This is a genomic window from Propionicimonas paludicola, from assembly GCF_002563675.1.
In the GTDB taxonomy this organism is placed as follows: domain Bacteria; phylum Actinomycetota; class Actinomycetes; order Propionibacteriales; family Propionibacteriaceae; genus Propionicimonas; species Propionicimonas paludicola.
This window is the reverse complement of sequence record NZ_PDJC01000001.1, coordinates 688,400-803,742: the sequence shown is the minus strand read 5'-3', so window position 1 is coordinate 803,742 and position 115,343 is coordinate 688,400. Positions and strand designations below refer to the sequence as shown.

The following is a 115,343-nucleotide window of genomic DNA, read 5'->3' as shown; positions in this document are numbered from 1 at the left end:
GCGCGTTGTCGAGCGTGCTGAACGCCAGCGATCAGTCGCGGATCGGGAACCGGCAAGGGGCCTTCCTCAAGGTGATGGCCTGGTTCATGGGCTTCTTCGCGCTGATCGGCATCGGTGGCACCATCTGGTGGCTGTTGTCGTTGCGGCTGCCCGCCGAACTCACCGGCTTGGTGGTTCTCGCCCTGACCGCTGCGCTCAGCGCCCGGTTGATCCGGGCGGCCGGACGACGCCTGAACGCCGACCCCGAGAAGCTGCTGGCCAAGCTGGCGCCGGTCTACTGAGCGGCTCAGCCGGCCAACACCTCCAGACTGAACCCATGGACGAGCAGGCGCTGGCGGAGCAGTTCCAATGCCTGCAGCTCGCGTCGGCGGGCCGTGCTCAGGCTGACCTCGAGCTGCTCGGCGATCTCCCCCAGCTCCATCGGCTCAGGGCAGCCGATCCCGAACCGCAGCCGGATCACCAGAGCCAGTTCCGGTCCGAGCCGACTCACCTCCCGGCGCAGTTGCTCGTCCAGGATGCGTCGATCGGGGTCGGCCCCGTCCGCTGCGATTGCCGGATGTGCATCGGGGCTGACCAGCTCCAGAGGTGACCGATGTCGCAGGAGCCGCTCCGCCTGCAGGAGGTCGCAGCCGATCAGTTCGGCCACGTCGGCCGCCCGAACCGTCCCGGCGCGCTCCTGGGCACGCTGAGCGAGCAGGCCTCTGAGCTTGCGCAGCGCCAGCGCCTCCGAGACCGGGAGTCCGAGCGCACCCAACCGGGCGGCGGCCAGCGCAGACAGATGCCGCCCGATCCGTCCGGCCGCATAGCTGGTGAACCGGCCGCGGTCGGGATCGAATCGCTGCAAGGCTCCGGCCAGGGCCAGGCAGCCCTCCTGGAACAGATCATCCAGCGGCAGGCCGGAGCGGCGCGCCTCCTGCCCGGCCAGCTTCTGCACCAGCCGCAGGTTCGACAGCAGCAAGTGGTCTCCGGCCGCCCGTCCGGCCCGGACCAACTCGGCCAGTTCCGCCTCGGTGGCCGGCATCGGCCGCTCCCCCGACTCCAGCAGATGGCCGGCCAGGACCCCGGCTTCGACGTGTCGGGCCAGTCGTCGCTCTTCGCTCTCGGTGAGGGGTGGCAGTGCCTGATCTCGTCGCATGCGGCACACTCTGGCCACCCGCGACCAGCAGCGAAACAGCCGCGGTCCGGGTCGGTGCAGCAACAATCGGACAACACCGACTTGTGTGGACAAGCCGCGAAGCGTCGGTCAGGTCGCGGTGGCCTCGGCGAGCAGGTCCCTGCGCTGGCTCTCCATGCCGACCAGGGTGGCGAACATCTTGTTGTAGGCGACCTGGTCGTCCAGCGGGTTGGTGCGCTGCAGCCGTGACTTCAGCTCGGCGATCCGGGCCGACAGCAGCTGCAGCCGCAGCCGGGCGGCGTACTCGCGCGCATAGGCCTCGGTCGGTTCCCGCAACACTGGCTCGACAGCCAGGGTCACGATCAGCTGCTCGAGGACCGGGTCGGGCCGAGCCGCCACGATCCGCGCCGTCCACTGCTCGGGGCCGTCGGCCGCCGCCAGCACCGCTTCGAACAGCGCCCGGTAGGTCGGGTGGCTGAAGTCGTCGGCGACCAAGCCGTTCCAATCGGCAGGGAAGACTTCGGGGGCACGAACGATCAGGCGCAAGGTGCCCCGCTCCGCTTCCAGCCGCCGATCTCGGGGGTCGGGCACCGGCAGGCCCGGTGCCGGCTCGGGGATCAGCGCCTCCTCCTGCTCCGGACGCACAGCCGCCGGGCGTGGACGACGCGAGACAGTCAACTTCACCTCACGACGAACCTCATCGGGATCCATGCCGAGCCATTTGGATAGCTCTCGGACGTAGCCGAGCACCAGGCTCTCGTCCCGGACACTGCTGACCAGCGGCGCCGCCGCCCGCAGCGCACCCAGCCGGCCGTCCACCCGCTCCAGGTCGTAGCCCTCGAGGATGTTGCGCATCACGAACTGGTACAGCGGCACCCGGCGGCCGACCAGCTCCCGGAGCGCAGCATCGCCCTGCTGCATCCGCAGATCGCACGGGTCGAGCCCGGAAGGCTCGACTGCCACATAGGTCTGCGCCAGGAAGTTCTGGTCACCCTTGAACACCTTCAGCGCCGCAGCCTGACCGGCCGCGTCGCCGTCGAAGGTGAAGACAACTTCGCCGCCGGAGACGTCCCCGGTCCCGAGCAGCCGTTGCAGGAGCTTGGCGTGATCGTCGCCGAAGGCCGTGCCACAGGACGCGACCGCGGTGTCCACCCCTGACAGGTGACATGCCATCACATCGGTGTAGCCCTCGACGATCACTGCCTGGCGCTTCTTGGCGATGTTCACCCGGGCCAGATCCAGCCCGTAGAGCACGTTGGACTTCTTGTAGACGATGGTCTCGGGGGTATTCAGATACTTGGCCGGCATCCGGTCGTCATCGAAGATCTTGCGGGCACCGAAGCCCAGCACCGAACCACCGGCATCACGGATCGGCCACAGCACGCGGCCTTGGAAGAAATCCCAGCCGGCCTCGCGGATCAGGCCCGCCTTGACCAGTTCGGCCTCGGTGAAGCCGCGTCCCTTCAGATGGGCGTTCAGGTCGCGTCCACCGAGGGGGGCATAGCCGATCCCGAACTGCTCGGCGGCGGCCTTGTCGAAGCCGCGACCGTCCAGGAAGCGGCGCCCCGGGAGGCCGTCGGCCGCGCTCAGCTGCTCGACGAAGTACTCAGCCGCAGCCCGGTTCGCTTCCAGGACCCGCAGCCGTAGCCCCGGCTCTGGCCGGTTGCCGCCGCCGTCGGCGTAGCGCAGCTGGACGCCGACCCGGTCGGCCAAGAACTCCACGGCCTCGGTGAAGCCGACGTTGTTGATCTTCTGGACGAAGGCGATCACGTCGCCGCCCTCACCGCAGCCGAAGCAGTGGTAGAAGCCCCGAGCCGGGTTCACGTGAAAGGAGGGGGTCTTCTCCTCGTGGAACGGACACAGCCCGGTCAGCGATCCGGCTCCGGCCCGACGCAGCGTGACGTAGCTGGACACGACGTCCTCGATCCGGGAACGCTCGCGAACTGTCGCGAGGTCTTCCTCGTTGATCAGGCCGGCCACGGGCGAAGTCTAGGCCGAAGCACGGACGGATGGGTCGAGGCCGGGCAGCTCATGCGCCGCGCCCGATCCCGCGGGGCAGCCGCTCGGAGGCCCAGCCGAGCCGCTCGGCGGCCATGCTGAAGGCGAACCGATCGGTCATTCCTGCCACATAGCTGACCGCCGCTCGGACCACGGTCTCGGGTTGCCGGTCGGCCGGGGCGAAGTCAGCCGGCAGCTGCGCGGGCTGTTCGGCGAAATACTCCACCAGCGAGTGCAGCACATCGATCACCGCTCGGGCCTGGGCGACCGAGTCGGGGCGGGTGTAGATCTGCTGGTAGTTGAATGCGCGCAGCGCGGCCAGCGCGTCGGCCTGCGCGGCCCGCATGCCGACCTCACCGGTCTCGGCGATGGTCGAGATCACCGCCCGGACGAAGGTGCCGAGCTGCTCGCGACGGGTCCGGCCACAGACCGCACTGATCTGCTCGGGCAGATCGGCCAGGTCGACGATGCCGGCCGAGGCGGCGTCCTCGAGATCGTGGGCACAGTAGGCGATCCGGTCGGCCCAGCTGACGATCTCGCCCTCCACGGACAGCGGAGTGGGCCGCGACCAGGAGTGATTCCGGATTCCGTCCAGGGTCTGGCTGCACAGGTTCAGGCCGGTCAGCACCACATCCGCGCCCCAGGGGCCATGGTCGTAACCCTCGGGCAGGAAGGCGTCGAAGGCCTCTTCAGAAGCATGTCCGCCAGGTCCGTGCCCACAGTCATGGCCCAATGCGATGGCCTCGGTCAGCGCCACGTTCACGCCGACCCCGCGGGCGATCGAGGCAGCCACCTGGGCGACCTCGAGGGCGTGGGTGAGCCGGGTCCGCTGATGGTCGGTCGGGAAGACCACGACCTGGGTCTTGCCGGCCAGCCGGCGGAAGGCGGTCGAGTGGACGATCCGGTCCCGGTCCCGCTCGAAGCAGGTGCGCTCCTGGTCGGGTTCCTCCGGGTCGGCGCGATCGCCGGCGCCGAGGGCGAGGGTGGCTCCGGGCCGCAGGTGCTCGGCCTCCCACGCCTCTCGCTGTTCACGCCAGACCGGCGGACGTTCCGGCAACCGTGCCCCAGGATCGGCATGCGCCCTCACCAGGCCTTCGCCCGGATGTCCGGCCATGGTCTGGGCCCAGGCCACGGTGCGGGCTTGCAGCTCAGGAGAGGCCATGCGTCCATCTTGGCATCCGCCGCCCAACCACCGCATCGCAGCCACATTACCGATTGCTCTGCGCAGCACGGCGACTCCGTTAGGCTCTGTACATGGCACCTGATCAGCCGTCCGACGCGCCCGACCAGCCGAGTTCCGGCACACCGGCACCGCAGGGCGAGTACCCCAGCGCACCGCCGTCCACTCCCGCGCCGAGCAGCCCGGCGCCCACCTCGCAGCCGTCCTGGGGACAGGCCGCCTATGGCCAGCCGGGCGCCTATCCGCAAGCGAACCCCTACCCGGCGCAGACGCCGTACCCACAGCCGGGCCAGTACGTGCCGCCAGCCGGTTACGGGCAGGCGAATGGCTATGGCCAGCCCGCCGCCTACGGTCAACCCAACCCGTACGGCCAGCAGAACCCCTACGGTCAGCCCAACCCGTACGGCCAGCAGAACCGCTACGGTCAGCCCAACCCCTACGGCCAGCCCGCCTACCCAGCGACCTACCCGGCAACGCCGCAGCCGAAGAGCCCGATGCTCGGCATGATCGCCTTCGCGCTGCCAGTGATCGCGATCGTTGTCTCGTTCATTGCGATGCTGCCGCTGCTACCGATCATGCAGGACCTCTTCGTGCAGGCTGCTCGCACCGGCATCAAGCCTGACCAGAACGCCATCACCCAGGCCATCCTCGATCGGAGCCCGATGGTGGGGGTCTGGACCAACCTGGCCTCACTGATCGGCATCGGCGGTCTGGTCACCGGGATCGTCGCCGTGGTCAAGAAGGCCGGACGTGGCTGGGGAATCGCTGCCATCATCCTGGCGGTCCTCGGCCCGGTCATTTTGGGGATCGCCCTCGCCGTGATGCTGGGCAGCTCGCTCGGCTGAGCCGACCGAAGGTGACGTTTGGATAACGGCAGGGAGAAGACTCTTGCTGCATGTTCGTTAGTAAGCTTTACTAACCAACATGCAGCAACCGAGCCGACGCAGCCTTCGCCCTGAGGACACCCGCCGGAGCAACCTGGCACTCGTTCTTCAGGACATCTACGACGGCCCTGCACTCTCCCGCGCCGACCTGGCTCGCAGCACCGGGCTGACCAAGGTCACCGTCTCCGATCTCGTCGCTGAGCTGATGGCCAGCGGGCTCGTCCACGAGGTCGGCACCAGTGCCGACGCCCGTCCGGGCAAGCCGAGCACACTGCTCACTTTCGATCCGGGTTCCCGCGACATCCTGGCCATCGACCTGTCGGCCAAGGACCAACTCCGGGGTGCGATCTTCACCCTCGGCGGCACGCTGGTGTCCCGGATCGATCGGCGCCTCGATGGCGCCGTTGGTGCCGAGGCCCTCGCCGCGGCCCGCGGCCTGGCCAAGGATCTGCTGTCGGCCGCCACCCGCCCGGTGCTCGGGCTGGGCGTGGGCACCCCCGGCACCGTCGACTCCGAGGGACGAGTACTGCGTGCTCCGAACCTGCGCTGGCGCGACCTTGGCCTGCAGGATCTTCTCGCCGCCGAACTGGGCATCCCGGTGCGGGTCCAGAACGATGCCAACGTGGCCGTCCTGGCCGAACGCCGTTTCGCCGGCGGGGCCGACGACCTGATCCGGGTTCACCTGTCTCGCGGCGTCGGCGCCGGCGTCCTGGTCGGCGGCCAACTGGTCAGCGGCGCGGCCAGCGATGCCGGTGAGATCGGCCACGTGGTGATCGACGAGGACGGTGCCGATTGCCCCTGTGGCAAGGTCGGATGCCTGGAGACCTGGATCTCGGTGCCCGCCTTGACCGCCCGCGTCGAGGCCGAACCGGAACGCCGCGATCATGTGCTGGCCGAAGCCGGAACCCGGCTGGGTGCCGCGCTCGCCCCGGTGGTGGGAATGCTCGGTCTGGCGCATGTGGTCGTCGGTGGGCCGTCCGCCCTGATCGACGGCCCGCTGGTGGCCGCCACCCGCGAGACCGTCGCTCACCGCACCCAATCCGACTTCCGTCCCGACCTTGATCTGAAGGTCAGTTCGTTGGGCTCCGACGCCGTGTTGATGGGCGCCGTGGCTTTGGTCCTTTTGTCCGAACTCGGGGTGGCCTGATCCTCCTCGAGCAGTACGTCCGTCTCCGCAGAAACCCGAAAGGAATACCGATGAAGAAGTTGTTCACTGCGATCGCAGCGGCTACCGCCGCCACGGTCGCGCTGACCGGCTGCGCTAGTGGCGGCGCTGCCACCAGCCCGGCCAGCAGCCCGGCGGCACCGGCCAGCTCGGCAGCGAGCCAGAACATCACCTTGTGGCTCGCCGGCGGGGATACTCCCGACGCCCTGCGTACCTACCTCAAGGACACCTACAAGGCAAAGACCGGCGGCACCTTGACCATCGAGGAGCAGTCGTGGGGTGACTTGGTCACCAAGCTCACTGCAGCCCTGCCGGATGCCAACAACACCCCGGACGTGGTCGAGGTCGGGAACACTCAGTCGCCGACCTTCACCAACGTGGGCGCGTTCTCCGATGTCTCCGACCTGTACTCCGAACTCGGCGGTGACAAGCTGCTGCAGTCCTTCGTCGAGGTCGGCAAGGTGGACGGCAAGAACTACACGCTGCCCTACTACTTCGGCTCCCGCTACATGTTCTACCGCAAGGACATCTACAAGGCGGCCGGCGTCGAGGTGCCCAAGACCCTCGACGAGTTCAACGCAGCGGTGAAGACCATCGCCGCCAAGAACCCGAAGAACATCAAGGACTTCTCCGGCTTCTTCATCGGCGGCCAGGACTGGCGCAACGGCATCTCGTGGATCTTCGCCAATGGCGGCGATCTGGCCAAGTTCGAGAACGGTTCGTGGATGTCCACGCTGTCCGACCCGAACTCGATCAAGGGCTTGACCCAGCTTCAGGAGATCCAGAAGGACGCCTCCCGCGCCCCGAAGACCGCCAAGGATCAGTCTCCGTGGCTGTACATCAACGATTCCGACGTGGTCAAGGACGACGCCAAGGACCCGAACAAGGTGACCGCCAAGACCAGCCTGGCCGCAGCCACCATCATGGCGCCGGGTTGGGCGCACTGGTCGATCGGCGACCTGGCCAAGAAGGACGGCAAGGAAGTGCGCAACTGGAACCCCGACAAGTTCGGCGTCTTCGCCCTGCCGGGCAACGACGGCAAGCCGGCTCCGGTGTTCGCCGGCGGCTCCAACATCGGTATCTCGGCCGCGTCGAAGAATCAGGAAGGCTCCCGTGAGCTGCTGAAGATCATCTTCTCCCCCGAATACCAGCAGATGCTGGGCAAGAACGGCCTGGGTCCGGCCAACTCCGACTACACCTCCAGCCTGGGCGACGACGAGTTCGCCAAGGCGCTGATCGAGTCGGCGTCCAACTCCAAGCTGACCCCGGCCGCTCCGGGCTGGGCCGGCGTGGAGGCCTCGGGCAAGCTCGAGGAGTTCTTCGCCAAGATCGCCGACGGTGGCGACGTGGCAGCGCTCGCGGCCGAGTACGACGCGATCCTGACCCCGATGCTGAACCAGAAGTAATCAGCCGACCGTCACACTGAAGACGTCCCTGGGCGGCAAGACCGTCCGCCCAGGGACGTCCCCCCGCCAGGACGTTCCACTCGAAGCCAGAAAGATCCGGCGATGTCAGCAACCAGCTCTGCAACCGCGGCCAACCGGGCCACCGCCCGTCCGCGACGGTTCAGGCCGGCCCCGTATCTGCTCCTGATTCCCAGCGTGGCCGTGCTGCTGTTCGCGCTCGGCTACCCCTTGTACTGGCAGGTCCTTACCTCACTGCAGAAGTTCGGGCTCGCACAGCAGTTCGGCAAGCCGCCCGCCTTCGTCGGGCTGGAGAACTACCGCCAGCTGTTCAGCGATCCGCAGACCTGGGCCGTGGTCGGCCGCTCGATCGCGTTCTGCCTGACCAACGCGATCATCACGGTAGTCCTCGGAGTGCTGATCGCCCTGCTGATGAACGCCGTGGGCAAGGTGGCCCGGCTCATCCTCCAGATCTCCATGCTGCTGGCCTGGGCGATGCCGGTGATCGCGGTGATGACCGTGTGGATCTGGGTCTTCGACTGGCGGCGCGGCCTGGTCAACTGGCTGCTCACCAACCTCGGACTCGACTTCACCAACCACAACTGGCTCGAACAGCCGCTCAGCTTCTACTTCGTGGCCACCGTGATCGTGGTGTGGATGTCGGTCCCCTTCGTGGCGTTCTCGATCTATGCCGGGCTGACCCAGATCTCCGAGGAGATCATGGAGGCGGCCGCGCTGGACGGGGCGGGCAGCGTCAAGCGCTTCTTCGCCATCATCGTGCCGATGATCCGGCCGGTGCTGATGATCGTCGGCCTGCTCCAGGTGATCTGGGACCTGCGAGTCTTCGCCCAGATCCGGATGTTGCAGGACGCCGGCGCACCCACCTCGTCCACCGACCTGCTGGGCACCTACATCTATCGTCTCGGCGTCGGCTCATCGGACTTTGCGATGGCGTCGGCCTTGTCGATCTTCGTCCTGCTGCTGACCCTGGCGCTCAGCGCCTTCTACGTCGTCCACCTGATGAAGGAGGACTCCTGATGAGTCACCCAACGATCCGGCGGCGGTTCCGTCCGGGCCGGGCAGTGCTCAGCGCAGTGGCCATCCTGGTCGCCATGGGCTGGGCCTTCCCGGTGTACTGGATGCTCAACTCCGCCCTGCTGCCCAACTCCGTGCTCACCTCGACCACGCCGCGGTTCTGGCCGTCGGGGGGTTCGCTGGACAACTTCGCGGCCGTGCTCAGCCAGGGCAGCTTCCTGCCGGCGCTGGGGATGAGCGCGGCCATCACGCTGACCACCGTCGCGGTCTGTCTGCTGTTCGCCTTCCTGGCCGCCCTGGCCATCAGCCGGTTCAAGTTCCGCGGACGGACCTCGTTCGTGCTGGCCGTGCTGTTCATCCAGATGCTGCCCGCCGAGGGCCTGTTCATCGCCCAGTACAAGATGATGAGCACCCTCAACCTGCTCAACTCGGTGATCGGCGTCTCGATCATCTACATCGCCGCCGTGGTGCCCTTCACGATCTGGATGCTGCGCGGCTTCGTCGCCGGGGTGCCGGCCGAACTCGAAGAGGCCGCCATGGTCGACGGCTGCAGCCGCACCCAGGCGTTCTTCCGGATCACCTTCCCGCTGCTGGCTCCCGGGCTGGTCGCCTCCGGGGTGTACGCCTTCCTGCAGGCATGGAACGAGTTCACCGTTGCTTTGGTGATCCTGCAGAAGGACGAGTACCGCACGCTACCGCTGTGGCTGCGCGGCTTCGTCCAGGCCAGTGCGACCAGAGAGACGGACTGGGGACAGGTGATGGCGGCGTCCACCCTGGTAGCCGTGCCGGTGATCATCTTCTTCCTGATCGTCCAGGGACGGCTGACCTCGGGTCTGGTCGCCGGGGCAGTGAAGGGCTGAGCAATGACTGACGAGTTGGACCGGGCGATCGCCCGGGTGCTGATGCCTGGCTTCGACGGGCCGCAGCTACCTGCTTGGCTGGAGGCCGAGTTGCGTGGCGGACTCGGGTCGGTGTGCCTGTTCGCCAGCAACGTCGAGAGCACCCAGCAGCTACGGGCCCTGACTGCCTCGATTCACCGAGCCAACCCGTCCGCGCTGGTTGCGATCGACGAAGAGGGCGGGGACGTCACCCGGCTGCACCACGCGGACGGATCGCCGTACGCCGGAGCGGCCTTGCTCGGTCGCCGAGACGACCTCGAGCTGACCAGAATGACCGCCGCAGCCATCGGCACCGAACTGGCAGCTGTCGAGGTCGACCTGAACCTGGCTCCGGTTGCCGATGTGAACTCCAACCCGCTGAACCCGGTGATCGGTGTGCGCAGCTTCGGTGCCGACACCGCACAGGTGTCCGCGCACGTTGCCGCCTACACCAGCGGCCTGCAGAGCAGCGGGGTCGCAGCCTGCGCCAAGCACTTCCCCGGCCACGGAGACACCGCCGCAGACTCTCACAAGGATCTCCCGGTGCTCGACATCACGCTCGACCAACTGCATGAACGGGAGTTGCCACCATTCCGGGCTGCTGTCGCGGCCGGAGTGGCCGCCGTGATGACCTCGCACATCGTCGTCCCTGTGCTGGACCCCGATCGGCCGGCCACCTTGTCGGCACCGATCCTCGGCCTGCTTCGCGATGAGCTCGGCTTCACCGGAGTGATCGTCACCGACGCGCTCGACATGGCCGGGGCCAGTGCCGGACGTGGAATCGCCGAAGCCGCGATCAGCGCCCTGAGCGCGGGTGCGGATCTGCTGTGCATCGGCTCGGGCAACACCGGCGATCAGATCGCCGGGATCCGGGCCGAGCTGCGTGCCGCCGTGGACGCCGGACGCCTGGACCCGGCCCGGCTACTCGACGCCGCTGCACGAACCCAAGCGCTCGGCGAGCGGTGCCGCACAGCGCGCCAGTCCGCCCGGCCCGAGGTTGTCGATCCCCCTCGCCTGGACAGCCGCGGCTTCGCCGTGCGGGGGCCGATCCCGGCCCAGCACGCTCCCCTGCTGCTGCAGCTCCACTCCGCACCGAACATCGCCGCCGGCGAGACGCCGTGGGGCCTGGCCGAGCACCTGGGGTCCATCGATGAGGTGCTGCCCGGCGCGACCTGCGCCAGCGCGTCCGATCTGGACGAGTTGGCTGCGGTTCTCGCCCAATACCCGCGCTCGGAGATCATCGCCCAAGGGCGCGATCTCAACCGGATACCATTCCTGCGCGAGGCGGTCCTGCACCTGCGCCGAACTGGTCGGCCAGTGCTCGTGGTCGAAGAGGGGTGGCCCTCTCCGGGAGCCATCGAGGCTGACGTGGCAACCTTCGGCGCGGGCAGGGCGACGATGCTCGCATTGCTGCACCTCCTGGCGAAGGGAAGCCGATGAGCGGACTGCTGGTAGGCCTGGACATCGGTGGGACGAAGACCCACGCCATCGTTCTCGACCCTGCCGGCCGCCTCGTGTCCGAAGTACGCCGGCCCAGCCGTCCGGGTGCGGACGGCGTGATGGCCACTGCGCGGGAAGCGGTCGCCGCGGTCACCGCATCGGCCGGCTGCTCGCTCGCCGAGGTCGCAGCCGTCGGAGTCGGCATTCCCGGACGCGTGGACCCAGCCACCGGCGTCGTCCACACCGCCGTGAACCTGCACGTGGACGAGCTCCCACTGGGTGCTCTGCTCATGGAACACCTGGGCCTCCCGGTCGCGGTCGAGAACGACGTGAAGGCTGCTGCGTTCGGTGTGGTGAGCCAGCTTCCGGACGCCGCCGGCAACCTGCTCTACCTGAACTTCGGGACCGGTGTCGCCGCCGCCGCGATCCGCGAGGGACGACTGATCCGCGGCCTGGACAATGTGGCCGGCGAGATCGGCCACCTGAGTGTCGACCCACACGGTCAGCAATGCCTGTGCGGGCAGCGCGGCTGCCTGGAGCTGACGGCCGGCGGCGGCCCGCTCAGCCTGCGGCTCGCCGCGCACGGCCTGGAGCTGCCGAGCCTGCTCGAGGTGGCAGCCGACGGCGATCCCCACGCCGGGATCGAGGCGGACCGGCTGCTGACCAGCATGACCACCGCCATCCTGGTGATGGCCCTGGCCCACGGCTCCAGCGTGATCGCACTCAATGGCGGAGTGATCCACAACTGCCGAGGCCTCCTGGAGAGCCTTCGAGCCGAGTTGGCCGGCAGAGCTCGATCATCGGCCTTTCTGGCCTCACTGGAGCTCGGCCCCCGGCTCCACCAGGTCCCTGCCGACAGTCCGGTCGCTGCCGTTGGGGCGGCCCTGATCGGCCAGGAACAGACCCAGGCTCGGCTGCTCGGCGAGTCGCTGTAGCCTCAGCCGCCGGACGCGTCCGACTCGGCCGCGCTGAGGTCGGCGTCACCCAACACCTGGGAGTCCAGCCAGCCGTAGGGCAGGACCACGTGCTCCCTCGGGGTTCCTTGGCGCCCACGGGGGGCGCCCAGATCGACGGCCGGGAATGGCTGATCGGCCTCCAACTGGGCCAGCAGAGCGTCCAGTTCGGCGAAGGAGGACACCATGGCCAGCCCGCGGCGCAGCTCGCCGCCGACTCCGAAGCCCTTGAAGTACCAGGCCATGTGCTTGCGCAGGTCGGTCAGCCCGTGCTTCTCGCCGTACAGTCCGGCCAGCAGTTCGGCGTGGCGACGGACCATGGCGGCCACCTCGCCGAGGGTCGGCAGGGTGCGCTGGTCGGAGCCGGTGAAGGCGTCGGCCAGGTCCCGGAACAGCCAGGGACGGCCCAGGCAGCCGCGACCGACCACCACTCCTGCACAGCCGGTCTGTTCGACCATGGCCAGCGCATCACTGGCCTCCCAGATGTCGCCGTTGCCGAGCACCGGAATGCGGACCGCCTCGACCAGGGCCGTGATGGCGTCCCAGTCGGCATGGCCGGAGTAGGCCTGCTGGACGGTGCGCCCGTGCAAGGCAATGGCCGCACAGCCCGCGTCCTCGGCGATCTTGCCGGCGTCCAGGTAGGTCAGATGATCGGCGTCGATCCCCATCCGGGTCTTCATGGTGACCGGGACGCCGTAGCGATCGGCGGCGGCCACCGTGGCCTTCAGGATGGCGGCCAGCCGGTCCCGCTTCCAGGGCAGCACGCCTCCCCCACCACGCCGGGTCACCTTGGGGACCGGGCAGCCGAAGTTCAAATCGACGTGGTTGACCCCGAACTCCGCGCACAGAATCTCGGTGGCACCGGCGATCACCTTCGGCTCGACGCCATACAGCTGCACCGAGCGGACAGTCTCGTCCGCCCCGAACCGGAGCATGTCGAAGGTCTTGGGGATCCGCTCCACCACGCCCCGCGAGGTGATCATCTCGGCCACATAGAGGCCGGCGCCCTGCTCGCGGCACAGCTGCCGATAGGCCGCATTGGTGATCCCGGCCATGGGAGCGAGCACCACCGGCAGCGGCACCTCCAGAGTGCCGCCCGAGGGCGCGCGCAGAACCAGCGGCTCGGTCATTCCACCTCCCAGCTGAACCCGGTCAGCCTACCTGCGGGCGTCCAGGCGCCCCGCGGCCGCGATTCAGCAGCCCGGCAGCCGAGCGGCCAGGTAGCCACGCAGCTGATCCAGCGCCACCCGCTCCTGGCTCATCGTGTCGCGCTCGCGGACGGTGACTGCCTGATCCTCAAGAGTGTCGAAGTCGATGGTCACGCAGTACGGGGTACCAATCTCGTCCTGGCGGCGGTAACGGCGACCGATCGCCTGGGCATCGTCGAACTCGATGTTCCAGTACTTGCGCAGCTCCGCGGACAGGTCGCGGGCCTTCGGCGAGAGATCGGCGTTACGGGACAGCGGCAGCACGGCCACCTTCACCGGGGACAGCCGCGGATCCAGCTTCAGCACCGTCCGGACGTCCACGCCGCCCTTGGTGTTGGGAGCCTCGTCCTCGGTGTAGGACTCGACCAGGAAGGCCATCAGCGACCGGGTCAGGCCGGCGGCCGGCTCGATCACATAGGGCAGGTAGCGCTCGCCGCTGGCCTGCTCGAAGTAGGTCAGGTCCACCCCGGAGTGCTTGGAGTGGGTGCCCAGGTCGAAGTCGGTGCGGTTGGCGATGCCCTCCAGCTCGCCCCAGCCGTCACCACCGGTGAAGCCGAAGTTGTACTCGATGTCGACGGTCCGCTTGGAGTAGTGGGACAGCTTCTCCTTGGGGTGCTCATAGAGCCGCAGGTTGTCCCGGCTGAGCCCCAGATCGGTGTACCAATCGGTGCGCGCGTCGATCCAGTGCTGGTGCCACTCCTCGTCGGTGCCGGGCTTGACGAAGAACTCCATCTCCATCTGCTCGAACTCGCGGGTCCGGAAGATGAAGTTGCCGGGGGTGATCTCGTTGCGGAAGCTCTTGCCGACCTGGCCGATGCCGAACGGGATCTTCTGCCGGGAGGTGTTCTCGACGTTCTTGTAGTTCACGAAGATGCCCTGGGCGGTCTCCGGACGCAGGTAGTGCAGCCCGGACTCGTCCTCGATCACGCCGAGGTAGGTCTTCAGCATCATGTTGAAGTCGCGGGGCTCGGTGAACTGGCCCAGGTTGCCGCATTCGGGGCAGTTGATCTCGGCCAGGCTCTCGGGCTTGCGGCCCTTCTTGAACTCGAAGGCCTCTTCCAGCTGGTCGGAGCGGAACCGCTTGTGGCAGGACAGGCACTCGGTCAGCGGGTCGGAGAAGACGCCGACGTGGCCGGAGGCAACCCAGACCTGCTTGGGCAAGATGATGGACGAGTCGAGGCCGACCACGTCGTCACGGCCCTGGACGACCGCGCGCCACCACTGGCGCTTGATGTTCTCCTTGAGCTCGACGCCGTAGGGACCGTAGTCCCAGGCCGCCCGGGTTCCGCCGTAGATCTCACCGCAGGGGTAAACAAAGCCCCTGCGCTTGGTCAGGCTGATCACATTCTCCAAGCGGCTGGCCACTGGGCACTCCTCGTCGTCGCGACATGCTGCCCGGCTGGCAGCCGGTCTAGCCTAGCGTCCCACGCGGGCGGTTCAGGCCGACCTGATTGGGCTCGTCGTAGGCGCTGGGCTCGTCGATGGCCAACGAGAGCAGCGGAATCAGCACCAGCTTCGCCTCGGTGCCGTTGAATGCCCTGCGGTAGGAGCCGACATCGGCCCAGCTGCTGACCAGCGCCCACAGCTCGGGCTCGTCCAGGTTCTGCACCACCTCGGCCGACTGGCAGCCCGCCGACGAGCGGAACCTCTCGGCCGCAGCCGTCGCTGCATCCACGAAGCCGCCGACCTCGCTCGGCACCCGGAATCTGCTCACCACCAGCACGGGTCGAGCCTAGCTTGCGGGCCCGGTTTGACCCGAGCCCGCACGATAACTGATAATCATTTTCATGAAGATCACTCAGGGTGCCCGGATCGCCGGGCTGGCCAGCGCCGTGGTTCTCCTCGCCGGGTGCACCACCGGCGCACCGGCCGCCACCACGTCCGCCGCTTCCTCGGGCAGCGCGGCTGCCCCCACCACCACCACGCTGAAGCTCACCGTTGCCGCCTACCCGCTGGAGTTCCTGGCGCAGCGGATCGCTGGCGACTCCGCCACCGTGACCAACCTGACCGCACCGGGCGCCGAGCCGCACGATCTCGAACTCACCGCCAAGCAGATGGCCGACCTGGGTTCCTCCGATGCGCTGATCTACATCGCCGGCTTCCAGGCAGCCGTGGACGACGCCCTCAAGGCCTCCCCGCCGAAGCTGGCCATCGACGCCTCCACCGGCCTGGCGCTGCTTGACCCGGCCGCCGCTGAAGAGGGCGAGGCTCCTAAGCCCGGCGCCCATGACCCGCACATCTGGCTGTCTCCGGCCAACATGATCACGATGGCCAAGACCGTCGACACCGCACTCAGCCAGGCCCATCCCGAACTGGCGACAACCCTGAACGCCAACACCGACAAGCTGGTCGCCGACCTGAAGAACCTCAGTGAGGCCTACACCAGCGGCCTGGCCACCTGCCAGCGCAAGGACTTCGTCACCAGCCACGCAGCCTTCGCCTACCTGGCCCGCGACTACGGCCTGACCCAGATCCCGATCGCCGGTATCGACGCCACCGAGGAGCCCACGGCGGCCCGGATCGCCGAGGTACAGAAGCTGGCCAAGCAGTCCGGGGTGACTACGATCTTCTTCGAGACCCTTGTCTCGCCCGCGGTCGCCAAGTCGATCGCCGGGGACCTGGGGCTGAAGTCGGCGGTACTGGATCCGATCGAGGGCATCACCGCCAACTCGGCCGGCACTAACTACCTTGAAGTGATGCAGTCCAACCTGAAGGCGCTACAGGAGGCGAACGGATGCAGCTAGACCAGCCGGGCTCGGTGATCAGCACCGAGTCACTGCTGGTCGAGTTGGGTGGCTTGCCCATCCTGCGCGAGGTATCAGTGGCGGTCGGCTCGGGAGAGCTGACCGCCCTGATGGGCGGTAACGGCTCGGGCAAGACCACCCTGGTCCGAGCCCTGCTCGGGCTGATTCCCCATCAGCGCGGCACCATCACTCTGTTCGGAACCCCGCTGGAGAGCTTCCGCGATTGGCACCGGGTCGGCTACGTCCCTCAGCGCGGCGCAGTGGTGATCAAGCAGGCCACCGTGCGCGAGGTGGTCTCCTCGGGGCGGCTTGCCCACCGGCGCGCGTTCCGTCCGCTCAGTCCGCGCGATCACGCGCAGATCGAGGCTGCACTCACCGAGGTCGGCCTGCTGGAGCGGGCCAACACACCATTCATCGAGCTCTCCGGCGGCCAGCAGCAGCGGGTTCTGATCGCTCGCGCGCTGGCCACCGAGGCGGAGCTGCTGGTGATGGACGAGCCGTTCGCCGGCGTCGATCTGCGGGTGCAGGACGAACTGGCCGAACTGATCGGACGACTCAACGCCGCCGGCACCACCGTCTTGGTGGTCCTCCACGAGACCGGCGCCCTGGCTCCCCTGCTGACCAACTCGATCGTGCTGCGCGAGGGACGAGTCATCCACACCGGCGCTCCGCCCGAACACCCCGCCCCCCACCACGATTCGCCCGGCCTCACCCGTCCGCGGCTGATGACCGGCATCGGCGAGGGAGTCGCCTGATGGACATCCTGAGCCTCGTCTTCATCCAGCGGGCCCTGATCGCCGCCGTCCTGGCCGGCATCACCTCGCCGGCCATCGGCAGCTACATCGTGCAACGACGGCTGAGCCTCCTCGGCGACGGCCTGGGCCACGTTGCCATCGCCGGGGTCGGCCTGGCCCTGGCCACCGGGACGGCGCCGCTACCGATGGCGGTGATCGTGGCCATCCTCGGCGCGGTCGTGATCGAGTTGCTGCGTGAGTCCGGCAAGGCCAGCGCCGACGTGGCCATGGCCATCCTGTTCTACGGCGGCCTGGCCACCGGCGTCCTGCTGGCCGGGCTGGTCGGCCAGGGCACCGGAAACCTCGGCAACTACCTGTTCGGATCACTGCTCACCGTCAGCCCGGGCGACCTGTGGCTGATCCTCGGCCTGGCCATCCTGGTCCTGGCGGCCGCGATCGGGCTGATGCCGCAACTGTTCGCGGTCTGCACCGATGAGGCCTTCGCCAAGGTGCTGGGACTGCGGGTGCGGGCGTACAACCTGCTGATCGTGATCCTGGCCGCCATCACCGTGACAGTCTCGATGCGCACCGTGGGGCTGTTGATGGTGTCGGCGCTGATGGTGGTTCCGGTCGCCACCGCCAACAACTTGCTGGTCGGCTTCCGACGATCGTTCGCGCTGGCTCTCGGCCTGGGGGTGGTCGCGGCGGTCGGCGGAGTGATCGGGTCCTACTACCTGAACGCAGCCCCCGGCTCGCTGATCGTCGTTCTCACGATCATCGGCTTCATCATCAGCGTCCCGTTGGGCAACTGGCTGCGGTCGCGCCGGGCGGCACCGGTGATCGAGACCGTCGATCCCGAGCCACTGCCTCACGAGGCCACCCAGCCGCACCAGAGCCATGAGCACGGGCCGGGCTGTGGACACCTGGCGCTGACCCATGGCGATCACACCGACTATGTCCACGACGGCCACCGGCACGCCCCCCATGGAGACCACTATGACGAGCACTAACACCCCGCCCCGGCGGACCCGTCAACGAGCCGCCGTCGGCACCATCATGGCCACCCTGGACGAGTTCCGTACCGCCCAGGAAGTCCACGCCATGCTCCGCGAGCGCGACCAGGCGGTCGGGTTGGCCACCGTCTACCGCACCTTGCAGCAGATGGCCGAGTCCGGCCAGGTGGACTGCATCCGGACCCACGACGGCCAGTCGGCCTATCGCGCCTGCTCCACCGGCCATCACCACCACCTGACCTGCCGCTACTGCGGCAAGACCGTCGAGATCACGCCGCCGGACTTCGAAGAGTGGACCCGCCAGGTAGCCCGCGTCCATCAGTTCACCGAGATTCAGCACGAGCTGGAGCTCTTCGGCCGCTGCGCGGCCTGCGCCATCCTCGCCGACTGAGCAGCCGCCCGGGCCGCAGACGCCGGACCGACGAGCCCAGCCTCGGCCGCGTCCGAGCACCCCGGACGCCGCCCCGTAGCCCATCATCGCGGTGGCCTTTCTATCACCGCACCTCGGAATGCAGAATACCCATTTCGCTTACCCAGTTTTCCATTGTGGTGAGCCGCTGCGCGAATGCCGGACTGCATTTTTCCAACGGCGCCGTCTTGGTTCATTCATTGACACTTCTGCGACAACTCTTTCCGGAATGGGCGCGCGACTCCCATGACACCCCCAGGAGCGACGCCGAAACTCGCCGCTGCCAGAATCTCGAACCGTCCCCCTGGCAGCAGTCGCCCCCACCCCCGCGTTGACGGCGGAGAACGGGGCCACCCGGCCCGCCGAGCCGGCACCCGCCGAAGCGGATCCAGATTCCGCGCGCCGATCCGCCGACTCCCGACATTTCTCGTGGATGCGCCTTGAGAACCGCATTCCGGGCCGATGAGGATCGCGCCCAGCCAGCGCTCACAGCATCGAATGCCGTCGGGTGGGGGCTGAATCGACGCAGTGCCGGTCTTCGTACCGCACAAGCGATTAGCTGCGGGCGACGCAGCGGCTATGCGGGCGAGCGGCTTCGCACAATCCAATGCCCCAGCCAAGGCCGGTATCGGCCGCACCTGCCACCGACGAACCGGTTCGACCCTCCGAGTCTGTTGCGACGGCCACCACCAGCTTGGCTGTTAGCACTAACACCGCTGCCAGTGTTTGCGGTCACATCGTTGCAACTCTGTGACCTTCTTGGGCTCTCCATCGCGTTGACGGTCGCGCCGGACGGGTGCAAGCATTGCCGTGTGCAAGCCTCCCGGCAAAGGTTGCCGGGCCGGCCTATTACTAGGTCGTGACTCAAGGATGAGAAGGAGCGCATCTCGAAATGCGACGCTTTGGACTAGCGATCATCAGCATCGTTACCGCACTTACCCTGGCCGCCTGTGGCGGCACCGGTGCCGGCGGCGGGGCAACCCCTGCCGGTAGTGCACCCGCCTCTTCTGCAGCCGCACCCGCTGGGGACACCCTGGTGGGCGTGGCCATGCCGACTCAGACTTCCGAGCGCTGGATCGCTGACGGCAAGGCCGTCAAGGAAGGCCTCGAGAAGGCCGGCTACAAGGTCGACCTGCAGTACGCCAACGACGACATCCCAACTCAGACCCAGCAGATCGACGCCATGATCACCGGTGGCGCCAAGCTGCTGATCATTGCCGCGATCGACGGCACCGCCCTGACCTCGCAGCTGGAGACCGCTGCTTCCAAGGGCATCAAGGTCATCTCCTATGACCGCCTGATCCGCGACAGCCAGAACGTCGACTTCTACGTCAGCTTCGACAACTACAAGGTTGGCGTGGCACAGGCGAACGCTCTGCTGTTCGGCCTCGGCGTGACCGACAAGGACGGCAAGGCCACCGGCAAGGCCGCCAAGGGCCAGGACATCGAGATGTTCGCCGGCTCGCTGGACGACAACAACGCGCACTTCTTCTGGAATGGCGCACAGGACACCCTGAAGCCCTTCATCGCTGACGGCACCCTGGTTGTGAAGTCCAAGCAGACCACCATCGAGCAGGCCGCAACCCTGCGGTGGCTGCAGGAGACCGCTCAGAAGCGCATGGAAGACCTGCTCACCTCCACCTACGGTGGCAAGGGCACTGGCCTGAAGGGCGTTCTGTCGCCGTACGACGGCATCTCCCGCGGCATCATCACCGCTCTCCAGGGTGTTGGCATGGGCCCGTCGATCAAGGATGGCCTGCCGGTTGTTACCGGCCAGGACGCCGAGATCGCGTCGGTCAAGCTGATTGCCGATGGCGTTCAGCAGTCCACCATCTTCAAGGACACCCGCAAGCTCGCGGCCGAGGCCGTCAAGGCTTCGCAGGACTTCCTGAGTGGCAAGACTCCTGAGGCCAACAACACCAAGGATTACAACAACGGCAAGAAGGTCGTCCCGTCCTTCCTGCTCGAGGTCGACACCGTGTACGCCGACAACATTCAGTCCCTGCTGGTCGATTCCGGCTACTGGACCGCTGAAGAGGTCAAGTCCGGCGTCGCTAAGTAAGACGCATCACGGAGGCCGGGGTGGGCTCAGTATCTGCTGAGTCCACCCCGGACGCCCGTCTTCACAAGGAAGAGCGAATGAACCAGATTCTTCAGATGCGTTCGATCACCAAGGAGTTCCCCGGAGTCAAGGCCCTTTCGGACGTGACTTTGACGGTGGACAAGGGTGAAATCCACGCCATCTGCGGCGAGAACGGCGCCGGCAAGTCCACTCTGATGAAGGTGCTCAGCGGCGTGTACCCGCACGGCAGCTACAAGGGTGAGATCTACTTCGAGGGCGAAGAAGTGCGCTTCTCGTCGATCAACGATTCCGAAGCCAAGGGAATCGTCATCATCCACCAGGAACTCGCGCTGGTGCCCTACCTCTCGGTCGCCGAGAACCTCTTCCTCGGCAACGAGGTCAAGGGAATCGGTGGCCTGATCGACTGGAACAAGGCCAACCACGAGGCCGCTCAGCTGATGGCTCGAGTCGGACTCCACGAGAACCCCACCACGCCGGTCTCCCAGCTCGGTGTGGGCAAGCAGCAACTCATCGAGATCGCCAAGGCACTGTCCAAGGACGTGAAGCTGCTGATCCTCGATGAGCCGACTGCGGCGCTGAACGACACCGACTCCGAGCATCTGCTCGAACTGATTCGGCAGCTGAAGGCCGAAGGCATCACCTCGATCGTCATCTCGCACAAGCTGAATGAGATCGCGGCGATCGCCGACAACACCACGATCATCCGCGACGGCCGGACGATCGAGACCATGGACATGTCCGACCCCACGGCCACCCAGGAGCGGATGATCCGCGGCATGGTCGGCCGTGATCTGGAGCACCGCTATCCCGAGCGGACCCCGAGCATCGGAGCCCCGGTCCTCGAAGTGGAGGACTGGACGGTCTATCACCCGACTCAGCCGGGACGGCTGATCATCGACAAGGCGAGCTTCAATGTGCGCGCCGGCGAGGTGGTCGGCATCGCCGGACTGATGGGCGCCGGACGCACCGAGCTGGCCATGAGCCTGTTCGGCCACTCCTACGGTCGCGACATCTCCGGTCAGGTGAAGATGCACGGCAAGGTCGTCGACACCGGGACCGTCTCGTCCGCGATCACTGCGGGAATCGCCTACTGCACCGAGGACCGCAAGCGGTTCGGACTGAACCTTCTCGACGACGTGCGACACAACATCTCCGCAGCCGGCATCTTCAAGCTGGCCAAGAACGGTTGGGTCAACAGCAATGAGGAACTCAAGGTCGCCGAGGACTACCGGGCCAGCTTGAACATCAAGACCCCGACGGTGATGGCCCTGGCCGGAAAGCTCTCCGGCGGCAACCAGCAGAAGGTCGTGCTGAGCAAGTGGCTGTACACCGATCCGGACGTGCTGATTCTCGACGAGCCGACCCGAGGCATCGACGTCGGCGCGAAGTACGAGATCTACACGATCATCAACCGGATGGTGGCCGAGGGTAAGGCGGTCGTGGTGATCTCCTCCGAGCTGCCCGAACTGCTCGGCATCTGCGATCGCATCTACACCATCGCCTACGGACGGATGACCGGTGAGCTGCCGGTGGCTGAGGCCACCCAGCACACGCTGATGGAGCTCATGACCGTGGAGCGCGGAGCCGCGCTTCCGGCCAAGAACGGCAAGAACGTGTTGGCTGAGGCGGCGCGGAGCGGCGCCGAGCAGCCCTCGGATATGGAACTGAAGGGACTCAACTGATGACCGAAACGCTCGCCCCCGCCAAGCCGGCCACGGCTGGCCTCCGGGAGCTTCTGACTCGGAACCTACGCCAGAGCGGCATCGCGATCGCATTCGCGGTGGTGTTCCTGGCAGCCTCGATCGCGAGCCCGAACTTCCTGTCGCCGGGCAACATCAGCAACATCGTCCAGCAGTACTCCTACATCCTCATCCTGGCCATGGGCATGCTGCTGGTCATCGTTGCCGCCCAGATCGACCTGTCGGTCGGCTCGGTGGTCGCGCTGACCGGCGCGGTCGCCGCAGTCGTGGTGATCAAGATGCACATGCCCTGGTACATGGGTGTGCTGGCCGCCCTTCTGGTCGGCCTGCTGGTCGGCGTCTGGCACGGGTTCTGGGTGGCCTTCGTCGGCATCCCGGGCTTCATCGTGACCCTGGGCGGCATGCTCATCTTCCGCGGCCTGACCTACCAGGTGCTCAACTCGATCTCGCTGTCCCCGTTCGGCGGCACCTACTACGAGATCAACAACGGGTTCCAGAACGGCCTGCTCGGTGGCAACGGAATCGACGTCTTCACCCTGCTGGTCTTCGGGATCGGTGCCCTGGTCTTCGCCTATCTGCAGTGGCGGACCCGCCAGGGCCGGCTCGCCTACCAGCAGAGCGTGGAGTCGCTGCCGCTGTTCATCGGCAAGCTGGTTCTGATCGCGGTCGTGGTGATGTGGCTCGGCTTCGAGCTCGCCTCGCACCGTGGCCTGCCCAACGTGCTGGTGCTGGTGCTGGTCCTCTTCGTTGTCTACTCGGTGCTCAGCCAGCGCTCGGTGTTCGGCCGTCACGTCTACGCGATCGGCGGCAACCTCAACGCCGCCCAGCTGTCGGGCGTCCGGGTTCGCCGGATCAACTTCTGGATCTTCGTGAACATGGGCCTGCTCTCGGCAGTGGCCGGCATCGTCTACTCGTCCCGAATGAATGCTGCTCAGCCCGGCGCCGGCAACGGCCTCGAGCTGGACGCCATCGCCGCCTGCTTCATCGGTGGCGCATCGACCACCGGTGGCATCGGACGCGTCGGCGGCGCGATGATCGGCGGTCTGCTGATGGCCGTGATCAGCAACATCATGTCGCTGCTCGGCTGGCAGATGCAGCTGCAGTCGGTCGCCAAGGGCATCGTCCTGCTGCTCGCCGTGGCCTTCGACCTGTGGAACCGGCGTCGTTCCGAGGTCGCTGCCTGATCGCAGCATCCGAGAAGTCTGCATCGCCCCGGCCGGGAACGGCCGGGGCGATGCGTTTCTCCCCTGGCATGGCAGTGCGCAGCTCCCCCAAGCAACACGAAAAGAGCCCGTCCGGCAACGTCGGACGGGCCCTCTCGGCTCAGGTCAGAAGCCCAGGGCCAACCGGTAGTAGGCGTTGTTCCAGCGCAGCTCCTTGAGGAACTGACCGGTCTGGGTGCCAGCCCCGATCAGTGTCAGCTCGGTGCTCAGCATCTCGGCCAGGTCGGTCAGGTGCTCGGCCGTGATGGCCGTGGACAGCACCGTGTGGTGCGGGCCGCCGGCGGCCAGCCAGCATTCCGTCGAGGTGCTGAAGTCGGGCTTGGCCTTCCACACGGCGCGGCCGACCGGCAGCTTCGGCATCTCGGCGAGCGGATGGACCACCGTGATCTCGTTGGCGACCAGCCGGAACCGATCCCCCAGATCGCACATGCCCAGGACGACACCCTCACCAGGAGCCGCATCGAAGACCATCCGGACCGGGTCCTCACGTCCGCCGATCCCCAGCGGGTGGATCTCGATCCGCGGCTTGCCCTCGGCGATCAGCGGCGACACCTCGAGCATGTGGGCGCCGAGGCTGAGCTCCTGGCCGGGGGTCAGGTTGTAGGTGTAGTCCTCCATGAACGAGGTCCCGCCGGGCAACCCGGCGGCCATGGTCATCAGCGTCCTGCCCAGCACGGCGGTCTTCCAGTCACCCTCGCCGGCGAAGCCGATCCCCTCGCCCATCAGCCGCTGGACGCCCAGGCCGGGCAGCTGGCGCAGCGCACCGAGATCCTCGAAGTTGCTGGTGAAGGCGCCGTAGCCACCCTCGACCACGAAGCGGCGCAGGGCGAGCTCGATCTTGGCGCCATAGCGCAGCGAGTCGTGACGATCGCCACCGGGCAGCAGCTCGGGGACGACGTCGTACAGATCGGCGTACTCGGCGATCAGCGGATCGACCTCGGCCTCGGTGATGGTGTCGACGACCGCGGCCAGGTCATTGACCCCGTAGGTGTTCACCGACACTCCGAAGCGACGCTCGGCCTCGACCTTGTCGCCCTCGGTGACCGCCACGTTGCGCATGTTGTCGCCGAAGCGGACGACCTTGAGCGCGGCCAGATCGGCCTTGGCCAGCGCGGCACGCGACCAGACGCCGATCCGGGACACCACCGTGGGATCCGAGACATGGCCGGCAACGGTCTTGCGCGGCACCCCGAGCCGGGTAGCGATGAACGCGAACTCCCGGTCACCGTGCGCGGCCTGGTTGAGGTTCATGAAGTCCATGTCGATGCTGGCCCAGGGCAGCTCGACGTTGGCCTGAGTGTGCAGATGCAGGAACGGCTTGCGCAGCGCGTCCATGCCGCCGATCCACATCTTCGCCGGGGAGAAGGTGTGCATCCAGGCGATCACGCCGACACAGTCGTCATCGGAGTTCGCGTCCAACATCACCCGCCGAATCGCGGTCGCGTCGGTGAGCACCGGCTTGGCGACGACCTCGACCGGGATCTCGGGCGAGGCTGCCAGCACGTTGGAGATTTGCGCGGACTGATCGCGAACCTGAAGCAGGACGTCATCGCCGTACAGGCCCTGGCTTCCGGTCAGGAACCAGATCTGCTTACTCATTTGGAACTCCCTTGTCCATAGACATTCTGATAGCGGTCGAACAGCCGGTCGATGTCGGAGGGCGCAATGGGCACCGGCTGGCCCAGTTGCCGAGAAAGGTGGACGGTTCGGGCGACGTCCTCGACCATGACCGCAGCCTTGACCGCGTCCCGGGCATCGCTGCCGATGGTGAAGGGGCCGTGGTTGGCCATCAGGACCGCCCGGGAGCGGCTGTTGGTCAACGTCTCGACGATCCCGCGACCGATCGAGTCATCCCCGATCAGGGCGAACGGACCGATCGGGATGTCGCCGCCGAACTCGTCGGCGATCATGGTCAGCACGCACGGGATCGGCTCCCGGCGAGCGGCCCAGGCCGTGGCGTAGTCGGAGTGGGTGTGGACGACACCGCCCACGTGCGGCATGTGCTTGTAGACGTAGGCGTGGGCCGCAGTGTCCGAGGACGGGCTGCGGGTGCCCTCGACCAGGTTCCCATCGAGGTCGCAGACCACCATCGAATCCGCGGTCAGCTCGTCGTAGGAGACGCCGGACGGCTTGATCACCAAGAGGTCGGCGCCGGCAACCCGGGCCGAGACATTTCCGGCGGTCCAGACGACCAGGTTGTTGCGAGGCAACTCCGCATGCAGCGCGGCCACCTCGGCCTTGAGCGCCTCCACCTGACTACGCAGTTCAGCGGGAACGCCGGTCATCGAGCAACCCCCTGCCCAGCTGTAACCGATCGGCTGATCACGGTGGTTCGCGGCAGGGTTTTCACTGCTCTCCGACTCCCTTCACGACAGGTGGCGCCATCGCACACCAGCATGATGTTAACGTTATCACCGAGCCCTGTCACCTAGCGTCCACCGGTAACCGAATGCACCCGCAGTGCGGCTCAGACCAGGTCGCTGACCACGGTTTCGGGCCAGTGCCGGGTGTCGTCCAGATGCTGCAGCGAGCGCAGTCCCCGGTCCAGATGCCAGGACATGAACGCCGCCACCAGCCCGCTGCCCAGCCGGCGGGTGCGGGTGCTCAGCTCGCGGGTTGCCACCCAATCGCCACTGAGTGCGGCCACCAGATAGGCCAACACCGCCGGCTCCGGACGGGCGCAACCCGGCGGGCGACAGTTCACACAGACCACCCCGCCCAACTGCGGAGAGAACCCGCTGTGCGGGCCGGCCTCGCCGCAGCGCGCGCAGTCGACCAGGCTCGGGGCGTAGCCGGCCAAGGCCGCTGCCCGCAGCAAGTAGGAGTCCATGATCACCTCAGGGGGACGCGGCCCGTCCGAGGTGCCGGCAGTCAGTGCCTGCAGCGCACCGACCAGCAGCCGGAACTGCCGGACGGTGGGCTGGCCCTCCTCCACAACCAGCCGGTCGGCGGTCTCGATCATCACCTGGCCGACCGTGTAGCTGTGATAGTCCTCCCCCAGCGGTGCGGCGTAGGCGTGCAGGGTGACCGCCTGGGTGATCACGTCGAGGGTGCGTCCGGTGGCGAACTGAAGGTCCACGTGGCTGAACGGTTCCAGCCGTCCGCCGAACTTGGAGGAGGTGCGCCGGACCCCGCGCGCGACCGCCCGCACCTTGCCGTGCTCTTTGGAGAGCAGCGTGATGATCCGGTCGGCCTCGCCCAGTTTGTGGGTCCGCAGGACGACCGCCTCATCCCGGTAGGTCGGCACCCGACCATTGTCACTCAGCGGCGCCACGCATCCGGCCAGGCAGCACCGCGATCAGGCGTGTTACCGCTAGCAGCAACACTGGCTTCCCTGCCATGATTGGCGGGTGGCTCGGCGTAGGACGCGGGCCGGCGAATGGAGGATCAAAGATGATCGACGCAACGGCTGCCTCAGCCATCGCCAGCGGGAACACCGCTTTGGGCATCGAGTTCGGTTCGACAAGGATCAAAGCAGTCCTGGTCGGCCCGGACAATCAGCCGCTGGCAGTGGGGGCCCATGACTGGGAGAACCAGTTCGTCGATCGGATCTGGACCTACTCCACCGAGGCCATCTGGGCTGGCCTGGCCGACTGCTTCGCGAGCCTGGCCGCCGACGTCTCGCAGCGCCACGGCGTCGAGCTGACCACCATCGGCAGCATCGGCATTTCCGCCATGATGCACGGCTACCTGCCCTTTGACGCCGACGGCAACCTGCTGGTTCCGTTCCGCACCTGGCGCAACACGATCACCGAGGCGGCCAGCGCCGAGTTGACCGCGCTGTTCGGCTACAACATCCCGCAGCGCTGGAGCATCGCCCACCTCTACCAGGCCATCCTCAACGGCGAGGCGCACGTCGGGAAGGTCGCCCACTTCACCACGCTGGCCGGCTACGTCCACACCGCACTGACCGGCGAGCGAGTGCTGGGGGTCGGCGACGCGTCCGGCATGCTGCCGATCGACATCACCACCGGCGGCTTCGACACCGAGATGATCGCCAAGTTCGACGCGCTGGTCGCGGGCCGGGTCGACTGGAGCCTGGCCGACTTGCTGCCGGACGTGCTTCCGGCCGGTGCGGTCGCCGGACGCCTCACTGAGGCCGGCGCCCGCCTGCTCGACCCGTCCGGGAAGCTGCAGCCCGGAGCGGTGGCCGCACCGCCCGAGGGCGACGCCGGCACCGGCATGGTGGCCACCAACTCGGTGGCCAAGCGCACCGGCAATGTCAGCGCCGGAACGTCCATCTTCGCCATGGTGGTGCTGGAGAGCCAGCTGCGCGAGCAGCACTCCGAGCTCGACCTGGTCACCACCCCGGCCGGTGACCTGGTAGCCATGGTGCACTGCAACAACGGGGCCAGCGAGCTCAACTCCTGGGTCGGCCTGTTCGCCGAGTTCGCCAAGGCACTGGGCTCCTCGGCCGATAGCGGGCAGATCTTCGAGACCCTGTTCCGCGCCGCCCTCTCCGGCGACGCCGACGGCGGCGGACTGCTGGCCTACAACTACCTCTCCGGCGAGCACATCACCGGCTTCGCCGAGGGACGTCCGCTGTTCACCCGCACCCCGGACAGCAGGTTCACCCTAGCCAACTTCATGCGCACCCAGCTGTTCGCCGCGCTCGGCAGCCTGAGCATCGGCATGGAGGTGCTCCGCGGCGAGGGCGTCGAGATCGACACCATGTTCGCCCACGGCGGCCTGTTCAAGACCAAGGGAGTCGGCCAGCAGATCTTGGCGGCAGCCCTGAACACCTCGGTGTCGGTCGGCGAGATCGCCGGCGAGGGCGGCGCCTGGGGCATCGCGGTCCTGGCCGCGTACACCCGCGATAACGACGGCACCATCAGCCTGGACGACTACCTCAGCGGACGGGTCTTCGCCGATGCGCCGCTGGAGACCGTCCAGCCCGATCCGGCCGATGTGGACGGCTTCGCGGCCTTCCGGAGCCGCTTCGTGGCTGGGCTGCCGATCGAGGCCGCCGCGGTGGCGCACAGCTAGTCGGCGCACTTCCTCCCCTAAGCGAGCGCCCCGCACTACGCTTGCGCAATGAGGACCATCGCGACACTGAAGGTTGCCCCACTCTGCCTGGGTGGCAACGTCTTCGGCTGGACCGCTGACCGGGATTCCGCCGAGCGGATCCTGGACGCTTTCGTGGACGGAGGCGGCAACTTCGTCGACACGGCGGACGTGTACTCGGCCTGGGTTCCCGGCCACACCGGGGGAGAGTCCGAGCGGGTCATCGGCGGCTGGTTGCAGCGACGCGGCAGCGCCAAGCGTCCGGTGATCGCGACCAAGGTCGCCAAGCACCCGATTCACCGTGGACTGCGCCCGGCGAACCTGAAGATCTGCCTGGACGGGTCGCGACGGCGCCTGGGTCTGGACACCATCGACCTCTACTACGCCCACGAGGACGACCTGCACGTCCCGGTTGCCGAATGGGTGGGCGCCTTCGACCAGATGATTCGCGACGGCGCCATCCGCCACTACGGGCTGTCCAACTTCAGCACCGAGCGGATCAGTGAAGTGCTCACCGTTGCCGAGACCGAAGGCCTGGCCGCACCGGTCGCGCTGCAGCCGGAGTACAACCTGGTGCATCGCGCCGAGGTCGAGTCCTCCGGTATGGCGGAGCTGGCCACCGATCGGCACCTGGCCGTCGTCCCCTACTTCAGCCTGGCTGCGGGCTTCCTCACCGGCAAGTACAACCGCGACGAGCCGCCGCGCGGTCCGCGAGCGGCCCGGGTCAAGCACTACGCCTCTGAGGCCGGCTTCGCCGTGGTGGACGTCCTCAATGAGCTCGGCGAGGAACTCGGCGTCGAGCCGGCCACGGTGGCCCTGGCCTGGCTGCGTCAGCAGCCGTCCGTGATCGCCCCGATCGCCAGCGCCAGTTCCGTGGAACAGGTGGCTCCGCTTCTGGCCGCCATCGAACTCAAGCTGAGCCGAGCCCAGGTGAACCGACTCACCAAGGTGTCGGCCGCGTTCGCCTGAGACGGCCGAGCGGCCCGCCGACCAAAGTCGACGAGCCGCTCAGTGGTTGTCGAGTGGACTCAGCTGGCCAGCGAGCCTTCGATCTCAGTGGCGCCACCGGCGTGGGCCACGCTGATCTTGCGCGGCTTGGCCTCCTCGGCCACCGGGATCCGCAGGCTGAGCACGCCGTCGGCGTACTGGGCCTCGATCTTGTCCAGCGCCACCCCGTAGCCAAGGGTCAGCTGGCGGGCGAAGGTACCGGCCGGACGCTCCCGGACCAGCCACTTCTGCGAGTCGGTGGTCTCGACCTTGCGCTCGGCGCGCACGGTCAGGGTGCGGTCGTCGACGTCCACGTCGATCGAGGCGGGGTCGACACCGGGCAGATCGATCCGGGTGACGAAGACGTCACCGTCGCGATACAGATCCATCGGCATTGCGGCACTCGTGGGCGTCCGAGCGGCGTCCGCGAACCAGCGCTCCATCTCCCGGAAGGGGTCGTATGCACGAGCCATTGTGGTACTCCTGTCGTCTAGCGGTTAGCACTCACACCAACTGAGTGCTAACGCCAGTGTGCACCCGGTTTCCGCCGGAATCAAGGAGTTGAGCCCCCAGGACTCAACTCTGTTCGCGGATGGAGAACACGCCTGTGCGCCGCCGCTCTGGCTAGGCTGGCGCCGTGCCAAAACAGGTCGTGCCACCATTCCCGCATCCCAGTGGAGCTCGCCCGCCGGCGATCGATGCGAAGTTCGTCCCGGCTCACGTCGCCATCGTGATGGACGGCAACGGCCGCTGGGCCAAGCAGCGGGGACTCCCCCGCACAGCCGGCCACGCCAAGGGCGAGGAGTCACTGATGGACGTCCTGGCCGGCGCCATCGAGATCGGCGTGAAGCACGTCTCGGCCTACGCCTTCTCCACCGAGAACTGGCGCCGCTCCCCCGACGAGGTGCGCTGGCTGATGCAGTTCAACCGCGAGGTGATCCATCGCCGCCGCGACGAGCTGGACGCCATGGGGGTGAAGATCATCTGGTCCGGACGCAACCCGCGGATGTGGCGCACCGTGGCCAAGGAGCTGGTCGACGCCGAACGGCAGAGCGCCGACAACACGGTGCTGACCTTGCAGTTCTGCATGAACTACGGCGGACGAGCCGAGCTGGTCGACGCCGCCAAGCGGATCGCTCAGGCCGCCAAAGAGGGCCGACTGAACCCCGACAAGCTGACCGAGGAGAAGCTGCGGCACTTCCTCTACGCTCCGCAGATCCCCGACGTCGACTTGTTCATCCGATCGTCCGGAGAGCAGCGGACGTCCAACTTCATGCTCTGGCAGGCCGCCTACGCCGAACTGGTGTTCCTGGATCGGCTGTGGCCGGACTTCGATCGCCGCGACCTGTGGCGGGCCATCGAGCAGTATGCGCAGCGCGACCGCCGCTACGGCGGTGCGCTGCCCAACCAGACGAGCTGAGCGCCGCGCCCGGCCGGTCCGGGTGGGCGCGGCCGGCGACTAGTCGGAGCCGGAGTCCAGGCCGGAACGCAGCTGGGCGGCCTCGATGTCCTCTTCGGTGGACTCACCGGAGGTGATCCCCTTGGCCTGGCCGGGCTCGAGCACCCCGACCAGGGAGGCCACCTCGCCACCGACCAGACCGAGCTGGGCGTACTGCTCCAGCCGGGTCCGGGAGTCGGCGATATCCAGGTTGCGCATGGTGAGCTGACCGATCCGGTCCACCGGCCCGAAGGCCGCGTCCCCGACCCGCTCCATGGACAGCCGCTCCGGGTGGTAGGACAGCGCCGGGCCCTCGGTGTCGAGGATCGTCCAGTCGTCACCACGGCGCAGCCGCAGAGTCACCGAGCCGGTGATGGCAGAGGCCACCCAGCGCTGCAGCGACTCGCGCACCATCAGCGCCTGCGGGTCCAACCAGCGGCCCTCGTACATCAGCCGACCGAGCTTGCGACCCTCGACCTGGTAGTTGGTGAAGGTGTCCTCGTTGTGGATGGCGGTGACCAGGCGCTCGTAGCAGATGTGCAGCAGCGCCATCCCCGGAGCCTCGTAGATGCCACGGGACTTGGCCTCGATGATCCGGTTCTCGATCTGGTCACTCATCCCCAGACCGTGCCGTCCGCCGATGGCGTTGGCCTCCAGCACCAGCTCGACGGCCGAGGCGAAGCCCTGGCCGTTGATGGCGACCGGACGGCCCTGCTCGAAGGTGACCGTGACGTCCTCGACGCCGATCTCGACTGCCGGGTCCCAGAACCGGACGCCCATGATCGGCTCGACGATCTCGATGCCGACGTTCAGGTTCTCCAGCTCCTTGGCCTCATGGGTGGCGCCCCAGATGTTGGCGTCGGTGGAGTAGGCCTTCTCCTTGGAATCGCGGTAGGGCAGGTTGCGCTCGGCCAGCCACTGGCTCATCTCGGCGCGGCCGCCCAGCTCACGGACGAAGTCGGCGTCCAGCCAGGGCTTGTAGATCCTCAGCTGCGGGTTGGCCATCAGGCCGTAGCGGTAGAACCGCTCGATGTCATTGCCCTTGTAGGTGGAGCCATCGCCCCAGATCCAGACGTCGTCCTCGCGCATGGCGCGGACCAGCATGGTGCCGGTGACGGCGCGTCCGATCGGGGTGGTGTTGAAGTAGGTCTTGCCGCCGGTGCGAATGTGGAACGCACCGCAGGCCAGGGCAACCAGGCCCTCCTCGACCATGGCCGACTTGCAGTCGACCATCCGGGAGATCTCGGCACCGTAAGCACCGGCCCGGCCGGGGACCGAGTCGATGTCGGGCTCGTCGTACTGGCCCAGGTCGGCGGTGTAGGTGCACGGGATCGCACCGCGCTCGCGCATCCAGGCGACCGCCACAGAGGTGTCCAGGCCGCCGGAGAAGGCTAGACCGACACGTTCGCCAATCGGGAGTTCGGTGAGGACTTTGGGCATGGGTCGAATCCTATCGGCCGGAGCGGTCTGGGCCGTGCGGCGTCCGAGGTGTCCCGGACGCCGCACGGAGGCTGGTCAGCAGGAGTGACTAGACGCCGGCGGTGGCCAGTTCGCCGTCACGGTCGCGGATGTCCCGGTTGATGGCCGAGACCACGGCCGCCAGTGAGGCGGTGACGATGGACGCGTTGAGGCCCACTCCCCACAGCACCCGAGCGTTGTCGCCTTCGCCGACTTCGGTCTCCACGTAGGCCGCAGCCATGGCGTCGCCGCCGGCGGACAGGGCGTGCTCGGTGTAGTCCAGCACTCGCACGTGGTAGCCGAGCAGGCTCAGCGCGTCCACGAAGGCCGACACCGGGCCATTGCCCTCACCGGAGATCTCCCTGGTCTCGCCACGATCAACCACGGTCGCGGTGATCGCATAGCCATTGCCATTGGCCACCGACTTCACCGTGACCAGGTTCAGCGGATCGGCCAAGGTCAGGTACTCATCGGAGAAGATCTCCCACAGCTGCTGCGGAGAGACCTCGCCACCTTCGGAGTCGGTGTGGCTCTGGACCACCCGGGAGAACTCCATCTGCAGCCGACGCGGCAGATCCAGCTTGTGCTCGGACTTCATCAGGTAGGCCATGCCGCCCTTGCCGGACTGGCTGTTGACCCGGATCACGGCCTCGTAGTTGCGGCCGACATCGTGCGGATCGATCGGGAGGTACGGCGCCTCCCAGGGAATCTCGTGCAGAGACTTCCCCTGGGAGGCCGCCGTCTTCTCCAGCACCTCCAGCCCCTTCTTGATGGCGTCCTGGTGGGAGCCCGAGAAGGCGGTAAAGACCAGGTCCCCTGCGTATGGGTGGCGCGGGTGGACCGGCAGGTTGGTGCAGTACTCCACCGTCCGACGGATCTCGTCGATGTCGGAGAAGTCGATTTGGGGGTCGATGCCCTGAGTGAACAGGTTCAGGCCCAAGGTGATCAGGTCTACGTTTCCGGTGCGCTCACCGTGACCGAACAGGCAGCCCTCGACGCGATCGGCGCCGGCCATCAGAGCCAGCTCGGTGGCCGCCACCGCGGTGCCGCGGTCATTGTGCGGATGCAGCGAGATGGCCACGAACTCACGGTTGTTGATGTGCCGGCCGAAGTACTCGATCTGGTCGGCGTAGGTGTTCGGGGTGGACATCTCCACGGTGGCCGGCAGGTTCAGGATGATCTCCCGACCGACGCCGGGCTGCCAGACGTCGATCACCGCATTGCAGACCTCGATGGCGAAGTCGGTCGGGGTCTGGGTGAAGATCTCCGGGCTGTACTGGTAGCCGAACTCCACGTCGGAGAGGTACTTGTCGGCGTACCTCATCACCAGCTCGGTGCCCCGGGTGGCCAGCTCGATGCATTCGGCCTCGGTGACCTTGAAAACCACCCGACGGAACAGTTCTGCCGTTGCGTTGTACAGGTGGATGTTCGCCCGCTTGGCCCCGATCAGGGACTGCGCGGTGCGATCGATCAGGTCCTCACGGGCTTGGGTGAGGACGCTGATCTGGACGTCATCGGGAATGGCATCGGACTCGATCAGGCTGCGGACGAAGTCGAAGTCGGTCTTGGACGCCGACGGAAAACCGACCTCGATCTCCTTGTAGCCCATCCGGACCAGCATGTCGAACATCTTGCGCTTGCGGGACGGGGTCATCGGGTCGATCAGCGCCTGGTTGCCGTCGCGCAGATCGGTGGACAGCCAGCGCGGCGCCTGAGTGATCTTCTTGGTCGGCCAGGTGCGGTCGGGGACGTCCACCGGCTCGAACGCGTGGTAGCGCTGATACGGCATCGGGGACGGGCTTTGCACCAGCGGAGACTGCGGGCGCGTGGAGAAAGAGAAGATGTTGGTGGTCATGGGATCCTCGCTGTGCGGGCTGAGTGCCAGGCGCGTGACGAACTCCGCAGCGAGGAGGCCTGATCGGATTCTCTAGGCCTCGCTGCGGCGAACAAGCAGGAGTCGCACCCACAACATGGAAGTCATGCTGTCACACGTCTCGGCCCTTGGTAAAGATCGAGCGCATTTTGGACACCTAGAAGCCCAGCCGATCCAGGAACTTCGGCGAGCGCTGCCAGTCCTTGAGGACCTTCACGTGAAGATCCAGGTGCACCGGCATTCCGACCAGCTCGGCGATCTGAGTGCGGGCGGCAGTGCCGACCGCCTTCAGCCGCTCGCCGCGGTGGCCGATGATGATTCCCTTCTGGGAATCCCGCTCCACCACCATCGAGGCGAAGATGTCCAACAGCGGACGATCGGCCGGACGGCCCTCTCGCTGACCCATCTCGTCGATCATCACGGCCACCGAGTGCGGCAGCTCGTCGCGGACCCCCTCCAGGACGGCCTCGCGGATCAGCTCGGCGATCCGAGTCTCGGTGGGCTCGTCGGTCACAGTGTCGTCGGGGTAGTAGCGCGGGCCCTCGGGGAGCAGCTTGACCAGTTCATCGGCCACGTCGTCCACCTGATCGCCGGTCAGCGCCGACACCGGAATGATGCTCGCCCAGCGGATGCCGAGCTCCTCCTCCAGCGAGGCGATCTTGACCAGGTGCTCAGCCAGCCGGGCCTTGCTGACCAGGTCGGACTTGGTGGCCAGGGCCACCAGGGTCGGCACCTTGTCCAGCTTGGCGATCTCGGAGACCAGGAAGGTGTCGCCGGGGCCGATCCGCTGGCTGGCCGGCAGGCAGACTCCGATCACGTCGACCTCCGACCAGGTCTGATAGACCAAGTCGTTGAGTCGCTCACCGAGCAGGGTGCGCGGACGGTGCAGGCCGGGGGTGTCGACCAGGATCAGCTGGGAGTCCTCGGTGTTGCGGATGCCGCGGACCACATGACGCGTGGTCTGCGGCTTGGCCGATGCGATCGCGATCTTGCTGCCGACCAGGGCATTGGTCAGCGTCGACTTGCCCGCGTTGGGGCGTCCGACGAAACAGGCGAAGCCGGATTTCATGTGTTCCTCCTGGCCGACTCGGTGGCCAGCTTGGCAGCGGCCTCCGCGGCCGGATCATCATCAGCGGCCAGGGCGGCCAACACGGTCTGGATCGAGTGGCGGCGTCCACTGCCCCGCTCGGCGGTCAGTTCGATGCCCTCCCAGCGGACCACAGAGCCCGGGATCGGCACCTTGTTCAGCTCCTTGGCCATCAGTCCGAGCACCGTGTCCACATCATCGTCGTCGACGTCGAGCCCAAACAGCTCCCCCAGGTCCTCGATGCCCAGCCGAGCCGACACTCGGAACCGGCCGTCGCCCAGCTCGGCGACCGGAGCCAGCTCCTGGTCGTACTCGTCGACGATCTCGCCGACGATCTCCTCCAGGACGTCCTCGATGGTGGCCAGCCCGGCCGTGCCACCGAACTCGTCCACCACGATCACCACGTGGCTGCGAGTCAGCTGCATCTCGCGGAGCAACTCGTCGACCGGCTTGGAGTCCGGGCAGAAGGTCGGCGGACGCATCAGCGCGTCCACGGCTTCGGAGGTCTGCGCCTGCGGGTTGTCGTACATCCGCCGGATCATGTCCTTGAGGTAGAGGATGCCGACCACATCGTCCACGTCCTCGCCGACCACCGGGATCCGGCTGAAGCCGGACCGCAGCGCCAGCGAAACGCCTTGTCGAAGCGTCTTGGTGCGCTCGATGTAGACCATCTCGGTGCGCGGCACCATGACTTCTTTGACGATCGTGTCGCCCAACTCGAAGACCGAGTGGATCATCTTGCGCTCGTCGGCCTCGATCAGTTCGCGGGCCTCGGCGATGTCGACCAGTTCGCGCAGCTCGGCTTCGGAGGTGAACGGGCCCTCAGCGAAGCCCTTGCCCGGAGTGAGCGCATTGCCGATCAGGATCATCAGCTGGGAGACCGGGCCGAGCACCACCGACAAGACGCTGAGCGGACCGGCCGCAGCCAGCGCGATCGCGTCGGCGTGCTGCCGACCCAGGGTGCGCGGGGCGACTCCGAGGATGATGAAGGAGACCAGCACCATGGTCAGCACCGGATAGGTGAGCTGCTCCCAGAGCTGACCGAAGTGCATGAAGAAGATCCAGCCGACACACACCGTGGCGATCACTTCGAACACGATCCGCAGGAACAGCGAGCTGTTCAGCGCCGGCGCCGGATCCTGGGCGATCAACAGCAGCCGCCGACCACCGGGGCGTCCCTCGTCGATCAGGCTCTCGGCCCGCGCCCGGGAGACCCCGGCCAGGGCGGTTTCGGCTGCGGTCAGCAGCGCGGCCAGCAACACACTGAGAGCGGCTACCGCCGCGAGGATCCAGTCATTCTGGGTCAAAAGGTGCTCACACGCCTCGTCCGGGTTGGTGGAGGCCAATCCTACCGGGCGCGGACCCGATCAGCACTGAGCCGGTTCGACCAGCTCGTCCGGCTCGGCGACCGGCTGGTCCAGCCGGACCATCACCAGCGGCAGGAAGAACTGCACGAGCGGCCCGATGGCCAGCGCATAGACCACGGTGCCGATCCCCACGGCACCACCCAGCAGCCAGCCGATGGCCAGCACGCTGAGCTCGAGGCCGGTGCGGACCAGTCGCAGCGACCAGCCGGTCCGCCGGGCCAGTCCGGTCATCAGGCCGTCCCGCGGGCCGGGGCCGAGCTGGGAGCCGATGTACAGGCCGCCGGCCAGCCCGTTGAGCAGGAGTCCGCCGATCAGCAGCGCCCAGGACACCCGCCAGTCGGTGGCCGGCGGGATCAGCGCCAGGGTCGAGTCGGCCGCCAGTCCGATCACCACGGCGTTGGCGATGGTGCCCAGGCCCGGCCACTGGCGCAGCGGAATCCACAGCAGCAGCACGGCGAACCCGACGCCGATCACGATGGTGCCGAAGGAGACCCCGAGCAGCCCCTGTAGGCCGGCGTGGAAGACGTCCCACGGATCCAGGCCCAGGCCGCTGCGGACGAACATGGCCATGGCGAAGCCGTAGAGCCACAGCCCGATCAGCAACTGCGGCAGCCGACGGGCCAGCTGCCCGGCTCGGAGCTGGGCGAGTGGATCGAGGTCGGCCAGGGCCACGGTCGGACGTTCAGTGCGGGACATGCCTCGATCCTGCTCCAAGATTGGCCTTGTCAAAAATAGCCAATTCAGACACAGTGGCCTGGTGGCAATCCCCCGCATCGGAATGGCTCGGCTGGTCGGGCTGCTCGGCCCGCGTGATCCGGACGTCCCGGCGTACCGATGGCTGGCCGACGGGCTGCGGCTGCTGATCGCCGACGGACGCCTACCCAGCGGACAGGCACTGCCCAGCGAGCGACGGCTGACCGAAGCCCTCGACCTCAGCCGCACCACGGTGACCAGGGCCTATGCCGTGCTGGTCGAGGACGGCTTCCTGCGCGCCCGCCAGGGATCAGGACATGTGGCCACGCTTCCACTGGGCCAACAACGGGTGGGCGTCGGCGGCGCACTGCTGCCCGGCTTCGGCACCGGCGAAGCACTGCTCGACCTGACGTGTGCCGCCGGACGGGCGCCGGTCGGCACGGCGGAGGCCTACGCCAAGGCCGTCCAACAGCTGCCCAGCTATCTGGCCGGCACCGGCTACGCCACGGCCGGACTCCCCCAGTTGCAGGCCCTGATCGCCCAGCGGTACGCGCAGCGAGGGCTGCCCACCGAGCCCGACCAGATCCTGGTGGTCAGCGGGGCTCTGTCCGGAGTGAGCCTGGCCGTCCGTGCCCTCACTCGTCCGGGCGATCCGGTGCTGGTCGAGACGCCGTCCTATCCGAACTCCGTCGATGCCGCCCGGCGCTCCGGGGCGCGGCTGATCCCGATCGCGGTCGAGCCGGACGGCTGGGACCTGGAGGCGATCGCCAGCACCGTCGCGGCCACCCGTCCGGTGGCCGCCCAGCTGATCCTGGACTTCCACAACCCGACCGGCGCCCTGATGCTCGACGCCGAGCGGGAGCAGCTGGCGGCGGCACTGCGCCGGGCCGGGACCGTGGCCATCGTGGACGAGACCATGCTCGAAGTGGAACTGGACGAGGTGGAACGGCCACTGCCGTTCGCCGCCCACCTGTCCCGGACGATTCTGGTCGGCAGCTCGTCGAAGTCGCACTGGGGTGGGCTGCGAACCGGCTGGCTGCGGGTGCCGCGTCCGCTGCTGCCCCGGCTGCTCCAGGCCCGAATCGCCGACGACCTGGGCGCGCCCATCCTCGAGCAACTGACTCTGACCGAGTTGCTCGCCGCGCGCCCGGGGCTGCACCCGGAGAGCCGCGCGGCGCTGCGGGCGTCCCGTCAGGCCATGGTGGACGCGCTGCCCTCGGCCTTGCCGGGGGCACGTTGGACGGTGCCGGCCGGCGGCCTCAGCTTGTGGGTGGAGTTGCCCGAGCCGCGATCCCGCCAGCTCGCCGCGGCCGCCCGTGAGCTGGAGTTGCTGATCAGTCCCGGACCGCAGTTCGCCCTGCAGCACGGCCTGGACAGCTTCGTCCGGCTGCCCTACAAGGATCCGGCCGAGGTGGTCACCGAAGCGATCGGTCGATTGGCACAGGCGTGGCTCGCCGTCCAGGAGAGTCCGGGGCGCCGCGCGGGCTCAGCCCTGCGACCGGTGGTCGCCTGAGCCTCGGCGCGAGTGCGGTGCCTCAGCTGCGCTGAGCGGTCCAGGCCGCGATGATCTTGTCGTTCAGGTCGAACATGACCTTCTTCTCGTCCGGCTCGGCGTGGTCGTGGCCCAGCAGGTGCAGCAATCCGTGGATCAGCAGGTAGTCCGCCTCCTCCTCGGGGGTGCGGCCCATGCTGGCCGCCTGCGCCGCGGTCACCGTGGGGCACAAGACGATGTCGCCGAGCAGGCCGAGCGGCGGCTCCTCGTCCGGCTCCGGCGCGCGCAGCTCGTCCATCGGGAAGCTGAGCACATCGGTCGGACCGGGCTCCCCCATGAACCGCTCGTGGTAGGCGCTCATGGTGTCCTCGTCGACCAGGACGATGGACAGCTCGGCCTCCGGGTGGATCCGCAGAGCGTCGAGCGCGAACGCCGCTAACTGGCTCAGCCGCTGGGTGTCGACGGCCTCGCCGGACTCGTTGTTGATCTCGATCATCAGTTCCTCCTGGGCTGGGGCAACGTCGCCTCGAACCGGTCGTAGGCGGCCACGATTCGTCCGACCAGCCGGTGCCGGACGACATCATGGCTGGTCAGTCGGCAGAACGCGATGTCGTTGACCCCGTCCAGGATCTCTTCCACCATGGTCAGGCCGCTCTTGGTGCCACCGGGCAGGTCGATCTGGGTGACGTCCCCGGTGACCACCATCTTGGCCCCGAAACCGAGCCGGGTCAGGAACATCTTCATCTGCTCCATCGAGGTGTTCTGGGCCTCGTCGAGAATGATGAAGGCATCGTTCAGGGTGCGTCCGCGCATGTAGGCCAGCGGGGCCACCTCGATGGTGCCGGCAGTCAGCAACCGCGGCACCGACTCGGGATCGATCATGTCGTGCAGCGCGTCGTAGAGCGGCCGCAGATAGGGGTCGATCTTGTCGTTCAGGGTGCCCGGCAGGAAGCCCAGCCGCTCACCGGCCTCGATGGCCGGGCGGGTCAGGATGATCCGGTTCACTTCCTTGGCCTGCAGCGCTTGGACGGCCTTGGCCATGGCCAGGTAGGTCTTACCGGTGCCGGCCGGGCCGATCCCGAAGACCACCGTGTGGGCATCGATGGCGTCCACATAGCGCTTCTGGTTCAGCGTCTTGGGGCGAATCGTCTTCCCGCGGCTGGACAAGATGTCCTGGGTGAGCACCTCGGCCGGACTCACCTCCTCGCCGGCCATCCCCAGCACCCGCTCCACGGTGTCGGCGGCCAAGCCCTGGCCGGTGCGCACGATGGTAATCAGCTCGGTGAGCACGTCGGCGGCGCGGGCCACGTCGTGCGGAGACCCCGAGAAGGTGATCTCGTTGCCGCGCACGTGAATGTCGGCGTCCAGCCCGGCTTCGAGGATGCGCAGAAACTCATCTCGTGGGCCGAGCACAGAGACCATGTTGATCGAAACGGGGATGGCGACTCGACGCTCTGCGGTCGACTCCTGCGGCTGGTTCAGCGCGTCCTCCTGGAAAGGTCAGGTGCCAATCGTAGCCCGGCTAGCGAAGGGGCCAGTTGGCGGCGAACCGGTCGGTGGCCGCCACCAGCTGCGTGGCGATCTCCGGCTCGCCGGCGGCATGCCCGGCCAGCACGACGTGGTACTCAGCCTCCGGCCAGGCCCGATGCAGGGCGTCGGCCGTGGTGATCGGACAGGGCAGGTCGTAGCGGCCCTGGACGATCACGCCCGGAATGTGTCGGATCTTGTCCACTTCCTCGAGCAACTGGCCCTCGCGGAACCAGCCGGCGTTGTGGAAGTAGTGGTTCTCGATCCGGGCGAATGCCAGCGTAAAAGCCGGGTCGGAGAACTCCTCGACATGGGCCGGGTCGAACTCCAGCGTCGAGGTGGCCGCCTCCCAGGTCGTCCAGGCGATCCCGGCCGGCAGGTGGACGGCCGGGTCCGGGTCGAAGAGCAGCTCGTTGAACTTGGCGATCCGATCGCCGGTGAAGCCGGCCGGCAGCGGCGCCTCGAAGCTGCGCCACCACTCCGGCGCGATGTTGCCGGCCCCGCCGTTGTAGTACCAGTCCAACTCACTGCGGCGCAGCGTGAAGATCCCGCGCAGCACCAGCTCGGTGACCCGCTGCGGGTAGCTCTCGGCGTAGGCCAGGGCCAGCGAGCTGCCCCAGGAGCCGCCGTAGACCAGCCAGGTGTCGATGCCGCGGTCCGCACGGAGCTTCTCCAGGTCGGCGACCAGATGCCAGGTGGTGTTGGTGCTCAGGTCGGCGTCCGGGGCGGAGGCGTGCGGCGTGCTGCGGCCACAGCCGCGCTGCTCGAACAGCACCACCCGATAGCGCTCCGGGTCGAAGTAGCGTCGGTAGTCATCGACCAGTCCGCCGCCGGGCCCACCGTGGATGAAGACGGCCGGCTTCCCGTCCGGGTTGCCGACCTCCTCGAAGTAGAGGCTGTGCCCATCGCCGACGTCCAGGCGTCCGGTCAGGTAGGGCTCGATGGGCGGGTAGAGCGGGCCGGGCCGCTGCGGGTCAGGCTTCGTCATCGGCGAGTTCATCGATGATGTGCATCGCGGCTTCTTCCGCAGTGGCCGCACCACCGTCGATACCGACATCGCGACCGATGCTCTGGGCTTCGGTGTCCTCGCCCGGCAGGCCTCCGTTGGCGTCCACCAAGCGTCCGGCCCGCTGCGCACCGACCTGGCGGTCCTCCCCCGGCTCGGGACGCCATGGCTCGCCCGGCTCGGTGGCCTCGGGCAGTTCCTGGACCACGCGCATCTCCAGGGTCTCGCCCTGGCGCATCTCGGCCGCCGTGTTGCCGAATCCCTGGGCGGTAGACCAGTTCTCGGCACTGACGTAGCCCTCATCGAGCACGTCGGCGACCCCACGATCCAGCAACGTCTCTTCGGGCTGGAGCTGATCGAGCTGCTCGGCCTCGTCGGGGACTTCTTCGTCAAAGTCGCTCATACCCCTAGCCTGCCACTCGGCACGGCCGGGAGCGAGCGGCAGTGCGGATCGGGTGCCGGGTGTGCGCAGCCGTCCGCGGCGTTCGGCGGACCGGGCTCGCTGGCCGAGGACCGTGCCGACTACACTCCGCACTCGTGCCGCAACTGACGACGCTGGAAACCCGCCCGAACCGCTCGGTCTACGACCTGGTGGTTGCCGCCTTCGTCGGGATGCTCCTGATCTCGAACATCGGAGCCACCAAGCTGATTGCCTTCGGCCCCGACTGGAGCGTCGGCGGAGCTCAGCTGCTGCCGATCCTCACCGACGGCGGCGCGATTCTGTTCCCACTGACCTACATCCTGGGGGACGTCCTGGCGGAGGTCTACGGACTGCGCCGAGCCAACCGCACCATCATCACCGGCTTCGTGCTGGCCGCGGTGATGTCGCTCACCTTCGTGATCGTGGACATCGCACCGCCTTCGCCCGACTGGCCGAACCAGGACGCCTGGCACACGGTGCTGGGCGTGGTCCCTCGGTTCGTGGTGGCCAGCCTGCTGGGCTACCTGGCCGGTCAGCTGCTCAACGCGCTGGTCCTGGTTCGGATCAAGGAGCGCTGGGGCGAGCGGCACCTCTGGGTGCGACTGATCACGTCCACCATCGTCGGCGAACTCGCTGACACGGCGGTCTTCAGCCTGATCGCCTGGAGCACTCTGGGCAACTTCTTGGGCGGCGACGCCGTCCCGTGGCCGGCGGTGATCAACTTCTTCCTGGTCGGCTGGATCTACAAGGTCGTCGTCGAAGCCGTCATGCTCCCGGTCACCCTGCGGGTGATCCCCTGGGTCAAGCGCCGCGAAGCGGCCTGATCCTCAACTGAGCGGCGGGGCCTGACCGGATTTGCCGTCTCGATCGGCATCGGGTGGGCGATCCGTGCGATCTGGGTGATCGAGCCTGCAAATCGCGTCGGCCCTCGCCCGTGGCGTAGTCGACAGCGTCCGCGCTAGCGGGCGCTGGAGTAGAACCGCCCCAAGAAGGCGGCCTTGAACTCGGCGAAGCGGCCTTCCTCGATGCTGGCCCGAATGTCGTCAACCAGCCGGACGGTGAACCGCTCGTTGTGGATCGTGGCCAGCGTCGAGGCGAGCATCTCCTTGGCCTTGAACAGGTGATGCAGGTAGGCCCGGGAGTAGTTGGCGCAGGTGTAGCAGTCACACTCGGCATCCAGCGGGGCGAAGTTGCGCCGGTTGGCCGCAGTGTTCACGTTGAACCGTCCGTCCAGCGTGTAGATCGCCGCGTTACGGGCCACCCGGGACGGCATCACGCAGTCGAAGGTGTCCGCGCCGGCCTCGATGGCAGCGAAGAAGTCGTCCGGCTCAGAGATCCCCAGCAGGTGTCTGGGCTTGTCAACGGGCAGCTCGGAGCACACCCAGCCGACGATGGTGCCCAGGTTCTCCTTCTCCAGGGCACCTCCGATGCCGAAGCCGTCGAAGGACTGTCCGGACGTCTCGAGTTCGGCCAGATCCCGGGCCGCCTTGCGGCGCAGATCCTCGTACTGGGCGCCCTGGACGACGCCGAACAACGCCTGATACGGCTTGCCGACCCGCTCGGCGGTGAGCCGCGCGTGCTCGTCCAGGCAGCGCACCGCCCAGGCCTGAGTGCGGGCCAGTGAGCGCTCCTGGTAGCCGCGGGTGTTCAGCAAGGTGGTGCACTCGTCGAAGGCGAACATGATGTCGGCACCGAGCTGATGCTGGATCTGCATCGACACCTCGGGGGTGAACCGATGCCGGTCGCCGTTGAGATGCGAGGTGAAGGTGACCCCGTCGTCATCGACATGGGCCAGCCGGTTCTTGCCCTCGGCGATCACGTCGTCGTTGGCCAGGCCGGTGGCGTCCATGGCCAGCACCTTCTTGAAGCCGACACCCAGGCTCATCACCTGGAAGCCGCCGGAGTCGGTGAAGGTCGGCCCGGGCCAGTTCATGAAAGCGGCCAGTCCGCCGGCCTCGTCCACCAGGTCCGAGCCGGGCTGCAGGTAGAGGTGATAGGCGTTGGCCAGCACCGCCTGCGCTCCTAACTCGGACACCGACTCGGGCAGGACGGCCTTCACTGTGGCCTTGGTGCCGACCGCGATGAACGCGGGAGTCTTGATCGGTCCGTGCGGGGTGTTGATCACCCCGGTGCGGCCCAGTCCGTTGTCCAGGACGGTGCCGACGGTGAAGCCGAAGTCAGCCACGAGCCGCCAGAGCTTGCAGCTGCGCCAACGCCACCACGCCGGCGCTGGAGGTGCGCAGCACCGCGTCCGAGATCAGCACCGACTTCGCGCCGGCGGCCACGAACTCGGCCACCTCATCATCGGTCAGACCGCCTTCGGGCCCGACGATGAACATCACCTCGCCGCTGGTGGGGATCGCAAGCGTGGCCAGGTGCTCCTCGGCAGCCTCATGCAGGACCAGGGCCAGCGGGGTCTGCTCGATCCGCTGGACGAGTTCAGCCGTGGTGGCCGGGACCGTCACAGTCGGCACCCGGAACCGGCGGCTCTGCTTGGCCGCCTCCCGCGCGGTGGCGCGCCACCGGGTCAGGCCGCGCTCGACTCGATCCGGAGCCCAGCGGACCACCGAACGCTCGGCCGGCCACGGGATGATCTCGTCGACGCCCAGCTCAGTGAGCGTCTCCACGGCGAGCTCGGCCCGGTCGCCCTTGGCCAGGGCCAGCACAGCCACGTAACGCACCGGACGTACCGGCTCGCGCAGCACCTCGGCCACGCTGATGGTCAGGCCGGCCTTGTCCGAGACGGTCACCGGGCCGCGCACCGCAGTTCCGGCGCCGTCACTGATCAAGACAACCTCGCCGACCCGGATCCGGCGCACCTGAGTGGCGTGCCGGCTCTCCTCGCCGGCCAGCGAGACCGCCTGCCCGACCTCGGGGTCGGCGAGCACCGCCAAAAACATCGGCTCGGTCATGAGAACGCCTCCTTCAGCCAGCCCAGGACGCCTTTGCCCTGCTTGGATACTGCCACCTCGGGCTGGGTCTCCTGGCGAACTTCGGCCAGTTGACGAAGGAGTTCGCGCTGGCTCTCGTCCAGCTTGGTGGGCGTCTTGACCACGAAGGTGACGCCGAGATCGCCGCGACCGGAGCGCTGCAGGCGGGGCACGCCGTGGCCGGGAACGGCGATCCGGGTGTGCGACTGGGTGCCCGGCGGGATGACCACCTCGACCGAGCCGTCGGCCGGATCCAGATCGTCCCGCTCGGCCTCCAGGGTCTGCACGCTGACCGTGGTGCCCAGCGCGGCCGCCGTCATCGGCACCTCAACGACCAGTTCCAGGTCGTCGCCGTTGCGGGTGAACACGTCATGGTGCTGCACCGAGAGCTCGACGTACAGGTCACCGGCCGGGCCGCCCCCGGGGCCGGCCTCACCCTGGTGGGCCAGGTGCACCCGGTTGCCACTGGCGACGCCCGGCGGGATCTTGACGTTGATCGTCCTGGTCGCCCGGACCCGGCCTTCACCAGCACATTCGCCACAAGGATCGGCGATCACCGTGCCATAGCCACGGCAGGCAGGGCAGGGCTGGCTGGTCCGGATGTCGCCGATGATCGACCGCTGGACGGTCATCACCTGGCCGGCGCCATGACAGGTGGAACAGGTCACCGGGCCGGTGCCGGAGTTGGTGCCGGCCCCGTTGCAGCGGGTGCAGACCACCTGGGTGTCGGTCTTCAGCGGCTTGGTGATCCCGAAGGCCGCCTCGGCCAAGGTGAGCTTGAGCTCGACCAGCGCGTCCTGCCCCGGACGGACCCGCGACCGCGGCCCCCGGGACGCCGTGGCGCCGCCGAACATGGCGTCCATCAGGTTGGTGAAGTCGAAGCCACCACCGCTGAACCCACCGAAGCCACCGAAGTTGGCTCCGGCGCCGCCCAGCGGGTTGCCGCCACGGTCGTACATGGCCCGCTTGTTTGGGTCGTGCAGGACCTCGTAGGCCTCGCCGATCTCTTTGAACTTGTCCGCCGCGTCCGGTTCCTCAGCAACGTCCGGGTGGTACTTCATCGCCAGCTTGCGGTAGGCCTTCTTGATCTGCTCCGCAGTGGCGTCCCGCGGGACTCCGAGCACCTCGTAGTAATCAGCGCTCACGCATCATCCTTCAACCAAGTAGCGGCCGATGTAGCGAGCCACTGCTCGCACCGCGGCCATCGTCGACGGGTAGTCCATTCGGGTCGGGCCGACCACCCCGAGGTTCGCCCAGATGTCATTGCTGCTGCCATAACCGCTGGCCACCACAGAGGTGGCCTGCAACGGCTCATAGCTGTTCTCGTGTCCGATCCGCACCTTCACCTCGGCGGTCGAACCTACCTCGCCCAACAAGCGCAAGAGCACCACTTGTTCCTCCAGCGCCTCGAGCACCGGACGAATGGTGGAGTCGAACTGGTCGGAGAACCGGGTCAGGTTCGGGACACCGGCCACTGCCACCTGCATGGACGGATCAGTGCCCACCAGGTCGAGCAGCACGGCGATCACCGGTTGTCCGATCGTCTCCAGCTCGGCCGGAAGCCGGTCAAGCAGCTGGGTCAGCCGCTCCACGGCCCGACGCGGGTTGAGCCCGACCAGCTCGGCGTTCAGCCGATCACGGAGATCGGCCACCTGCGCGACCGAACTGCCGAGCAGGTCGATCGGACGCTGGTCCACCCGGCCAGTGGAATCGACCAGGATCAGCAGCCCACGATCAGCACTGAGCGGAACCAGCTCGATGTGCCGGACGGTGGCGCTGGACAGCGCCGGATACTGCACGATCGCGACCTGCTGGGTGATCTGGGCGAGCAGCCGGACGGCCCGGCGGACGATGTCGTCCACGTCGATGGCCCCGGCCATGAAGGTCTCGATCGCCTTGCGCTCGGCCACCGACAGCGGCTTGACCTGACCGAGCCGATCGACGAACAGCCGATAGCCCTTGTCGGTCGGGATCCGCCCGGCGCTGGTGTGCGGCTGGGCGATGTAGCCCTCTTCCTCGAGCACGGCCATGTCGTTACGGACCGTGGCCGGAGAGACGTCCAGCGAGTAGCGCTCGACCAGGGCGCGCGAGCCGACCGGCTCCCGCATCGAGACATAGTCGGTGACGATCGCTCGCAGGATGGTGAGCTTCCGTTCGTCCAACATGGCTCGGCCTCCCGTCAGCTGTTGGCACTCTCAATGGTTGAGTGCCAGCTTACTGCCCGCCGCCAGCGGTCGCACGTCCACCGCGCGCAGCCCGCCTCGGCATCCCGCGGATCGAACGCCTAGGCTGAATGCCATGACCACATTCAGCCTCGGCGATTTCGAAGAGTTGCGCCCCGGAATCCTGGTGGCGGTAGCCGAACCGGCTGGAGTGAACCTCGGGGTGATCGTCGGTGAGACCGGCTGCCTGGTGATCGACACCGGTTCGTCCCCCGCGCAAGGTACGGCGCTCCGAGCTGCCGCAGAGGCCGCCGCGGGCGTCCCGGTGATCGGCGTCCTGGTCACCCACTGGCACTACGACCACCTTTTCGGTCTGGCCGGCTTCGTCGATCTGCCCAGCTACGCGCACGCCAGCGTGGCCGACCGGCTGGACAGCCCTGAAGCTGCGGACGCCGCCGCGAAGCTCGGGGTGGATGTGGCCGACCTGGTCCGGCCCCGCAACGGCTTCCACCTGGCCAAGGTGATCGACGTCGGCGGACGGCGGGTCGAGGCCATGCACTTCGGACCCGGCCACACCGACGGCGATCTGGCCGTGTTCGTCCCGGACGTGTCGGTGGTCTTCGCCGGCGACCTGCTGGAAAGCTCAGCTCCCCCGGCCATCGGTCCGGACTCGCATCTGAAGGAGTGGCCCAGCGCCATCGACGGTATTCTCGGCGTGATCGGCGAGGAGTCCATGGTGATCCCCGGCCACGGCCCGGCCATGGATCGCTTCGAGTCCTTCAAGCAGCGCGCCGAACTGTCCGGGTTCTACGGACAGGTCGAACACGTGATCGGGCGCGGCATCGCTGTGGAGGCTGCCTACGAGGCCGGCGAGTGGCCCTACGAGGAGCAGTACGTCAGAGAAGTGCTGCCCACCGCCTACGCCCAGTTCGCCAGCCACGGAGTGGTGCCGCTACGGCAACTGCCGCTGGCCAAGCCCCTGTCCTAGCCGCCGCCTCCGGCCTTGCGCCGGAACATGCCGCCACCGCCCTGGCGTCCGCGCTCGGCGGGGCCCTTCTCCTTCTGGTGACGCTGGCCCTGCACTCCGTCGACCACGCCCTGCTTGCGAGCCAGCGCAGCCAGCATCTGGGCCTTCAGGTCCTCATTGCCTTGCTCGGTCATCGGCTCTCCTGTCGAGGTTCTGTTCCAGTATCGACAACCAGCCCGCCATAAGCCAGCCGGGTCGACCTCACTCGCCGAACAGACCGTCCCTGGTGGCGATCCACAGTTGCGGGGTGGCCGCGGCCAGCAGCCGCCGTCCGATCACTCCGGCGCCGTACTCCTCGCCGGTGTCGGTGGCGATCCGTCCGCCCAGCTCGGTGAGCATCAGGGCGCCGGCCAGATGGTCCCAGGGGAACATCGAGCGGTAGCTGAGGAAGTCCACGGCGCCGGTGATCAGCTTGGGGTAGTCGATCCCGCAGGAGCCCCAGGAGCGGATCACCTTGACCTCGGCCCATTCCTCTCCGGGCACCGGCAGGTAGGTGGCGCCCAGCGGCACCGTCCGCGGCGAGGCCGGGATGGTGGGCAGCGGCTCGCCGTTGCAGGTCACCCCAGCACCGAGCTCGGCCACGTAGAGCTTCTGATGAGCCGGCTGCCAGATCCAGCCCCGGACGGTCTCGCCGAACCGGGTCTCGGCCAGCATCACGGCGAAGTCGGGCTTGCCGCGGGCGAAGTTGCGGGTGCCGTCGATCGGGTCGATCACCCAGGCATGCGCCACCCGGGAGAGCAGGTCCAAGCAGCGCGGGTCGCTGAAGACGCCCTCTTCGCCGACGATCAACGCGTCCGAGTCGCCCTCGCAGAGCCGACGGCCAAGCTCGACTTCGGCCTCACGATCGGCCACGGTGACCAGGTCACCGGGCTGCTTCTCGGAAATGTCGGAGCTGTCCAGGGCGCCGAAACGCGGCATGATCAGCTGGTCGGCCACCTCAAAGAGGAGGTCGGACACCTGGTCAGTCTGCACAGCGGAACTCCTGATCGTGATCTCGACAACGACGTCAGGCTAGTGACGCCAGGACCGAACGAACTCAGGCGTCCGTTTTTCCGCAATAGTCCAGATTCATCCCAGATCTGTGGTGACGAAGTCGATCAGCCGCTCAACTTCGCGTGGCAAGGCCGGATCCAGATCCCGCCAGTCGCGGACCCGTCCCAGAATCCAGGCCCAGGTCGCGGCGATCTCGGCCGGGTTTCTCGCAGTGCGGCGCAGCGCGACACTCGCGCCGGCCTTCCACTCGATGTCACGCGGGATATCCGGCCACCGCTCCAGCCCGAGTCGTTGCGGACGCACCGCGGCCCAGATGTCGACGAACGGGTGTCCGGTGACCAGGACGAAGTCGGACGAGATCTCAGCCACGATCCGGGACTCCTTGGACCCGGTGACCAGGTGATCGACCAGCACTCCCAGGCGCCGTCCCGGCCCCGGGGCGAACTCGGTAACGATGGCCGGCAGGTCGTTGATCCCGCCCAGCGGCTCGACCACCACCCCGACGTGACGCAGGTCGTCCCCCCAGATCTTTTCGACGAGTTCGGCGTCGTGGCGCCCCTCGACGTAGATCCGCGAGGCGGCGGCCACCTTGGCCGGTTCGGACGGGCCGACCCGGGAGCCGGAAGCGGTGTGGGTCGGCGCACTGGGACGAGTGGCCACCGGCTGTCGCAGCGCGACCGGACGTCCGTCCAGCCAGAAGCCGGGGCCGAACTCGAAGCTGCGCCGGGCACCCTTGCGGTCCTCCAGCACGACCAGGCCGTTCTCCCAGCGGACCACGGCGCCGCAGAAGCCGGAGGTCGGTTCCTCGACCACCATCCCCACGCTCACCGTCACGTCGACGGTCTTCGGCTTGTCGGCGTGGCGCCAGCCGGGGGAAAGGACGTCGTCGGAGTAGCGCACCAAACCACCCTAGGACGCACGAACGCGCCGGCCGGTCAGCCCGGTCCGGCGCGTCCGATGGTCGTGCTCAGTCAGCGCCGAGGTAGGCCTTGCGGACCCGGTCGTCGCCGAGCAGGGCCGCCCCGGTGTCGCTGAACATGATGTGACCGACCTCGAGCACGTAGCCACGGTCGGCCAGTGACAGTGCCGCCTGGGCGTTCTGCTCGACCAGCAGGATGGTCACTCCGTCGGCCTGGAGCTCGGAGATGGTCCGCATGATCGTCTGGGTCATGATCGGGCTCAGCCCCATGGACGGCTCGTCCAACATCAGGAGCTTGGGCCGGCTCATCATGGCCCGGCCGATGGCCAGCATCTGCTGCTCACCGCCGGAGAACAGACCGGCCGCCTCTGAACGGCGCTCACCGAGCACCGGGAAGAGGTCGAAGATCCGATCCATATCCGAGCGGATCTTCGAGGTGTCCTTGCGGGAGAAGGCACCCAGCCTGAGGTTGTCCTCCACCGACATCTGCCGGAACAGTCGCCGACCCTCCGGGGACTGGGCGATGCCGCGCTCGACGATCTTGTGCGCAGCGATGCCGTCCAGCCGCTCCCCTTCGAACCAGATCTCGCCGGAGACCAGCTTCAGCAGACCGGAGATGGCTCGCAGCGTGGTGGACTTGCCGGCGCCGTTGGTGCCCAGCAGGGTCACCACCTGTCCTTGCTTCACTTCGAAGCTGATCCCCTTGACCGCGTTGACTCGGCCGTAGGCGACCACCATGTCCTTGATCTCAAGCATCTGCGACACCTCCGTTGAGGGGATCGGTCGTCGCTGCCGGCGGCGCGGCCGGCGAGCCGATGTAGGCCTCGATCACCCGCGGGTCGTTCTGGACGACGTCGCCAGGACCTTCGACCAGCACCGCCCCGCGGACCAGGCAGGACACCCGATCACACAGATTGAAGATGAACCGCATGTCGTGCTCGATCACCAGGACGGCCAGGCCCAGGTCGCGGATCTTGAAGATCAGCTCCTCGGCCTGTCGGGTCTCCTGAGGGTTCATGCCGGCAGTCGGCTCGTCCAACAGCAGCAGCTTCGGCTCGGTGGCCAGTGCCCGGGCGATCTCCAGGCGTCGCTGGTCGCCATAGGGCAGGTTCCGGGAGAGGGTGTCCCCCACTCCGGTCAGCCCCACGAACTCCAACAGCTCCTGGGCCCGACGCGTGGAGGCGATCTCCTCGCGCCGATGCCGGGGCAAGCGGAAGACCGCGTCGATCGCATTGGTCTTGGTGCGGCTGTACATGCCGACCATGACGTTCTCGATGGCCGTCATGTTGTGGAACAGCCGGATGTTCTGGAACGTCCGAGCCATCCCTTCCCGAACCACCATCCGCGGCTTGGGCGGCAGCGGCTTGCCATCGAAGGTGACCATGCCGAACGTCGGCTTGTACAACCCGGTCAGGCAGTTGAAGAAGGTGGTCTTGCCGGCCCCATTGGGACCGATCAGGCCGACGATCTCACCGCTGTGCACCTGCAGGCTGACGTCGTTGACGGCGATCAGGCCGCCGAACTGCATGGTGACGTTGCGGGCATCGAGCAGGACGTTGCGGTCCATGGTCTGCACCTGCTGCATAGCTTCCTCGACAGGCATTCCCATCAGTTGCCCCCTTCCAGGCGCTCGAAAGTGGTGCTCATAGTTCGAACGCCTCCCGCTCCGGGTTGAGGTGCGCCTTGTGAGCGATCAGCTCTTCCTCGACCTCCTCGGCCAGTTCCTCATTCTCGTCATGGAACTCCAGCTGACGCCTCTCGTCCGCGACGATGCCCTCCGGACGGAACCGCATCATCACCACCAGCAACAGGCCGAACAGCAGGAGCCGGATGTCGGCGAAGAAGCGCAGCTTCTCCGGCAGCAGCTTCAAGATGGTGGCACCGATCAGCACTCCCATCACCGTGCCCATGCCGCCCAGCACCACCGCAGCCAGCAGGAACGCCGACTCCAGGAAGATGTACTGGTCGGGGGTCACCGACACGTCGTGGTGTGCCTTCACGGCACCGGCGATACCGGCCAGGAAGGCGCCACCGGCGAAGGCCAGCAGCTTCAGCGCGAAGGTGTTCACGCCCATGGCCTCGGCGGCCAGTTCGTCCTCGCGGATCGCCACCCAGCCACGCCCGATCCGGGAGTGGTTGAGGTTGGTGAACACCACGATGATCAGGCCGATCACCAGCAGCATCAGCCAGTAGTAGTTGGCGAAGCGGCCGATGTCGACTCCGAAGATGACGTGGGCCTGACCGAAGTTGAAGCCGAAGTAGTCCAGGTCCGGGATGCCCGGGATGCCGTTGGAGCCGTTGGTGATGTTCGGCCCATCGTTGCCATCCAAGTTGTTCATCGTGATCCGGAAGATCTCGCCGAAGGCCAAGGTGACGATGGCCAGATAGTCACCGGAGACCCGCAGCGTCGGGGCGCCGATGATCAAGCCGAGGATCGAGGCCACCACGCCGGAGATCAGCACAGTCACGATGAACGGCGGGTGGAAGTCGAAGTGGCTGTAGGCCGACTCCGACAACACTGCCGCGGTGAACGCACCGGCTCCCAGGAAGGCGATGTAGCCCAGGTCGAGCAGGCCGACCAGACCGACCACGATGTTCAGACCGAGCGCCGTGGCAGCGAAGATCAGCACCTGCGCCGCGATCGACATGTTGGCGTTCGAGCCGTTCTGGGTGAACGGGAACAGGAAGGCCACAGTGAAGGCCGAAATCACCAGGACCCGGTTGTTCGCCGCTGCCGCCATGCCCAACCAACCGAAGACACCGAACTGGCGAAGGATCATCACGATCGCCACCAGGAAGGAGCCCAAGGTGAGGAAGCTCCCAGCGTCCACCTGACCCAGTGCGAAGGCCGCCGCGAAGAGCGCAGCCGCCATCAGCAGCACGATGGCCGTGATCTGCAACCACTTGGGGCTCTTCAGTTCGTCCAGGCGGGGTTCGGGAGAGTCCGGCAGGAACAGCGTGGACGCGACCGCGGCCACTCCACCACCGATGGCCAGCCAGCCGCCGATCTCGACGTTGACCAGTCCACCGAGCTCGACCGCGATCGACGTGACCGCGATTCCGGCTGTGACCAGAGCCGTGATCGATGCCGTCTTGGCCGTTGTGTTCCAGGCCACGATCTTGGCCCAGGCACCGAGCCGCTGCTTGCCGACCAGCGGGATGGTGAGCAGGGCCAGCACCAACACGGCCAGCACCCCGAAGCAGATCTGCAGCGGCGATGGCGACCCGTAGTAGGACATGTCGTCCAGGGCCTTGCCGCCGTAGGACCACGGCAGCAGGATCGAGACCAGCATCAGCACGCCGCCGGACGCACCCACGGCGCGAGCCGGGTAGCGGTAAGCGATCTTGACCTGGTCAGGAATGATGGCTCTCATGCCCGGTCCACCACCTTGGCGCCGAGCAGACCCTGCGGCCGGAAGACCAGCACCAGGATCAGCAGAGCAAAGGCCCAGACGTCCTTCCAGGCTGAGCTACCGAACTGACCGGGGATGAACGTGGTGGCCATAGCCTCAACCACGCCCAGCACGAGCCCGCCGATCACGGCACCGTTGATGTTGCCGATGCCACCCAGCACCGCGGCGGTGAACGCCTTGAGGCCGGCCAGGAAGCCCATTCTCGGATCGATGTTGCCATAGCGAAGGCCGTGCGCCACACCGGCGATGGCGGCCAGGCCGGCACCGACGGCGAAGGCGGCCATGATCACCCGATCGACGTTGATGCCCATCAGCCGGGCCGTATCAGGATCCTGCGAGGTGGCCACCATGGCGCGTCCGGTCTTGGTGCGGTTCACGAAGAACCACAGGAAGACCGTGCAGACCGCCAGGGCCAGCAGGGTGAACAGCGCCGAGGCCTGCACCAGAACCCCACCCAGCGGGATCGAAGCGTCGCTGATCCCTGAGATCGAGGGGAACGGCACCGCACTCTTCGGATCGGGCCAGCCGGGGAGCCGTCCGTAGATCGGTATCCAGCCGTAGAAGAGGCGGACGAACTCCTGCAGGAAGACCGAGACGCCGATGGCCGAGATCAGTGGGGCCAATCGTGGCGCGTTGCGCAGCGGCCGATAGGCGACTCGCTCAGTGAGCAGGGCCACGACCACGGACGACACCACGCCGCCGACCAGCATCAGCGGCAGGACCACTCCCAACGCCATACCGACACTGAGCTTGGCGGGCTGCCCCATCACCATCCAGGTGGCATAGGCACCGAAGGCTCCGACCATGAAGATCTCGCCGTGAGCGAAGTTGATCAGCTGAACGATGCCGTAGACAACGGTGTAACCGACAGCGATCAAGGCATAAAGGGCCCCCAGCGAGAGGCCATTGATTAGTTGCTGAAAGAACAGGTCCACTTGCGTAGTACCCCTTTGTAAGAATGCGCGGGCCCACTGGGGTCTGTCTCGGATAGAGACGGACCCCAGTGGGCTCTAGATCACTTCAGTGAACCGGTCGTCTCGGCCTTCCACTCGGTGCCGTCCACCTTGTAAACGGTGAGCACCCGGGAGACCGAATCGCCGAACTCGTCGAAGCCAACCTTGCCGGTGGCGCCGTCGAAGCTGACCTTGCCGAGGGCGTCCAGGGTGGCCTGGCGAGCCGACTTGGCGTCGGTAGCAGAAGCGAGGCTGACCTTCAGCGCGTTGATGATCGCGTTCGCAGCATCGTAGGAGTACGCGCCGTAGGCGGCGTACGGCTCGGAGTAACCCGCAGCCTTGTAGGCCTCGACGAAGGCCTTCGCCGACTCGAGGGTGTCAACCGGAGCGCCGACCGAGGTGGCCAAGTCGCCGGCAGTACCGCCGAGCTTGATGAAGTTGCCGTCGTAGATGCCGTCGCCACCCATCAGCGGGACGTTGAGACCGGCAGCCTTGGCCTGCTTGGACAGCGGGCCCGCCTGCGGGTACTCGCCACCGTAGTAGATCGCTGCCGGCGCAGCCGTCTTCACCTTGGTGATGACCGCGGAGAAGTCCTTGTCATCGGGGTTGATGGTCTCAGCTGCAACGATCTCGCCACCGCCAGCCTTGAACGCAGTCGTGAAGTTGTCGACCAGACCCTGACCGTAGGTCTTCTTGTCGTGGATGGTCGCAACCTTCTTGATCCCGACGCCGAGCAGGTACTGAGCCGCGAACGGACCCTGAACTGCGTCGGTGGTGCAGGTACGGAAGTAGTTGGCGTAGGGACGCTTGGCGTTGGCCAGGTCCTCGCCCTTGGTCAGGCTGGGGTTGGTGTTCGCCGGGGACACCTGGGCGATGTTCGCGGCAGCGAGAACCGGGATCACGCTCTGCGCGACCGACGAGTTCAGGGTGCCGACCACACCGATCACGGCGTCGTCCGAGGCGAGCTTGGTGGCGGCGTTCTTGCCGACATCGGGCTTGGCCTCGTCATCCTCGGCGGCGAGCTCCAGGGTCCAGCCCGGGATCGCCTTGGACTCGTTGGCCTGCTTGATCGCCAGGTCAACCGAGTTCTTGATACCCAGGCCCAGAGCGGACAGATCACCCGACAGTGGCGCGATCACACCGATCTTCGCGACCTTGGTGGCCGCAGGGGCGCTTCCGGAGGCGGAACTCTCAGCGGACGCACCGCCGCGGGTTCCACACCCAGTGAGGGCCAAAGCGCCCACCACCACGGCGACGCCGGCCAACTTGAACATGCTCTTGTTCACTTTTCCTCCTCGTGAGCAATTTGCAACCCGGCCCTGCCAGGTTGGGCAAGGGTACGGGTGCGCTAGGAATTTGACCATCCCTATGTCTCACTGCTGTTACAGCGAGTCACATTGCTCGACCCGTTACCGGATCGTTGTAGAAGGCCTCAATCGAGAAGATTGCGGATTACCCCATCAGCAAGTAGTCGGCCCGACCGGGTAAACCGAACTGATCGTTCGGTTCTGTCAATCAATCCTGCTCTGACAAGTTCGGGAAGTCGCGCCGCCTCGGATCCGGTGAGGACGTCCAAGGGCAGCCCGTCGATGAGCCGCAGCTCCAGCATCACCCGCTCCACCCGGCGGTCGTCGGGGGTCAGGAGCTCGCGCGCCTGGGCCGGCGAGGAGCCACCTGCCAGCGCAGTGGTGTAGCCGGCAGGGTGTCGCAAATTCCACCATCGGACGCCGTTGACGTGGGAGTGGGCACCCGGCCCGAAGCCCCACCAGTCGTCGCTGTGCCAATAGGCGAGGTTGTGCCGCGCCTCGTGCCCCGGACGCGCCCAGTTACTCACCTCGTAGTTCACCAGTCCGGCCGCAGTGAACGCCTCATCGGCGATCAGGTAGCAGTCGGCCTGCTGGTCGGAGTCGGGCAGCGGCAGTTCACCGCGTCCGATCCGGGCCGCCAGCCGAGTTCCGGGCTCGACGATCAGGGAGTAGGCGCTGAGGTGATCGGGGGCCAGAGCGAGGGCGGCATCGATGGTGGCCCGCCACTGGTCGAGAGTCTCGTGCGGGTTGGCATAGATCAAATCGAGGCTGATCGACTCGAACCCGGCCGCCCGAGCCCAGTCGACCACCTGGGCCACTCGTCCCGGGGTGTGCCGTCGCTCCAGCACCTGCAGCACGCTCGGCACCGCCGACTGCATGCCGAGGGAGAGCCGGTTGAACCCCGCCGCCCGCAGTGTCTCCAGGTAGGCCTGGTCGACGCTCTCCGGATTGGCCTCGGTGGTCACCTCACAGTCCGGAGCCAGACCGAAGGTCTCCCGCAGCCCGGTCAGCAGTCCGGCCAACTCGGTGGCCGGCAGCAGAGTGGGCGTCCCGCCACCGAAGAAGACCGTCTGGAGCGGCGGTCGCGGACCGAGCACCCGAGCCGCCAGGGCGAACTCGGCGCGGGCTGCGGCCAGGTAGGCGTCCTGACCCGAACCGGGCTCAGCGCCCAGTTCGGCGGCCGTGTAGGTGTTGAAGTCGCAGTAGCCACATCGCGAGCTGCAGTACGGGACGTGGACGTAGGCGCTCAGCCGGCGCTGCTCGGTACCGATCAGCCGCTCCGGCGGCAGGGCGCCGTCGGCCGGTGCCGGATCCCCCGGCGGCGGGGTGGAGGGCATCAGGGCAGCGGGAACGGCAGCTTCTGACCGTCGTGGACCCGACGGCAGGTGCAGACCGCGGCCTCGTCGGACTCCGCACCCGGCAGGTCGGCGATCACCCGCAGCAGCAGCGACTTCAGCCGCTCGATGTTGTTGGCAAAGACCCGCATCACCTCGGCGTGGGTCACCTCTTCGCCGGCTTCGACCCCGGCGTCATGATCGGTGACCATGCAGACCGTGGTGTAGCACATGGCCAGTTCGCGGGCCACGGACGCCTCGGGCACGCCGGTCATTCCGACCACGGTGCCACCGGCCGCGGCATGCCAGCGGGACTCGGCGCGAGTGGAGAAGCGTGGACCGTTGATCACCACCAGGGTGCCGCCGTCGACCAGCGGCGTGCTCTGGTCGGCCGCGGCCAGGACGGTGGCCCGTCCGCGCGGGCAGTACGGGTCGGCGAAGGCGGTGTGAATGACCTCGCCGACGCCGTCGTAGACAGTGTGGGCCCGTCCCCAGGTGCGGTCGATCACCTGGTCGGGCACCACGAAAGCGCCCGGACCGAGTTCGGGGACCAGCGAGCCGACCGCGGCCGGGGCGATCACCTGACGCACCCCGACGCTGCGCAGCGCCCACAGGTTGGCCCGGTAGTTCACCCGATGCGGCGGGAACTGGTGCTGGGCGCCGTGCCGGGGCAGGAAGGCGACCGTCCGTCCGCCGACCTCGCCGACGGCCGGAGCCGCGCTGGGAGCTCCGAAGGGGGTGTCCACCTCGATGGTCCGCGGGTTCTCCAGGAACTCGTAGAAGCCGCTGCCGCCGATGATGCCGATCTCTGCGTCCATGACCTGGAGCCTATTGCGTCGCCACGGCCGACGCCGAACCGATGGGGCCGACTTACTTCTTCTTGTCCGGAGACTCGCCGGTGGACAGCGCGGCGACGAAGGCCTCCTGGGGGATCTCCACCCGGCCGACCATCTTCATCCGCTTCTTGCCCTCCTTCTGCTTCTCCAGCAGCTTGCGCTTACGGGTGATGTCACCGCCGTAGCACTTGGCCAGCACGTCTTTGCGGAGCGCCCGGACCGACTCCCGCGCGATCACCCGGGAGCCGATGGCCGCCTGGATGGGCACCTCGAACTGCTGGCGCGGGATCAGCTCCTTGAGCTTCTTGGCCATGGCCACGCCGTAGGTGTAGGCGGCGTCGGCGTGGACGATCGAGCTGAAGGCATCCACCGGCTCGCCGTGCAGCAGGACGTCCACCTTGACCAGCTTCGAGATCTGCTCGCCGGCCTCGTCGTAGTCCAGCGAGGCGAAGCCCTTGGTCCGCGACTTCAGCGCATCGAAGAAGTCGAAGACGATCTCGGCCAGCGGCAGCAGGTAGCGGATCTCGACCCGATCCTCCGACAGATAGTCCATGCCCAGCTGCTCGCCGCGACGGGCCTGGCACAGCTCCAGGATCGTGCCGATGAACTCAGCCGGGGCCAGCACGGTGGCGCGGACGATCGGCTCGTGCACCTCGGCGATCTTCCCGTCGGGGTACTCCGAGGGGTTGGTCACGATGTGCTCGGAGCCGTCCTCCATGACCACTCGATAGACCACGTTGGGCGCGGTCGAGATCAGATCGAGGTTGAACTCCCGCTCCAGCCGCTCCCGGACGATCTCCATGTGCAGCAGGCCGAGGAAGCCCACCCGGAAGCCGAAGCCGAGCGCTCCCGAGGTCTCCGGCTCATAGACCAGGGCCGCGTCGTTGAGCTGCAGCTTGTCCAGCGCCTCGCGCAGTTCGGGGAAGTCGGCACCGTCGATCGGGTAGAGCCCGGCGTAGACCATCGGATGCGGCGGACGGTACCCGCCCAGATCCTTGCTGGCCGGACGCGAGGCGATGGTGACCGTGTCACCGACCCGGGACTGGCGCACCTCTTTCACCCCGGTGATCAGGTAGCCGACCTCGCCGACGCCCAGCGCCGGCGACTTGATCGGCTCCGGCGAGATCACCCCGACCTCGAGGGTCTCGTGGGTGGCCTTGGTGGACATCATCAGCACCCGCTCGCGGTGGCTGAGCTCGCCGTCGACCACCCGGACATAGGTGACCACACCGCGATAGGTGTCATAGACAGAGTCGAAGATCAGCGCCCGGGCCGGGGCCTTGGGATCGCCCACCGGCGCCGGGACGTCCGCCACCACCAGGTCGAGCAGCTCCTTCACCCCGACGCCGGTCTTGGCCGAGACCCGCAGCACATCGGACGGCTCGCAGCCGACCAGGTGGGCGATCTCGGCGGCGTACTTGTCGGGCTGGGCGCTGGGCAGGTCGATCTTGTTCAGCACCGGAATGATGTGCAGATCGGCTTCCAGGGCTAGATAGAGGTTGGCCAGCGTCTGGGCCTCGATCCCCTGGGCGGCGTCGATCAGCAGGATGGCGCCCTCACAGGCGGCCAGCGAACGCGACACCTCATATGTGAAGTCCACGTGGCCGGGGGTGTCGATCATATTGAGCACGTAGTCGGCACCGTCCACCCGCCACGGCATCCGGACGGCCTGGGACTTGATGGTGATCCCGCGCTCGCGCTCGATGTCCATCCGGTCCAGGTACTGGGCCCGCATCGACCGCTCGTCCACCACTCCGGTGAGCTGCAGCATCCGGTCGGCCAGGGTGGATTTGCCGTGGTCGATGTGCGCGATGATGCAGAAGTTGCGGATCATCGCGGGCGGGGTCTTGCCGGGTACGGGTTTCGACATGCGCTTTCTTCGTCTACGGGGCAGCCAGCACACGATACCGGACGCACCCGGTCAGCCGACTCTGGCACAATCGAGGTCAACGCACGTGATGCGCGGACGGACGGTGGAGCCAGCCACGACGATTTGAGGCGGCGAGCCGGTGACTGGTAGTGTTTGCAGTCGCGTCCGCGCGGCGCATTGCATCAATACCAGCGAAGAGAGCTCACCGGCGTGGCGAACATCAAGTCTCAGAAGAAGCGGATCCTGACCAACGAGAAGGCCAGGCTGCGGAACAAGGCCGTGAAGTCGGGCCTGCGTACCCAGGTCCGCAAGTTCAACGAGGCTCTCGAGGCCGGCGACACCGCCAAGGCCCAGGAGCTGGCCAAGGTCGCGACCCGCGCCCTGGACAAGGCCGTAAGCAAGGGCGTCATTCACGCCAACCAGGCTGCGAACCGCAAGTCGGCGATCGCCTCCAAGGCCGCCGCACTCTGATCTTTCCCTCGAACGCCGCTCGGGTGACCGAGCGGCGTTCGGCGTTCCCGGACGCCCTGAGCCGGTCGGCCGGGTTCAGCGCCGGCCGCGGTAGGAGATCACCTTCAGCACCGCCTGCTCCAAGGCGAACCCCGGATCGCTGGCCGCGCCCTTGATCTGCGCATCGGCCACCGCAACCGCCTGAATGGCCTGGGCAACGCCGCCGGGCTTCCAATCCCGGGACAGCCGGGACAGATCCTTCAGCTTCCACGGCGGCACCCCGGCCAGCTTGGCCAGATCCGGGTCGGACAGCCGCAGATCGCGCCCATCCAAGTACTTACCCAGCCCGCGCAGGCTGGACGACAGCGCGCTGGTCACCTGCACCGGAGCCACTCCGGTGGCCAAGGCCCAACGCAGCTTGCCGAGCGCGCCTTCGCCGTTTCCGGCCATGGTGTCGTCGGCCACCGCGAAGCCAGTCACCTCAGCGCGTCCGCCGAAGTAGCGACGCACGGCTGCCTCGGTAATCGTCCGTTCGGCGGAGTCATCGAGCAGTTGCCGGACGGCCGCGGCCAACGCCCGCAGGTCGGTGCCCACGGCGTCCACCATGGCTTCGCAGGCGGCAGTATCGGCCCGCCCCTTGGCTCGGCGGACCTCGGCGTTGACGAACTGGGGCAGGTTCCAGGGCTTGAGGCTTTGGCAGTCGACAAGTTCGGGACGCAGCTTCTTCAGCCGATCCAGCAGGCCTTTGCCCTTGACTCCCCCACCATGGACGATCGCCAGGGCCAGATCTGGCCCCGGATTGCCGGCCTGGGCCAGCAGCTGGTCGTTCAGCTGTTCGGGGAGCGAGGCCAGGTCGTTGAGCACAACGATGCTCGCAGAGGCGAACAGTGAGCCACCGGTGGCCTCGGCCAGTGCCCCCGCGTCAAGGTTGGCCGCCTCCAGCCGGTTCACGGCTGCATCGGGTCGTTCAGCCAGGGCCCGCTCGACGAAGTCGGCCACCGCCCGCTCAGCCAGCAATGACTCCGGGCCGGTAACCAATAGTGAGCATCCGAACGATCTTCCCTGTTCCACGGCGCCTAGCATGCCAGGCTCGTCGGACATGGGCTCACTCCGGGCCGAGCATTTCGGTCACTCTCGACCCGGAAGTGGCTCCCACAAGGAATTAGCGTCGAATTCGGGGAATTCACCGGATCGAGATTCCAAATGCCATCGATCGTCATTCTCGAATTTGCGGCCCCCGCAGACGTCAACACTCGGCGACCAGGCCGAGACGCGACAGCGTCTTCGTCGAAGCCGAGCCCAGATCCGGTGAACCCAGCCCGGCGCACAGCCCCGACCTCGGGCTGACACCCCGCCACACCATCGCCGACCCAAGTCCCCCAAAAGGGTGCCAGCATCAGCCATGTTCCCCCATTCGGGTGACCGGAAACCCGCCGAGTCGGGCCAGAAATGCATCCGAATGATGGATTTTCCAGACTTCAGTTGGACGCGCCACAATTCCACCCTTAGGCTTCGCTCAGGTCGAACGCCGAGCGTCGTGACGACCCCGATTCTGCCGATCTGCGACCCCGGGAGTCGACCGTTGCCCATCCGCCAGCACAGCCTCCGCTCTGCCCTAATCCTGATTCTCAGCCTCCTTCTGATTGCGTTTGGGCTTCCCACAACAGCATTGGCTGAATCAAGCGGCGAGATCACACTCGACAGCTACGTGTCCGGACATGCCAACGACGTCCCCACCATTGGCGCTGGCGACTCCCTCAGCTACACCGTCAATATTCAATGCAGCAGCCCCAACACCGGCGAATGCACCAATGCAAAATTGGCATTCAAGCTGCCCACCCCACTCCAGTTTGCGGATAACCCATTCACCATTTCTCCGGCGGTGGCAAACGCCTCGGTCTCCGGTCAAGACTTGACGGCAACCTTCAGCAATGGCGGTCTGGCGGCCGGCCAGTTGGTGGCGATCACGATCAAGGCCGTCCTTCCGGCCGACACGTCGGCCAACCTGGACGGCTCGACGGTGAACGCCGACCTGCAAGTGACCGCCGACAACACCGATCCGGTCAGAGACACCACCGCAGTGAAGCTGAGCATCCCGCCGGTACTGCGGGTCACCACCAGCAAGGTGGTGAGCCCGACCGCGCTGCAGCCGGCCCTCCCCGGGCGGCCAGTGCGCTACACCCTGACGGCGGCCAACACCTCCAATGTGAGCGTCGACACCGTCCAGCTCGCCGAACCGGCCGACCCGGCCCAGGCGACGCCGTTCGACGTACTGGAGCTCACCGGCATCGAGAGCCTGCAGCCACCTTCGGATGCCGACCGCGTCCAGCTCGACTGGTTCGACGGGACGACCTGGCATGCCGGTACCGCGACCCCGATCCCCAGCGATCCCGGCACGCTGCTGCCGTCGGGCGGCCTGGCCGACATCACCGGGCTCAGGATCAGCTTCACCACGCACGGCTCGCTGGTCGCTCCCGGCTCGTCGGGACGAGTAGTGCTGGCCACCAAGACCCGTGGCACCGCCTTCACCGGCCTGGCCGACGGCGCGTCCCTCACTGTGGCGAACCAGGCAGCTGCCACGGTCAGCTACGCCGGAACGTCCAAGACTGCGACCGACTCGGCGAGTCTCACCTTCAAGAAGTCGCCGGTGAGCGTGCAAATCAGCAAGCAGATTGCCGCCGCCGAGCTGGTCAGCGGCGACTCGACCACCGTGAACCTCACCGCCACCAATGGGTTGGTTCCAGTGCACACGCTGCGGATCGATGAGCCGGCCGCGGCCACCGATCCCGACCTGATCGCCCAGGGCCTGACGTTCTCCGGCTTCGTCACCGGTGCCGGATCTGAGGCCGGCTGGCCCGCAGGCGCAACCTCGGCAGAGGTGACCTACCGCTACGCCGACGACACCACGCAGACGCTCACCAGCACCACTCCGGATACCCTGCCGAGCCCGGCCGAGGGCGCGGTGGTGCGGTCCTTCAGCGTCGTGTTCACCGCTCCCGGCGATGGGATCGACTCACACAGTGCAGCCGTCGTGGTGTTCCGGGTGAAGGCCGGCCAGGTCACCCAGGAGGCCCAGGTCCGCAACACCGCAGCCGCAGTGGCCAGCACCGAGGACACCAGCCTGCCGACCAGCCACGCCACCGAGACCACCAGCGATCAGGTCACCATGCTGCCGCAACGCGTCGCGGCCAGCGCGTCCAAGCGGTTCTCCCGGGCCAGCCTGTGGGCAGCACCAGGGTCGACCATGACCGTGGAACTGGGCGGAGAGGTTGCCCCCTCGTCCACTGTCGGTTCCACTCGACTGAGCCTGACCGACCAGACCCCGGAGTTCTGGCGCCGATTCGACCTGCGGCGCATCGTCTCCACCGACATTCCCGCTGGCTCGACGCTGAAGGTCGAGTACCTCGACGCCGAGTCCGGCACCTGGACGACACTGGCCAGCCAGGCCGGCCCGAAGTCAGGGTGGTCATTCGCGCCGAGCAGCGCATCGGTCGAGCCGGAAGCCATCGCCGGGCTGCGGTTCACCTTCACGGCGACCAACGGCGAGTTGCTGCCGGTCGGCTACACCGTGGCGCCGCGCTTCGAAGTGATGCTGCGTTCCACCCTGCGCGACGACCCGCAGACCTCCACTGACCCGTCCGAGGACCTCGAGGTCACCAATGTGTCCACCGTCGAGGTCGAGAACCCGGAGGCGGCGCAGAGCACCGAGAGCGCCACCTCCCCCACGGCCACGGTGACCCTTCACTCGAGCACCAACGGCGGCGGTTCCGGTGCACCCGACCTGGTGAGCAAGTCATGGCTGACCACCAGCACGATCGACGCGCTGTCCCAGGACCTGCGGACGACCCGACTCAGCTGGGACACCGACGCTCTGCGCATGTCGCGGATGATCATCACCGACGACCCGCGCGGCGCCGAGAACCTGGCCGGCTCCAGCTACGACGCCTTCGACCTGGTGCGGATCCAGCCGATCACCCGCAGCCTGGATCCACTGATCGCCGAGGACAGGGTCAGTGCGGTCGAGCTGTACTACGAGGGCGCCTGGCATTCGGTGACCGACCGGGCGTGCCCGACCAGCAGCGCCTGCGACGGCACCTTCCCCGGCTACACGCTGAGCGCGGACGAGCAGGCCAAGACCCAGAGCATGCGGCTGACCTTCAGCCCCGGTAGCGCCAACACGTCCGGGGCTCTCGCGATCGGCTCCGGCTCGACGCCGAGCCGGCGCATCCAGCTGGACATGCGGCTGCGCAATACGCTGCGTAGCGACCCGTCTCAGTACGTGCTCGGCACCAGCCACCCCTACACCTACAACTCCGGGGATCCCGGGGTGGTGGACAACCAGGTCACGGCGACCGGCGAACTGAGCGTCCCGACCAAGAACGGCGTCGAGTCCTACACCGACGAGGCCTCCGCCGCCGTCACGATCTACGACCGTCCCCTGAATGTGTCGCTGAGCAAGAGCTTCGATCAGGACCTGCTCGGGCTGCCGCAACTGGCGTCCACCGATCAGAGTCAGTACCCGCTGATCACCAGCACACTCACCGCGACCAACACCACCGCCTCGCTGGTCCCCGAGCTGACCCTTGCCGACCCGAACCCACACCTGGGTGATTGGGGCGCCTACAACTACCTGAACCTGTACCAGCTGCGCGGCGGCGAACTGCCCGCCGACCTCGAGCGCGGCCAGGTCAGCGTCGACCTGCAGCACTGGGACGGCACCGCGATCTCCGCCCAGGACGGGCTGAGCCTGGATCAGGCGGAGGCCATGACCCCGGCCGAGCTGGCCGACGTGGTCGGCGTGACCGTCCACTACGGACACTTGGAGAGCCTGCGCGAGCCCTCGGCGAAGCTGATCGACACCGGATCGGTGGCCACCGTGCAGCTCACCTACCAGCTGCGCGCGCGGCTGCGCACCAGCAATGAGCCGGTCGGCCCGATCGCTGCGGTCACCAACACCGCCATCGCCACCATCGTCAGCCCCGGTGGCACCAACGCCAACACCCCGGAGGCCACCGCGAGCGCCAAGTTCGCCATCGCCCAGCCGACCTATGCCGTCGCGGCCGGAAAGACGATCACGCCGGCCAACCGCTACGAAGACGAGTCCAACGAGTACACGGTGGCCCTGTCCGGGCGTCCCAGCGGTACCGCCCGAACCACGCTGCTCACCCTCACCGACGACACCGCGACCTTCTGGAACGCCTTCGACCTCAGCTCGATTCCGGCAGTCGAGGTGCCGGCGCCGGTGAACCAGCTGCAGCTGTCGGTGCTGACCGGCATCGAGTGGTCCTATGACGCCGCGGGCAACGTGCTCGGCTACCAGTGCGCCGGCTCGACGGACCTGTCGGCCTGTTGGCACAGCGGGGACTGGACCTCGGCGAGCAGCGGCAAAGTGACGCTGAGCCTCCCGTCCGGGATCAGCGCCGGCGACGTCCGCGGCGTCCGGATCGGCGCCCGCAGCGTGGACGCCAACCAGCAGGTCGTCCAGTGGGAGCGGCCCGCCTCGCCACGGGTGCAGGTGAACCTCAACGTGACCCGCCGGGCCTCCCTGGTCTATGGCAATGACGGGGGCTCGACCACGGCCGTCCCGACCACTCGTCCGGGGCTGATGACCGCCCCCGGCGAGTCGGTGCAGGGCCAGATCACCAACCGTGTGGTGGCCCAGGCCACCGCCGGCTGGCTGGAGACCGATGCCCCCTACGCGGCGTCGGCGACGAGCACCAGCACCACCTTGCTCAGGCATCGGGTGAACCAGATCTCGATCGAGAAGACGCCGGGCCGGCCCAGCGCCGACGCGCCGGTGCGCGGCTTCGACCTGGGTGAGCCGATCCCCTTCAAGCTGAAGATCACCAACACCGGGCAGTGGAACATCACCGGCCTGCGGCTCCTGGACCAGGTCGGCACCGTCGAGCTGGATCACGGCGTCAGCAGCTCGGCACTGCAGGCGTCCACCGCAGCCGAACCGTTCACCTTCACCGTGGACGGACTGGCGGTCCCCGGTTTCGCGGCATCACTGGACACCGATACCGGCAAGCTGCAGATCACCGTGCCGGAGGGCTTCATCCTGCGACCCGGCGCGGTGCTGTTGATCACCGCGAACCTGAAGTTCCGCGACTACCTGCAAGCCGGAACCATCGTCTCGAACACCGCGACGGTGATCTCCGATCGCCGCTTCGAGACCTGTCAGTACACCGTTGACGGCCTGGCTCAGGAAGAGACCTCCGACGTCGAAGGCTGCACCAGTTCCACCCAGGTCCGGGCTGCCGCATCGACCCCGATGACCGTGACCAAGTCGGTCAAGGGTGTGGCGGCCGGTGACCCGGATGCCACCCAGGCCAATGTCGACGATCTGGGGGTGATCTCCACCGGCAGCAGCACGGCACTGGCCGACTGCGATCAGCCCGACGACGGCTACTACGCCGCTCCCTGCGTGCCGATCACCCGGCCGGGCGGCACCGAACGCTGGCGTCTGTCGATGATCAACGGCGGCAACGTCCTGGCCAACACGATCAGCGCCCTGGACGTCCTGCCCGCCGTCGGCGACACCGGGGTCACCATCGGGACCTCGCGCAAGTCGAAGTTCAGGCCGCTGTTCGCCGGCAACGTCCGGGTGAGCCTGGATGGCTCCGGCTACCGGGTGGCCACGTACTACTCGACGACGGCCGGCTCGCCCTCGTGCAACAAGTCCGACATCCTCAACGACACCAACCCCGACCATGCCGCCAACTGCGGCATCGCCTGGACCCGCTTCGAGAACGCCGACTTCGCCGACCCCACGGGCGCCGACCATGCCCGCGCGGCCAGCGTGAAGGCGATCAAGGTGGTCATCTCCTACGACGATCCGCAGGTCGGCGTCGCTCCCGGTGGAGCCGTGCAGGTGACCTTCGACACGATCACCCCGGCCCACACTGCGCTCACCGATCCGACCACGGTGGAGCCGATCGCGTGGAACTCGGTGGCGGTCGGCTCGCGGACCGCTGAGGTCTCTGCGACGGCGGACACCCCTGCCTACCCGGCTCGCGCTTCACTGATCACTGAGCCGCGAAAGGTCGGTGTGGCGATCGCCAGCGGCAAGCTGAACCTGGCCAAGACGGTGACCGTCCCCGACGGCAGCGCCTGGACCGCTGCCCTGCCGAACTCCTACTCCGGAACGCTGACCTGCTCCGACGATGCCGGCCCGCTCACCCTCTCCGATCCGGCCGCTGGCAGCCTGAGCCTGCCCGTCCCCGGACGAACCGGAACCGGCACCACCGTCGGCTACAACCTCGACGGCTCCAGCAACCTGCCGCTGTTCGCCAGTTGCCGCTTTGACGAGGACTCCGCACAGGGAGCCACCTCCAGCGCAACCTCTGTGATCGCCACCAACAGCTATGCCGACATCGCCAACGTCAGCAATGGCTGGGCCGGTCCGGCTCTGCCCACCCTGGCCGTCACCAACACCTACCGCGATGCCGGGTTCAGCGTCACCAAGACCGTCACCGGCCCGGTGGCCCGCGACGCGGCCGGCCAGCCGGTCTCGTTCAAGGACTTCGGCTACACCGCATCGTGCACGCTCAACGGCACCGAGGTCTTGCCGGCCGTCCAGCGCAGCTTCACTCTGCGCGATGGCGGAACGATGACCTTCGAGCATCTGCCGGCCGGCGCCACCTGCGCGGTGACCGAGCAGGACGTCCGGTCGGCCACCGACACCACCGTCGAGGTCACTGGTGGTAGCCGGCCGGAGACCGACGGGGCAACCGCGCGCTTCAGCCTGGTGGCCGGCGACGCGGAGGCCACCGTGGTCGACTACACCAACCACTTCAGCGTCGGAGCCGTGGAGCTGACCAAGGTCGCCGTCGACCCCACCGGCTTGTGGGATGACGAGGCATTCGCCGCCCAGCTCACCTGTACTCACCCCGATGCGGTGCCCGAGACCGTCTTCGACGGCGAAATCAGCCTGGACAAGTCCGCGCCGGTGAGCGTCACCAACCTGCCCACCGGAGCCAGCTGCACGGTCACCGAGGCGAAGGTTGGCGGAGCCAACTCCAGTGCGATCGTCGGGGGCAGCTTCGTGGTCGGCGACGACCCGTCCGATCCGGCGAAGGTGACCATCACCAACACCTTCACCACCGGCTCGGTGAAGGTCACCAAGACGATTACGGCGAACGGGGCGCCCACCAGCGCCGAGCCGTGGGTCAGCGGCGAGTTCCCGGTCACGTTGAGCTGCACCCGGCAGGTCAACGGCGAGAGCGTGCCGGTCGACGTCCCGCACAACGCCACCCGCACGCTCACCAAGGCCGGCGGATTCACCACCACCTACACCGACCTTCCGACCGGTGCCACCTGCTCCGCGACCGAGGACGGCGCCGGCTCGGTACCCGGCCAGCCCGACCCGACAGTGACCGTCACCGACCCGGTCAGCGTGGGCAATGCCACCACCGCCGCCATCGGGATCACCAACGACTTCCGGGCCGGCAAGCTGCAGATCCACAAGACCCTGTCCGGGGTCGGCGCCGGCTTCTTCAGCTCGGCGAAGTTCGGGGTCAGCTGCACCCTGGACGGCACCACCGTCTTCACCGCATCCAATGTCGCCGTGACCACGCCGAGCCTCGCCTCGTCCGTGATCGGTCCGCTGCCCTTCGGAGCCAGCTGCCAGGTCACCGAGACCGCCACCGGCGGGGCGGACGCCACTCCGGGCGCGAACACCGTCGTGATCACCAAGGACGACGCCGCCTCCGATGTGAACTCCACGAGCTTCGAGAACTACTTCTCGGCCGGCACCGTCACCGTCTCGAAGGTGCTCACCGGGGACGCCGCGGGTGCGTCCTGGGCGACCGGCGCCACCTTCGGTCTGGCCGTGAAGTGCGGCAAGACCGCGACCGGCCCCTACTCCTACGACGGCACCGTCCAGGTGAAGGGTGGCCAGAGCGTCCAGCTGACCGACGGCAATGGGCAGGCCATCCTGTTCCCCTACGGCACCCACTGCTGGGCAAGTGAAACCACCACCAACGGGGCCGTGGACGCCTCGGTGGACAAGGCAGACTTCGATCACGCCGCCCAGGTGCTGGCCTCCCCTGAGGCCGTCCAGAACCTCGGCATCACTGCGACGAACGCGTTCAGCTACGCCGGCTTCACGGTCACCAAGGACGTCGTCACCAGTGGAGCGAAGGACCAGGCCGGCGCCTACCTCACCTACAAGCCCACCTTCACCTTCGCCACCAGCTGTACTTTCAACGGCAGCACGGTGCTCTCCGACACCTTCACGCTGAGCGGCAGCACCTCCAGCGAGACCGGCACCACCCGGTGGGGCGAGAAGACCTACGACCACCTGCCCACCGGAGCCAGCTGCACGGTGACCGAGACCGACACCGGTGCCGCCACCAGCACGGGCATCGTGGTCAAGCGTGCCGGCCAGAGCAATGCCACGGTCAGTGGCGCCACCAGCACCTTCACTCTGGTCAAGGGTGATCCGTCGAACGCCACCGGCGATCCCGCGGCCAACGTCGCAGCCATCACCAACACCTATGGCGTCGGGGCGGTGACCCTCACCAAGGCGCTGGACATCTCGAATGCGGGGCTGCTCAGTGCGGCCAAGGCCTGGGCCTACCAGCCGTTCACGCTTCGACTGACCTGTACCTCTGCGGTCGCCCAGACCGGCGCTGCCAGCTCGACGGTCTACGACGGGACCGTCACTCTCGGCTGGAGCACCAGTGAACTGAGCGGTCTGAGCAGCTCAACCAACAAGAAGTCGTCCACGATCTCGCAGCTGCCCAGCGGGGCGTCCTGCAGTGTCAGCGAGACCGTTGACGGTGGCGCCAACACGACCACCTACACCAACCAGAAGCCCACGGTGGGTGACGGCACCACGGCCACCTCCACGGTGACCAACACCTTCACCCAGGGCATGGCCAAGGTCCAGAAGCTCACCCGGGCCGGAACCACCACCACCTCCAGCGACGTCGCCGGCAAGTTGCCCTGGAGCAGCACCAAGTTCGACGTCACGCTCACCTGCACCCGGGACATCGGCGGGTCGACCGAGACCATCACCAAGTCGGGGACGATCACCGGCGCCAGCAGCCTGTCGTGGTCGATCCCGACGCAGGCCGACTGCACCGTGGCCGAGACCGGCGTGACCTACCCGACCGGCACCCCGACGCAGCCGCCGTACACGGTGGTCGTTCCCAGCAGCCCGACCTCCATCAGCGGTACCGGGACCTACACCCTGAACGTCACCAACTACTTCGGCTACGGAAACCTCAAGGTCTCCAAGTCGGTGGACGGGGACGGCGCCACCCGCTGGGGTGGCGGCACCTTCACTTTCGGCGTGACCTGCACATTGCCACTCAACGGCACGCCGACCACGGTGTTCAGCAAGAGCGACGTGACCGCCAAGCGGGCCAACACCGAAAGCACCTTCGCCTCCGCGGTGGTCGGCCCGGTCCCGGTGGGATCGGCCTGCACGGTGACCGAGACCAATGCCGCCGGCGCGATCCACACAACGCCGGCCAGCGTCAGCCTCGACCCGATCGACAATGTGCTCGACGGTGGCAGCACCAAGACCGCCGCGTTCACCAACACCTTCTCGCTGACCGGCTTCACGGTGACCAAGACTGTCGACAACGGCGGCGCCAAGGACACCAATGGGCTGGGCGTGAAGTACACCCCCAGCTACGGCTTCAGCGCCTCGTGCACCTACAACAACGGGCTCACCTCCACCGCGACCGCGCTGGCCACGAGCACGTTCTCGCTGAAGGACGGGGAGTCCAAGACCTTCACCGATCTCCCGGCCGGCGCCAACTGCACGGTCAGCGAGACCAATGCCGCCAACGCCGCCTCGACGGACTGGACGATCACCAAGAACCAGACGGTCTCCGATTCGGCCACCGGCTCCACCTCGACCAGGTCGTTCACCCTGGTCCGGGCCACCGGCGACCTGAACGACCCCGGCGCCAACGTGGCTGCCTTCACCAACCGCTACACCACCGGCAAGCTGAACATCACCAAGACCACCGACGGTGCCGGCAAGGGCACCTGGGACGGCGGCACCTTCACGCTGCGGGCGGTGTGCACCCTGGCCGGAGCCACCGACAATGCCGGCAACGCGACCATCCTCGACGTCACCAAGCAGCTCACTGCCGGACAGTCGTGGCTGATCGAGGATCTGCCCAACCGGGCCAGCTGTGTGATCACTGAGCCGAAGTCGGCCGGAGCCAACCAGCAGTCCTTCACGGTCGGGTCGACCACCACCAGCAGCCAGGGCACTGCCCTCATCGGCAATGGCACCACCGGCCAGGTGGCAGTGAGCAACACCTTCCACACCGGAACCGTTCGGGTCCAGAAGTCGCTGGTGGTCGAAGGTGGCAACACCACGGCCGAGCCGTGGGCCAGCACCGGCTTCCCGATGACACTGGCCTGCACCAAGGATCTAAACGACGACGGGATCGCCGAGTCGATTCCGGTCACCGACGCCACCAAGACGATCGTCGGCGCCGGCCACGTGGAGTGGTCCGGCCTGCCCGAGGGCGCCTCCTGCGCGGCGACCGAGGGGACGGTGCAGTACCCCACCGACACCCCCGACCAGCCGCAGCTGAGCTCCACCAGCTACTCCGATCCCGTGGTGGTCGGCAACGCCGAGACCCGGACCCAGACCGTCACCAATGAGTTCGGCTACGGCCACGTCCAGATCACCAAGAAGCTCGCCGGTGAGGCCGCGGCGGCATGGGGCGGCGCTCCGTACAGCTTCGACGTCACCTGCACCCTGGCCGGCAGCCAAGGAAACGTCTTCGAGGCCAAGGACGTCACCTTGCAGCGCTCGGGCGACCAGACCGAGTTCAGCTCGGCCCTGCTCGGCCCGATCCCGCAGGGCGCGATCTGCACGGTGACCGAGACCGACAAGGGATGGGCCACCACGAGTTCGGCCCAGGCCGGGCCGGATCTGCAGAGCTCGGGCAGCTCTGTCGACGGCAGCTGGGCCACTCTGAAGCCGGTTGAGGCCGACGCGACCCGCACCGCCGTGATCGTCAACGACTTCACCTTCTCCGGCTTCAGCGTCACCAAGCTGGTCACCAGCGATGCAGTGGACGCCGCCGGCCAGCCGATCGCCTACACCGGCAGCTACGCCTTCACGGCGTCCTGCACGATCGGCGGCACCGAGTTCCTCACCCCCGAGCAGCGCAGCTTCACCCTGGCCGCCAACGGCACCAAGGAGTTCGGCGAGCTGCCCACTGGAGCCGAGTGCACCGTCCGTGAGACCGACGCTCGCGGTGCCGCCGGCACCGCGGTGCGAACCGTCCAAGACGAGGACAGCGTCGACACCGGCACCACCAGCACCGACTTCACGCTGGTGCATCGTGCCGACACTGCGTCCGCCTCTGCGGTGACCTTCACCAACCGCTACACCACCGGCGGACTGGACATCACCAAGGCCACTCAGGGCGATGGCAAGACCGCCTGGGGCACCGGCAAGTTCACTGTGCGCGCCCAGTGCACCTTCGATGCCGACGCCGACGCGTCGAGCCCCGAGGTGACCGTGTTCGACGACACCAGGTCGCTGAGCGCGGGCCAGAACTGGGAGCTCCGCAATCTGCCCACCGGTGCTCACTGCGCGATCAGTGAGGCCAAGAACGGCGGCGCCAACGCCACCACCATCGACCTGCCCAACCCGACCATAGGGACCGGCAACCAGGTCGTGACGGTGACTAACACCTTCAACACCGGCTCGGTGAAGCTGACCAAGGCCATCACCGCCAACGGCACCAACGCGGCCGGGCTGGCCCCGTGGTCGACCGGAAGCTTCCCGGTGACGCTGACCTGCACCAAGGACCTCAACAACGACGGCGTCGCCGAGGACCTGGACCTGGACGCCCGGCTCGGTGCGGGCTTCGCGGCCAAGACGATCACCGGCGCCGGCCACGTCCAATGGGACGGCCTGCCGCAGGGCGCCAGCTGCACGGTGGTCGAGGGAACCTCGAGTGTCACCGACCAGCCGCAGCCCACCGCCAGCGTCGGCTCGGCGACCGTCGGAGACGGCACCGTCGCACAGCTGAACCTGACCAATGCCTTCGCCGCCGGCAAACTGGTGATCCACAAGGAAATCACCGGCGCCGCCAACACCACCTGGGGCACCGGCCCGTTCCGTTTCGACGTGTCTTGCACCCAGGACGGCTTCGGATCGGTGTTCAGCGCCACCGGAATCACGCTCACTCCGACCGCGGGGCAGACCAGCCTGGACTCGGCGCCGCTGGGGCCGATCCCGTTCGGCTCGACCTGCGCGGTGACCGAGTCTTCGGCAGCCGGAGCCACCGACACCACGTCCCCGGATCACCTGACCATCACCGAGAACGCCGAGACGGCGAACGTGACCACGGCGAGCTTCACCAACCAGTTCGACTATGCCGGGTTCACGGTGACCAAGCAGGTCTCCTCGTCCGCCAAGAACGCCGCCGGCGCGGCGATCACCTACAAGGCGGCCGCCTTCACTGCGAGCTGCACGTTCAAGGGCGCGGAGGTGCTCAGCAACGCGGCCGACCGCAGCTTCACCCTGGCCGCCGGCGCGTCGCGGACCTTCAGCAACCTGCCCACCGGCGCCCAGTGCACGGTGGCCGAGACCAACAGCCGCAGTGCGGCCGGCACCGATGTGCGATTCCAGTCCGGCAGCACTGACACGACCAGCGCCGCGACCACAAAGGCCTTCACCCTGGTCAGCGGGGACGCAACCGCAACCCGGCTCACCTTCACCAACAAGTACACGACCGGCTCGGTGAAGATCACCAAGTCGGTGGCCGGCTCCGGCGCGGCCCTGTGGGGCACCGGGACGTTCACGGCGAACCTGACCTGCACCCTGGCCGATGCCAGTAGCAGCACCGTCTACAGCGCCACCCAGGACCTGGCCGCTGGCCAGAGCTGGACGGTGCCCGATCTGGTCAGCTCGGCGAGCTGCACTGTCTCGGAGCCGAAGACCGGCGGCGGCAACAGCAAGACGATCAGTCCGACCACGTTCACCGTGGGCACGAGCGAGCAGGCGGTCAGCCTGACCAACACCTTCACCCTCGGTGCGGTGACGGTGGCCAAGGCCCTGACCGTGAACGGGACCAGCACCACGGCCAGCCCATGGACGTCCGGTAGCTACCAGGTGAAGCTCGCCTGTACCCGTCCCTACAACGGCTCCAGCGTGGCGATCGACATCCCCGGTGACTCCTTCCCGCTCGGGGACAGCCAAGACGGCGTCCGCACCATCAGCGGCAACGGCCAGGCCCGTTACGACAACCTGCCCACCGGAGCCAGCTGTTCGGCCACCGAGGTCTCCTCGAGCCCGACGGCGCAGTCCACATCGATCAGCGCGGGCGTGACCGTCGGCAACAACCCGTCGACTCCGCAGTCGATCACCGTCACCAACGACTTCCATACCCGGACCATGACCATCCGCAAGCAGCTGGAGGGCGCCGGACAGGCATCCTTCGGTGACGGACCGTTCCGGTTCGACGTGTCCTGCACCATGCCGGTCGCCGGCACCAGCACCACCGTCTTCGAGCAGTCCGGGATCTCGCTGCGACGCACCAGCGCCACCGACACTGTGCTGAACTCCGCCGCGATCGGCCCGATCCCGGTCGGAGCAGCCTGCCAGGTCAGCGAAGTGGACTCCGGCAAGGCCGACTTCACTCCTGATCCGGTCACGATCACGATCGACGACACCGCTTCGGCCAACGTGGCAGGCCTGACCAACCAGTTCAGCGCCGGCACGGTCTACCTCAGTAAGGCTCTGTCCGGCGCAGCCGCCGCCGAGCCCTGGGCCACCGAGGCTGAGTTCGGAGTGCAGGTCAGCTGTGAGGCCCTGATCGGCGATGCCCGCACCCCGGTGTTCTCCCGGCAGCTCACCATCCGCGGCGGCCAGCGGGTGAACGTCACCGATGCCGACGGCGCCCCGTCCCGGGTCCCGCTGGGCAGCCACTGCTGGGCCACCGAGACCGACTCGAAGTCGGCTACGTCCAGCGCGGTCGACCGACATGACTGGGACACCGCTGCCGTCGTCACCGCAGGCACCCCGCAGACCCTGCAAAGCCTCGACCTGAGCGTCACCAACTCCTTCGAGTACGCCGGGTTCACCGTCACCAACACCGTCGACAACGGCGGCGCCAAGGACCCCGAAAAGGACGTGGCGCACACCGGCACCTTCGACTACACCGCTCGCTGTGAGCTCAACGGGACGACCGTCTGGTCCAGCACCTTCAGCCTGACTCACCAGGCCAATGGCGAGTGGACCAGCCGCTCCTTCACCGGCTTGCCGGCCGGGGCCTCGTGCACCCTCACTCAGGTCGGTAGCGCCGGTGCCGCCGGCACCGCAGTCACGGTGACTCAGGACGGCGGCACGCCGACGTCCGCCAAGAGCACCGAGACCACCGTCACTCTGGTGCGCGGCTCCGGGATGTTCGGTGCCGACGACCCGGCCGTGAACCGGGTGGACTTCACCAACAGCTACCGCACCGGTTCCCTGGAAGTGACCAAGCTGCTCGCCGGCGCCGGAGCGGACGCCTGGGGCACCACCGAGTTCTCGGTGGACGTGCGGTGCACCGCCGACCTGGACGCGGATCCCGAGACCGACCCGCAGCCGGTGTTCCAGGCCAGCAACACGCTGAGCAAGGACTCCCCGGTCTGGCTGATCGACAAGCTGGTGGCCGGATCGAGCTGCCGGCTCACCGAGACCGCCTGGGGTGGAGCCACGAGCCATCCCGAGCCGCAGACCGTGACCATCGCCGCCGACAGCACCACTCGGGCCAGCATCACCAACACCTTCGCTGCCGGCACCGTCCGGGTGAGCAAGGCGTTCACCGTGGACGGCTCTGCCCCCGGCGACGACTGGGCCACCCAGCTGGACGCTGCGCAGGCCACGGTGATCCTGAGCTGCACCCGTCAGGTCAACGGCGAGGACGTCGAGCTCGAGGTGCCCGGCGGAGCCGAACGCACGTTGAATGCCGACAACCAGTTCCGCGCCGACTACACCGGGCTGCCGACCGGAGCCTCCTGTGAGGTCACCGAGACGGCGTCCAGCCCGGCCGCCAACGGCGTGGGCTTCTCCCCCGCGGCACGCACGACGGTGCCGTCCAGCGGGGTCACCGAGGTGACGGTCACCAACGACTATCACACCGGTTCACTCACCATCACCAAGGCATTGGCCGGACCCGGTGCGGCCTACGGCAAGGGCCCGTTCACCTTCGCCGCCAGCTGCACGCTGCCTGGCCTGGACGAGCCGGTCTACACCAACGACAAGATCTCGCTGACCGACGAGCATCCGACCTCGGCCACGCTCGGCCCGATCCCGGTCGGCGCCACCTGTCAGGTGCGCGAGACCGATGCCGGCGGGGCCACCGAGCCCGCCGACCCGGCCGAGGTGACGATTCCGGATCGTCCGGACAGCGGCAATGCGGCCAGCCTGACCATGACCAATGTGTTCGCGGTCGGGTCGCTGACCATCACCAAGACCGTCGATGCCGGCGATGCGCGCGATGCCAACGGCCTGCCGATCAGCTACCCGGGCGGCTACGGCTTCACTGCCTCCTGCACCTATCGGGACCAGGGCAACCTGCTGGCCCCCGCCGATCGATCCTTCGGTCTGGCCAACGGCGAGACCCGGACGTTCTCCGGGCTGCCGCTGGGGGCGCAGTGCACCGTGCAGGAGAGCGCACCGGGACGGAACTCGGTTGTGCAGGTGGCGGTCGGGACCGCCGAGCCCACGTCGTCCGATACGGCCGAAGCCGGCATCTCAGCCACCCCCGGCAGCCTGGAGTTCATCGACAGGTACGGCTCCGGAGCAGCCACGATCACCAAGAGGCTGACCGGCGACGGCGCCACCGCCTGGGGCAACCAGACCTTCATCCTGCACACCCGCTGCACTCTGGACACCGACCAGGACGATGACACCGCTCCGGCCGTGGTCTACGACGGCACCGACGAGGTCAGCAAGGCCGAGCCGGTCTGGCAGCTGTCCCGGCTTGCCGGCGGAGCGGACTGCACGGTGACCGAGACCGGCACCGGCGGCGCAACCACGGCAGCCGAGCCGGCCACGTTCCGGGTCAGCACCGGGACGGCCACGCCGACCGCCATCAGCATGGTGAACGACTTCCAGCTGGGTTCGGTCCGGGTCAGCAAGGCCATCATGGTGGACGGCACCAGCTCGTCCGCGCAGCCCTACGCCGGCGGGGACTACCGCGTGGCCCTGTCCTGCACGCGGATCGTCAACGGCGACTCCGTGGCAATCGACATCCCCGGAGGCAGCGAGCGCACCATCACCGGCTCCGGCTCGGCCACCTACACCGGGCTGCCCGCAGGCGCGTCCTGCTCGGTGCGAGAGGTCGCCTCCGACTTCGCTCTGCCTGCCGGGCAGGTCGAGATCAGCCAGCCCGACCCGGTCCCGGCCGGCGACGTGGCACAGGCCCGGGTCACCAACGACTTCCACACCGGCCTGCTGACGATCACCAAGAAGCTGACCGGTGAGGGGGCGCCGGATTGGGCCAATGCCGACTCGGTGTTCTCGGTCAGCTGCTCGCTGACCGATGCTGAGGATCACGCCCACTCGGTGTTCTCGGCCGACAAGATCACCTTGTCCCGCGACACCAGCCTGGTCAGCGATCCGCTCGGTCCGATCCCGGTCGGTGCGGACTGCACGGTCACCGAGACCGGCACCGGCGGCGCATCGCAGCCTGCCGCGGCCGCGTCCATTCGGATCGCCGACACCGACGAGAATGCCGTGACGATGACCAACGAGTTCGGACTGGGCTCCATCACCGCTGCGGTCGAGGTCCAACTGGACGGAGTGCCGACCACTGCCACCCCGTTCGCCTCGGCGAAGTTCACCGCGCAGCTCAGCTGTGAGCGGCTGGTCAACGGCACCTGGACGCCGATCTCGGTGCCCGGCGGCAACACCGTCGAGCTCACCGGCGCCGACTCGTTCACCTTCACCGGCCTGCCGCTCGGCGCCCGGTGCAGTCTGGAGCAGACCGATGCCAGCCTGACGCCACAGGCACTCAGCTACCGCACGGCCGACACGGCGACGGCCGGACCGGTGAGTGTCGGTGCCACGCCGGCGACCATCACCGCCATCGACGACTACCACACCCGGCCGCTGGTCGTGCAGAAGTCGGTGACCGGCGACGGGGCGTCCGACTTCGCCACCTACCCGTTCGGCTTCTCGGTCTCCTGCACGCTGGACGAGCGGGGGGTGGACGAGCCGTGGCTGGTCTACCGCAATGATCAGCTGAGCCTCTCGACGGCCACCGGCCTGACCAGCTCCGAGCTGGGACCGATCCCGGTCGGCGCGCACTGCACGGTCAGCGAGTCCGCTACCGGCGGTGCCACCCAGGCAGGCGAGCCGGCGAACCTGACCATCGCCGCGACCGGAGCCAACACCGCGCAGCTGACCAACGACTTCGCCACCGGCTCGGTCCGAGTGACCAAGCACCTGCTGGTCGACGGACAGCCGAGCCGATCCGAGCCGTTCGTGAGCGGTACCTACACCGTGCGGCTGAGCTGCTCGCAGCAGGTGGACGGGCAGACCAAGACCGTGGCGATCCCGGGCGGGGACACTCGGACCATCACCGGCGACGGAACCGCGGAGTTCGCGGCGGTTCCGCGGGGTGCGTCCTGCGCCATCAGCGAGTCGGCCAGCTCCTTGGCCGTCGCATCGGACGAGATCGGCATCGACCAGCCCACCTTCACCGTCGGCGCCGACCCGGTCGAGGTGAATGTGACCAATGCCTTCCACACCAGCAGTCTGCGGCTGGTCGCCGACTTCACCGGAGTGGGAGCCGGCCGCTTCGCCAAGCCGATCACCGCTCAGGTGGACTGCACCCTGGCTGGGGCCTCCGGCAGCGTGTTCTCCACCACGGTCACGATCACGCCGGTGCCCGGTCAGAGTTCGGCCAGCAGTCCGGTGCTCGGTCCGATCCCGGTCGGGGCGCACTGCACAGTGCGTCCGCTGTCGGCCGAGGGTGCCAACGCTCTGCCCAGCAGCGTCGAGGTGACCGGCGAGCAGGGGACGGTGGCGGTGGCCGGGATCGCGGCGGAGTACTCCGCAGGCGAGCTCACGGTGACCAAGAAGCTCACTGGCCCCGGCGCGGTGGCCGCACGCGGGAAGACCTTCACCATGCAGGTCACCTGCCAGCGCGAGGGCACCACGGTTGCAGAAGGTGCCCTGAAGATCACCGGGGCCGGCTCGGCCACCCTGAACGACGCCGAGGGCAACCCCGTGCTGCTCCCGGCCGGCACTCAGTGCTGGGCCCGGGAGACGGATCGGGGCGGTGCGATCACCGTCCGCATCGATCACGACTCCCCCGCCACCGCCGTCTCGGTGACGGCCGACTCGCCGAACACCATGCAGCAGCTCGCGGTCTCGGTGACCAACGAGTTCGCGGGATCCGGCCTGGCCTACACCGGCAACTCGATCGGCTGGTGGGTGCCGGCCGCCGGTCTGCTCAGCATCGGACTGGGCAGCCTGCTGATCCGGCGTCGCCGGCGGGCATAGCGGTCTCGGACGGCTCAGGACGGGCGCTGGGTGGTGACCAGCAGCCCGTCCGGACCGGACGCCACCGCGATGGCTCCGTTGCGGTCGGTGCGGAAGACCCGGGCGCCGGTGGAGCCGACGGTGGACAGGGTGCGGGCCGCCGGGTGGCCGTAGTCGTTGTGTGCGCCGACGCTGATCAGGGCCACCGAAGCGCCGATCGAGCGCAGGAAGCCCTCGGACTGTCGCGCCGATCCGTGGTGCGGCACCAGCAGCACCTGGGCGCTCAGGTCGGCGCCGGTGGCCAGCGCGGCGTCCTGTCCGGCCGGCTCGACGTCGCCGGCCAGCACCACGCGCAGGCCGGGTAGCTCGGCCCGCATCACCAGCGAGGAGTCGTTCTCCTCGGACGAGTCCTGATCATCGACGCCGGGGGCCAGCAGCGGACGCCGGGATAGCACCTGCACCCGGACCTGGCCGGCCCCGATCACCGTCCCCGGACCGGCGACGACGCGCGGCACCTCGGGCAGGGCAGCCAGCGCCTCTCTCCAGTTGCCGGTCGGAGTCTCCACGCCCGAGTAGAGCAGCCGCTCGACGCGGCGTCCCCTGGCCACTCCGGCCACTCCGGCGGCGTGGTCGGCGTGCAGATGAGTGAGGATCAGCCACGGCACCCGGGTGATCCCGAGCTGGGACAAGCAGCGATCCACCAGAGCTGGGTCGGGGCCGGTGTCCACCACGACTGCCGCATCCGGCCCGGCCCGCAACACGGTGGCGTCCCCCTGACCCACATCACAGCTGACCACCAGCCAGTCCTTGGCCGGCCAACCCGGCACACTCGGGGCCCGGATCAGCGCGAACACCAGAGCCAAGCCGACCAGCACACTCAGCCACGGGCGAGCCCACATCAGCGGCGCCGCCAAGGACAGGACGCCACAGCCGACCACCAGCAGAGCCAGTCCGGCCGGGCTGGCCGGCCAGGTGACGGCCGCCCCCGGGAACGCGGTCGCCGCGTGAGCTACCCAGCACAGCACCTGGGCGAAGCCGCCGCCGGCCCAGCCGAGCGCCACCGCGGCCGGCGGGACGATCACCGAAAGCCCGGCCGCCGCGAACCCCAGCACGGTGGCCGGTCCGACCAGCGGCGCGGCCACCAGATTGGCCAGCACGCCGACCACGCTCACTTGTCCCGAGATCGCGGTGACCACCGGCTGGGTGGCCAGCTGGGCCGCGATCGGCACCGCGATCGCCTCGGCCAGCCAGCCCGGAAGCCACGTCGCCAGCACCTTCGACCAACGCCGGGCCCACCAGATGATCCCGGCACTGGCCAGCACCGACAAGACGAAGCCGACCGAGCGGGACAGCCACGGATCGAACATGACCAGCCCGACGATCGCCCAGGACAAGTAGCGCAGCCCCTGCCCGGCGCTGGCCCAGCCCAGGGCAGCCAGCCCGACCAGCCCCATGGCCGCCGCCCGCAGCACGCTGGGCTCGCCCCGGCACAGCACCACGAAGGCGGCCACCGTGAGCAGCCCCAGACCGCGCCGCCACCAGCCGAGGACGCCCAGCCGTCCGCCGAGCCAGTAAACCGCCGCCAACAGCAACATCAGGTTGGCCCCGGACACCGCCGTGAGGTGGGTCAGCCCGGCCACCGTGAACTCGGCGACCAGGGTGGACGGCATCTGCAAGGTATCGCCCAGGACCAGGCCCGGCAGTAACCCCCGCGGTTCCTCGGGGAGGCCGGCCACGGCCGTCCGCAGGCCTGCCCGGACGTGGTTCACCGCGGCGTCCACCGGGCCCGGGTCGGCCAGCACCGTCGGCGGTGAACGCAGGCTGCCCCAGCCGCTGACCTGGTCGATCGGGTCGGTGGGGCCGAGCTTCACCGTGGCCCGGACGGTGCTGCCCACCGGCAGTTCCTCCCACACGTCGAGCAGCGCACCGGTGGCCGATACCCGCAGCTCAGCTCCGGACTGCCACAGCTGCCCGCGTCCCTCCACCGCGACCAGCCGGGCAGTCGCGATCCAGGTCGGTCCGCCGGGCGAACTGTCGCTGAGCTGACCCTGGTGGACCTCGAGATCGGCGACCACCACCGCACCGTCATTGGCCAGTTCGGCCACCGGGTTGGAGTGCACCGACCAGCTATGCAGCGTGGCCAGGCCTGCACAACAGGCCAGCGTGATAGCGACGGCGGCGATCAGCGGACGGCGCCTCAGCAAGGCGGCGAACAACCCGGCCACGGCGATCCCCAGCAGGGCGATCAGGGGCGACAGCCCGGTGCCCAGCCAGGCGCCCAGCCACGCGGCCAACGCCAGCAGCGGCGGTCGATAGTCGATGTCAGAGCCGGACGCGCGCGGCGAGGTCGGCATAGGTCTTGGGGCCGATTCCGTCCACCTCCTGCAGCTCGGTGATGGCGGTGTACTTGCCGTGCTCGGTGCGCCAGTCGAGGATCTTCTGCGCAGTCACCGGCCCGATCCCGGGCAGCGTGTCCAACTGGGCCACGGTGGCGGTGTTCAGCGAGATCTTCGCCTCCGCAGCCCCGCCCGCAGGGCTACCAGGCTCACCAGTGGCACCGGATCGGAGCTCGCCACCGGGGTGCTTCTTGGTGCCGATCTTCAGTTGCGAGCCGTCCACCAACACCGCCGCCAGGTTGAGCTCACCGGGATCGGCGTCGCCGGTCAGGCCACCGGCCGCCGCGATCGCATCCTGCACCCGACTGCCCTCATCCAACTGGACCACCCCCGGCCGGTGCACACTGCCGAGCACGTGGACCAGCACCGATGCCGGACTCGGCGTCGGCGTGGGGGTAGGAGTGGGCATGGCCAGGATCGTCGGAGCCACGGCCGCAGCCACCGGCGTCGTCCGCGCCTGGAACAGGCTGTAGCCGGTCCAGACCGTCCCCACCACCAAGATCAGCACCACCGCGACCAGATGCTCACGCCCGAAGCTCAACACCCGCGCCACCACCGCTGGAGCGGACGCCGCCACGCCCGCCCCAGCGGCCGACTCCCCCACCGGAACCGCAGGCTCCTGGCTAGGGACGCTGGACGACTTCGGAGCCCACGCCCGCCTCGGCTCACCGGTCACGGCAGGCTCCAGCTCGGACAGCAGGTGCTCGAGCCGAGCCCGAACCACCTCGCTCAACTCAGCTTCGGCGGGAATCCTCACGCCCTCACAGTGGGCAGCATGTCTGTCAGACGTTCAGCCGAGCATTGGCTGTGGATGAGCGGCACGGCGATCCACAACCGTTGGCGACTGCTGCACGTGCGGGCGCTCAACAGGAGCTCAGGCGGCGACCTGCGTCGATGATGCTCGCCGCTGGGCAGCCCGAGCGGCCAGCCACGCGACCACGCAACAGCTCAAGCCCAGCACGGCCGTGCAGATCAGCAGCGCGACCAAGGGATCAACGACTCGGAGCGCGCCAGAAGCACCGTAGAGCGGGGTTGCCAGTACGGCCAGGACGGGGATGAACGCCGAGCGGAGCCCCTGCGGGAGGAGCTCTACGTCACGGACGGCGAGCGCGAGCCCGAAGATGGCGAGGACGGCAGCCCACAGGATCGCAAGCGTCCTGACCATCCGACTGCCCGACGTCCAGCCGGCAACCACTGCGAACGCGAACCAGCTCGCTGCATACGCTGCGGCGACCACCGACTCCATGAGGTTGGGGCTACGGCCGGAGATAACCGCGTTCAAGTTCACCACTACGCCAGCGATATGGAGCAGGACAACCAGGGCGAGGAGGCCCGTGCGCGCACGCGCTGCCGAAGCGGGAATCTCTGTCTGCTCAGCCATCTGCGCTCCCTCGGGATGCGTCCTTGCGCCACGCGAAATGCGCTCGATGGCGCGACCGTAGCACCTCAGAAGGCGGCGCAGAGTGCGAACGAAGAAGTCTCCGCCGCGAGCTCCGGGCGCGCACCACGCGCGGCCCAGAGCCCGCTAACGATCAGGCCGGGACGATGCTGACCAGCTTGGGCGCCCGGACGATCACCTGGCGCACGGCGCGGCCGTCCAAGGCCCGCTGCACGCCCGGATCGGCCAGCGCGACCGCCTCGAGTTCTTCGGCGGAGATGCTCGGCGAGACGTCCAGCTTGGCGCGAACCTTGCCCTGCACCTGCACCACACAGGTGACCTGCTCAGCAACCAGCAGCGCCGGATCGACCTTCGGCCAGGATGCCGCGGCCACCGACGGCGTATGACCGAGCAGCTCCCACATCTCCTCGGCCACATAGGGCGCGATCGGGCTGAGGATCACCGCGACAGCCTCGGCGGCCTCACGGACGGCCGGATCAGCGGCACCAGGCCCGGCGTCGATCGCCTTGCGGGTGGCGTTGACCAGCTCCATGATTCGGGCCACGGCCACGTTGAACCGCTTGGACTCCAGCGCTTCGGTGACATCGGCGACCGAGCGGTGGGTGGCCCGACGCAGGTTCAGATCACCGGAGGCCGGATCGGTGTCGACCGGGCTGGCGACGTCCTGGGCCAGCCGGAAGGCCCGCTGCAGGAACTTCAGGGTCGAGCCGGGCGAGACGTCGGCCCAGTCGATGTCGTCCTCCGGCGGGCCGGCGAAGACCACGGTGGTGCGGATGGCGTCCACCCCGAACTCGTCGATCTGCTTGCCCAGGTCCACCCCGTTGCCCAGCGACTTGCTCATGGCCTTGCCCTGGTTGATCACCTGTCCCTGGTTCATCAAGGACATGAACGGCTCCGGGAAGTCGACCAGGCCGATGTCGGAGAGCACCTTGGTGAAGAACCGCGAGTACAGCAGATGCAGGATCGCGTGCTCGACACCGCCGACGTACTGGGCCACCGGCATCCACTTGGCCACCTCGGCCGGGTCGAACGGACCCTCGGTGTAGTTCGGCGAGCAGTAACGGAAGTAGTACCAGGACGAGTCCACGAAGGTGTCCATGGTGTCGGTGTCCCGCTGCGCCGCACCGCCGCACTTCGGGCAGGAGACGTTCACCCAGTCGGTGGCCGAGGCCAGCGGGCTGGTGCCCTTCGGAGCCAGAGCCGCACCGCGCAGGTCGGGCAGCCGGACCGGCAGCTGATCGTCGGGCACCGGCACCTCACCACAGGTGGCGCAGTGGATGATCGGAATCGGGCAGCCCCAGAAGCGCTGCCGGCTGAGCAGCCAGTCGCGCAGCCGGAAGGTGACCGCGGACTCGCCACGTCCCTGCTCGGCCAGGCTGGCGGTGATAGCCGCGATACCGGCCTTCTTGTCGGCCAGGCCCTCCAGCACCGGGGAGTTCACATAGCTGCCGTCGCCCGGGGTGGCCACGAAGGTCTCGGCCGGATCAGGCAAGCCGGTCTCGACGACCACCCGCACCGGCAGGTTGAACGCCTTGGCGAAGTCGAGGTCGCGCTGGTCGTGAGCCGGGACGGCCATCACTGCGCCGGTGCCGTAGTCGGCCAGCACGTAGTCGGCCGCGTAGATCGGCAGCAGCTCGTTGTTCACCGGGTTGATGGCGTGGACGCCCAGGAACACGCCCGACTTGGGACGCTCGGAGGACTGCCGCTCGATCTCGGTGGCCCGCTTGGTGGCCTCCAGGTACTCCTCGAACGCCGGACGCTGCTCGTCGGTGACGATCTCTGCGGCCAGGGCGGCCTCGGGGGCCACCACGAAGAAGGTGGCACCGTAGAGGGTGTCCGGACGGGTGGTGAAGACCCGGACCGGCTCCTCGCGTCCCTCGACCTGGAAGTCGACGTAGGCGCCCTCGGAGCGTCCGATCCAGTTGCGCTGCATGGTCAGCACTCGATCGGGCCAATGCCCCTCGATCAGTGACATGTCATCGAGCAGCCGCTGCGCGTAGTCGGTGATCTTGAAGTACCACTGGGTGAGCTTGCGCTTGGTGACCACGGCGCTGCAGCGCTCACACAGTCCCTGGACGACCTGCTCGTTGGCCAGCACTGTCTGGTCGTTCGGGCACCAGTTGACGTAGCTGTCCTTGCGGTAGGCCAGACCGCGCTCGTAGAAGCGCAGGAACAGCCACTGGGTCCAGCGGTAGTACTCCGGGTCGGAGGTGTGCAGCCGGCGCGACCAGTCCAAGCCCAGTCCGTAGCGCTTGAAGGAGCCGGCCTGGGTGTCGATGTTGGCGTAGGTCCAGTCGGCCGGGTGAGCGTCGCGGGCGATGGCGGCGTTCTCGGCGGGCAGCCCGAAGGAGTCCCAGCCGATCGGATGCATCACGTCGTAGCCGCACAGCTTCCAGTAACGGGCAACGATGTCGCCCATCACGAAGGCCTCGGCATGGCCCATGTGCAGGTCGCCGGACGGGTAGGGGAACATGTCGAGCATGTAGCGCCGCTCACGCGAGCCGTCGTCGAGTGGGGTGAACGTGCCGTCGGCTTCCCAGAACCGCTGCCATTTCTCCTGAGCGGCGGCGGCGTCGTAGCCGACCCGGACCGATTCGGTGGTCACTTTCTGAACTCTCCTCGCTGGTGGCGAAACATGAAAAAACCCCTGCGGGCCGTCAGGCTCGCCAGGGGCCGCCGCGTCTGCCTAAGCAGTCGCGGCTAAAGAAGAAGCAGGGATGCGCTGTGCACAGTGCCCCATGGTATCCGATTGGTCGCCGGACCGGCTTCGCACCGATCTCTGGTGACCACCCCCACGGTCGGCCGGCTCAGCCGCCGGGAGTGGCCGCCGCCCCCACCACCGTGAGGTGGTCGGCGACCGCACTGAGCAAGGCCCGTCGATGGCTCGGCCAGAGGTCGGGCGGCAGCACCCTGAGGTTCAGCCAGTCCAGCAGGGTGGCCAGCGGGCCCAGCGGATCGACCATCTCCAGCTGTTCCAGGCAGATCGTCATCAGCGCGCCATTGCCGGTCAGCCAGGCGGCCATCCCGAGCAGGCCCAGCGGGCCAGGCCGATACGGGGTCAGCGCGCGGCCGATCACTGAGACCCACAGCTCGACCTGCTGCTCGGCATTCTGCCGACTCAGCCTGCGCAGGACGCTCAGCTGCCGGGCCGGCTCGCTGACCAGGATGGCCGCCATCACGGCGTCCTCATCCGAGAGCGGCCCCGCAGCACGCAACAGCCGATCGAGAATGGCCCGCCGCGCCCGTCCGCCACGCTGGTCGAGGAACTCGGCGAGGGTGGCGAAACGCTCGGCCAGGTGGTCGAGGTCGTCATCGTCCGGGCCGGCCACCAACGCGGCCAGCTCGGCTCGGGAGGCCCGGGCCGGCAGCCCGAGCAGCGCGGCTTCGGCCGCACTCGGGCTGGCTCGGACGGCACCGGCCGGACCACCGGGCCGGTCCGCCTCCCAGTAGTCGCCGACGACGGCCACCACCCGGCCCAGCCGGTGCTCACCGACTAAAAGCGCGCAGCGATCCAGCACCGACCAGGACAACTCCCGATCCTCGCTGAAAGTGAGGAACCAGGGCTCGGCCAGTGGGAATCGCAGATCGAGTCTCGACCAGAACTCGGCCAGCGCGGACGGCTCCGAGATCGGCGCCAGATCCACCCGTGCGGTGAGTTCCACTCGTCCGCCGTTGAGGATCATCACGACCAGGGACTCCTGCGGGTGGAAGCCGATCAAGTACGGGACGACGCCGACCAGGTCGTCCAAGTTGCGCACCGATAGCCGGGGCTGCTGCTGCGGGATGCTCATGCCCGGTCATCGTCGGCCTCCGGGCTGAGTCAGGTTCACTGATCCACAAGACGTGCCTCCGAACCCGGTCGCATCCACATCCGAGCCATGGGCTGAACCGGGTAGCCTGGGCGCGATGTCCAACCCGTCAGTGCCGCCGACTGCACCCGAGCCGCAGAGCGGGCGGCCCGCGCCCGACTGGACCCCGGCCCCGCTGGGCTCCAGCGATGATGCCTCCTATGCCAACCGCGGCCCTCAGGCGGCGCCGCCTCCACCCGGTCCCCACTCCGGCGGGTTGCCGAAGGTGCAGGTCGAGCAGTTCGCGCCGGCCCGCTCGCCGTGGCCGATCCTGGCCGGGGTGGCGGTCGTCCTGGTGGCCGCTCTGATCGTCTACACCACCATCTGGCGGCCCAACACCCCGCCGTCGGCCAGCCCCTCACCGACGACGTCGGCCGGCCAGAGCAGCGAACCCGGACGCAGCGCCACTCCTGAACCGGGGCAGCCTTTCATTGCGCCGGGCGGGGATCCGGCGGGCAGCTGGGAAGTGGTTGAGCACCACTGGGATGCCAGCGGACTCGAGGTGTTGGTCCGGATCAAGGTGACCACCGGCATCCTCGACTACTCACTGAACGTGATCGACACCACCGGCAAGGTCCGCACTCCGGCGCAGGTGTCCGCACAGACCCCGGCGCTGACCTTCGAGCCGATCCTCGCAGGCCAGGAAGTGCGCGGCTGGGTGCGGTTCGCCGCCGACCGCGGCGATACGACGCTGGCCATGGTGACGGGAATCCGCGACCAGCTGTCCGCCTTGCCGATCTCGGGCTAGACCGGCTCGTCCACGGCGGCCACCGACGACGGTTCGGACGCCGCCGGAGCCGCAGCCAGATACTTGTGCGACTCGGGATGGAACCGGGAGAGCAGCACCACCCCGGAGATCGCCACCGCCCCCGAGATCAGCATGCCCAGCGATGGCGCCACGGTGAGCAGCGCCCCCTCACCGAGCACCACCATGCCGAAGGTGACCCCCACGATCGGGTCAGTCGTCGTCATCGAACCCACCACGATCTCGGCCGGACCGTTGGCGTAGCCCTGCTGGACCATCCAGCCGCCGGTCGCGTAGCTGCAGAGCAGGAAGCTGACCACCACCCAGAACAGCGGACTGTGCAGGTAGTCGCCGGCGGCGAGCAGCTCTGAGGTCGTCTTCACCAGCGCCGAGGACAGTCCGTAGAAGAACGAGCCGCCGGTGGCCCAGGCCAGGCAGCGCAGCCGGGCCGGACCGAAGCCGCCGATCAGCCCCAGCGTCGCCCCGATCAGGTAGACCGCCACACAGAACACGATGATCATCGTCGGCGGCAGAGCCACCACGGGAGCGGCGAAGCTGGCCGAGATCACGGTGAACGCCACGATGCCCACGATGGTCAACGCCACGGCGATCCAGATCTGACGAGTGGGCTTGAAGCCGTGGATCTTGGCGGCCAGCAGAACCGACCAGGGCACCGCGAGAATGCCGACCGGCTGCACCACGGTCACCGGAGCCATCATCAACGCCACGATGTGCATGGTGGCCCCGAGGGCGACGATCCCCAGTCCGAGCAGCCAGCGCGGGTTCACCAGGAGGCTGAGGAGTTGCCGCAGCCCCATCGACCGGTTCTCGGCACCTGCGGTGACCGTCCGGCCGACCGCGAGGTGCTGGACGGTGGCCCCGGAGGCGAAGGCGAAAGATGCGATCGCGACGATCAGGATTCCCAACCCGATGTTCGGTTCGAACAACCGAACGCCGGGTACGGACAATGGCAGCAGGGTCATGTCGTCCTGTCTGGTCGGGTACGGCCGGGCACAGCCTAGTCACACCCGCCTAAATCGCGCGCTGCCTGGACGCCGAGGTGGACGTCCCGCCTCACCAGGTGCCGCCGCCACCTCCACCGAAGCCGCCACCGCCGGAGAAGCCGGAGCCACCGCTGGTGGCTGCTGTGGCCGCCTGCAGCGAACTGGACATCGTCGAGCCCAGGGAGTTCAGCGAAGAGCCCAACTGGTCCAGCCGGGGCGCGAAGCCGTACCCGGCGTACCAGTACGGGTTGAAGGTGTAGCGACCCTGGTCGGCCAGCTCCTGGAAGATCTTCGTCCAGCGCTCGGCCACCCCGAACACGATCGCGTAGGGCAGGTAGCGGGAGAACACGTCGATGCCCTCCTCGAACTTGATCTGGTCGGCCTCGGCGGTGGTCAGGTAGAGCTCGAAGCCCTTGGTCTGAGCCAGCACCGCCGAGCCGGTCGCGGTGCGACGGCCGAAGTGGTTGCTGCGGGCCAGGACGCCCACGCCGACGATCACCCCGGCCAGGCCGATCAGGCCCCAGCCAAGGAAGCCGGCAAGGAAGCCGAGGCCGGCACCCACCACGATCAGTGCGATCCCGCCACCAATGGCGGCAGCGCGCACGTGAGACGGGTTGGCCTGGTACCACTGCAGATCGACGACCCGCCGGTACAGGTTGCCGCGCACCTCGGTGAGCATCCCGGCATAGCTCTCATTGCGGAGATCCTCGGTGGTCACCCGGTTGCTGCCGGCGAACAACCGCTCCAGCAGCTCCTCTTCGTAGTCGGCGAGCTGATCCTCGGCGTTGAAGCGGCGGATGAAGGTCCACTCCTCGGGAGCGGTCTGGGTGATCTGGATCTGATTGCGGACGGCCAGGTCGACGATCGTGGCGGTCACGTCGCGGTCGTCGGCCACGTTGTCCAGCAGCGTCCCCGCTTCACCGGGACGCACCTCCTTGGGCGGAGTGAAGGCCACTGCCACCGGCGCATCGCCGTCGGCAGCGCCGACCGTCGCCTGCTGGCCCGGAGCCGGGACCACTCCCGGGGTCAGCCCCACGAAGACCTCATCACGACGACGGGTCCGCTTGATCAGCAGGCCCAGGCCCAGCACGCTCAGCAGCGCGGTCACCGAGATGGTGTACGGGTTGGCCGGGAACATGTTCTGGACGGTGTAGCGCTTGGTGTAGCGCGGCGCTACGTCGGTGAACGTGCCGGCCGGGAAGCCGGCCACCACCTGCATGCCGGAGCCATCGCCGAGGTTCTCCGCAGAGAAGGTTGCGGCGGTCCCGTTGTGGGCACTCTGGCACGGGGTGTCGTACAGGCTGCCGGAGAAGCAGCCGGTTCGGGTGACGTCCACCGGGCCGACCACGGTCACCTCGGCCCGATCGACGGGGATCTTCCAGCCATCGCCCAGCGCGTTCCAGTTCACCTCGTCCACGCCGGACGTGGCCTGGCGGGCGGCGATCAGGCCCTTGACCGTGTAGTTCACCTGGTAGGTCTGGATGCCGGTGAAGGTCCGGCCCTCGCTCCCCACCCGGATCACCAGGTTGCCGTCGGACTCTTCGCTCTCCAGCGTCGCGTCCGCACCGCTGGGGCTGGTCACCTGGCCCACCTGGACGTCGATCATTCGCCAATGGTCCAGGTCGCCCGCGATCTCCTGACGCAGCGGGAACACCAGATACGGTCCGTGACCCTCGGTGTCACCGAAGTCCACGCTCAGGTCCAGCTGCACTGCGGCCGTGCCGGACGCATCGAAGGTGGCCACCACCTTGTAGTCGGTGACCCGATCGTCGGAATCGTCGGCGTGCGCGGCCGTCGGCACCGCCGCCAACCAGCCGAACGACAGCAACAACACCAGCAGGGAACGCCAGACCCGGTTCATGCGTCGAGCCTAACAACGCCTGCCAGCCCCGCGAACGAGTGCGCCGCTATTCTGACCGCGGAGGAGGTCGCCCATGAGCGGATACCCGGTGAGCGCGGAGTTGCTCGCCGTTGTCGTGGCCATGCGCAACGGCTCCCCCACGGTGCTCACCCTCGGTGATCCGCCCCGGCTGCCGGCCGGTCCGCTGCTGCCCAGCCATCGCTCGCTGCAAGCTGCCACCCGGGCCTGGGTGGAGGAGCTGACCGGGCTGAGCCTGGGCTTCCTCGAGCAGCTGTACACCTTCGCCGACCTGGACCGCGACGAGCGCGGCGGACGTCCGATCTCGGTCTCCTACCTGGGCCTGACCACGGCCGGACAGCCCGGCATTGGTGGCTGGACCAGTTGGTATCAGCTGTTCGGCTGGGAGGACCGGCGCGGGATGCCGTCCACCCATGTCGATCCGATGGTGCCGACCCTGCTGGCCTGGGCTGACGAGGAGCCGGAACTGCGCCGGCAACGCCACCAGCGGATCAGCATCGGCTTCGGCCTGGACCCGCACCCGTGGCGTCCCGAGCTCATCCTGAACCGCTACGAACTGCTCTACGAGGCCGGCCTGGTGCCCGAGTCGCCCATCGCCGACCCAACCAGGCTGGCCCCCGGCGACCGGATGGCCGGCGACCATCGCCGGGTGCTGGCCACCGGGATGGCTCGGCTACGGGCCAAGATCGGCTACCGCCCGGTGGTGTTCGAACTGATGCGCCAAGACTTCACCTTGCGCCAGTTGCAGGAGTGCGTGGAGGCCCTTTCCGGCCATGAGATCCACACCCAGAACTTCCGGCGGATGATCGAGCAGCAGGCCCTGGTCGAGGAGACCGGCGGACAGCTGGCCGAGACCGGCGGACGTCCGGCCCGGCTCTACCGGTTCCGCCGCCAGGTGCTGGCCGAGCGGCAGGTCGCCGGAACCAAGCTCCCGATCAGCCGGGGCCGCTGACTTTCCACGTGCTGGAATAAACCGGGCCGGGTCTTTTGCTCAGATGTAGCATAAGGCTGCCGGACGGAAGGATCCCATGACCAGCATCGCTGCCGACCTCTATCCCCGCGTCAGTCACGTGGTGCCACTTGCCGAGTGGACGACCATGGGCGACGACGTGGAGGCGATCCTTCGGCTGAAGGCCGAACGCAACGCCGTGATCCTGGCGCATAACTACATGCGTCCGGAGATCTTCCACGGCGTGGCCGACATCGTGGGCGACTCGCTCGCCCTTGCCCGCAAGGCCGTGGACGTGGACGCGGACGTGATCGTGCTTGCCGGAGTGCACTTCATGGCCGAGACCGCCAAGCTGCTGAACCCGTCCAAGACCGTACTGATCCCCGACCTGCGCTCGGGCTGTTCGCTGGCCGAGTCGATCACCCCGGCCGATGTCCGGGCGCTGCGGGCGGCCCATCCGGGCGTCCCGGTGGTCACCTACGTGAACACCTCTGCCGCGGTGAAGGCCGAGTCCGACATCTGCTGCACCTCGGGCAACGCCGTGAAGGTTATCGAGAGCCTGGGCGTGCCGAAGGTGATCATGATCCCCGACCGCTTCCTGGCCGCGAACGTGGCCCGGCAGACCGGGGTCGAGGTGATCACCCATCCGGGCGCCTGCGAGGTCCACGAGCGGTTCACTCCGCTGGACATCGCTCAGATCCGCACCGACTACCCCGGCGTCACCGTGCTGGCGCACCCGGAGTGTCCGCCCGAGGTGGTGGACGCCGCCGACTACGCCGGCTCCACCGCGCAGATGGTCGACTACGTGGACGCCAAGGCGCCCACGCAGGTGGCGCTGATCACCGAGTGCTCGATGAGTGACAACGTGGCCCAGCTCTACCCCGAGGTCGACTTCGTCCGACCGTGCAACCTGTGTCCGCACATGAAGCGGAACACGCTGGGCTCGATCCGGCACGCATTGGAGACCATGACCAATGAGGTGACCGTCCCCGCGGACGTCGCCGAGGCCGCCCGCCGCTCGGTGGAGCGGATGCTGGCGATCGGAGCGGCGAAATGAGCCGCGACATCGAGGCCGGCTGCCCGGTCATCATCGGCGCCGGGCTGGCCGGACTGAGCGCGGCGATCGAACTCAGCCCGCAGCCGTGCATCGTGCTCAGCGCCGGCGCGGTCTCCACCGGCACCTCGACCGGCTGGGCCCAAGGCGGCATGGCCGCTGCGGTGGGCGCGGACGACGACCCCGAACTGCACGCCTCCGACACGCTGGCCGCCGGTGCCGGGCTCTGCGAGCCGAGCGTGGTCTCGGCGATCACCGGAGCCGCACCGGAGGCCATCGCCTGGCTGACCGGCCTGGGCGCCGGCTTCGACCGGGACGCCGGCGGGACGCTGCGACTGGGTCTGGAGGGCGCGCACAGCCGCCGCCGGATCGTCCATGCCGACGGCGACCGGACCGGTGCCGTGCTGCTGGAGACCGTTGTCGACCAGGCCCGCCGGCTGCCCTCGGTGGCGCTGTGGGATCACTCCCCCGCGCTGGCCGTGCTGACCAGGGACGGAGCCGCCTGCGGCGTCCTGGTGGACGGCCCGGACGGACCCTTCGAGGTGCACACCGACACCGTGCTGCTGGCCACCGGCGGGATCGGCGGCCTATTCAGCCACACCACCAACCCGCTGCCCTCGCGCGGCCAGGGCCTGGCGCTGGCGCATCGGGCCGGCGCGGTGCTGCGCGACATCGAGATGGTGCAGTTCCACCCGACCGCGCTGGACGTCGGCATCGACCCGATGCCGCTGGTCAGCGAGGCCGTCCGCGGTGAGGGCGCGATCCTGGTCAATGAGGCCGGCGAATGGGTGCTGCGCAACCCGCTGTCGGCTCGCGACGTGGTGTCCCGCGCCGAGTGGGCCCAGCTGCAGGCCGGCCATCGGGTCTTCCTGGACGCCACCAAGGATCCCGGAGAACGCTTCGCCACGCTGTTCGGTTCGATCTACGCCACCGCCCGCGAGGCCGGCCTGGATCCCACCCGCGATCTGCTGCCGGTTCGTCCGGCCGCCCACTACCACATGGGTGGGGTGCTGGTTGATCTGGCCGGGCACAGCACCGTCCCCGGGCTGTACGCAGCCGGCGAGGTCGCCTCAACCGGACTGCACGGCGCCAACCGGCTGGCCAGCAACTCGCTGCTGGAGGCCGTTGTCTGCGGCCGCTGGGTGGCCCAGGGCTGGAAGTCCACTGGCGCGGGAGCAGGCCTGCCGCCGGCCGTTCCGGCCCGCCGGATCGACGATGGCTGGCAGCCCGACCCGGTAGTCGACCAGGTGCGCACCATCACCAGCCGCGCGGCCGGGGTGCTGCGGGACGCGGCCGGCCTGGCCGTCGCATTGGACGAACTGAAGCCGCTGCGTGAGCACGACGCCGGGCTGGTGGCCACCTTGCTGGTCGGAGCCGCGTTGCGCCGTGAGGAGTCCCGGGGCGGCCACACGCGCACCGACTTCCCGCAGACCGCCGAGACCGCCGAGCACCTGCTCAGCCTGCCCGGCGATCGAGTGGACACCGCACTGGCCCCGGTCGGCGGCCAGCGATGAGGATGCTGCCGCGGTTGATGATCGAGCCGCTGGTCCGCGCCGCCCTCCTGGAGGACCTGGGACGGGCCGGCGACCTCACCACCGACGCCATCATCCCGGCCGACCAGGAGGCCCGGGTCGCCCTGGTCTCCCGCGAGCCCGGAGTGATCGCCGGCGGCGAGTGCGCCCGGCTGGCCTGGGAACTGGTCGATCCGCGGATCGACGTGCACGACCTGCTGCCCGACGGCAGCCGGGTGGCCCCGGGCACCGTGATCGCCACCATCACCGGACCGGCCCGCGGCCTGCTCACCGGCGAGCGGGTGGCCCTGAACTTCCTCGGCCACCTCTCCGGGGTGGCCACCGGCACCGCCACCATCGCCGACGCGATCGCCCACACCAAGGCCCGCGTGGTCGACACCCGCAAGACCCTGCCCGGGCTGCGCGCCCTGCAGAAGCACGCCGTGCTGGCCGGCGGGGGCGCCAACCACCGCTTCGGCCTGGACGATGCCGTCCTGATCAAGGACAACCACATCGCCGCCGCCGGCAGCGTCCGGGCGGCGGTGCTCGCGGCCAAAGCCGGGGTCGGACACCTGGTCAAGATCGAGGTCGAGGTCGACTCGCTGTCCCAGCTGAGCGAACTGCTCGAGGTGGGCGCTGACGCCGTCCTGCTCGACAACATGGGACCCGAGTTGCTGCGCGAGGCGGTGGCCATTGTCGACGGCCGGCTGATCACCGAGGCGTCCGGACGAATCACGCCGGCCAGCGCCGTGCCGATCGCCGAAGCCGGGGTCGATCTGATCTCGGTCGGCTGGCTCACTCATTCGGCGCACGTCCTGGACATTGGCCTGGACTACCTGGCCTGAGTCGGGCGGTATACCGCACCGATCGCTCGGGGGCCAGGCCCCCGAAACCGTCGTGGACTTTGCGGTGACGTTTTCGCACCTGTTACGTGAGTTGGTTACGGTGACCCGCATGAGTAGTGATCAGGTACTGGCTGGCCAGGCTCCGGCGGACGAGACGCCGTCCACCGAGATTCACCGCTATGGGCCGATGACGACGCCCACCCATCCGCTCGCGCTGGCGCCGGTCACGGCGCCGCCGGCCACCGTGGACGGCTTCGTGAAGGAGTTCCTGCGCGAACTCAACACCGGCCAGGGCGTAGCCCTGTCCCGCTCGACCGTGAACGACCAGTACCTGGCGCTGGCCAGGACCGTCCGGCACTACCTGATGGCGCGCTGGCTGGAGACCACCCGGCACCAGCGCGAGACCAAGGAGAAGGCGGTCGGCTACCTGTCGGCGGAGTACCTGCTCGGACGCCAGCTAGGCAACGCGCTGCTGGCCACCGACCTGGGCGAGATCGCCGAGAAGGCCATGGCCGCCTGTGGCCTGGATCTGGTCACCCTGCGCGCCCAGGAAGTCGAGCCCGGCCTGGGCAACGGCGGCCTGGGACGGCTCGCGGCCTGCTTCGTCGACTCGCTGGCCACGATGAGCATCCCCTGCATCGGCTACGGCATTCGCTACGAGTACGGGATCTTCAAGCAGACCTTCGTCGACGGCCGCCAGGTCGAGCAGCCCGACACCTGGCTGTCGCTGGGTGAGCCCTGGGGCTTCCCGCACCCCGAAGCCGCCGTCCAGGTCGACTTCGGCGGCTACACCGAGACCTACCGCGATGGAGACGTCGAGCGGACCCGCTGGGTGCCGTCCTGGAATGTGCTCGGCCTGCCGTACAACTACATGGTTCCCGGCTACCAGAACGGCCGAGTGAACACGCTGCGGCTGTGGAGCGCCCAGGCCACCAAGGCCTTCGACCTGGCCATCTTCAACGCCGGCGACTACGCCGAGGCGGTCCGCGCGCAGACCTTCGCCGAGAACATCACCAAGGTGCTCTACCCCGAGGACTCCACCCCGCAGGGCAAGGAACTGCGCCTGCAGCAGCAGTACTTCTTCGTGGCCTGCTCGATCCGCGACTTCATCAACCAGGTGATGGAGCCCGGCTTCGATCTGCACGACCTACCCGAACGGGTCACCTTCCAGCTGAACGACACCCACCCGGTGATCGCCGTGCCTGAACTGATGCGGATCCTGGTCGACGAGCACAAGTGGGAATGGGACGAGGCCTGGGACGTCACCAAGCGATGTTTCGCCTACACCTGTCACACTCTGCTGCCCGAGGCGCTTGAGGTCTGGCCGGTCGACCTGCTCGGACGGCTGCTGCCCCGGCACCTGGAGATCATCTACCAGATCAATGACGCGTTCCTGGCCGAGGTGCGCGAGCGGTTCCCCAACGACGAGCTGCGGGCCCGCTCGATGTCGATCGTCACCGACTACCCGGACCGCTCGGTGCGGATGGCCTACCTGGCCACCGTGGCCGGCATGAAGGTGAACGGGGTGGCCGCGCTGCACTCCCAGCTGCTGGCCGACAAGGTGCTGCCGGCGTTCAGCGAGTACTGGCCGGAGAAGTTCACCAACGTCACCAACGGCGTGACCCCGCGGCGCTTCCTGCGGCTGGCCAACCCGTGGCTGTCCCAGCTGATCACCGACGCGCTCGGCGTGGGCTGGGTGACCGACCTGGACCGGCTGGCCGAGCTCGAGCCGTACGCCCAGGACGAGGACTTCCGCAAGGCCTTCCGGGAGGCCAAGCAGACCAACAAGGAGCGGCTCTACGCCCTGCTCCGGGCCCGCGACGGGATCGAGCTCTCCGGAGATCACCTGCTCGACGTCATGGTCAAGCGGCTGCACGAGTACAAGCGGCAAACCCTGAAAATCCTGCACATCGTCAGCCTGTACGAGCAGATCATTCACGAGCGGGTCGACCCCACCACGATCACCCCGCGCACCGTCGTGTTCGGCGCCAAGGCGGCCCCGGGCTACCGGCTGGCCAAGGAGATCATCTACCTGATCAACAAGGTCGGCGAGACCGTGAACACCGACCCGCGGGTGGCCGGACGGCTGCAGATCGCCTTCCCGGCCAACTACAACGTGACCCTGGCCGAGAAGCTGATCCCGGCGGCCGACCTGTCGGAGCAGATTTCGCTGGCCGGCATGGAGGCCTCCGGCACCGGCAACATGAAGTTCGCCCTGAACGGCGCGCTGACCATCGGCACCGACGACGGCGCGAACGTGGAGATCCGCCAGCTGGTCGGCGACGACAACTTCTTCGGCTTCGGGATGACCGAGCCCGAGGTGGCCGCTCTGGGGGCGTCGGGCTACCAGCCGGGGTCCTACTACGAGTCGAACCCGCAGCTGAAGGCAGCGATCGATCTGATTGCGTCCGGGGCATTCTCCGGCGGCGACCGGAACGCCTTCGAGCCGGTGGTCTCGAACCTGCTCTACCACGACCGGTTCATGGCCCTGGCCGACTTCGCCTCCTATGTGGACGCGCAGGCTGCCGTCGAGGCTGCCTACGCCGACCAGGAGGCCTGGTCGAAGATGGCGATCCTGAATGTGGCTCGGACTGGCTTCTTCTCCTCCGACCGCTCGATGCGCGACTATCTGAGCCGGATCTGGCGCGCCTGAGCGATCAGAACGGGACGATGGCGAAGCGTCCGACCGCGACGAAGATCGCCAGGAACATCAGCACCAAGGCCGGAATCAGTCCGCGGAACTCGCGACGGCGTAGATGGATCAATGCCGCCCCGGCCATAGTCACGGCCAGGCAGGCGGCGGCGATCGGGGACAGCACGGGAGCGATGTGCACCAGCGGCGGAACGACCAGTCCGATCGCTCCGGCCACCTCGGCGGCCGCGATCAGCTTGACGGCCGCAGGATGGAAGTCCTCCACCCAGCCCATTCCGGAGCTGGCCAGGCGTTCCTTGGGCTGACTGAGCTTGAACAGCCCAGCGGACAGGAAGGCAGCGGCCAGAATGCCGGTGGCCACCCACATCACGATCTCCATGCGAACCTCCAGGTTCGGTTAAGCGATGGCGGCGGCCGGTGTGGCCGCCGCCATGTCACAGCTCAGACGAGGGTCGCGTCCAGGGTGATCTGGGTACCGGCCAGAGCGACCGAGACCGGGCACCCGGCCTTGGCGCCCTCAGCGAAGGTGGCGAACTCGGCCGGGGTCAGGTTGGGAACCGAGGCCTGCACGGTCAAGGTGATGCCGGTGATGCCCTGGCCGGCGACGAAGGTCACCGCAGCCTTGGTGTCGATGCTGGCCGGCGGTGTCCCGTTGCCAGCCAGTGCATGCGAGAGGGCCATGGAGTAGCAGGCGGAGTGCGCGGCGGCGATGAGCTCTTCGGGAGTGGTGGTGGTGCCACCCTCACCGGCGCGCGACTTCCAGTCGACCTCGACGCTGCCCAGGCTGGAGTTGAGGAACTCGACCTCGCCTCGACCTTCGAAGAGGGAGCCTTCCCAATGTGCCTGCGCGGAACTGACCGTCATGTTGATGCCTTTCGTCGGGGCGAGCTGTTCACCACTCACATACCCAAACCGGCCCGGAACCCCACAGATTCCGGCAATACCTAGGATTCGGTAGCCTCGGGAGTCATGAGCCACGCCGAGGTTGCCGTCGTGCCGGAGACTGGCGCGCGCCGTCCGCGGCTAAAGGTGGCGCTGGCGACCCTACTGGTGGTCGACCTGCTGATCGTGATCGGACGCCTGAGCCTGGGCTGGGTCGGCCAGACCGATCTGGCCATTCACAACTGGTTCCTTGCGGTCCGGACGCCGCTGGGTGGGCAACTGGTCACCGACTTCACCAACCTGGGCCGGACCGTCCCCATGCTGATCATCGGGCTGGTCGCCACCACCACGCTGTTCCTTGTCTATCGGCGAGCCTCGATCTGGACGGTGATGCTGATCGTCCCGGTGTGCTCGGTGGGCACCACCGAGTCGCTCAAGGCGATCTTCCGGCTGGCCCGCCCCGACATCGCCGGCGCCGTGGCGCCCTATGAGGACAGCTTCAGCTTCCCGTCCGGCCACACCCTGAACAGCACCGCCATCATCGGCGCCCTGGCCTACCTCACCTGCTGGCTGGCCCGGCGCGCCTGGGTGCGGGTGGTTGCCGTCGTGGTGGCTACCACCTGGATCGTGGCTATGGGCCTGAGCCGGGTCTACCTGGGCCACCACTGGCCCAGCGACGTCGCCCTGGGCTGGAGCCTGGGTGCGACCTGGCTGGTCGCGTTGATCTGGACGCATCGGTCCTGGCTGGCCAGGCATCCACAGCGGTCCGCCGAGGCGGTGAACGGGCTGTGACGAGCCGTCCGGCACGCTCGATTTGGTGTTCTATGCCCTGTGTTGGGTAGAGTATGGCCTCGTCCTCAGGGACTTGGGGCTATGGCGCAGTTGGTAGCGCGCTTCCATGGCATGGAAGAGGTCAGGGGTTCGAATCCCCTTAGCTCCACAACCGCGAAAGCCGCTCCGACTAGGTGAATAATCCTGGTTCGGGGCGGCTTTCTGCATGACGGCCGACGGCGCCCAGTTGGCCGGCTTCTCGTTGCGCAGATCGGGGAGCGCCTACTGCTCATCGCCCGAGGGAAAGGCTCGACACCCATGCTGAAGTCAGCGCACCGATGACCATGCGCAGTCAGCTGGATGTCCAGAGCAGGACCTGGCGGGCCACCACCGCGATCATCGTTGCCGTGATGGCGCTGGCCGGCTGCCAGCAATCGACGGCTCCTTCGGTGATCCCAAAGCCCACCCGCTCGACCTCAGCGCATCCGACGGGCGCCCCAAGTGCGACCGGGCAAACCTGGACGAGCTCAGCAGCCGACATCGCTGCGGCCCGGGCGGCGCTGCCCGCCCTCCAGGTTCGCGAGCCGCGGCGAGGCAATGCCGACTACCGGCGGATCGCCTTCGGGCCGGCCTGGACCGACACCGACCACAACGGCTGCAATCAGCGCGACGACGTCCTGTTGCGTGACGTCGCCAGGTCGGCACCGTATCGGGTGGGGACGCAGCGAGGCTGCGATCACGATCTGCTGGCCGGCACCTGGATCGACCCGTACTCAGGGACGCCGACCACCCTCACCGACGCGAAGTCTCAGCAGCAGGCTCCACTCGTCCAGATCGACCACATCGTCGCCCTCAGCGTGGCCTGGCGGGACGGCGCTCGCGACTGGACCGACGACCAGCGGCTGACCTTCGCCAATGATCTGCGCAACCTGGTCGCCACCAGTGGCGCGACGAACCAGGCCAAGGGTGGCTCCGATGCCGCCTCCTGGCGTCCGATCCCGTCCGCCCAGTGCACCTATGCCGTGCGCTATGTCGGCATCAAGGCCGCGTACGCGCTCGCGATCACCCCAGCTGAGAGCGACGCCCTGGCCGGGATGCTCCATCGTTGCGGCTAGCCGATCGGCCGGACGTCCGGCTGGCGAGCCGACTCGTTCGTCGGCAACGCTCAGGGATTGCCGACGTTGTGGCCGAGAACTGTCTGAGAGTTCGGCAAAGCCGCCACCCGACTGAGGCCCAAGTACTAGAACCGAAGCATGGCCGACTCGCCACGCAATCCCACCGTGTCCCGCTGGACGCCGCTACTCCCGTTCATCGCGCTCGTGGCACTCTCCGGGTGCACCGCGCCACTGCCCACACCGAGCACGCCCACCGCCACCGTCACGGCGACCGTCACCGCGACTGCCACGGTGACCGCGACACCGAGTGCGGAGCCGTCCGACGACCTGCCGGGGCTCCCGGAGGGTGATGCCGCGGCCAGGTCGGCTCGAGCACATACGGCCGAGGAGGACGCCGCCCGATGGCGGCTGGTAGACGACCTCCTGAGCCAGTCGAACTCCTCCGGCCATGCGGTTGTGAAGAGGTTCGACGCGGTGATCCGCAGCGCCAGCTACAGCGAGAACGCCACGGGTGAGCCCCACATGATCTTGACCCTCGACAAAGTGCGCTGGAACCCGGCCTACACCGATGGCGGCGAGGCGGAGGTCATACTCAACCCGAAGGTCACCTGGGAGAAGCTGCGCAGCGGGGACCTGCTGGTCCTGCTCAACCCCGGCGACGGACTCCACCAGGTGCCGGCGGCAGATCTTCCGGCAATGATCAAGGCAGAGGTCTCCCGCTCGAAGGAGGACAACGACGGATGGATGACTCCGTTCAGCGTCTACTTCATCGGGAACGTCCCTGTGGCCCTCGTCGAGTGGTACGTGCCGTAGCCGCGGCCCGCAGGAACGCTGCTACGGCCCGCGACGGAAGCGAACTGGCCGTTCGCTTCCGCCCCAACTACCGGGACGCCGCCACGTAGACGGTCTGCGTGAGGCTGACCCCGGCCTCGGGCAGGGAGAACCTCAAGGTCAGCTGCTCACGCGGCTCCTTGCGTCCGTCCTTGGCGATCGGCACCGACACGGTCAGCTTGGTCGACCCGGCCGCCAGATCACCGGAGATCCACAGCCCCTGCTTGTACAGCGGCTTGCTGGTGCTGCCCACGCCGTGCGCGCGACGCCAGCTCTTGGTGACGTCGGCGCCGGTCAGAGCGCGCACCTTCTTCGGGCCGCGGACCACCTCGACGATGACCGACGTGTCCACGGAGAACGGCTCACTGAGCGTGAACGCCCAGGTGGCGTTCTTGCCCTCACGGACGGTCTTGCGCGCGACGCGCAGGCTCACCTTGGGCAGCGGGTCGTCGTCCTTGATGTCGAGCTGACCGAGGTAGGAGTCGGTCATCACGCCGCGGACGCCCCAGCCGGTCAGGCTGAAGCCGGACACCCCGTCCAGACTGGGCAGGCCATTGCCGGCCACGTCGACCGGGATGCTCCCCTTGGTCTGCCCCGGGGCCAGGTTCACCGTGATCAGGTCGGAGCGCTGGAGCTCGTCATAGGAGGCCACGCGCACCACGAAGGAGCTGCGCTGCCGGGCCTTCTCGTTCAGCGTGAACGGCACCCGCACCGTCCGAGCGTTGGGGTCATTGCCCTCGAGTTCGGTGGCGGTTCCCAACGACACCAGCGGGATCCGCTTGTTCGGCGCGGCCGGCAACTCGGCCGGCACTGCGGCGGCATCGAGCACCCACACCCGGCCCTTCGGCGAGATCGAGACCAGCTCGACCGACACCACCTTGGCCAGGTCGATCCCGGCGGACGAAGGATCCACGGTCAAGGTCTGGGCCCAGAGCCGGGCGATCGTCTCGGTGGGGTCGAAGGCCACCTGTTCGTTGCCCCCGACCGGCACCAGGTCGGCGGAGGCGCCGTCGGCGTCGGTGAGCCGGACGCCGAACTGCAGCGACGGACGCGCCGGATCGATGATGGTGCGCAGCTGAAGCGTCTTCCCGGTGAGGTCAAGCGGCTTGTCGAACAGCATGCCGCCGCTCTGCCCGGTCGCATCCCAGGCGAGTTCCAGGGCCTGGCGCTCGGGAAGCACCTCGCCGAAGCTCGGCCAGTGCGGGGACGCATCGGCCAGCCGGGCGCCGCGCCCGCAGACCGAGTGACCACCGTTGCCATCGCTGACCGCGCGACAGAAGTCGGCGTCCATGGTGCCGTCGGTGGTGCCGGTGTCGACCCCGGGAACCCGGACGTCGCGTCCGCCGCCGACGCTCTCACTGAGCACGACCGCACTTCCGGTGGACGCCACCCGCACCCGCTCGCCGTCCAGCAGGGCCAGGTTGCGGGTGTCGGTTCCGGTGAACAGCTGGACGGCGCCGGCCACATAGGCGAGGCCGACAGAGCGCTGCGCAGGCGCCGAGAGGCGCTGGGGGTGCTTCTCTCCGCAGACGGCGTTCTCGTCTCCGGACCAGTCGTCCCAGGAAGGGGCGGTGCTGCCCGGCGTCCACTCGGAGTTGAAGTAGTTGTGGTTGGCCCCCATCACCATCACCGAGGAGTGCAGTGCGGTGTCATCCGAGACCAGATCCCGGGCCCCATCGGTGAACCGCTGCCCCTGCAGGTCATAGACGTCACCGTCGCAGTACGGCAGCACGGTCAGGGTCGGCACATAGGGCACGGCTTGGCCGGAGAAGTCGGTGGGTGCCAGCAGGACAGCGCCGACCACCCGATAGGGCGCCGACAGCGGAACCTGCAGGGCGGCCCGCGCCACCCCCTCGCCGCCGCGGCTGTGTCCGACCAGGACGACCTTGTCCAGGTCCAGGTGGTGCTCAGTGGCGCGCTCGGCCCAGTAGTCCAGGTGCTTGCGGACCAGCAGTGCGCGGGCGTCCGCCCCGCCGTCGGAGAGCATGTCGTCTTGGGCATTGATGCCGTTCACTCGGATCGACACCGTGAAGTAGCCCTGCGAGGCGAGTCGCTGCTGGATGTAGTCGTAGCCAAGCTGACTAGGGACTTCCTTGGACGGCGCTTGGCAGGGCCAGCCCGACTCGGAGTCCGCCTCGGCGTAGCAGTAGCTGTGCCGCCCGTGCAGGAACAGCACAATCCCCCGCGGACCGGTGTTCTCGCTCAGAGCCGGCTCCACCACATGGCCGACGAACTCGACCGGATGCTCGAAGCCCTTCACCGGGACCGGGTCACCGGTGTAGTCGCTCGTGGTGGTCTGGTAAGCGCCGGCAGTGGCCGGATCGAAGTCCAGCAGCCGGCCCGCGGGGAAGTTCACCGCGGTGTTGCGGATCGAGGCCACGTCCTGGCCGCGGCGAGAGATCCGGTCGCCGGACAGCACCACGTCGAGCTTGGCCGGGTCCGGAGCCTTGGCCGACCGCACGACGGTGGAGACCACCTGCCCATCGGCCACGATCGGGGTGCCGATCGGCGTGGCATCGCGGACGATCACCGGTCGGTCAGAGGTGATCGGCAACCGCTGCGGGGAGCGCCAGCTCACCTTCCACAGATCGCCGGACAGGTTGCGTACCGTCCAGGCGCCGACCCGCGCGCCGTCCGGACGTACGGGCCCGGTGGGCACCGGACTCGCCACCGCGGGAGAAGCACTCCCGGTGATCACCATGCTCAACGCCACCACTCCGGCGAGCACGCAACCAACAGCTGACCGATAGACCCTGCCCATTCAGACTCCGCTCGCCCCGGACGCGCCCGCGCGCACCCGAGCTGAGAATAGTCGCCAGCTGATGATCAGCGGCCTGGTCAGCGAAAACATCTCCAGCTGGTTGCGTGGCTGCAGCGCGATCGGCCAGGCACGGCAGCCGCACCGCACAACTGCCCCCATCGGATTCACGTGTATACACAATGGGTCACCAGCCTGCTAGCTTCCTGCCATGACGAGTGGACGACCGAGCGCGATCACGCCTGAGCCGACCCTTGAGCTTGCCGATGGGATCATCCCGGACGCGCCCCGTCCGCGGCCCCGCCAGGCGCGTCGATGTCGCTGAGCGATCCTCGCCGACTCTGACCCACCCCTGCCCCTGCGGCAGCCGACCGGCACCCCTGCTGCCGATCGGTCGCTCGTCCTTCTCCCGCCGTGACTGGCCAGCGCAGTCACATCCACACCCACGAAAGGCCCGATCATGACCGTGACCGATGAGTACCTCGCCAACAACGCCGCCTACGCGGCCAGCTTCAGTGGCCCGCTGCCGCTGCCGCCCTCGCGGCAGATCGCCGTGGTGGCCTGCATGGACGCCCGCCTGAACGTCTACGCCATCCTCGGGCTCGGCGAGGGCGAGTCACACGTGATCCGCAATGCCGGCGGGGTGGTCACCGACGACGAGATCCGCTCCCTGGCGATCAGCCAGCGACTGCTCGGCACCAAGGAGATCATCCTGATCCACCACACCGACTGCGGAATGCTCACCTTCACCGACGATGACTTCAAGCGCGGGATCCAGGACGAGACAGGCATCAAGCCGGAATGGGCCGCCGAGTCGTTCACCGACCCGGGCGAGGACGTCCGACAGTCCATTGCGCGGATCAAGGCCAGCCCGTTCATCGTGCACAAGGACGCCATCCGCGGCTTCGTCTTCGACGTGGCCACCGGCAAGCTCAACGAAGTGGCCTGAGCGAACAGCAGCGGTCGGGACGCCGCCACGTCCCGACCGCCACAGGCGCTCAGCTCAGGCGAGCGCTGCCACCACGGCGGCCGCGGTGGCCACCGACGACTGCGGGTTCTGGCCGGAGATCAGCCGGCCGTCCACGACGACCGTCTGCGACCACGGGGCACCGGCTTCCACCTGGGCGCCCCGCTCGGTCAGCCGGGACTGCAGCAGGTAGGGCGAACGATCCGCCAAGCCACCCTGGACCTCTTCGGCATCGGTGAAGGCGGCCAGTCGGCGTCCGGCGAAGGCGAAGGTGCCGTCCGGACGGGTGGCGCTGAGCAGACCCGCCGGGCCGTGACAGAGCGCCGCCACCACGGCGTCGCGATCCAGGGCGTCCAGCAGCAGCCGACCCAGGTCCGGATCGAAGGCCAGATCCTGCATCGGCCCATGGCCGCCCGGAATCACGATCGCGTCGTAGCTGTCCCGCTGAACTTCGGCGAGCACCAATGGATGACTCAGCTGATCGGAGATCGCTTCCAGATAGGCCTGGCGCTCCCGTCCGGCCTCGGTGCCCAGGTCGAGGCTGGCCGCGTCGGGCACCGGGACCCGTCCGCCCGGAGTGGCCAGGTCGACCTGATGCCCAGCAGCCAACAGCCCGCGGTGCAGCTCGATCAGCTCCTCGGCCCAGTAGCCGGTCGGATGCTCGGTGCCGTCGGTGAGGGTGAAGTGATCGGCGCCGGTGACTACTAGCAGTGCGCGTGCCATGGTTCGTCCTTCGTCAGATTGCGGCCGCTCGCAGAAGGCGGCGGACTCCAGCTGGAACGACTGACCGGTCCGGCTGATTCCCGGCGGCTCAGCTCAGGCGGCCACAGCCTCCCGCCGAGCGCGCGTGGACGCCCAGCGCCACAGCACCACGCCGCCGATGATCATCGGCAGGGACAGCCACTGCCCCATGCTCATCCCCAGCGATAGCAGCCCCAGGAAGCTGTCCGGTTCGCGAGTGAACTCGACCAGGAACCGGAAGCAGCCATACCCGATCAGGAAGGCGGCGCTGACCTTGCCGCGGGCCGGCCCGCGGCGGGCGAAGAGCCACAGCACCACGAACAGCACGACCCCCTCCAGGACCAACTCGTAGAGCTGGGACGGGTGCCGCGGCACCTGGTCGACCTGCGGGAAGATCATGGCCCACGGCAGCGCCGGATCGGCCGGACGGCCCCAGAGTTCACCGTTGATGAAGTTGCCCACCCGGCCGAAGGCCAGGCCCATCGGCACCGCCGGCACCAGCAGGTCGGTCACCTCGAAGAACGGACGCTTCCGAGCCCGGGCGTACAACCACAGAGTGAGGATCACCCCGAGCGCCCCACCGTGGAAGCTCATCCCGCCGTCCCAGACCGCGAAGATCTCTAGCGGATGGGTCAGGTAGGTCATCGGTTGGTAGAACAGGCAGTAGCCCAGACGTCCGCCGACCAGCACGCCGACGATCGCGTAGAGCAGCAGGTCGGAGATGGCGCCATCGGTCCACGGCGACGGCTCGGTCACCTGGGCGTAGGGCGGCTGAGTGATCCGGACGCGCAGCAGGAAGTAGCCGACCAGGAAGGCCAGGGCGTACATCAGTCCGTACCAGTGGACCTCGATCGGGCCGATCGAGAAGGCCACCGGATCGAAGCCGGGAAAGGTCAGCACGAGAGCGAGCACGGCACATTATCCGCCCCGGGCCTGGCAAATGGCCTCCGGCGGGCCTAGACGGAGGCCACGAGCTAGGCCACCGACCCCGAACTCGGAGACGAAACCGAACCGGCTCCAGTGCGGACGTGCCAGGCCGCCATGCCCATCCCGAGCAACAGCATCGTCACCGCGGCCACCCAGCCGAACTCCCCCAGCAGGGCATCAGTTCCCGAGAACGCGGGCGTCGTCACCTCCCCTGCGGTGGCCGCAAAGGAAGTCGCCACCAGGCCGTTCCAGCCGCCATGAGCGATCACGCTCGGCCACATCGAGCGGGCCCGGTCGGTGATTACGCCCACGAAGAGCACGAAGCCGATGATGGCCACGGTGAAGGCGGGGAGGCCTGCGGTCGATCCGTACCAGCCGATCAGAATCAGCGGGACGTGATAGAGCCACCAGATCACGCCGACGAAGAGGCTCGCCCACCAGAACCCGACCCGCTCTCGAGCAGCCGGCCACAAGAAGCCACGCCAGCCGATCTCTTCACCGACCGCAGTCAGGCAGGCGCTGAGGACCACGATCGGCGACATGGCCAGCGCCAGCCCGAGGACGCCGAGGTCCAGCCGGTACCAGCCCAGCGCCGCACCGAGGAGATAGGACAGCAGGACGGCCAGACACGGCAGCAGGCCGCCGAGGATCCACCAGCTTGGACGTCCCCACTGGATGCGTCCGCCAGCCAAGAAGTGCGCCAAAAAGGCGCCGATGGCAGGGGCGAACATGACCACCACGAAGACGAGTGGCGACGGGGATGCGCCCGGCGCAGGCCACAGGGCCACCACCCCGCCGACGTAGACAACGATGAGGCCGCCGAAGTACCAGGCCAACTGGGCCCCGGCCCGGCGAGGGCGAGTATCAACTTCTCCAGGTTCAGCAGAGTCCGCTGAACGGCGAGGGACCTTCTCTGTCACAGCGAGCTCCCATCATCGGTGCAGCTCCGCCCTTTGCGAGCCGAAGCGCTCCGGATAGCCGCCATGCTAGGCAGCCAGCCGGCGATGTCAATCACCAGCCAGTGAGAAGCGAGTCGCCGGACGTCGGACCCCTCACCGACCGGCACTGCCGCGATCACGAGGCGTCCTGCGGTTTCGCTCGAGGTGCACTCCGTTGATAACTGACTGACATTCAGTCATTATTGAGGAGTGAGTCCACGAACTGCAGATCCGAAGGCCCGGCGCGCCCAGCTCACCGCGGCAGCGGCACAGGTGCTGGCCACCAAGGGCGTCCGCGACACCTCGGTGGCCGACATCGTCAAGGCCGCCGGGGTGGCCCAAGGGACCTTCTACCTCTACTTCGCCAACAAGGACGAGATCGTGCTGGCAGTGGCCGAGTCGGTGGCCGAGCAGATCGTCCAGGCCCTCACCGAGCGTCTCAGCGACCCCGGCCAACCCGCCGTCGAGCGGCTCCGCGGACTGGCCGAGGTGCTGGGCGGGATGACCACCGACCCCGCCTTGTCCGACCTGACCGACTTCATCCACCGTCCGGAGAACCAGCCACTGCACGATCGGCTGGAGGACTACCTGACCCCGGCCCTGTTCACCTGGATGGAGCAGCTCGTCCGCGACGGGATCGCCGAGGGCAGCTTCCACGTGGACGACCCGACCCTGGCCGCCTGGTTCGTGCTCAGTGGGCTGCACGGGCTCGAACTCGCCGGCACCACGACCGCCGAACTGCCGGCGGCCCTCCAGGCCGCCACCACCCTCGCCCTGCGCACTCTGGGAGCCACCCGATGAACGACGTGATCACCACCGAGGCACTGGCCAAGCACTATGGCCGGGTGCATGCCGTGGACGGGCTGGATCTCCAGGTTCGCCGCGGCGAGATCTACGGCTTCCTCGGACGCAACGGCGCCGGCAAGACCACCACGATCCGAATGCTGCTCGGCCTGATCAAGCCCACGTCCGGCACCGTGCGGGTGTTCGGTGAGCCGATCGGCACCGACCAGGAGTGGCTGCGCCGGGTCGGCTTCCTGGTCGAGTCGGCCACGGCCTACCCCAACCTGGCCGTCCGAGAGAACCTCGAGCTGCACCGGCGGCTCACCGGCGCCGCGCATTCGGCCACCGAGACCGTGATCGAGCGGCTCGGCCTCACCGAGTACGCCGATCGCCGGGCCGGACGGCTGTCCCTGGGCAACAAGCAGCGCCTCTCGCTGGCCCGCGCCCTGCTGCACTCCCCCGAGCTGCTCATCCTGGACGAGCCGGCTAATGCCCTGGATCCGGCCGGCATCGTCGAAGTGCGCGGACTGCTGCGGGAGCTGGCCAACTCCGGGGTCACCGTGTTCATGTCCTCGCACATCCTGGCCGAGGTGGCCCACCTGGCCGACCGGATCGGCATCGTCCACGACGGACGCCTGGTCGAGGAGGCCTCCCGGAACGAACTCGCCGCCCGGGCGCGCGCCTACGTCCGGGACAGCTTCACCGCGGACGAACGGGAGCAGGCCCTGCTCACCGCCGACCTGGAGCGCTACTTCCTGGCCAGAACCGGCGACACCGATCCGAAGGAGCTGTGATGTTCACCCAGGTTCTGATCACCGAGTTCGGCAAGCTGCGCCGCTCGAGCGTGCCCTGGGTCACCCTGGCCGTGATCCTGTTCGCCCCGTGGGCGATCGCGCTGTTCATGTGGATCGTCCGCGATCCGGCACGCGCGGCCTCACTGGGCCTGCTCGGCACCAAGGCGAACCTGGCCGGCCTGGAGGCCACCTGGCCGGCCTACTCCGGCTACCTGGCCATGATCGTGGGCGCCTCCGGCATGCTGCTGCTGGCCTTCATCGTCGCCTACCTGTTCGGCCGGGAGTACCTGGACCAGACTGCCAAGAACCTGCTGGCCCTGCCGATCCGACGGGAGTGGTTTGCCCTGGGAAAGCTGGCCGTGGCCGCGGCCTGGTGGCTGATCCTGGCGCTGGCCGCCCTGGGCGAGGGCCTGCTGATCGGCTACCTGCTCGGCCTGCCCGGCTTCTCCGCCGAGGTGCTGGCCAGCACCGTCGGGAACGCGTTGCTCCTGGCCGCGATCAGCTACGCGCTGTGCCCGGTGGTGGCCTGGCTGACCGTGGCCACCCGGAACGTCCTTGCCGCGATCGGGTTCGCTCTGGGCATGCTGCTGATCGGCGATCTGCTCAGCCACACCGGGTGGGCGGTCTGGTTCCCGTGGTCGATCATCCCGTCGCTCTCAGGCATGTCCGGTAGCTCGGGCGCAGGCCTGGTCCCGGTCAGCCTGATTGCGCTGCTGGTGGTGTTCGCTCTCGGAGTGGTCGGCACTGCCGCGCAGCTGCGCTGGGCCGACAACCCCTGAGGCCCCGGCCCTGCCGCTGGGCGGGGCTCGCCCGTCCAGCCAACCTGGGCTAATATCTGAGCATCTGCTCAGATGAGAGGTTGTTCATGGGAACGGTAGCGAGTCTCGACGGCTGCGCTGATCCGGCCGCCCACCCCGAGAAGGTGCGGCTGGCTACTGAGAATGCACCAGGCGCCGAGGAGTTGAGCCGAGTCAGCGCGATCTTCAAGCTGCTCGGCGACCCGACCCGAACCCGGCTGCTCTACGCCCTGCTGGAAGCCGGCGAGCTGTGCGTCTGCGACCTGGCCGCAGCCACCGGCACCGCCGAGGCCACGGTCTCCCAGTCACTGCGGATGCTGCGCGCCTCCGCCGTGGTCAGCGGACGACGCGAGGGGCGCAACGTCTTCTACCGACTGTCGGACTCCCACGTCCGACTCCTGCTGGACGTCACCCGCGAGCACATCACCCATCACGCAGCGGCCGAACCTCAGCCCGGCGCCGCACGATGAGCCATAGCCACAGCTCTGCCGGACGCCACCGCTGGCGACTCGCCGTCGCCTTCGTCCTGGTCGCCGCCTTTTTCGTGGTTGAACTGGTCGCCGGACTGGCGTCCGGATCACTGGCCCTGATCTCCGACGCCGGGCATATGGCCGCTGACGTCACCACCCTCGGTGCGGCCCTGATCGCCACTCGGCTGGCCTCCCGCAAGGACAGCACCGGACGCCGGACTTTCGGCTCGTACCGGGCCGAGGTGTTCGCCTCCGGGCTGGCCGTCCTGGTGATGATCGGCGTCGGGATCTACATCGCCATCGAGGCGATCAGCCGGATCGGCGCTGCCACCGAACTCGCGGCCGGCCCCATGCTCCTGGTCGGCGCGCTCGGACTCGTCGTGAACCTGATCAGCCTGTTCCTGCTCCGGGCCGGCGCAGCGGAGAGCCTGAACCTGAAGGGCGCCTACCTGGAGGTGATCGCGGACACCCTCGGCTCGGTCGGCGTGATCGTGGCCGGGGCCTTGGTGGCGTGGACCGGTCATGCCTGGTGGGACACCGTGATTGCCCTGGCCATCGCCGGGTTCGTCGTGGTCCGGGCGATCCTGCTCGGCCGGGAGGTGATCGCCGTGCTCGGTGAGCACGCCCCCGACGGAGTCGAGCCGGCCGCGATCCTGGCCTCCATGCTCGAGCTCGACGGCGTTACCGGCGTGCACGATCTGCACGTCTGGCGGCTGACCTCGGGGATGGACGTGGCCACCGCCCACCTGGTGACGGCTCCCGGAACGGCACCGGCGCTCGTTCTGGACGCTGCCACCAGCGTGCTGCGCGAGGAGTACTCGATCGCGCACGCCACGATCCAACTCGAAGGAGCCGGCAGCGGTCCGTGCCGTGGCGCGGACTGGTGAACGGCGCCGCACCGCCGATGCGGGAGCGCCCGGCTCGCTAACCTGTCCGGCCCCGCCGTCGCCACGCTAGGCTTGGAGCGACCGGACGGTGCTGGCACCCAGCCGTCCGGTGGGGGAAGACGGACACCAGCCGCAGGGGGCCTGGCTGGGACGTGGAGTCGTTGTGACCGATAACGCACGCCCTGAGGACGTCGCTCCTCACAGCGAGGGCGACGCGCTATCCGGCCTGCCCGAGGACAGCCGGGTCCATCTCGACGACATCGAGTGGCCCGCCCTGGACTGGTCCGATACCGATGAGGTCCCACCGCCACCGCCTGCACCCCCGGTGCTGCGCCTGGTGGCACCGTCCACCGAGCCCGACGGGCGCCCCTCCGCCACCCTGGCTGGGTCGACCCAGCCGACAGCGTCTGCCGCCCCGACTCCACCGGGGCCCACCGTGAACGGCGGCGGCACCGACTGGCGCCCGGCCGTCCCCTTCTGGCTGCGCACGCCCGAGCCGGAGACCGAGCCGCAGCCGGCCGGCGACGACGAGCCGGCCGACTGGCGTCCGGCCGTCCCGTTCTGGCTGCGGATGCCCGAGTCGCAGCCGACTCCCCCGACAGCGGGCCATGACCAGGTGGCCCAGCCCGCACCGGCGGACGACGATGTCGCCGCCCCGCCCGCACTCGAGGCTGAGCCGATCGCCGAGCATGAGGACGCCGCGAGCGCCGCGACCGCGAGTGCCGAGACGTCGCCCACCCCGCCAACCGACGAACTCCCACTCGTGGCTACACCCCAGGCTCCCGTCGCTGCGCCTGCTGCGGTGGACGACCGTGACGACGAGCTGCCCGACGAGGATCTGACTCCGCTGCCCGGCACCACCGGTGAGGCGGTCTTCTTCCCGCCGTCGTCCAGTCGAGCCGCGATGATCCGGCCGGCCTCCGCGGCGAGCCCTCAGCCGCCCACCAGCCCGGAGGCGGCCGAGCCCACTCGGCCCACCGCAACCACCACTCGTCCGAGCCTCGGAGCCGCCCCTACGGCCGCGCGGACACCGGCGCCGGGCCCGTTCTCGGTTCCGGGCGCGCCCTATGCCCAGTACGACTCTCCAGACCGCGACTGGGACTCCCTGCCACGCACGTCGCCATGGGCGGGCCCCGACCAGCCGGCCGATCAGCAGCGAACCTCGTCGCCCAGCCGCCCGGCCCGCGCGCCGCGTCCGGCCGCCGCCCGGCGACGCTGGCTACTGCGGGGTGCGGTGATCGCTTCCGTGATCGGCGCCCTGGTCGTCTCGCTGGTCGTGATCCTGGCCGTCCAGGGTCGGTTCAACAGCGTGGACGGGACGCTCTCCGGGCCACCGGTCGGCACCCCGGACACAGTGGTGTCCGGCTACCTGAATGCGCTGGCCCACAACGACTCCCAGCAAGCGCTCGGCTTCGCCAAGCTGCGTCCCGCCGACCAGCGGCTGCTCACCGATGAGGTCCTGGCGGCGTCCAACAAGGTCGCTCCACTGCGTCAGGTCTCGGTCCGCACCACGGAGCTCTCCGACTACCGCGCCCAGGTCGAAGCGTCCTACCTGATCGGCGGACAGAGGGTGACCCAGTCGTTCACGGTGTATGCGGTGGGCGCGGAGTGGAAGCTCTACGACGTCGCCCGCAAGGTCGATCTCACCTTGCTCAAGACCGGCGATCTGCCCCTGGTGATCAACGGGGCCAGCGTCCCGGTCGGGAGTGTGGAGCTGTTCCCCGGGCACTACCAGGTGGCCACCACCGACGACCGCTACCAGTTCAGCGACGACTCGTTCGTGGTGAGTTCACCGGCCGCGGCTCCGGAGCTGGGCGCTGTTCGCCTGAGCCTGAGCAGCACCGGCATCGAGAAGATCCTCTCGGCGGCGAACACCCGTCTGCAGGACTGTCTGGCCGCTCACGAGCTCCAGCCGGTCGGCTGCGGGTTCGGCGCCGTCGCCCCCAGGGGCACCAAGGTTCAGCTGGACACCGTGCGCTGGAAGGTGAGCAAGGGCCCGAGCACCCTGAAGCTGCTGCGCCCGACGCTGGACCCCGACGACCCGAGACTGGCCACGGCGGATGTGATGATTCAGGTCACCGTGTCCGCCAAGGACACGAAGGGCGGCAACCTCGGCGTCCCCGACTGGATCACGACGGTGCTCGCCGATCTCAGCTCGGACGACGTCCAGATCACCCTCAACTAGGCGGCTCCGCGACCGCTCTGGCGGGCGGCTCAGTGCGCAGCGTTGTTGAAGCTGATCAGCCGCCAGTAGTCGGTGCCCGGCTTGAGGACCGCCCAATGGCAGTTGCCGAAGCCGGCGAACAGCCGCGAATGGACGTACTCCAGCCCCATCAGGTGCATTGTCGCCACCCGCAGAGCCAGGCCGTGGCCAACAATTGCCAAGGTCTCGTCGTCGTCGCAGGCCTCGGCCCACTCTCGGATGGCTGCGGCCACTCGGTTCCCGGTCTCGGTTGCCGTCTCTCCGGTCGGCGAGCGACGGAAGTCCCGGCCGGCCTTCAGATCGTCCCAAAAGGTCGGCTCCAGTTCGGCCACCTGCTGGTTGTCCAGGCCGACCCAACTGCCGACGTTGATCTCCTGCAGGCGGGGATCGGTGACCAGGGGCAGCCCGCAGGCCGCGGCCAGGGCCTGGGCCGTGGTCACTGCCCGAGTGAGGTCCGAAGACACGATTCTGGTGATTCCGGTGTCGGCCAGCACCTGGGCGGCGGCTGCCGCCTGGGCCAGGCCACGATCGTTCAGCGGGACGTCCGCCTGCCCCTGGAACCGTCCGGAGTGGTTCCAGTCGGTGATGCCGTGCCGGAGCAGGACGACCTTGGCCGCCGTCACGAGCCGATCGCCGGCTCGAGCTCACCCAGATCGATGGCCGGGCAGTCCTTCCACAGCCGCTCAAGGGCGTACAGCGCCCGCTCCTCGGTGTGCTGGACGTGCACGACGGTCTCCAGGAAGTCCAGCAGTACCCAGCGGTTCTCCCGGTCCCCCTCCCGGCGCACGGTCTTCACTCCGGCCTCCAGCAGGGCCTCCTCGATGGCGTCCACCACGGCGCCGACCTGGCGCTCATTGGTGGCCGCGACGATCAGGAAGATGTCGGTGATGGCCAGCCGCTCCGAGACGTCGAAGGCGACCGGGTCGAGAGCCAGCTTGGCCACGGCGGCGCGGGCCGCGATCTGAGCGATCTCGACGGCTTTCGGACTTGCAGTCACTGCTCTCCTCTTGGCGCGCGGTAGAGCCCGCGCTTGGCGATGTACTGGACGATGCCGTCCGGCACCAGGTACCAGATGGGCAGCCCGGCGGCCACCCGTTCCCGGCAGGCGGTGGAGCTGATGCTCAACGCCGGCACTTCGAGCAGGGTAACCCGATCCTCGGGGAGATGCGCAATGTCGCTCTCGGCCAACTCGACCCCGGGCCGGGAGACCCCGACGAAGTGCGCCAGCTCGAACACCTCGTCGACACCCTTCCAGGTGAGGATCCTGCTCAGCGCGTCCGCGCCGGTGATGAAGAACAGATCCACCTCGGGGCCGCGCAGGCTGTGGATGTCGCGCAGGGTGTCCACGGTGTAGGTAGCACCCGGACGTTCGATGTCGACCCGACTCACCGAGAACCGCGGGTTGGACGCGGTCGCAATGGTGGTCATCAGGTAGCGGTCCTCGGGCTGGGACACCTCGCGTCCGGCCTTCTGCCAGGGCTGTCCGGTGGGGACGAAGACCACCTCGTCCAGGTCGAAACGGGCCTGAACCTCGCTGGCCGCGACCAGGTGTCCGTGGTGGATCGGGTCGAAGGTGCCGCCCATCACGCCCAGTCGCAGGCGGCGTCCACTGCCCTGGTCCCAGGCGATCGGTGTCTCGCTCACGGCGATCCTTCCCGCAGCCGGTCGCTCTCGGTTCGGCGCGACCAATGGCCGGATTCTATCCAGGTCGGCTCAGCCGCGAACCTGACCGGCACCGTCGACGATGTACTTGGTCGAGGTCATCTCGGCCAGCGCCATCGGGCCGCGGGCGTGCAGCTTCTGGGTGGAAATACCGATCTCGGCCCCGAAGCCGAACTCGCCACCGTCGACGAACCGCGAGGATGCGTTCACCAGGACGGCGGCGGCGTCCACCTCGGCCACGAACCGATCGGCGGCCCGCCGGTCGTCGGTGATGATCGTCTCGGAGTGTCCGGTGCTGTGCACCCGGATGTGCTCCAGGGCCGCGTCCAAGTCAGGGACGATCGCGCAGGCCAGA

91 protein-coding genes and 1 tRNA gene (2 of these 92 running past the window's edge) are annotated in these 115,343 nt (G+C 68.1%); 40 read left to right on the top strand and 52 right to left on the bottom strand.

From position 1 onward, the window contains the following. Window positions 1-281, top strand: partial view of a hypothetical protein gene (locus ATK74_RS03565; RefSeq protein WP_098459753.1) — the 3' portion only. 1,279 nt of this gene lie to the left of the window's left edge; only the last 281 of its 1,560 coding nucleotides appear in the window; its start codon lies off the left edge, out of view; the stop codon is at window positions 279-281. A 5-nt stretch (window positions 282-286) separates the two neighbouring features. On the opposite strand, the gene ATK74_RS03560 is transcribed toward ATK74_RS03565, so the two are convergent. The 3 genes from ATK74_RS03560 to ATK74_RS03550 form a co-directional block, all read right to left on the bottom strand. Further along, window positions 287-1,135 (bottom strand): sigma-70 family RNA polymerase sigma factor, encoded by an 849-nt coding sequence (locus tag ATK74_RS03560; RefSeq protein WP_098459752.1) that lies wholly within the window; start codon window positions 1,133-1,135, stop codon window positions 287-289. 108 nt (window positions 1,136-1,243) lie between these two features. After that, complete coding sequence (dnaG, locus tag ATK74_RS03555) at window positions 1,244-3,094, bottom strand: DNA primase (protein WP_098459751.1); 1,851 nt, start codon at window positions 3,092-3,094, stop codon at window positions 1,244-1,246. A 49-nt stretch (window positions 3,095-3,143) separates the two neighbouring features. Beyond that, window positions 3,144-4,226, bottom strand: a complete 1,083-nt coding sequence (locus ATK74_RS03550) for an HD domain-containing protein (RefSeq protein ID WP_098461950.1) — start codon at window positions 4,224-4,226, stop codon at window positions 3,144-3,146. 140 nt (window positions 4,227-4,366) lie between these two features. On the opposite strand from ATK74_RS03550, the gene ATK74_RS03545 reads away from it, so the two are divergent. The 7 genes from ATK74_RS03545 (at window position 4,367) to ATK74_RS03515 (ending at window position 12,032) form a co-directional block, all read left to right on the top strand. Further along, entirely contained in the window at window positions 4,367-5,137 is a 771-nt protein-coding gene (locus tag ATK74_RS03545; protein WP_098459750.1) for a DUF4064 domain-containing protein, read from the top strand. A 79-nt stretch (window positions 5,138-5,216) separates the two neighbouring features. Next, the gene (locus tag ATK74_RS03540) at window positions 5,217-6,323 is read left to right on the top strand and encodes an ROK family transcriptional regulator (protein ID WP_098459749.1); all 1,107 of its coding nucleotides are present in this window, start codon (window positions 5,217-5,219) and stop codon (window positions 6,321-6,323) included. A 50-nt stretch (window positions 6,324-6,373) separates the two neighbouring features. After that, entirely contained in the window at window positions 6,374-7,747 is a 1,374-nt protein-coding gene (locus ATK74_RS03535; protein WP_098459748.1) for an extracellular solute-binding protein, read from the top strand. Between the two features lie 102 nt (window positions 7,748-7,849). After that, on the top strand, window positions 7,850-8,782 hold the full coding sequence (locus ATK74_RS03530; protein ID WP_098459747.1) for a carbohydrate ABC transporter permease: 933 nt from the start codon (window positions 7,850-7,852) through the stop codon (window positions 8,780-8,782). After that, window positions 8,782-9,639: a carbohydrate ABC transporter permease gene (locus ATK74_RS03525; protein ID WP_098459746.1), complete on the top strand. Its 858-nt coding sequence runs from the start codon at window positions 8,782-8,784 to the stop codon at window positions 9,637-9,639. Before ATK74_RS03530 ends, ATK74_RS03525 begins: the two co-directional genes overlap by 1 nt. Window positions 9,640-9,642: 3 nt before the next feature. Beyond that, window positions 9,643-11,097, top strand: coding sequence for a glycoside hydrolase family 3 protein (locus tag ATK74_RS03520; protein WP_098459745.1), 1,455 nt, complete (start codon window positions 9,643-9,645; stop codon window positions 11,095-11,097). Further along, a complete protein-coding gene (locus ATK74_RS03515; protein WP_098459744.1) occupies window positions 11,094-12,032 on the top strand; it encodes an ROK family protein in 939 nt (312 codons plus the stop codon). The genes ATK74_RS03520 and ATK74_RS03515 overlap by 4 nt, the downstream gene beginning before the upstream one ends. A gap of 2 nt (window positions 12,033-12,034) precedes the next feature. Here ATK74_RS03515 and dusB read toward each other — a convergent pair whose 3' ends face one another. The 3 genes from dusB to ATK74_RS03500 form a co-directional block, all read right to left on the bottom strand. Continuing rightward, complete coding sequence (gene dusB / locus ATK74_RS03510; RefSeq protein ID WP_098459743.1) at window positions 12,035-13,180, bottom strand: tRNA dihydrouridine synthase DusB; 1,146 nt, start codon at window positions 13,178-13,180, stop codon at window positions 12,035-12,037. 63 nt (window positions 13,181-13,243) lie between these two features. Then, window positions 13,244-14,623, bottom strand: a complete 1,380-nt coding sequence (locus ATK74_RS03505; RefSeq protein ID WP_098459742.1) for a glycine--tRNA ligase — start codon at window positions 14,621-14,623, stop codon at window positions 13,244-13,246. Window positions 14,624-14,669: 46 nt separating this feature from the next. Beyond that, a complete protein-coding gene (locus ATK74_RS03500) occupies window positions 14,670-14,981 on the bottom strand; it encodes an antibiotic biosynthesis monooxygenase family protein (protein WP_098459741.1) in 312 nt (103 codons plus the stop codon). A gap of 64 nt (window positions 14,982-15,045) precedes the next feature. On the opposite strand from ATK74_RS03500, the gene ATK74_RS03495 reads away from it, so the two are divergent. From ATK74_RS03495 to mmsB, 7 genes are all read left to right on the top strand, one after another. After that, window positions 15,046-16,002, top strand: a complete 957-nt coding sequence (locus tag ATK74_RS03495; RefSeq protein ID WP_098459740.1) for a metal ABC transporter substrate-binding protein — start codon at window positions 15,046-15,048, stop codon at window positions 16,000-16,002. Next, on the top strand, window positions 15,993-16,757 hold the full coding sequence (locus ATK74_RS03490) for a metal ABC transporter ATP-binding protein (protein ID WP_211283268.1): 765 nt from the start codon (window positions 15,993-15,995) through the stop codon (window positions 16,755-16,757). Before ATK74_RS03495 ends, ATK74_RS03490 begins: the two co-directional genes overlap by 10 nt. Continuing rightward, on the top strand, window positions 16,757-17,746 hold the full coding sequence (locus tag ATK74_RS03485; protein ID WP_098459739.1) for a metal ABC transporter permease: 990 nt from the start codon (window positions 16,757-16,759) through the stop codon (window positions 17,744-17,746). Before ATK74_RS03490 ends, ATK74_RS03485 begins: the two co-directional genes overlap by 1 nt. Beyond that, on the top strand, window positions 17,733-18,140 hold the full coding sequence (locus ATK74_RS03480) for a Fur family transcriptional regulator (RefSeq protein ID WP_098459738.1): 408 nt from the start codon (window positions 17,733-17,735) through the stop codon (window positions 18,138-18,140). Before ATK74_RS03485 ends, ATK74_RS03480 begins: the two co-directional genes overlap by 14 nt. A 910-nt stretch (window positions 18,141-19,050) precedes the next feature. Beyond that, window positions 19,051-20,220, top strand: coding sequence for a multiple monosaccharide ABC transporter substrate-binding protein (gene chvE, locus ATK74_RS03475; RefSeq protein ID WP_098459737.1), 1,170 nt, complete (start codon window positions 19,051-19,053; stop codon window positions 20,218-20,220). 77 nt (window positions 20,221-20,297) lie between these two features. Next, window positions 20,298-21,923: a multiple monosaccharide ABC transporter ATP-binding protein gene (mmsA, locus tag ATK74_RS03470; protein ID WP_098459736.1), complete on the top strand. Its 1,626-nt coding sequence runs from the start codon at window positions 20,298-20,300 to the stop codon at window positions 21,921-21,923. Beyond that, entirely contained in the window at window positions 21,923-23,125 is a 1,203-nt protein-coding gene (mmsB, locus tag ATK74_RS03465; RefSeq protein ID WP_098459735.1) for a multiple monosaccharide ABC transporter permease, read from the top strand. The genes mmsA and mmsB overlap by 1 nt, the downstream gene beginning before the upstream one ends. Window positions 23,126-23,269: 144 nt before the next feature. On the opposite strand, the gene araA is transcribed toward mmsB, so the two are convergent. The 3 genes from araA to recO all read right to left on the bottom strand — a co-directional run bounded on the left by araA (window position 23,270) and on the right by recO (window position 26,411). Further along, window positions 23,270-24,763, bottom strand: coding sequence for an L-arabinose isomerase (gene araA / locus ATK74_RS03460; protein WP_098459734.1), 1,494 nt, complete (start codon window positions 24,761-24,763; stop codon window positions 23,270-23,272). Next, window positions 24,760-25,449 (bottom strand): L-ribulose-5-phosphate 4-epimerase, encoded by a 690-nt coding sequence (locus ATK74_RS03455; RefSeq protein WP_098459733.1) that lies wholly within the window; start codon window positions 25,447-25,449, stop codon window positions 24,760-24,762. The genes araA and ATK74_RS03455 overlap by 4 nt, the downstream gene beginning before the upstream one ends. A gap of 182 nt (window positions 25,450-25,631) precedes the next feature. Further along, entirely contained in the window at window positions 25,632-26,411 is a 780-nt protein-coding gene (gene recO, locus ATK74_RS03450) for a DNA repair protein RecO (RefSeq protein WP_098459732.1), read from the bottom strand. Window positions 26,412-26,557: 146 nt separating this feature from the next. On the opposite strand from recO, the gene ATK74_RS03445 reads away from it, so the two are divergent. Beyond that, window positions 26,558-28,150 (top strand): xylulokinase, encoded by a 1,593-nt coding sequence (locus tag ATK74_RS03445; protein WP_098459731.1) that lies wholly within the window; start codon window positions 26,558-26,560, stop codon window positions 28,148-28,150. 48 nt (window positions 28,151-28,198) lie between these two features. Next, the gene (locus ATK74_RS03440) at window positions 28,199-29,137 is read left to right on the top strand and encodes an aldo/keto reductase (protein ID WP_098459730.1); all 939 of its coding nucleotides are present in this window, start codon (window positions 28,199-28,201) and stop codon (window positions 29,135-29,137) included. A 59-nt stretch (window positions 29,138-29,196) separates the two neighbouring features. Here ATK74_RS03440 and ATK74_RS03435 read toward each other — a convergent pair whose 3' ends face one another. Next, window positions 29,197-29,628: an Hsp20/alpha crystallin family protein gene (locus ATK74_RS03435; RefSeq protein ID WP_098459729.1), complete on the bottom strand. Its 432-nt coding sequence runs from the start codon at window positions 29,626-29,628 to the stop codon at window positions 29,197-29,199. A 164-nt stretch (window positions 29,629-29,792) separates the two neighbouring features. Between ATK74_RS03435 and ATK74_RS03430 the strand changes: the two genes are divergently transcribed. Next, window positions 29,793-30,575, top strand: coding sequence for an isoprenyl transferase (locus tag ATK74_RS03430; protein WP_098459728.1), 783 nt, complete (start codon window positions 29,793-29,795; stop codon window positions 30,573-30,575). 39 nt (window positions 30,576-30,614) lie between these two features. Here the strand turns inward: ATK74_RS03430 and argG are convergent, their stop codons facing one another. The 5 genes from argG to yczE all read right to left on the bottom strand — a co-directional run bounded on the left by argG (window position 30,615) and on the right by yczE (window position 37,074). Then, the gene (argG, locus tag ATK74_RS03425) at window positions 30,615-32,033 is read right to left on the bottom strand and encodes an argininosuccinate synthase (protein ID WP_098459727.1); all 1,419 of its coding nucleotides are present in this window, start codon (window positions 32,031-32,033) and stop codon (window positions 30,615-30,617) included. A gap of 88 nt (window positions 32,034-32,121) precedes the next feature. Beyond that, a complete protein-coding gene (gene leuA / locus ATK74_RS03420) occupies window positions 32,122-33,906 on the bottom strand; it encodes a 2-isopropylmalate synthase (RefSeq protein WP_098459726.1) in 1,785 nt (594 codons plus the stop codon). 175 nt (window positions 33,907-34,081) lie between these two features. Next, the gene (era, locus tag ATK74_RS03415) at window positions 34,082-34,993 is read right to left on the bottom strand and encodes a GTPase Era (RefSeq protein ID WP_098459725.1); all 912 of its coding nucleotides are present in this window, start codon (window positions 34,991-34,993) and stop codon (window positions 34,082-34,084) included. After that, window positions 34,990-36,318: a hemolysin family protein gene (locus ATK74_RS03410; RefSeq protein ID WP_098461944.1), complete on the bottom strand. Its 1,329-nt coding sequence runs from the start codon at window positions 36,316-36,318 to the stop codon at window positions 34,990-34,992. The genes era and ATK74_RS03410 overlap by 4 nt, the downstream gene beginning before the upstream one ends. A gap of 60 nt (window positions 36,319-36,378) precedes the next feature. After that, complete coding sequence (yczE, locus tag ATK74_RS03405; protein ID WP_098459724.1) at window positions 36,379-37,074, bottom strand: membrane protein YczE; 696 nt, start codon at window positions 37,072-37,074, stop codon at window positions 36,379-36,381. Between the two features lie 61 nt (window positions 37,075-37,135). Between yczE and yczR the strand changes: the two genes are divergently transcribed. Further along, on the top strand, window positions 37,136-38,584 hold the full coding sequence (yczR, locus tag ATK74_RS03400) for a MocR-like transcription factor YczR (protein WP_245840669.1): 1,449 nt from the start codon (window positions 37,136-37,138) through the stop codon (window positions 38,582-38,584). 22 nt (window positions 38,585-38,606) lie between these two features. On the opposite strand, the gene ybeY is transcribed toward yczR, so the two are convergent. From ybeY to ATK74_RS03380, 4 genes are all read right to left on the bottom strand, one after another. Beyond that, entirely contained in the window at window positions 38,607-39,059 is a 453-nt protein-coding gene (ybeY, locus tag ATK74_RS03395; RefSeq protein ID WP_098459722.1) for an rRNA maturation RNase YbeY, read from the bottom strand. Then, window positions 39,059-39,985 carry a PhoH family protein gene (locus tag ATK74_RS03390; RefSeq protein WP_098459721.1) on the bottom strand — a complete coding sequence of 309 codons (927 nt, stop codon included), beginning with the start codon at window positions 39,983-39,985 and terminating at the stop codon, window positions 39,059-39,061. Before ATK74_RS03390 ends, ybeY begins: the two co-directional genes overlap by 1 nt. A gap of 100 nt (window positions 39,986-40,085) precedes the next feature. Continuing rightward, window positions 40,086-41,078 (bottom strand): prolyl aminopeptidase, encoded by a 993-nt coding sequence (pip, locus tag ATK74_RS03385; protein WP_098459720.1) that lies wholly within the window; start codon window positions 41,076-41,078, stop codon window positions 40,086-40,088. After that, entirely contained in the window at window positions 41,065-41,499 is a 435-nt protein-coding gene (locus tag ATK74_RS03380) for a DUF5709 domain-containing protein (protein ID WP_098459719.1), read from the bottom strand. Before ATK74_RS03380 ends, pip begins: the two co-directional genes overlap by 14 nt. A gap of 134 nt (window positions 41,500-41,633) precedes the next feature. On the opposite strand from ATK74_RS03380, the gene ATK74_RS03375 reads away from it, so the two are divergent. After that, window positions 41,634-42,341, top strand: coding sequence for a queuosine precursor transporter (locus ATK74_RS03375; RefSeq protein WP_245840667.1), 708 nt, complete (start codon window positions 41,634-41,636; stop codon window positions 42,339-42,341). Window positions 42,342-42,475: 134 nt separating this feature from the next. Here ATK74_RS03375 and tgt read toward each other — a convergent pair whose 3' ends face one another. The 4 genes from tgt to hrcA are packed head-to-tail and all read right to left on the bottom strand — an operon-like array spanning window position 42,476 to window position 46,612. Further along, window positions 42,476-43,702, bottom strand: coding sequence for a tRNA guanosine(34) transglycosylase Tgt (gene tgt / locus ATK74_RS03370; protein ID WP_098459718.1), 1,227 nt, complete (start codon window positions 43,700-43,702; stop codon window positions 42,476-42,478). Then, on the bottom strand, window positions 43,695-44,429 hold the full coding sequence (locus ATK74_RS03365; RefSeq protein ID WP_098459717.1) for a 16S rRNA (uracil(1498)-N(3))-methyltransferase: 735 nt from the start codon (window positions 44,427-44,429) through the stop codon (window positions 43,695-43,697). The genes tgt and ATK74_RS03365 overlap by 8 nt, the downstream gene beginning before the upstream one ends. Next, on the bottom strand, window positions 44,426-45,592 hold the full coding sequence (dnaJ, locus tag ATK74_RS03360) for a molecular chaperone DnaJ (protein WP_098459716.1): 1,167 nt from the start codon (window positions 45,590-45,592) through the stop codon (window positions 44,426-44,428). The genes ATK74_RS03365 and dnaJ overlap by 4 nt, the downstream gene beginning before the upstream one ends. A 3-nt stretch (window positions 45,593-45,595) precedes the next feature. Next, window positions 45,596-46,612, bottom strand: a complete 1,017-nt coding sequence (hrcA, locus tag ATK74_RS03355; RefSeq protein ID WP_098459715.1) for a heat-inducible transcriptional repressor HrcA — start codon at window positions 46,610-46,612, stop codon at window positions 45,596-45,598. A 133-nt stretch (window positions 46,613-46,745) separates the two neighbouring features. Here hrcA and ATK74_RS03350 point away from each other — a divergent pair, with 133 nt between their 5' ends. After that, entirely contained in the window at window positions 46,746-47,597 is an 852-nt protein-coding gene (locus ATK74_RS03350; protein ID WP_169923713.1) for an MBL fold metallo-hydrolase, read from the top strand. Here the strand turns inward: ATK74_RS03350 and ATK74_RS15275 are convergent. The 11 genes from ATK74_RS15275 to lepA all read right to left on the bottom strand — a co-directional run bounded on the left by ATK74_RS15275 (window position 47,594) and on the right by lepA (window position 59,261). Then, window positions 47,594-47,770, bottom strand: coding sequence for a DUF5302 family protein (locus ATK74_RS15275; RefSeq protein WP_169923712.1), 177 nt, complete (start codon window positions 47,768-47,770; stop codon window positions 47,594-47,596). The genes ATK74_RS03350 and ATK74_RS15275 overlap by 4 nt on opposite strands. A 67-nt stretch (window positions 47,771-47,837) precedes the next feature. Continuing rightward, window positions 47,838-48,593 (bottom strand): inositol monophosphatase family protein, encoded by a 756-nt coding sequence (locus ATK74_RS03345; protein ID WP_169923711.1) that lies wholly within the window; start codon window positions 48,591-48,593, stop codon window positions 47,838-47,840. A 111-nt stretch (window positions 48,594-48,704) separates the two neighbouring features. Further along, window positions 48,705-49,529, bottom strand: coding sequence for a DUF3097 domain-containing protein (locus ATK74_RS03340; RefSeq protein WP_098459713.1), 825 nt, complete (start codon window positions 49,527-49,529; stop codon window positions 48,705-48,707). A gap of 67 nt (window positions 49,530-49,596) precedes the next feature. Continuing rightward, window positions 49,597-50,304, bottom strand: coding sequence for an ABC transporter ATP-binding protein (locus ATK74_RS03335; RefSeq protein ID WP_245840664.1), 708 nt, complete (start codon window positions 50,302-50,304; stop codon window positions 49,597-49,599). After that, window positions 50,297-51,157, bottom strand: coding sequence for an ABC transporter ATP-binding protein (locus ATK74_RS03330; RefSeq protein ID WP_281255354.1), 861 nt, complete (start codon window positions 51,155-51,157; stop codon window positions 50,297-50,299). Before ATK74_RS03330 ends, ATK74_RS03335 begins: the two co-directional genes overlap by 8 nt. Before the next feature lie 34 nt (window positions 51,158-51,191). Continuing rightward, entirely contained in the window at window positions 51,192-52,922 is a 1,731-nt protein-coding gene (locus tag ATK74_RS03325) for a branched-chain amino acid ABC transporter permease (RefSeq protein WP_098459710.1), read from the bottom strand. Continuing rightward, window positions 52,919-53,839, bottom strand: a complete 921-nt coding sequence (locus ATK74_RS03320) for a branched-chain amino acid ABC transporter permease (protein WP_245840661.1) — start codon at window positions 53,837-53,839, stop codon at window positions 52,919-52,921. The genes ATK74_RS03325 and ATK74_RS03320 overlap by 4 nt, the downstream gene beginning before the upstream one ends. Window positions 53,840-53,976: 137 nt before the next feature. Continuing rightward, a complete protein-coding gene (locus tag ATK74_RS03315) occupies window positions 53,977-55,200 on the bottom strand; it encodes a branched-chain amino acid ABC transporter substrate-binding protein (protein ID WP_245840659.1) in 1,224 nt (407 codons plus the stop codon). 146 nt (window positions 55,201-55,346) lie between these two features. After that, the gene (hemW, locus tag ATK74_RS03310) at window positions 55,347-56,558 is read right to left on the bottom strand and encodes a radical SAM family heme chaperone HemW (RefSeq protein ID WP_098459708.1); all 1,212 of its coding nucleotides are present in this window, start codon (window positions 56,556-56,558) and stop codon (window positions 55,347-55,349) included. Next, a complete protein-coding gene (locus tag ATK74_RS03305) occupies window positions 56,558-57,373 on the bottom strand; it encodes an S-methyl-5'-thioadenosine phosphorylase (protein ID WP_098459707.1) in 816 nt (271 codons plus the stop codon). Before ATK74_RS03305 ends, hemW begins: the two co-directional genes overlap by 1 nt. A gap of 52 nt (window positions 57,374-57,425) precedes the next feature. After that, window positions 57,426-59,261, bottom strand: a complete 1,836-nt coding sequence (gene lepA / locus ATK74_RS03300) for a translation elongation factor 4 (RefSeq protein ID WP_098459706.1) — start codon at window positions 59,259-59,261, stop codon at window positions 57,426-57,428. 210 nt (window positions 59,262-59,471) lie between these two features. Between lepA and rpsT the strand changes: the two genes are divergently transcribed. Continuing rightward, entirely contained in the window at window positions 59,472-59,732 is a 261-nt protein-coding gene (gene rpsT / locus ATK74_RS03295) for a 30S ribosomal protein S20 (RefSeq protein ID WP_098459705.1), read from the top strand. A 75-nt stretch (window positions 59,733-59,807) separates the two neighbouring features. Here the strand turns inward: rpsT and holA are convergent, their stop codons facing one another. Continuing rightward, a complete protein-coding gene (holA, locus tag ATK74_RS03290; protein ID WP_211283265.1) occupies window positions 59,808-60,794 on the bottom strand; it encodes a DNA polymerase III subunit delta in 987 nt (328 codons plus the stop codon). 829 nt (window positions 60,795-61,623) lie between these two features. Here holA and ATK74_RS03285 point away from each other — a divergent pair. Then, complete coding sequence (locus tag ATK74_RS03285; protein WP_143483546.1) at window positions 61,624-79,200, top strand: DUF5979 domain-containing protein; 17,577 nt, start codon at window positions 61,624-61,626, stop codon at window positions 79,198-79,200. Between the two features lie 14 nt (window positions 79,201-79,214). On the opposite strand, the gene ATK74_RS03280 is transcribed toward ATK74_RS03285, so the two are convergent. From ATK74_RS03280 to ATK74_RS03260, 5 genes are all read right to left on the bottom strand, one after another. Next, on the bottom strand, window positions 79,215-81,533 hold the full coding sequence (locus tag ATK74_RS03280; RefSeq protein WP_098459703.1) for a ComEC/Rec2 family competence protein: 2,319 nt from the start codon (window positions 81,531-81,533) through the stop codon (window positions 79,215-79,217). Continuing rightward, window positions 81,502-82,332 (bottom strand): ComEA family DNA-binding protein, encoded by an 831-nt coding sequence (locus ATK74_RS03275; protein ID WP_245840653.1) that lies wholly within the window; start codon window positions 82,330-82,332, stop codon window positions 81,502-81,504. The genes ATK74_RS03280 and ATK74_RS03275 overlap by 32 nt, the downstream gene beginning before the upstream one ends. Before the next feature lie 117 nt (window positions 82,333-82,449). Next, complete coding sequence (locus ATK74_RS03270) at window positions 82,450-82,956, bottom strand: hypothetical protein (protein ID WP_098459702.1); 507 nt, start codon at window positions 82,954-82,956, stop codon at window positions 82,450-82,452. A gap of 151 nt (window positions 82,957-83,107) precedes the next feature. After that, the gene (gene leuS, locus ATK74_RS03265; protein WP_098459701.1) at window positions 83,108-85,579 is read right to left on the bottom strand and encodes a leucine--tRNA ligase; all 2,472 of its coding nucleotides are present in this window, start codon (window positions 85,577-85,579) and stop codon (window positions 83,108-83,110) included. Between the two features lie 202 nt (window positions 85,580-85,781). After that, on the bottom strand, window positions 85,782-86,765 hold the full coding sequence (locus ATK74_RS03260; protein WP_098459700.1) for a DUF4192 domain-containing protein: 984 nt from the start codon (window positions 86,763-86,765) through the stop codon (window positions 85,782-85,784). A gap of 115 nt (window positions 86,766-86,880) precedes the next feature. Between ATK74_RS03260 and ATK74_RS03255 the strand changes: the two genes are divergently transcribed. After that, a complete protein-coding gene (locus ATK74_RS03255; protein WP_098459699.1) occupies window positions 86,881-87,570 on the top strand; it encodes a hypothetical protein in 690 nt (229 codons plus the stop codon). Here ATK74_RS03255 and ATK74_RS03250 read toward each other — a convergent pair. Further along, a complete protein-coding gene (locus ATK74_RS03250) occupies window positions 87,567-88,550 on the bottom strand; it encodes a DMT family protein (RefSeq protein WP_098459698.1) in 984 nt (327 codons plus the stop codon). The genes ATK74_RS03255 and ATK74_RS03250 overlap by 4 nt on opposite strands. Before the next feature lie 91 nt (window positions 88,551-88,641). Continuing rightward, window positions 88,642-90,432 (bottom strand): DUF2207 domain-containing protein, encoded by a 1,791-nt coding sequence (locus ATK74_RS03245; RefSeq protein ID WP_098459697.1) that lies wholly within the window; start codon window positions 90,430-90,432, stop codon window positions 88,642-88,644. Window positions 90,433-90,505: 73 nt separating this feature from the next. Here ATK74_RS03245 and ATK74_RS03240 point away from each other — a divergent pair, with 73 nt between their 5' ends. The 5 genes from ATK74_RS03240 to ATK74_RS03220 all read left to right on the top strand — a co-directional run bounded on the left by ATK74_RS03240 (window position 90,506) and on the right by ATK74_RS03220 (window position 97,462). Then, a complete protein-coding gene (locus tag ATK74_RS03240) occupies window positions 90,506-91,402 on the top strand; it encodes an NUDIX hydrolase (RefSeq protein WP_098459696.1) in 897 nt (298 codons plus the stop codon). 76 nt (window positions 91,403-91,478) lie between these two features. Continuing rightward, complete coding sequence (gene nadA / locus ATK74_RS03235) at window positions 91,479-92,456, top strand: quinolinate synthase NadA (RefSeq protein WP_098459695.1); 978 nt, start codon at window positions 91,479-91,481, stop codon at window positions 92,454-92,456. Continuing rightward, on the top strand, window positions 92,453-93,967 hold the full coding sequence (locus tag ATK74_RS03230; RefSeq protein WP_098459694.1) for an L-aspartate oxidase: 1,515 nt from the start codon (window positions 92,453-92,455) through the stop codon (window positions 93,965-93,967). The genes nadA and ATK74_RS03230 overlap by 4 nt, the downstream gene beginning before the upstream one ends. Continuing rightward, on the top strand, window positions 93,964-94,809 hold the full coding sequence (gene nadC / locus ATK74_RS03225) for a carboxylating nicotinate-nucleotide diphosphorylase (RefSeq protein ID WP_098459693.1): 846 nt from the start codon (window positions 93,964-93,966) through the stop codon (window positions 94,807-94,809). Before ATK74_RS03230 ends, nadC begins: the two co-directional genes overlap by 4 nt. 109 nt (window positions 94,810-94,918) lie before the next feature. Next, window positions 94,919-97,462 carry a glycogen/starch/alpha-glucan phosphorylase gene (locus ATK74_RS03220; protein WP_098459692.1) on the top strand — a complete coding sequence of 848 codons (2,544 nt, stop codon included), beginning with the start codon at window positions 94,919-94,921 and terminating at the stop codon, window positions 97,460-97,462. A gap of 4 nt (window positions 97,463-97,466) precedes the next feature. Here the strand turns inward: ATK74_RS03220 and ATK74_RS03215 are convergent, their stop codons facing one another. Further along, window positions 97,467-97,841: a DoxX family protein gene (locus ATK74_RS03215; RefSeq protein ID WP_098459691.1), complete on the bottom strand. Its 375-nt coding sequence runs from the start codon at window positions 97,839-97,841 to the stop codon at window positions 97,467-97,469. A 62-nt stretch (window positions 97,842-97,903) separates the two neighbouring features. Next, a complete protein-coding gene (locus ATK74_RS03210) occupies window positions 97,904-98,326 on the bottom strand; it encodes an OsmC family peroxiredoxin (RefSeq protein WP_098459690.1) in 423 nt (140 codons plus the stop codon). A gap of 105 nt (window positions 98,327-98,431) precedes the next feature. On the opposite strand from ATK74_RS03210, the gene ATK74_RS03205 reads away from it, so the two are divergent. The 4 genes from ATK74_RS03205 to ATK74_RS03190 all read left to right on the top strand — a co-directional run bounded on the left by ATK74_RS03205 (window position 98,432) and on the right by ATK74_RS03190 (window position 101,043). Next, window positions 98,432-99,136, top strand: a complete 705-nt coding sequence (locus ATK74_RS03205) for a phosphatase PAP2 family protein (protein ID WP_098459689.1) — start codon at window positions 98,432-98,434, stop codon at window positions 99,134-99,136. Between the two features lie 75 nt (window positions 99,137-99,211). Next, window positions 99,212-99,284, top strand: a tRNA-Ala gene (locus ATK74_RS03200). Between the two features lie 169 nt (window positions 99,285-99,453). Beyond that, window positions 99,454-100,230, top strand: coding sequence for an HNH endonuclease family protein (locus tag ATK74_RS03195; RefSeq protein ID WP_098459688.1), 777 nt, complete (start codon window positions 99,454-99,456; stop codon window positions 100,228-100,230). Between the two features lie 138 nt (window positions 100,231-100,368). Beyond that, window positions 100,369-101,043, top strand: a complete 675-nt coding sequence (locus ATK74_RS03190) for a hypothetical protein (RefSeq protein WP_098459687.1) — start codon at window positions 100,369-100,371, stop codon at window positions 101,041-101,043. A gap of 67 nt (window positions 101,044-101,110) precedes the next feature. On the opposite strand, the gene ATK74_RS03185 is transcribed toward ATK74_RS03190, so the two are convergent. Further along, complete coding sequence (locus tag ATK74_RS03185; RefSeq protein ID WP_143483545.1) at window positions 101,111-103,822, bottom strand: alpha/beta hydrolase; 2,712 nt, start codon at window positions 103,820-103,822, stop codon at window positions 101,111-101,113. A gap of 457 nt (window positions 103,823-104,279) precedes the next feature. Here ATK74_RS03185 and ATK74_RS03180 point away from each other — a divergent pair, with 457 nt between their 5' ends. Then, complete coding sequence (locus tag ATK74_RS03180) at window positions 104,280-104,768, top strand: beta-class carbonic anhydrase (RefSeq protein ID WP_098459685.1); 489 nt, start codon at window positions 104,280-104,282, stop codon at window positions 104,766-104,768. A 54-nt stretch (window positions 104,769-104,822) separates the two neighbouring features. Here ATK74_RS03180 and ATK74_RS03175 read toward each other — a convergent pair whose 3' ends face one another. From ATK74_RS03175 to ATK74_RS03165, 3 genes are all read right to left on the bottom strand, one after another. After that, on the bottom strand, window positions 104,823-105,509 hold the full coding sequence (locus ATK74_RS03175; RefSeq protein WP_098459684.1) for a type 1 glutamine amidotransferase domain-containing protein: 687 nt from the start codon (window positions 105,507-105,509) through the stop codon (window positions 104,823-104,825). Window positions 105,510-105,602: 93 nt separating this feature from the next. Next, on the bottom strand, window positions 105,603-106,439 hold the full coding sequence (gene lgt, locus ATK74_RS03170; RefSeq protein WP_245840650.1) for a prolipoprotein diacylglyceryl transferase: 837 nt from the start codon (window positions 106,437-106,439) through the stop codon (window positions 105,603-105,605). 62 nt (window positions 106,440-106,501) lie between these two features. Beyond that, window positions 106,502-107,290 (bottom strand): CPBP family intramembrane glutamic endopeptidase, encoded by a 789-nt coding sequence (locus tag ATK74_RS03165; protein ID WP_098459683.1) that lies wholly within the window; start codon window positions 107,288-107,290, stop codon window positions 106,502-106,504. Window positions 107,291-107,602: 312 nt separating this feature from the next. Here ATK74_RS03165 and ATK74_RS03160 point away from each other — a divergent pair, with 312 nt between their 5' ends. The 6 genes from ATK74_RS03160 to ATK74_RS03135 all read left to right on the top strand — a co-directional run bounded on the left by ATK74_RS03160 (window position 107,603) and on the right by ATK74_RS03135 (window position 113,308). Then, a complete protein-coding gene (locus ATK74_RS03160) occupies window positions 107,603-108,193 on the top strand; it encodes a TetR/AcrR family transcriptional regulator (protein WP_098459682.1) in 591 nt (196 codons plus the stop codon). Further along, the gene (locus tag ATK74_RS03155; RefSeq protein WP_098459681.1) at window positions 108,190-108,969 is read left to right on the top strand and encodes an ABC transporter ATP-binding protein; all 780 of its coding nucleotides are present in this window, start codon (window positions 108,190-108,192) and stop codon (window positions 108,967-108,969) included. The genes ATK74_RS03160 and ATK74_RS03155 overlap by 4 nt, the downstream gene beginning before the upstream one ends. Further along, complete coding sequence (locus tag ATK74_RS03150) at window positions 108,969-109,748, top strand: ABC transporter permease (RefSeq protein WP_098459680.1); 780 nt, start codon at window positions 108,969-108,971, stop codon at window positions 109,746-109,748. Before ATK74_RS03155 ends, ATK74_RS03150 begins: the two co-directional genes overlap by 1 nt. An 86-nt stretch (window positions 109,749-109,834) precedes the next feature. Beyond that, window positions 109,835-110,236, top strand: a complete 402-nt coding sequence (locus tag ATK74_RS03145) for an ArsR/SmtB family transcription factor (protein WP_098459679.1) — start codon at window positions 109,835-109,837, stop codon at window positions 110,234-110,236. Beyond that, entirely contained in the window at window positions 110,233-111,123 is an 891-nt protein-coding gene (locus ATK74_RS03140; RefSeq protein ID WP_098459678.1) for a cation diffusion facilitator family transporter, read from the top strand. Before ATK74_RS03145 ends, ATK74_RS03140 begins: the two co-directional genes overlap by 4 nt. A gap of 163 nt (window positions 111,124-111,286) precedes the next feature. Further along, window positions 111,287-113,308, top strand: coding sequence for a hypothetical protein (locus ATK74_RS03135; protein WP_143483544.1), 2,022 nt, complete (start codon window positions 111,287-111,289; stop codon window positions 113,306-113,308). Between the two features lie 29 nt (window positions 113,309-113,337). Here ATK74_RS03135 and ATK74_RS03130 read toward each other — a convergent pair whose 3' ends face one another. The 4 genes from ATK74_RS03130 to ATK74_RS03115 all read right to left on the bottom strand — a co-directional run. After that, window positions 113,338-113,949 carry a histidine phosphatase family protein gene (locus ATK74_RS03130; RefSeq protein ID WP_098459676.1) on the bottom strand — a complete coding sequence of 204 codons (612 nt, stop codon included), beginning with the start codon at window positions 113,947-113,949 and terminating at the stop codon, window positions 113,338-113,340. Then, on the bottom strand, window positions 113,946-114,323 hold the full coding sequence (rsfS, locus tag ATK74_RS03125; protein ID WP_098459675.1) for a ribosome silencing factor: 378 nt from the start codon (window positions 114,321-114,323) through the stop codon (window positions 113,946-113,948). The genes ATK74_RS03130 and rsfS overlap by 4 nt, the downstream gene beginning before the upstream one ends. Next, window positions 114,320-114,970 carry a nicotinate-nucleotide adenylyltransferase gene (gene nadD / locus ATK74_RS03120; RefSeq protein ID WP_098459674.1) on the bottom strand — a complete coding sequence of 217 codons (651 nt, stop codon included), beginning with the start codon at window positions 114,968-114,970 and terminating at the stop codon, window positions 114,320-114,322. Before nadD ends, rsfS begins: the two co-directional genes overlap by 4 nt. Window positions 114,971-115,039: 69 nt before the next feature. Beyond that, a protein-coding gene (locus ATK74_RS03115; protein WP_098459673.1) for a glutamate-5-semialdehyde dehydrogenase crosses the window boundary here: on the bottom strand, window positions 115,040-115,343 show its 3' end. Its footprint extends 938 nt past the window's final position; 304 of the gene's 1,242 nt are visible here — the last part of the coding sequence; its start codon lies off the right edge, out of view; its stop codon occupies window positions 115,040-115,042.

Coding starts and splice junctions, on each gene's coding strand:
- ATK74_RS03560 (WP_098459752.1), bottom strand. CDS start 1,135: ATGCGACGAGATCAGGCACTGCCACCCCTCACCGAGAGCGAAGAGCGA.
- ATK74_RS03550 (WP_098461950.1), bottom strand. CDS start 4,226: ATGGCCGGACATCCGGGCGAAGGCCTGGTGAGGGCGCATGCCGATCCT.
- ATK74_RS03545 (WP_098459750.1), top strand. CDS start 4,367: ATGGCACCTGATCAGCCGTCCGACGCGCCCGACCAGCCGAGTTCCGGC.
- ATK74_RS03540 (WP_098459749.1), top strand. CDS start 5,217: ATGCAGCAACCGAGCCGACGCAGCCTTCGCCCTGAGGACACCCGCCGG.
- ATK74_RS03535 (WP_098459748.1), top strand. CDS start 6,374: ATGAAGAAGTTGTTCACTGCGATCGCAGCGGCTACCGCCGCCACGGTC.
- ATK74_RS03530 (WP_098459747.1), top strand. CDS start 7,850: ATGTCAGCAACCAGCTCTGCAACCGCGGCCAACCGGGCCACCGCCCGT.
- ATK74_RS03525 (WP_098459746.1), top strand. CDS start 8,782: ATGAGTCACCCAACGATCCGGCGGCGGTTCCGTCCGGGCCGGGCAGTG.
- ATK74_RS03520 (WP_098459745.1), top strand. CDS start 9,643: ATGACTGACGAGTTGGACCGGGCGATCGCCCGGGTGCTGATGCCTGGC.
- ATK74_RS03515 (WP_098459744.1), top strand. CDS start 11,094: ATGAGCGGACTGCTGGTAGGCCTGGACATCGGTGGGACGAAGACCCAC.
- dusB (WP_098459743.1), bottom strand. CDS start 13,180: ATGACCGAGCCGCTGGTTCTGCGCGCGCCCTCGGGCGGCACTCTGGAG.
- ATK74_RS03495 (WP_098459740.1), top strand. CDS start 15,046: ATGAAGATCACTCAGGGTGCCCGGATCGCCGGGCTGGCCAGCGCCGTG.
- ATK74_RS03490 (WP_211283268.1), top strand. CDS start 15,993: ATGCAGCTAGACCAGCCGGGCTCGGTGATCAGCACCGAGTCACTGCTG.
- ATK74_RS03485 (WP_098459739.1), top strand. CDS start 16,757: ATGGACATCCTGAGCCTCGTCTTCATCCAGCGGGCCCTGATCGCCGCC.
- ATK74_RS03480 (WP_098459738.1), top strand. CDS start 17,733: ATGACGAGCACTAACACCCCGCCCCGGCGGACCCGTCAACGAGCCGCC.
- chvE (WP_098459737.1), top strand. CDS start 19,051: ATGCGACGCTTTGGACTAGCGATCATCAGCATCGTTACCGCACTTACC.
- mmsA (WP_098459736.1), top strand. CDS start 20,298: ATGAACCAGATTCTTCAGATGCGTTCGATCACCAAGGAGTTCCCCGGA.
- mmsB (WP_098459735.1), top strand. CDS start 21,923: ATGACCGAAACGCTCGCCCCCGCCAAGCCGGCCACGGCTGGCCTCCGG.
- araA (WP_098459734.1), bottom strand. CDS start 24,763: ATGAGTAAGCAGATCTGGTTCCTGACCGGAAGCCAGGGCCTGTACGGC.
- ATK74_RS03455 (WP_098459733.1), bottom strand. CDS start 25,449: ATGACCGGCGTTCCCGCTGAACTGCGTAGTCAGGTGGAGGCGCTCAAG.
- ATK74_RS03445 (WP_098459731.1), top strand. CDS start 26,558: ATGATCGACGCAACGGCTGCCTCAGCCATCGCCAGCGGGAACACCGCT.
- ATK74_RS03440 (WP_098459730.1), top strand. CDS start 28,199: ATGAGGACCATCGCGACACTGAAGGTTGCCCCACTCTGCCTGGGTGGC.
- ATK74_RS03435 (WP_098459729.1), bottom strand. CDS start 29,628: ATGGCTCGTGCATACGACCCCTTCCGGGAGATGGAGCGCTGGTTCGCG.
- argG (WP_098459727.1), bottom strand. CDS start 32,033: ATGCCCAAAGTCCTCACCGAACTCCCGATTGGCGAACGTGTCGGTCTA.
- leuA (WP_098459726.1), bottom strand. CDS start 33,906: ATGACCACCAACATCTTCTCTTTCTCCACGCGCCCGCAGTCTCCGCTG.
- era (WP_098459725.1), bottom strand. CDS start 34,993: ATGAAATCCGGCTTCGCCTGTTTCGTCGGACGCCCCAACGCGGGCAAG.
- yczE (WP_098459724.1), bottom strand. CDS start 37,074: ATGTCCCGCACTGAACGTCCGACCGTGGCCCTGGCCGACCTCGATCCA.
- ybeY (WP_098459722.1), bottom strand. CDS start 39,059: ATGATCGAGATCAACAACGAGTCCGGCGAGGCCGTCGACACCCAGCGG.
- ATK74_RS03390 (WP_098459721.1), bottom strand. CDS start 39,985: ATGGTCTCTGTGCTCGGCCCACGAGATGAGTTTCTGCGCATCCTCGAA.
- pip (WP_098459720.1), bottom strand. CDS start 41,078: ATGACGAAGCCTGACCCGCAGCGGCCCGGCCCGCTCTACCCGCCCATC.
- ATK74_RS03380 (WP_098459719.1), bottom strand. CDS start 41,499: ATGAGCGACTTTGACGAAGAAGTCCCCGACGAGGCCGAGCAGCTCGAT.
- ATK74_RS03365 (WP_098459717.1), bottom strand. CDS start 44,429: ATGACCGAGCCGATGTTTTTGGCGGTGCTCGCCGACCCCGAGGTCGGG.
- hrcA (WP_098459715.1), bottom strand. CDS start 46,612: ATGTTGGACGAACGGAAGCTCACCATCCTGCGAGCGATCGTCACCGAC.
- ATK74_RS03350 (WP_169923713.1), top strand. CDS start 46,746: ATGACCACATTCAGCCTCGGCGATTTCGAAGAGTTGCGCCCCGGAATC.
- ATK74_RS15275 (WP_169923712.1), bottom strand. CDS start 47,770: ATGACCGAGCAAGGCAATGAGGACCTGAAGGCCCAGATGCTGGCTGCG.
- ATK74_RS03335 (WP_245840664.1), bottom strand. CDS start 50,304: ATGCTTGAGATCAAGGACATGGTGGTCGCCTACGGCCGAGTCAACGCG.
- ATK74_RS03330 (WP_281255354.1), bottom strand. CDS start 51,157: ATGGGAATGCCTGTCGAGGAAGCTATGCAGCAGGTGCAGACCATGGAC.
- ATK74_RS03325 (WP_098459710.1), bottom strand. CDS start 52,922: ATGAGAGCCATCATTCCTGACCAGGTCAAGATCGCTTACCGCTACCCG.
- hemW (WP_098459708.1), bottom strand. CDS start 56,558: ATGCCCTCCACCCCGCCGCCGGGGGATCCGGCACCGGCCGACGGCGCC.
- ATK74_RS03305 (WP_098459707.1), bottom strand. CDS start 57,373: ATGGACGCAGAGATCGGCATCATCGGCGGCAGCGGCTTCTACGAGTTC.
- lepA (WP_098459706.1), bottom strand. CDS start 59,261: ATGTCGAAACCCGTACCCGGCAAGACCCCGCCCGCGATGATCCGCAAC.
- holA (WP_211283265.1), bottom strand. CDS start 60,794: ATGCTAGGCGCCGTGGAACAGGGAAGATCGTTCGGATGCTCACTATTG.
- ATK74_RS03280 (WP_098459703.1), bottom strand. CDS start 81,533: ATGCCGACCTCGCCGCGCGCGTCCGGCTCTGACATCGACTATCGACCG.
- ATK74_RS03270 (WP_098459702.1), bottom strand. CDS start 82,956: ATGGCTGAGCAGACAGAGATTCCCGCTTCGGCAGCGCGTGCGCGCACG.
- ATK74_RS03260 (WP_098459700.1), bottom strand. CDS start 86,765: ATGAGCATCCCGCAGCAGCAGCCCCGGCTATCGGTGCGCAACTTGGAC.
- ATK74_RS03255 (WP_098459699.1), top strand. CDS start 86,881: ATGTCCAACCCGTCAGTGCCGCCGACTGCACCCGAGCCGCAGAGCGGG.
- ATK74_RS03250 (WP_098459698.1), bottom strand. CDS start 88,550: ATGACCCTGCTGCCATTGTCCGTACCCGGCGTTCGGTTGTTCGAACCG.
- ATK74_RS03245 (WP_098459697.1), bottom strand. CDS start 90,432: ATGAACCGGGTCTGGCGTTCCCTGCTGGTGTTGTTGCTGTCGTTCGGC.
- ATK74_RS03240 (WP_098459696.1), top strand. CDS start 90,506: ATGAGCGGATACCCGGTGAGCGCGGAGTTGCTCGCCGTTGTCGTGGCC.
- nadA (WP_098459695.1), top strand. CDS start 91,479: ATGACCAGCATCGCTGCCGACCTCTATCCCCGCGTCAGTCACGTGGTG.
- ATK74_RS03230 (WP_098459694.1), top strand. CDS start 92,453: ATGAGCCGCGACATCGAGGCCGGCTGCCCGGTCATCATCGGCGCCGGG.
- nadC (WP_098459693.1), top strand. CDS start 93,964: ATGAGGATGCTGCCGCGGTTGATGATCGAGCCGCTGGTCCGCGCCGCC.
- ATK74_RS03220 (WP_098459692.1), top strand. CDS start 94,919: ATGAGTAGTGATCAGGTACTGGCTGGCCAGGCTCCGGCGGACGAGACG.
- ATK74_RS03215 (WP_098459691.1), bottom strand. CDS start 97,841: ATGGAGATCGTGATGTGGGTGGCCACCGGCATTCTGGCCGCTGCCTTC.
- ATK74_RS03210 (WP_098459690.1), bottom strand. CDS start 98,326: ATGACGGTCAGTTCCGCGCAGGCACATTGGGAAGGCTCCCTCTTCGAA.
- ATK74_RS03205 (WP_098459689.1), top strand. CDS start 98,432: ATGAGCCACGCCGAGGTTGCCGTCGTGCCGGAGACTGGCGCGCGCCGT.
- ATK74_RS03195 (WP_098459688.1), top strand. CDS start 99,454: ATGACCATGCGCAGTCAGCTGGATGTCCAGAGCAGGACCTGGCGGGCC.
- ATK74_RS03190 (WP_098459687.1), top strand. CDS start 100,369: ATGGCCGACTCGCCACGCAATCCCACCGTGTCCCGCTGGACGCCGCTA.
- ATK74_RS03185 (WP_143483545.1), bottom strand. CDS start 103,822: ATGGGCAGGGTCTATCGGTCAGCTGTTGGTTGCGTGCTCGCCGGAGTG.
- ATK74_RS03180 (WP_098459685.1), top strand. CDS start 104,280: ATGACCGTGACCGATGAGTACCTCGCCAACAACGCCGCCTACGCGGCC.
- ATK74_RS03175 (WP_098459684.1), bottom strand. CDS start 105,509: ATGGCACGCGCACTGCTAGTAGTCACCGGCGCCGATCACTTCACCCTC.
- ATK74_RS03155 (WP_098459681.1), top strand. CDS start 108,190: ATGAACGACGTGATCACCACCGAGGCACTGGCCAAGCACTATGGCCGG.
- ATK74_RS03150 (WP_098459680.1), top strand. CDS start 108,969: ATGTTCACCCAGGTTCTGATCACCGAGTTCGGCAAGCTGCGCCGCTCG.
- ATK74_RS03145 (WP_098459679.1), top strand. CDS start 109,835: ATGGGAACGGTAGCGAGTCTCGACGGCTGCGCTGATCCGGCCGCCCAC.
- ATK74_RS03140 (WP_098459678.1), top strand. CDS start 110,233: ATGAGCCATAGCCACAGCTCTGCCGGACGCCACCGCTGGCGACTCGCC.